Origin of the sequence: Peloplasma aerotolerans, from assembly GCF_030012175.1 — a bacterium.
Classification (GTDB): Bacteria; Bacillota_I; Bacilli_A; order Acholeplasmatales; family Acholeplasmataceae; genus Peloplasma; species Peloplasma aerotolerans.
The window spans coordinates 1-112,743 of the sequence record NZ_JASCXW010000004.1 but is presented as its reverse complement, the minus strand read 5'-3'; the positions used below and the strand labels follow the sequence as shown (position 1 = coordinate 112,743).

Here is a 112,743-nt window from a genome sequence, read left to right as displayed (position 1 = left end):
AGCCAACAATGCCAGATCTTTCGAAGCTTTGTACAAACTTTCTTTGTATAATGAAATACAATATTAATAAAGGTAAAATAAATAACACTTTTGCAGCACCTTGAGCTGCTCCAAGTAATAGTGGATTTGCTTGTGCACCTTGTGGTTGAAGCGTCAACTCATTAAATGCATTTGAAACCCAAATGGTTGTACTAAATCGCTGTCCTAAAAATTGAGCAAGTAATCCCGAATTTTCTGCAAACAATCCAGTATAGAAAGTATCTCCATAATTCCAAACAAATGAGAACACACCAACAGTTAACATAATTGAAGCAGTATTGGGTAATATGATTTGAAAAAATGTTCTAAAATATCCACAACCATCAATTAATGCAGCTTCTTCTAATTCTTTTGGTAAACCTTTGTAATATTGTCTAAATAAGAAGATGAACAATCCTGATCTAAATCCCATGCCAAGTGCAGACATCAAATAAATCACACCACTTTTACCTAAAAGATTTAGGGAACTACCATTGATAAACTCAATAATGCCAAAAATATCAAAGTTTTGAAAATGAAAATATTGAGGTAACATAATGGTTTGTGGAGGTACAATAATAGTTAAGATCACAAACATAAATAATAATTTACTTCCTTTAAAGTCAGCATGAGCAAATCCGTATCCAACAATAGCACTTGCGAATAATTGTACAATCATCATGGATGTAGAAAATATAAATGTCTTTACGAGTGCACTCCAATAATCCAATAAGTGAATTGCAATTTCAAATGACAAAAAACCAAATCTAAGTGGAATCCAAATTGAGTTTGGCCGACCTAGGTAATTATAATCCGTAATCGCAGGTAATATACTTTCAATCAATGGGTATAAGATAATAAAGGAAATACCTAAAATCAACAGTGTTCTAAAAACGACAACCAATATTTTCGTTATGAGTTTTTTAAAACGATAGGGATTCATTTTATAGTTAAGTTTCTTACTGTTCATAATGGTGAGCCCCCTTTCTAACAAAGAATAAGATCAGGGCTAAAAGTGCCATTGTCAAAATTAAGAAAATAACTGAGATTGCTGAACTAAGACCAGGACCAGCAGTTAAATCTGTAAAGGCTGTATCTTGGATGACTTGTGTGATTGGTGAACGGTATAAAACATCAACAAAAGTATAAACGATAGTTGTGATAATAATGGGTACAATCATCGGTAGTGTAATTTTCCAAAAACTTTCATATTTTGATGCACCTTCAATATCTGCAACTTCATAGAGAGTAGGATTAATGGATTGCAGTGCTGCTAAAAAGATTAAGATTTGTACCCCTGAAAACGAGATGATGTGAAACACTTGAACAACTGCTTGTTCTAAAACTTGCATAAATGAAACAGGAATACCACTTCTTTCGAATAAAAACGAAATGTCAAAGAACTTGTATATAGGTTGTGTTGCTATGGTTTGCTCTAAAAAAACTCGCATTGCATCTGTTACAGATAAGTTACTTAAAACGCTTAACCCAAAAATAATTGGAAGAAAGAAGATAGTTCTAACCAATCCACGACCTTTAAATTTTTGATTCAGTAAAATAGCAATCATTAAACTAAATATAATAATAATAGGAAGTTCAATCAAAGTTCCAGAAATAGACTCATACATCAATCTTAAAAATGGATAGACAGTACCATCAAGATTATAAGTAAAACTTGTAAATAAGCGTGTGTAGTTGTCGAATCCAATCGGTGTCATAGACATACCATCCGCAGTAGGAACAATATAATTAAATGAATAAATCACAGTTTCAATGATAGGTTTAAGAAACAAGACTAAAAAACCAATCAACCATGGTGATATGAATAGAAGATTATAAAGTTGTTTTTTCTGATGAAGTGTTAGTTTCTTCTTTTTCACCTTAACCTCCAATGATCACATAATTTGATGCTTCTACAAGTGTTGAATTATAAGTTTTGTTTTGAGGGGTGTAATTGATGAGTAATTGGTAACCGTTTTGATATGTCAAAATAACAAAACCTGGTTCTATCGTCTGATGATTGATGATGATGCCATCATCTAAAACAGAGTAAATCGCTTTAAGTTGGTTTCCATAATCCATAATTTCGTCTTTCCAAACAAGGTAATCACTTGAATAAATATAGTTGTAATATGGTGATGTCTTTGTTACACTGCTATTGGTTTTGCTAATGGTGTATTGCATTGCACTACCAGTTTCAATTGCCTTTAAAAACATCGTCCAACTCGATGATTGATTTGATAAATTCGTACTTTCCAAGTCGTATGTCTTATAACCATTAAATACCAATTGATAAAACGGGATATCATATGTAAATATGTAGTTATTGGAACTTGAACTTGGCAAATTTGTAAGGTGATTAGCGTAAGTTGTAGCGTGTACAAAAGGTTGATTTAAGGTCAAGTCATAATGTAATGCCAAATGTTCAAGATTTTCATTAATAAGATCTTCAACTACTGATGGTGAGTTTGATGCTCTACCATAATCTGTTATAAAAGTCGAACCTAAATCTCTTAATGATAGATGCATTAAATGATAGTTATCTTGTTTAATAAAACGATCTACAGCAGAAGTTAAATAGTTAGGGCTTAATAAATAATATCGACCTAAATCATTACTGTCATCCATTAATAAAGATGCTAAATGATAGGGGTAAAACGATTGAGCATAATCACCGATGAGTCGGACACCATTTTGGTTATTTCTAAAGCCATTTCCTTGTTCATATACTTCTATAATCGGAATATCATATGATAAGTTAATACCTTGGGTGGCTACATATTCATTAAGTGCTTTAAAGGATTTATCATTTCCTAAAACGCGTTCTAGTTTAAGATTTGTAACATATTGACCATTAATTCCACCTTTAGACCATCCTTGATAGACATAATTAATAATGTCTAAATCTTTAAATGAATCCATGATGTCTATGACATCACGATATGATGTTAAACTAATCATCTGATCATATGGGATACCTACGAAAAATGCTCGATCAAGAATTGCTCCTAGCATTTCGATTTTAATTGCAGGACCCACGGCTTGTCTGATTTTATCTTCAAACAAATATTGTTGGTATTTTTCAACCATATCCATATAATGTACATCATCATCTTCATGTTCAATCATTTGATACCTAATTTGGTATGAAGTATCATTCATCGGATTACTATACATATCAATATCAATGCCGCTTAGACTATAAATATCTTTATAGCGATAAATAATTGTAGGATGAATTGCATTGAGGTTATTGGCACTTGAAGATCTTCTAACTTGCATTAAACTCTGCATTGCTCCAGATTCGATAATTGCAAAAATAGCTCTATTTTCATTTGCATATCCAAAGACTGGCATTAATATTTTTTCTTGATCTTGATATGTTGAATAGACAGAACTGATTAATGATCGATTATCATACACAGGTTTTGTATACCTTGTATAATTATAATCTGGTAAACTTAAATCAATAATCGCACCTGATCCATCTGGGACAAACATATAAGCGTCATTTTTATTGAGAGAGCTGAAAAAATAGGGGAGAACATCTATATCTTGAATAAATAATGTTTTTCCTTCTTCAAAGGATACACTTTCTTCTTTTATTTCAGGTAAAACAACTTTGACAACGAGTTCTCCTTGATCAAGGATATATTCTACAGGTACTTTGAAACTAGGCATCTCAATAAATGTATTTCTAATATTGAAATATGAATTCAACTCAAAGAGTGTTTCAATGGTTAGACCATATTCGTTATACCAAACATCATAGATACGATCAATAAATGGTTGGGCAATTGAACTAACAATTTGGTAAAAGTTTGTACCCGATGGAGAACTATAAATTCTCTCTAAAGCAATTCTTCCAGAAGCATCAGTAGCTGTATAGAGTGTGTTATACAATTCAGAAGTGATGCGTTGTGGCATCCAAGATAAACTTGGGGTATGAACAGCCATATGATAAATGATGCGCACACCACCATCAATCATTTCTATTTCATAAGCTTGCTTAGATATGCTATGCGTATAAGCATCTAATCTTTTACCCGTACTCCACCCATCATACATATATGTCAATATTAAAGGCGACTTTTGCAATGTTTGGTTGTTTAAAGATAAAAACTCGTCGACTTTAAGTGTTTCCCATATTGTTCCAGTAACATGATTTTCGATGATGATGTTTGTGGACACCAAATTTATAGATAAACTCATATCATTAGAATCACTAGATGCAGGAATAACTTCAATCACTTCTGGTGATAATTGCGCAGAAATTGCCGCATAATCAATTTCTATTTTTTCTCCTATTGTGTAATTAACATCTGGAACTTCGATTTGTCTTTCTTTTAATCTAAAACTAAAAATAAAATTTAAGGCTATAATGAATGCAAAGAGAGACAATATGCCGATGCATACCATCTTTAAATGAGTTTTTGTATATTTAACTGCGCTATTTAGTTTTGCCATAAACTCTAACTTATTCATTTAATCACCTATTGATTCGATACAAAAGTTCTTCTATAAAAGACCATATAAAACCAGTCATTTGTTGTAACAAACTGAAAAACAGTAATAAGATAAAAATAATGACCATCATCGAAATTATAGTTAAAACAACTGTTAAGATAGTTTTTGATAGTGAAAACTGATGAATCACAATGAATCCAATCAAAACTGTAAAAATGGTCCATATCATACCAAATCCAATAATGACTTGGACAAAAATAATTTCTGTATCAACAACCATATTACTCAAAATGACGCCGACGATTCTTGCGATGATTAAAGGAAATAATGCGTAACCTAACATTTTGAATATTTCAATCATTTTTCCTTTTCCATCTACTAATGTTGTCATTGACCAATTGGCTAAAATGATTAACAATAACGGAAAAATCGAAGTAACAAGAATAACAATCGCATTCATTTCTCTGGGATCAAAGGTATTCATGATGAATCCAGTATACTGATATTCGATAATAGAAAGTATACCCATCATAAATATGAAAATACCTGATACTGCGACATGACCTGTTTCTTTATCTTTTATACTCTCAAATCCCTTGAAGGGTCTGAATATCAATTGGACAGGGATTGTCCAAAATTCGTTTTTTAAACGCTTTAAATGGTTCATTCAGGTTTCCTCCTCAACGAATATCCTGCAGTCCCTATAAGGACAACAGCACCTAAAAATAGCCATGTAAAGTTACTTCTTAACCATTCGTTTCGATATTTTTCATAAGCTCTTGAGTAATAAACTCGATTATTTCCTAATCTAAAAAACTCAACTGCTTCTTGATATTGCTCATTTTGGTAAAAGACTTTTCCAATGCCAACATAGGCTAAGTCATAGTTCGTATTCAACTTTAAGACTTCTTCCCAATAATCTTTTGAGGTTTCAAAATCACCATGATAATAATGATAGACTGCTTGATTGATATTATTTCCATATTCAGTGGGTTCAAATATAAACACTTTGCCTAGAGATTGATCGAGAATTAAAATGTTATCTCCAAACCACTTGATACTTGATGGAACCTCAAAAGTTCCGATTGTTGACCCTCTGTTACCTATAATGTAGAGCAATTCACCATTGTCGTTATAACTGAATATACGATTCATAGTTCGGTCTAGCGCAATATATATACCGTAATCATTGATATCAATTGCACGAAATGTGCTTTTATTATCAGGTTCAGAACTCACATCACCAATGACAGGAATATTTCCATTTTGAATTAAGATATCTTCACCTTTATAATTGAATTTTTGAATAGGATTTACATTTGCTGATTCAGTAGTCGTATAAACAAATCCTGAACTATCGATAGCCAATGCTGTAAATACAACAGGTAAATAAAGTTGAAGTCTAGATCTTGCTTCATCCGAAATAACTTGTCTCCAAAAATAATCGATCAAATTAATCTCAACTTCATTAGTTCCATAGAACTGCTTAAAATTCCCATCAAAATCGAATTCCATCAATCCTTCATAAACATCACGGTTGATTACGAAAATTCTACCAGAACGATCAACATCTATTTTGAGTGGTTTAAATGCGATATTTTGCATCGATGGAATGTCTTCTGGCATATATATGGATTTAACGTAACGGATATTATGAAGATCTTGTCCATTTTCATCGTAATGAGAAAGAATGGCAATTCGTTCAGTATCAGTATCTGCTACATAAATGTATTCATCAGTGACAGCAATTGACGTTGATCGTCTTAAACGATCTGTGGTTTCATTTTCATTGATAAAACTTTGAAAATGGTACAAAAAATTCATATCACTATCAAAAACATATAACCCAATAGCCTCATCTAAAACATATATTTTATCATTATGAACTTCAACATCTGCAAGTCTAACAAAACTTGAGATATTAGCACTATGTGAGTTAATTTCAGTTTTATAGCTATAAGCTGCAGGGGCATGAACAGCTTTACCAAAGTAGTCATAATTATAACTCATTCCCTTGACTGTGATAATACTGAAACAAGAGAAAATCAATGCCATTAGTAGAGATAAAATCAGTAATTTTTTCATAAGATCATCTACTCCTTTATACCAGATGTTGACATGGTCTCTACAACATTACTTTGTGTGATAATAAATACAATAATAGGGACACTAATCATGAGTAAAGAAGCTGCACCTGCAACACCAGCTCTAGCAACGCCACCAGCAACTATTGATGAAATTGCGTCCGTCATGGTTTTCCAACGTTCACTGTAAATAAATGAACCACCAACTGCTGCCCATAGCCCTTGAAATGAAAATATGATAAGCGTTAATATTGCTGGTTTAACTTGAGGTATGACTACCTTAAATAAAATCGTCATTTCACTTGCTCCATCCATCCGAGCACTTTCAATGAGTGCCATTGGAACTTGCTCCATAAATTGCTTTAATAGGTACAACCCTAATGAAGCGGAAAAGGCAGGCAATATAAGAGCAAATGGCGTATTGATTAAGCCAATTGCTGAGATGGTAATATAGTTAGGAACAGCTGTAACTTCCACAGCAAACATTAATGATAACACGACAATTGCAAATAAGAATTTTTTCCCAGGGAATTCATATTTAGCGAGTGGATACGCAGCCATTGAAGATAGCATAACATGACCTGCAGTCCCTGCTACAGTATAAAATAGCGTGTTGAAAAAATACCTTGATAATGGAACCCAAGAATCATTCAAAATTCTAAAAAGGTCACTGAAATTTTGAAAAGTTGGGTTTCTAACGATTAATTGCGGAGGGAATCTAAAGATTTCATCCAAGGGTTTAAATGCATTGCTTGCTACATAAATAAGTGGCCATGCACTAAATAAACCAAACCCAGCAAGTGCAATAAACAATAGCATATCCATTACTCTTGAGCGATTTAGTCTTTTCGTCTTTCTACTTCTTAGGTAGGTTTTAAAATCTTTAACTAAAGTAGAATTCATCTTAAGTTCCCACCTTTCTCAAGATTTTCTGGATAAATTTGTTAGCAAAAATCATAAATAAGAAGAGGACAGTTGCAATTGCAGATGCATATCCTAATTCATATCTAATCATACCGAAATCATCAAGATGGTTGATAATAGTGTGTCCTGAGTAGTCTGTACTTGGGAAACCAAGTAAGTTTTTTGATAGTAGCCCAATCCCAAATGAACCTGTTATTTGCATTACTGCACCAAACATTAATTGTGGAACCATCTGAGGGAGTGTGATAAACCAAAGTTCTTGCCATCTATTGTTGATACCATCAATTGCTCCCGCTTCATAAAGTGTACGATCGCAGTTTTGCAAACCAGCAATAAATGCCAAAAATCCAACACCTAAACTCATCCATAACTGAACAATAATTAAGATAGGCAATGCATACTCTGGATTTTGCAACCATAAAATGGGTTCTCTTATAATATTGAATCTGATTAGATATGCATTAGCAAATCCATAGATATCACCCGAGAAAATTAACAGCCATATTGTAAATGCAGCACCAGATAATGAAGGAGCATAAAATATTAAAGTCATAAATGTTCTTAGTCTTCTAGGTAACTCATTAATTAACCAAGCAAAAACAAATGCCAATAAATAACTGACAGGTCCAGTTATAATTGCAAGAACAAACGTGTTTTTAATTGCAGTCATAAAAACATCATCATCAAGAAATAGTCTTAAATAATTATTAAAACCTATAAATCTTGGTGGTTCGAGCATATTGAAATATGAAAGGGATAATCCCATAGACATTAAGACAGGGAAAACAGTGAAGACAAAAAACAAAATAAAATATGGAGCAAGCATATAATAGAAGACTTTATTCTTCTTAATCAGAAACTTATTCATATTCCATTTTTGTTTAAAGGACATGTTTTTTGTCGCTTCTACTTGGGTCATTGAAAATCCTCATTTCAATTTAATCTAAATTAAACTCTCTTCTTTTTAGTCTGATTTCTCTATTGATTTCTTGAGCATACTCATTCAGCACTTCACGAGGATTATAACCATCATTTACAACATATAAAAATGCATATGTAAACATTCTTGTTGTCATATATCCTCCAGGAACTTGAGGGATCCCCTCAGCTCTGCTTAATTGTTCAAGAATAATGTTTAAATCTTTAGATGGCCACGAAAGTTTTGCTAATGCATCTTTATTTGCAGTAGGATAACGTGCTGCTGCACCCATTATGGTTTCGAGCTCTCTTGCATATTCGACTTGAATATCTGTTGATGTCCACCATTTCATAAACTCCCAAGATGCTTCAGGGTTTTTTGTATTTTTCAGCATCATGGATGCAAAAGGAACATTGCTGGTGACCATTTGGTGTTCTTCATCAAAACCAGGTACAGTTGCAATCGCCCATTTACCACTTATCTCAGGTGCGAATACGACTAATGTGTTATATATTGAGTAATCCATAATACCAGCAGCAATTTCACCACTTCTAAAACGGTTAACGAAATTAGCTTGCGTTGGAACACCATAGCTTGTGAAGAATTGTGTAAACATTCTAAATGCTTCTCCAGCTTGATCTGTCAATAATCCAGTTTCTCTGCCTTCGTTTAAGTAAAATGATCCACCATGTTGGTATAATACCGTTCCGAATAGACCAGCATATATCGTGTTGGTAACTGCAATAGATAATGAAGTTGACCCAGAATCGATAAAGAAATCTAGATTATTTGTATTGAGTTGCGTCAACAATAAGTAGACTTCATCCCAAGTTGTTGGAAGTTCAAGTGACAAATCTTCAAAGATATCAGTTCGATAAAAGAATACAGGAAATGTCTGTTGTTCAGGTAGTGCATATATACCATCCAAATATTGAAAAGGTGTTAAGGCACTTTCATAAAAACGTGAGGATATGTCATCAAAATCACTAAATGTTGTCAAATCATAAGCTGCATTTCTAAAAGCAAAATCGATTGGCGTACCTTCCGCAATCATTAAAGCAATATCAGGTCCTTGCCCTGATACAGTAGCTCTAAGCAATACATCTCTATTGACAAGCTCGAGTTCCACATTGATATCTTGACTAAATGAATCATCAATCATTCTTCTTAGTATTTGTGCATTATCACGTCCTGCGGTAACCCATACCCTTATGGTTTCACCATCTCCTGAACCACTGAAACTATCAGAGTTGTTAAAAAACGAGAAAAAGAATCTTCTAAACTCATGCCACACAGATTCAAATATATTATCCTTACCACGTGGCAACGTTTGGTTTGGATCAAAAAATGCAAAAGAGTCTATGGTTAATGGTTGTTCTGTTTCTTGCATAATCCAGGTTCCTAGTGCTGAAACATTGGACTCCATACTTGTTAACTCTCTAACAATTAACTCAGGGTTTTCGATAAAACGTTCTAACTGCAAACTCATATTAGATAAAATAGAAGTTTGTGCTGCGCTTCCTGAACTAATTGAATGATAACTATTAATGACTTCTGTCAATCTATTATATTCAGTTTCAAGAATATTTTTTAAACCAATGATGTTATTTTCCAACTGGTAATCTCTATAAGGTTGAGGATTGACTGTCGTGTACATGATAATTCTTAAATATAATTGATTTAATGCGTTAATCGATTGATTAACTTGATTGACAGCTTCTCCAATATTTCCAAGACTAATTTGAAAACTGACTTCTCGTATTCCAGCTTCTAAATAGAACAAGTAAGGCTCTTCTTCAGTCCCAATAACGTAATTATTAAATGAAGAGTTATAAGAAAAAGGTAAATAAGATGCTTCTTTAAATGGAACATTTCCGTCAATTTTTAACTGCCTAGAAACAAACGAACCTTGTTTGATGTCCTGTTTCATTCTGAAATTTAAAGCATATAATCCGCTTTCTTGTACATCCACTTTATAAGATACCCAATAACCGGGAAGTCTCCATGAGTAAACACCCATTACATTTAAAACAGTTTGATTACCCTTATATTGAGGGTATGATAATAAACTTGATGTGTCAGCTAGAGGAATCATTGTCGGTGAGTTTTTTTCAAACATGTTTTCAGCTTCAACAAGAATCATTTGATTTTCTACAATTTGATAGTTGTTTTGTTCATACTCCAATTTGATTTCTTCATAAGTTTTGACGGGTTCTAGTCCGATGAATGATAATTTTTTAATTTGCAAAGGTTCTCTAATTGATTCAAATGAAATGGTATTGTATCCTTCCTCAAGAAAAACATAATATGGATCCACTGTATATTTTTCATAATCTTCAATATATGTTTGAACTAATCGCACTTTTTCAATTTGTTTTGGACGAATTTGATTTCCCATGGAATCAGTTAAAATTTCTGTTTCATCTTCCCATATTCTTGATAATCTAATTTGCTCAAATTCAGCATAAGGAAGTTCACCATTGATTCTTATTGAACGTTCAATACTAGAGGTTTTCCCAAATATATTTAATGCTTCTAATTCAACGATTTGATAATACTCAATGTAAATATTGTATAAACCACTTGTTGCTACATCAAAAGACCATGTAATGATTCCTTCTTCCAATGTTACAATCATCTCATCAACGATATGATAGTCCATATCAGTATGTAATGATACAACATCATTTAAAAGGTTAACTTCAACCTCTTCATTTGATACGATTGAATGATCACGATGCTCTTCCATATATGCAGAATAACTTCCTTCTATCAATAAAACATCACTTATGTCAGTGAGGTAAGTTGAAATATCACCCGAATATAAAGGTTTATTTGAATTTATAACTGAAATGATACTAACAATTATAAAGATGATGGAAATAATTCCAATGATGATTTTCTTCTTCAATTTCAATCCTCCAAAAAATAGTGGTTCAAGTAAATAATAAAAAGATAGTCGACGATATGAGTGTGTTTATGATTGCATATCGTCGACTCAAAGTCATTAAGATAAACTACTTGCGATAGCATCTAGCATTCTACGAATGTTTTCATTAATTTGTGGAATAATCGCATCGATGTAGTTTCTAGGTGATCCACCTGATTGGAAATAGTCTTGAACTGCTTGTACATAAAGTATTTCACCGTTTAAATAGGCGAGATCATTTGATCGAATTGAATTATATTCAAGCGTTCCTTGTAAAAATGAAAACACTTCTTCAGCTTGAGCAATATCTATTTCGTTTGACAATCTTAAATATTTTTGAACATTCTCAATTGCTTGGCATTCAACTGCTGTTGCTTCAGGATTGTTCGTTAAACATGTTTGAAGCTCTTCTTCGCGTCTTTCCTTATGGAACTCATTAATTAAAAACATAATAGTTGCAACTTCATCAGCATCATTGCCAATCGTTACCATTTGAAGGTCACCAGGGTTGATTGCTGTATAATAATCATCTTTTGTTTTACCATCAGCCTGTGGGAATGGAACTATTCCATACTCAAAGCTAACGTTTTGTGCAAATCCTTCTAATTGCCACATCATTGCAACCCCAAATACTGAGTCTTGATTTGCCCACGCATTTGCAATTGAATGTTTCAATATATAGCCCATATTGAAGTTCATCGGACGTATATACCCATAATCATACCAATCTTTATACTTGTAAATTACGTCAAATGTTGCTGTGTTTAGTAAATTTAAATTACCTTCACTCGTTACAAATTGTGATCCATTAGCTGCAGGACCATACATTGCGATATGGTATGGAGTAATTGCCATAGGATACGGAGAATTTCCATACTCAAGTCTGAGTTGATTTAAATAGTCACCCATTGTGTCTAAAGTCCATTCTCCATCAATCCATCTTTGTGTAGGTGTCTTCTCAATACCAGCTGCTGTCATTAATGTTTTGTTATAAACCAAAAGTTCAACATACTCAACACCATCTTTATTTTGAATTGCAAAGACGTTATCTTGAACGGTACCCGCTTGTACTTGCCAATCGTTAACTGCATATTCATCTTTTAAAGCATTCGCTACATGTGTTATATTTGATAAATAACCTGCAGAAATTAAGTCTAGCATAAATTCTAATTCTGGTGATCGAACGATAGCTGATCCTCCCCCACCTAAAACATGTGAAGCGATATCAGTAATTCTATTATTGTAATCTGTCCAACCTTTAAATGACAAGGTGAAATTGTACGTTTGTTGAAGATTTGTTAAAAATGTTTGATAAGCTTCTTTGTCTGTACCAACATAACCTTCAGCAAATGGATTATCTTCAGTACTTACATGCGTATAGTAACTGATAATTTTACCACCTAAATCAAGTGTATCTATGTCAATATCATATGTCTTACCAGGGTCAGAATCGACAGGCGTTTCCACAGGTGTTTCAACTGGTGTGTCAACAGGCGTGTCGACTGGCGTTTCAACTGGATCCGTAGCTGTATCATTACATGCTGCTAATGCAACAGTTGATACTAAGAATAGTAAAGCAAAAAGAATTTTTTTCATTTGTTTAACACTCCTTTTTTATTGTTCATCTAATAAATTATTACTCATCAACCAGGGAATCAATTTTTCAATGGTTGTAAATGCCATACCTGTAACTGTATCTGCTGCACCATAGTAAATCGCTATTTTACCTGTTTTAGCATCAGCTAAAGCTGCACATGGAAAGATAACGTTTGCAACATCACCCATTAATTCATAAGAAGTTGCAGGAGCTAACAAATAGTCTTTTGATCTAGCAACAACTTTAGATGGGTCTTCTAAATCTAAAAGTGCTACGCCCATGGAGTAGTGGTAACCATTACATGAACGTAAGACCCCGTGATAAAACAATAACCAACCTTCTGTTGTTTCTATCGGTGCAGGTCCAGCTCCTATTTTTAATGTTTGCCATGCACTTTGCTCAAATGGCGCTACACCTAAGACAAAACGGTGTTTTCCCCAATAAATTAAATCTTTGCTTTGTGATAAAAAGATATCTCCAAATGCTGTGTGGCCTGTATCGCTTGGTCTTGATAACATCACATAATGATTGTTGATTTTTCTTGGAAATAACACACCGTTTCGGTTGAATGGTAAAAATGCATTTTCCATTTGATAGAACGACTCAAAATCATCAGTGTAACCTAATCCAATTGTGGGACCATGATATCCATTGCACCATTGAATAAAAAATCTACCATCAATTTCTACTACTCTTGGATCATATTGATAATCCGATGTTGCCAATGTGTTTTCATCATGAGCAATGAATTGAATTGATTTTTCATCTATAGTCCAGTTGATTCCATCTTTGCTGAATCCTCGATGAATTTTCATTTGTCTTGCTTTGTTGTCACATCTAAAAACACCAGCAAAACCATCCTTAAATGGTACGACAGCACTATTAAATATACTGTTTGATGTCTTAAGAAGATCACGAGGGATAATTGGATTTTTTGAGTAGCGCCAAATGACTTGGTCACTGTGAACAGGTTTTTCCTCCCAAGGAATATTCTTAATGTGTTGACCGATTATCTTCATATTACACCTCTAATTTTATTTAACTTGTCTAGATGTATAGACAAATTCACCTTTATTTTTTTATTGAAAAGCATATCGTTTTTTCTCTTTTTTTAAATTTAGATATCGTCATTATATAAAAATGATAGAAATTATGGATCAAGACATTTTTGAATTTGCTCGATGAAAAGCTCAATCTATGATTGTAAATGTAATAAACAAGCGTCTTACAGTGAATTATCTAAATTATTTCCAGTTGAAATCTCAATTAATTAAACTAATCTTTACCTGTAAATAGTCTATCATAAATTGATTTTATATACAATGCTTTCATTAAAAAAAGTTGCATAGACATTATCTATACATGTTAAAATAAAACGAAAACAATTTTTTTGTCTTCGTATCATTTTATTCTTATTTAATCAGTTTAAATGTCTTGATTTCTTTTGGTTTAAAATTGATATAAATCTTGTGATTCTTAATTTCTATTGGTTGGATTGTCTCCTCATTTAGATTAGTTAACTCAACAGCTTTAAAAATCTGATTGATTGAGACTTCAACTTCTTGTTTATAATTACTTAAATTAAACAATCTAATGATTATATGTTCATCATTTTCCGATTTTTTTATTGCACTCATTTGTATCGATGTATGATTATATGACATGATAGAAAATTGAGAAGCTTTTAATCCCTTTTGATTTGAAATCACATCATATGCTTTTGGAATCAAGCCATGAAAAATATAACCATTTTGTGCTGTTTCATACTGCTGATCTGCATCAAATAATTCTACAGCATATTCGACATCAATAGTTCTTTTCATTTGAGAATCTGGAGTTGGAAAAACGCCCCAATCTCCCAACTCAGAAACACCACGAAGTAATGTGATTGCTAGCTGATTTTCTTTAAATCTAAGAACTTCATATTCGTGTAATCCTCTTGAAGATATTTGAAGACCATTTGATTGATCTTTTAACTGTACAAAGGCTTGAAATCTTTGTGTATTTGAAGGGTTTTCCCAACCTGACCATGGATGGATTGATCTTTCAACGAAATCAAATTGACCCTCAGCATAGACTTTATCTGTTTGAATTTTGTGGTTAAATAACGCACGAACTCTGAAGTTTTCTGCTTTGTTATTGATACTAGTATTAACTTTGACTTGTTTTTTGTGTCGATATAGTGTCAATTTTGTTTTAATTTCTAGAGGTACAAGTTGTTTTTTTGCTTCGTTATTAGGAGTAATTCCTGTTGGAACATTAAGCGAGTGTTTAATTTCATAAACTGTCTTAACCTGATTGTTTGTTAAACAATTTATTTGTGCAATTTGACCTAACGTTGTTATTTCAAATAAATCAGAGCTTTGTTCATAGTTGTATTCGTTACCTGCATCAAGCGTATATTCATAATAGTTTAGGTTTTCTTGTTTATGATAAGTTGCCTTATCTGTTATATTGAATGAACCATCTCCATTAATTTCCACTTCTAAAAGATCATTTTCCATTTTGTGTGGATTCAATTTGAGATGAATATAATTTGGTTCATCTACTGGACGCACATCATAAAGTGTGTATCCGAGAGGATTTAAATTTTGCGCGACAAATTCAATCTCAAAACGATCGACATATTCGACTTGTCTAAATCTATCTTTAGGTAAGGTGTAAGTGAATTGATTTTCAATTTTACGATAAAGGACAGGAATTTCATTCCCATTTAAGTCAAAGAGTTTGACATGGTTAACCTTTAATTCTTTCATAAAATCAACATAAGTTATAACAGAATCTGTGACTTGATAAGGAAATTTATTGAAAACAGCTAGGCCTTTGCCAAGAATAGATTCGGTATTGACTTGTGATAGAATTGATCTTGCTGCTTCATCAGTAATCAATTCAGCAGATTGAATGACTTTATTGAATCGAGTAATCATTTCTTCATGTACAGCATCACAACTACAAGAACAAATTGAATCGTGTGGATGGTTTTCTAGCAACAACTTCCACGCATATTCTAAATAGTGTTGATCATATTTACCTTGGTATAATTGGTTAACCGATGAAATCATCTCTGCTTCTTTTTCTAGTTTGATTTGTGCTTTATGGTTGAGTTTCTTTAAATCAATTCTACTACTAGCCGTATTGATCAGCAAATGATAACCTCTTGTTAATTGTCCAGCTATTTCACCTTCTACGGTATCATATTTAGATCGATTTTGATATACAATATCCAAGTAGTCTTTCATATTGCTATGTATGATTTCGACATCTTTGATTGCTTCATTTGCATTTTTAATTGCGATAGATAAATCTTTTTGAATAGGTGTATGGTCACATCCATTCATACCTAATAAGTCGTCAAGATGACTGAAGCGTTTTGTTCTAGCAATTATATCATTGAAACGATCAGTATTTTTTTGTCCGCTTATCGGTAAGTCCATTGCATTGCAATACCAGTTTGCAAACATCACACATGAAACAGTACTACCATCAGGTGATTTCCAATTCACTTCTGATTTATTTATTCCTTTTTGTGCGATAATTTCATTATTAAAACCAACTTCATTTAAACCTCTGCCAAAGACTGCTGTTTGTATATTGAAGCCTCGTAAAATTTGTGGTGCTTGAGAAATGTTGCCAAATGAGTCAGGAAAATAACCGGTCATCACTGGTTTTCCGCCAAGTGATTTCACCATTTTAAGTCCTATCAACAAGTTTCTAATGTTGGCTTCACCACTTGTTAGGAATTCATCTTGCAAAATAAACCAAGGTCCAATTTGGATCTTGTCTTTTTGAATAAGTTGAACAACTTTGTCTTTCATATGCGGTTTGATTTCAAGATAGTCTAAGACAGGAATCACTTGACCATCCATATGGAAATATTTGTAATCAGGATCCTTGTCCATTAACTCTATTAAGTCATCGAAAAGTTCAACCAAACGATAACGATGATGCTCAAAAGGCATATACCATTCGCGATCCCAATGTGTATGTGGAATAATGTGTAATTTTTTCATATTTTATATAATCAGTATTAATCTGAATACTCCTTTTTTATTTTTTCATCTTGATTTTGAATGTTTTGATTTCATAAGGGTTAATTGTTGTTTTGATAACATGATGATTAATCCAAGCACTAAGTTCATTTTCCAATAAATTTACTTCTTGATAACTTAAAATTGTATAATCACTTTCAATCTCTAGTTTTCCTCGATTTCCTTTATACTCATGGAATCTGAGAATGATTGAGTCATCATGTTCAGCTTTCTTTATCGCATCTACTACAATTGAATCCATATTGAATTTAAACAGTGAACAATCAGATTCATTTGTTTTACCAAAAACGGGTATTAGTGGTTGGTTGACATTCCAAGCATGATGCTGTGTGTTTGCTTCTTTCCATGTTCCATGGTGTGGATAAAGTGAATAGATAAAATCATGTTCACCAATGTCAGCTTTTGGATCAGGATAAGTAGTTGAACGTAGTAATGTTAATCTCATGACATTTTCTTTAATGTCATATCCGTATTTTGAGTCATTGAGTAAAGAAACACCATAGTTGCCTTCTGATAAATCAGCCCATTGATGGCCTACTACTTCAAATTTTGCCCAATCCCAACTTGTGTTCCAGTGATTTGGTCGTTCTACGTTTCCAAACTGTATATCATATGTTGCCTTGGTTGTCCTAATATTAACAGGAAAAGCAACTTTCAACATTTGCTTTTTAGCATGCCAATCCACATGTGTGTTAAAATCAATTCTTCTTTGATTTGCGTAGAAAATGATTTGTTGAGAAATGATTGAATCTTGGTATTCATATATATTTTTAAGTATGAAAACCACAGGACCATTTTCAATGACTTCACTAGAAACTAGTTTATCAACCGTTGTTTTTTTCTCTTGGTAAAAAATATCTATATTCCATGCATCGTATGTCAAAGGTTTATCTTCAAAAATTTGAAGTTCATTCATTTTGTGGCCTTCAACTGAGACGAATCGATCATTTTCGATGTCAAATAATGATTCAATTCTAAAAGACGAATCAAACAGAACTTGGTAATATGGTGTCTTAAGTGATAAATCACTATATTTAAATACAGTAGTCTTTGTGAGTTCGTTTTCTTCTTTCATCGTTAATTGCTTAAATGATAGTGGTTGGATATCACGAACAAATATCAAATAGCCATCATTTATTTTCTGTGACTGAATTTTAAGTTTGTTATCATAAAACGATAACATTGATTTTGTAGGAACAAAAACTATATCAGATCTCATCCATGAAGCATCGTTATATACTGTTAAGTCATGATTACTTTGCTCAATGAGTTGATTTGAAGCATCCTCAAGTGCTTTTTTTCCTATAGAATAAGCTTTTTCATAATCTCTATGAGCATCTTCATATACTTCGGTAATTGATGAACCAGGAATAATGTCGTGAAATTGATTCGTCATCATTTTCTTCCAACCAATATCTAAACTTGTTTTAGGATATATAAAGCTGTTGCTAGCAATCAGATATGCATTGACTGACAATAGCTCGACTTGACGATAAAGACACTCGAGCATGCGATTAAATTTCTTAACTTTTGCTTGTGTCGTATAGGTGCCACGATGATACTCAAAATAAAGTTCACCATCCCATTTACTGAGCAAGTGGTTTTTTTGTTTAACTGTTTGATGTAATTTATCAAAATATTCGTTAATTGTTGTAGTTTTGACGTTGGGTAGCCCAGGAATTCTATCCATACGTCTACGCATTTCAAGCATTTCTCTAGTCACGCCACCACCACCATCTCCAAAACCATAAGAAATCAAGATATCTTGGTTTAAGTCTTTATCTTGGTATTTTCTCCATGCTCCATCAATTGTAAATGGTGCTAAAATAGCATTGTAACCACTATAGAAATTATCTTTAGCTTGATATTTCCAAGGTGTAGTTAAAAAGTGAGTCAAAATCTCTGATCCATCTATTCCTTTCCACATGAATGTGTCATGCGGAATTTGATTAACTTCATTCCAACTAATCTTAGTTGTCATAAATGTCTGAATTTCCGATAACTTTAAAATTTGAGGTAAAGCCCAGGAGTAACCAAAAACGTCTGGTAACCACAAAACTTTTGTATCAACACCAAATTCTTTTTTAAAAAAGTTTTTCCCATAAAGAATTTGTCTTACTAAACTTTCACCACTTGTTAAGTTACAGTCAGCTTCTACCCACATTGATCCTTCAATTTCCCAATTCCCCTTTTTTACTTGCTCTTTGATAAACTGGTATATAGCAGGATCGTCAAGTTTTAAATTTTCATAAATTTGGGGTGTAGTATGCATAAATTTATATTCTGGATACATTTCCATGAGTCTTTGCACAGTTGAAAAAGAACGAATGACTTTTTCTCTTGTGTGTTTGAGTTGCCATAACCAAGCAACATCAATATGTGTATGACCTATACAAAAAACATTGATTGATGATTTTTTATCATATAAAGATAAACCACTATTTAAATGATTGTTGGCATCTGCTAAACTTTGATAAAATAACTGATTATTTTGATATTCAAGATTCCAATCAATCAGCAAGTATGACCGATCAAGTAATTCAGTTAATTGGCTGATGTGCTCATGATTTGGGTCATTCATTTTTAGAACTTCAATGGTTTCCCAGATAGCTAAGGATGTATAATATAAATCATCAACATCTTCATCCAACCAACATAAAAACGAGGTTTTTACTTCGTGATGAACTGGTTTATTCCCATGCCCACCAGTAAGTCCAGACCATAATCGAAAGGCTAATGTGATAGGTTTATGATAAAAATCTTTTGGGATAAAGAGTTCTTGATGATTTGCATCAATTGCTTGATAGGGAAGATGATTAAGAAAAGCAAGGGACTCAAAACCTTCATTATTTCCATCGCCGACGTGTTTTCCAAAGTCAAAATAGGCTAAAACCTTCTTATTTTGAAATGTTTTTGGCAAATGTATTTCATCATATTTTATCCACAAATATGTATCATAACCTGACCATTTATATCCAATACTTTTTTTCTCCCATAGGCTAGACTGTGGTATCGCTGGATGAATTTCTTTTTCATGATCTTCAAGCACCCAAAATGGATTTAGTTCGATTTGGTCGCGATATCTCAGATTTTCGATGGTTTTAATTCTTTGCTTCAATTTTTCTAATGTGTATAACATATTTGAAGTGGTTGACATTTCATTTCCTCCTTACATCATAGGTAGATCATTATTAATTAATAAAATGGTTGTGTCAAGTGGGGTTCTGTTATAGTAGCTTTCCAATGCTTGATCCAATGAATCATAGACTTCTATATGAATCAAACGCTTTGAATTTTTTATGCCTTCTATGATATAAGGCGTTGACTTTGCATTCAAAATAGATACATGATCTATGATTTGTCCAATGAGCTTGCCATAGTTTCGATTTAAATCTATATAATCGACTAAATTTTCATGTGCACCCGATGTGATTAAACACTTTTTATAAGGCATATGTTCAATGAGTTCTAGGTTGTTTATCATTTTTTGATAACTTGATGGTGTACGATCATCATATACGATATAGTTTTCTTGTATAGATATACTCATACGTCCTCGACTTATCTTAATTTTATCGAGATTATATTCTATATTCAGCTGGTGCGCAAAAGCTACTGCTAAACATAGGTTATACATATTATAATCGTCAATGAAAGGTACTAGTGTCTCATCAATCAAATTCGATTGACTAAATAATCGAATCATTGAGTTTTCTATGTTCTTTTCAATAAATTTAGCATGATATGTTGCATGCTCATTTTTTCCATAAGATACGATATTTGGTATTGAAAAATTATTAAAAACCATTTGTTGTTCATAAGGTACAAAAATCAATCGACAAGATAGTAACCGTTCCAATGTCATCCATATAGATGTCTCTAAACTTGTATAAAGAAAATACTGATAAGTAAGATGACTGGTTAGCCGGCAAACATCATATTCTAATGTATGCGGAACTTCAATAATTTGGTAATGTTGAGTCATCAAATTGAAATCATATAAAAAATCATATAAAGTCAAATAATCATTTTTATTGACAGAAACATCAACACTTTGAGACAGTAATTGTTCAAGTAAAAATTTAGTCGATGATTTCCCATATGAACCAAAAATAAAAATATATAGTATATCTTTATCTGCTTTTTCAAGAAACTTCTTTTCTTGATTCATGGTCATTGCTTTTTGAATCCATAAGTAAATAGGATGTTTTATCATCAATAAGATTGGTAATCCTAACAAATGGATAAATCCAACAAAATATAATGCATATATATTATAAAAATGGAGCATGATGATGAGTAGAGTCATATAAAATATAATATCTACAATATGAAACCTGAGAATTAAGTTTGATTTTTGAGTTTTAACATGGGATTCATCAATTGCAAAAAACATAAGGATAAGGATTAACGAAATCATTGTTAATAAAAAACCAATGACATTATTATAATAAATATAGAGTCCATAAGTGAACAATGAAAAAACCATTGTGGCAAGTTTTATTAGTATCCAATAGTACTTTTTTGCTTGTACGTATTTTTTTATCTGGTATTTATTCAATGCATAAATGCTCACTTGGACATGTTGTTGCTTAGTATTAACTAAAAGAAATACAAGTGCAATTGCTACATGGAACAACCAATCGACAAAAGGCATTATTGTTCCTCCATTTCATCATTGATACCATACATTTTTATTTTCATTTTCTTTATTACAACATCCACCATTAAGATATAGGCACCAACGATAATAAACGAAAAAATTTGCGGCATGATGTAGGTGAGTGCGAGTAATATAGCATGGACCATAATCATCAGCGATAAATATTTTGAAAATCCCCAAACAACCGTAAACGAATATTTGATTGATTCTTTCCATGAAGCGTCAAAATCATATTTTATTCTATAGATGGTCATAAATGCAACCCATACATAGATAAATAAAACTATGTTAGTTATCAATCCAAGAGAACGATAAAATGACTGTTCGAAATTAAGATAAAAATATGAAAAATTAAATCCAATTGCAACAAGCACCACTGCGAACCCATAAAAAACAAGATTTGAACTTATAAAATGTTTTTTAAAATATTGAAGCATCGTTCGAAACATTGGTGGGTGATCTTTGTTTTGCCAATCTTTAGCGATTAAATGACAGGCACATAGTGATGGACCTATCCCAAAAATAAATAAACCTATCACAGAAAATACTACAAAAAAAAGATTGAGCAAAAGCATTTTTCCAATGAAGTCAAAAACAAGATATATTTTTGAGTATTTCTGATCAAGTGGTTCCTTTTGGACTGGCAATATTCTCACATCTTTTCTATAAAACATTATACCTTACTAAAGTAAGTAAGTAAATAGAATTCACTGAAATAGATGTAAATACAAGTTAGATACAAGTAATATTTAGATTTATGATATAGTACCTAATTATAATTTTGATGGCTTAATTGAGTAAATATCAATGTTATCTTTACTTCTCATCTAGACTCATATATAATAAAAGATGTATAGATACAGATTAGGGAGGATGTTTATGTATCAGTCTATTGATTCATTTATTCAATATTTTAAAAAAATTTATAAAGAAGATGAAAAAGTGATTAAACTGTTTGAAAATGGTATTAAAAACACACTTGAAACAACTCTAAAAAAACAGCCAGATCAAACGACATTTGTTATCACTGGAGACATTCCAGCAATGTGGTTGAGAGACTCATCTGCTCAAGTTCGGCCACTTCTGCATTTGGCAAACCAAGATCCCGATATTAAGGATTTGATCAAAGGTGTTATACAGTTACACAAAACTCAGATCTTAGACAATCCTTATGCAAATGCATTTAACTTAACACCGAATAGTTTTGGTCATCATGATGATCAAACCTTATTAACACCACTAACTTTTGAAGCTAAATTTGAAATAGATTCATTGTGTTATCCGATACAGCTTGCCTATTTATACTATCAGACAACCAACGATCAATCAATCTTTGATGATCAGTTTTCGAAAGTTGCATTAAAAATATACGAGGTTTTTAAGATCGAACAAAATCATGAAGAGCTGTCTGATTATCGCTTTATTAGAACTAATCAAGAAATTTTACAAGATCCATCAAGAGTTAAGTATGAAACATTACCTAGAAATGGATTAGGCACTCCAGTTCATCCAACAGGCTTAATTTGGAGTGGTTTTCGTCCCAGTGATGATGCATGCCAGTATGGTTATTTAATTCCATCAAATATGTTTGCTGTTGTAATCTTGAAGTATTTAGCAGAGATTTTTGAATGCATCTATATAGATAAAATCAATGCAAATAAGTTTCTAAGCTTATCAAAAGAAATTGCTGTTGCAATAGAAAAACATGGGATCGTCAATCACCCGCTATATGGAAATATCTATGCTTATGAGGTAGACGGGTTAGGAAACTATCTACTCATGGATGATGCCAATGTACCTAGTCTTTTATCTGCGCCTTATCTAGGATATCTAAAAACCGCAAATCCTGTTTATCAAAATACAAGAAAATTTATTTTATCAACCTCAAATCCTTTTTACTATCAAGGTAAAGTTGCTCAAGGTGTTGGAAGTCCACATACACCAAGACATCATATATGGCACATATCATTAGCGATTCAAGGATTAACATCGATTTCAAATATTGAAAAACTGCAAATATTAGCATTCTTTAAGTCAACAGATGCAGATACAAACTTAATGCATGAAGGGTTTCATGTGGATAATCCTTTTGAATACAGTAGGCCTTGGTTTAGTTGGGCGAATTCTATGTTTGCTGAGTTTCTCATGTCGCTTAATGGCATCTATATCAAGGGTTCTCCTTTAGAATCAGATAATTAAAATAAAGTCTAACATAGAAAAAAAGATAATGACCAATTGGTGATTATCTTTTTTCATCTATATGAGGAAAAAGCTGTTAGATTCGTCCAAATACTTCTAATTCTTGAATTCTTGAATGGTTATCTATTTGAGAACCTGCAGTTACAATAATTCTTACATAACGCGCTTGTATTGGTGTAAATGCATGAGATGTAGTTCCAGCTTCGTTATCTGTAACTTTAGCAACCATTGTCCAATTTTCAGCATCAGTACTTAAGTAAACTTCATATCCTCTAGTATTCCAAATTAATGTATTTCTATAGGCGGGATCATTATCTGCATGATATAAAATAACTTCTGAGATGTAATATTGCCCTCTTAAGTCAACGACAATAAATTTATTACCGGTTGTCGTCGCATCTGTTTCACACCACTTCGTTGCTAAATCACCATCAATCATATATCGAGGATGTTCATCAGGTCTTGTTGGATTAAATCCACTATATGAATGAATTCTTGCATTTCCAGTTAAGTTACTAACATTAGCAGCGATATCAGAAACGGTTACTGCATAATCTACTTGGTATGAATTAGCTCCTAAGATGTTGAAGGTGTTGAGCTTAACGTTATAAACACCTTGGTTTTCATATTTAATTTCAACAACAGGTGTAGTTTCATCACCAGATACAAAAGTTGCTCCAGGAAGTTCCCATAAAATAGATTCTGTTATTTGTGATACGTTTGCTGTTAAGGTAAAGACTTCATTTGACTTAACAACAGTTTTACTTGCTGTGATATCAATGCGTCCACCAGCAATCGCTTCAGGCCATGTAAATGTTAAGGAAGCTGAACCAACTTCTTGATTATTTCTATCGTATGCTTTAATGACTAGATTGGATTCAACATCGTAATCATCCATAGAAGATCCATCATTTTTAACCAATCTCTCAATATTTTTTGCGTATAGGTAATTATGATAACTTGAACCAAGATATTGTAAATGACCTAAAGAATTTTCATGATAAACACGATATAAGATATTGTCATCTAAATCTTCAACAACTAAATGAGCCCAAGTTAATCTCATATCTGCACGCTTAGCGTATTGAAAGCCACTTTCTACAATTGTAAAACCATTGATATCTTCTTCATATTCCATTTGTAAACTAGTTCTAGTGACATTTAACTCACCAAAGTTAACTTTATAATCAATTTCTATATTAGAAGATACACTAAATCCAATTGAAGTAATAACGCCATCAGCAAACGCTGACAAGTCTAGTGATTCATATAACCAAACGTCGGATTGTGTAGGATTTAGCGGTACATCAACTGTTGAAACATACCATTCATCATCTTGTTCAAATGTTAGTTTTATAGAAACATCAGCTGATATGTCATTAACCTTGTATCTTACATCAATTGACGTATCTTCAAAGACATCCAAATATGTTTTATAAACTTTATAATCTGATTTGTTTTGATCATTTAATTCCCCATGGATTACTAATGAACTACCACCGAGATAAGCATCTTCATAATCAAATTCAATTGTTAATGGTTCACCTGTTCCTGTGACATCAGTTACCCATCTAAAGTGTGGTTGGATATCTTGCAAAGATAAATTGTTCCAGCCATTAATATAATTAGATATCTGATGGCCATCACGATAGTATTGCTTACCATTACCTGTGTTAAAACTTGTATAGAATCCTTCACCTATAACGGTTGTTCTTTCAACAATGAAGCTAGCAACACCATACCAACCATTTGGATTATTAACTAAATCAACCTGAGCATTTCTTGGATCCCCATCGAATCCAACCCAAAAATCAGATGCTCTTTGTAAATAATTCTCATAGATATATCCACCGGATTGACCATCTCTATTAAACGTCCAGTCTGTACGATAAAATCCTATAGAAGTATGTGGGATTAAGGTTTCTGGATCAAAGAAACGATTCCATTGCCAAGGGGTTTGAGTACCACTTGACATGACATATCCATATTGTTGTGTATCAAATCCTGTATAGAGTTCATAAGGGCTTCGACCCAATGAAATGGCTTTAGCCGCTGATTCAATAATTCTTGTTGATGAACCACCATAACGACCATCCCATCTAAAATCAATAAATAGGGAATCCGCAAGTACTTGATCACCATTTTGAAAATACATTTCATTGTTAGCATTTAATGCACCTTGCCACGAAATTCGACCATTTACATTCAATGAGTCATAATTTTGAATTATCATTTCAGGATAATGTATATCTGCTTGTTCTTGAATGTAGATTAAAAAGTCTCTAAAATTTGCAGCCAACTCTAAATCAGTTGATGTTGGATTCGTTTCTAAATTAATAAACCATCCATCAAACTGAAAGTATTTAGCCATTTCAATCATTTTATCTGCAATAGGAAAACTTCCATCCTCATTCTTTTGCATCATTTTATATGTATTACCTATGGTTCCACCAAAAGCTGTCGGTGCCATAAAGATATTACCCAATATAGGTACACCATTTTTATGTGCTGCATTGACAATATCTCTTGAAGGTATAACAAAACTTGCGATTTGTCCACCCCAAGCAACAGCTACATCTACATATTGCCAATAGTCAACTGTATAATTATGATAACCTTGATATGTTGCAACACCTGCAGAATTTACAGGGGTAAACACATCTAAAATTGCAACTCCAGGTTCTGGTGATTTTGCATTAGGATTGATTCCTTGACCAGTCATTCGAGGTTGCAATGGAATTGTTCCTACACCAGTATATGGGTCATCTAATGAAGGTTCCCATGTGAATACATCATCAATCATTAAATAAAGTAATCCAGGTTCTTCAGCAAAACTAGTTTCCACATCAGTAGCCCATACAACATTAGTTGGTAAAACTGTTAAGTCTCTAGATGCATAAAGATCAATATCTCCACCAATACCAGATTGAGCAATCAAATTTTGTGTGTTCCCATCCATATCAGTCACTGAATATTGAATACGGTAGAAACCTGGGATACTCATATCTGTAACAATTTCGTCATCTTGATTAATAATTTGGAATGTTACATCTTCTGATAAATCCAATCCAATACCATCTGTAGCAGAAATACCATCTAAAAAGCCATAATTTTCAGCTTGACTTAAGGTTAATGCTGCGCCAGCTGATGATGTTGTAATTGTTGGTTTGATGTCTATAGGCAATACAGAAAACACGATATTGCTACTCGTTCTTGCATTACTATAATTGTCATATGCAACAAATTGAATGTTATAATCTCCGGTTGTTAAAAAATCAATCTCACCTTCAATACTCATAATTGAAGTAACATCATTACCTTCAAAGTCTATTGCTTTTATATCGAATTCAGTTGTTATATTGCCTGTAAAACCACGTAATACACTTAATTCATTAGAACTCGGTATATTAACAAAAACTGGTTTACATGAATCAAATGGGCTATCAATAATACATAAATCTTTATTGATTTCAGTTCCATCGTTATGTGCAACAAGTCCATCTAAACTGTTTTTTGCTGCAAGATTTAAATCGTTAACAGCAGATAAAGTATAAACATCCAGAATTTGTGTTTTGTAATTACTGATTATATTCAAAAAGTAGTCCTTGACTTCGTCACTATATCCAGACATGTTTACATAATCATCTAATTCTGCTAAGGCATTATTTTGTGCGGTAGCAGCATTTAAGATTGCAGTTAAAGCTGCAATTGCATTTGTTTGAACTGCCTCAACATCTTCAACAGATTCAGCTGCGTTAATCTGATCTATATATTTTTGTAATTCGGTATTAAAATAACTCTTCATGTTCTGAGAGAAATCTGCATCATCAACGTGATTTTCAATCACTTCAATTGCTTCGAGTTGCGCATTCTCTAAAATTTCAGCTTGGTTTACGCATGCTGTAATCAATAATATAAGTGTTATGGTAACTAGAAACAATAACATCTTCTTCATTTTTTCATCATTCTCCTTTTTTATTTTGAAAAGAAAGATGGGAAGCCATATTGAGTGACTCCCCATCTTGTCATATCAAATAATGATTAATTACTCTGCTTTAAAGATTTGGATTTCTGAAAGTCTTACTGTGTAGCAGCAAGCCCAGAATTTTTGGTCAGAGTCAGTGATACGAATTCTTAATTGAGTTGTTTCAACGTCATCAAAGCTAGCAATATGATAAGATAAAGCATTGTTTGGAACGTTTGTAATTGAATAAACCATAGTCCATTCTTCTTCAACAGCATCCCATACATATAACTCATATCCTCTAATCTTGTCATTACCAGTTACACCACTGTCAACAAGAACGCTATTGATTGTTTCAGCTTGAGCGAATTCAATATCTATAATAACGTAATCATTCCAACCACTTGATCTTGCTTCAACTTCGATAGCAAACAATTCAGTTCTGTCACCATCAACGATTTTATGAATGTTATCTTGATTAGAACGACGTTCTCCTGGAGGACCATATGTCCAAGTATCCCAGTATTCATCTTCATCGTCTAATAACATACCTTCTAACCAGTCAATATCTGCAACAGTAAATCCAACAACTTCTAAGTCATCCCAATGAATCATATTTGTCTTTAATGTGAATTCATAGTTTAATGTTGTTTCAATAAATACTGGATTTTCTTCAGTTCCTGTTTCGTAATCGAATACTTTAATCAATGCAGTAACAGTAATGGTTGTTTCTTCAAATGGTGCAGATATTTGAACACCACCAGCAGCTGTGAATGCAGTTAATTCAGTATTGTTTGAAGTCCAAACAACATCTAAATATTCAATATTTTCGTTAGTTGCATCCCATTTTCTACCAACAGGAAGTACGAAACTTTGGTCTTGAGTAGAAACATATTCTTCAGGAATAACTCTATCGAATAAACCAACGATTAAATCCATAATTTCTTGTGCATCTAGTTCGACGATATCTGTACCATCACCAATATATTGTGCACGGTTTAAGTTTTCACCGAACATGCTTTCATAATCAGCATAGAATACTGGAATAGAAACAAATGCTCCGTCTAGTGAATCAAATAATGTAATTTGATCTTCAGTTAATCCATAAAATTCCATTCTTCTATCATTAAACTCTACAAAGTAGATATCAGTGTCATATAATGGATCACCATCAGTTGCACCTGGTAAGAATCTTTCTTCAACTGACTTGAATAATTGTCCAGTTACTAAATACTCATAACCTTTCGCAGTGTTTCCAGCTTCAGCTAAGGATGTAAATTCATGAGCAAACATTGCAGTTTGTGTAATGTGTGTTTCATTACCTTTACTTAGTACATGAGCAGTTGTTACATTATCAACGAAATATACGTTGTTCATCGTTGGGGAGAAGAATCTACCAGTACCATTTCTTGTATTACGTCCAATAATGTATACTTCATCACCAATTTCTAATTCAGGAGTATTTTCTTGAATTAAAACTCTCTTGAAAGCATTTGGTAAAGCAACTTCTTCATCGTCTTGATTAATAGTTGTTCTTCCATCAACATCTACGATTAAGTAGAATTCATTATCATTTGCATCTGTATATGTGCCATATACAACACCAATCATTGAATGCACTCTATTATTAGTTGTTATAAGTGCGCTTTGAACATTCGCATATGAATCATAACCACTCAGTGGCAAAACAACATCAAAGCTTTTTTCAAACACAAATTGTCCAGAAGTGAATGTTGCTGTTAATACTAGATTCTGTTGGGTAGTTCTATGAGGAAGGATAACAGCACCAAATGCATTTCTAGCAACCATTTCTTCTTCAATTTCTTCTTCAACTAAGACTTCACGGAAGACAAATCTTGAACTTTGTGATGACCAAGTAATATCATAACTTGCTCCTCTTTCTGATTCATTTGGTAATTCAACGAAATATGAATCTAATGGAGTAGCTAATGCTTCAACATCGAATGCTTCAAATTCAATATACATTGTTACTAACTCAGTAAGTTGAGCAATTGCAAGATCTGCATCGTTAATCTTTCCATTCGCTTCAAGTAAATCAGCGACTAGAGCTTGAATTTCAACTTCTAATGCAGCAAGATCAGTATTGATTTGACTGATTGCATCATTTGTATCATCAAGATCTCCGGATAATTCATCGATAGCATCATTTGCTTGATCGACAGAAGCACGTAATTCAGCAATTAAGCTTCTCAATTCATCGATATCTACACCTAATGATTCTTCTAAGGCTTCAATACCGTCTTTCAGGTCCGTTATTTCAGTTAAGATTTCATCACTGTTACCACATGATGCTAATCCCATACTGAAAAGCAGTAATAAGACTACAAAAAACAGCTTTTTCATATCTTTCTCCTTATAAATAGATTTTTTGATTTATCCACTGATTGTATAGGTAATGTATATACAACTTGTGTAACCGCTTTTATTCTACCATCATTTTTTTTTGATGTCAACATTAATTTTGTATACAGTTTAAATAGATTGAAAATAGACATGGCATAAACTTGTGTAGACAAGAAAAAAAGCCAACCAAGTTGACTTATATTATCTAAATGCATGTTGGATAAATCTATATTGATCAGCACGATAATATGAGGATACATATTCGAATGGATGACCATTATCTAGAAATGTATTTAAAGTGATATGCAAAACTGCATAATCAAGTGCTATACCTAAGTAATTTGATACCGTTTGATTTGCATTCACAGCTTCGATTGATTGGATAGAAAAGTTGATGCTTAATTTTAACTCTTTTTCTATATAGTTGTATAGTGAATTTTTGACTATTGATTCAGTTAAATCTTTAAAAATTCTTTTAGGTAAATATAAAGTTTCATATAATACAGGAACACCATCAGCCGAACGTATTCTTTCAATTCGATAAACTTCTTCACCGCTACCTAAAAATAGTTTAGCTGCTACTTCTTCTGTTGCTTTCATAACTTGAAATGAAGCGATTTTATTCGTAACCATGCGATTCATTAACTGCATCTCTTCTGTAAAGCTCAACAATCCTTGAATGCGCTTTTCCATTTTCGTATGATTTACAAATGTTCCTTTACCTTTGTGACGATAAAGATATCCATCGTTAACCAAGTTATTCAAAGCTTGTCTAACAGTCATTCGTGATACTCCATAAGTTTCCTTCAAATCATTTTCACTTGGTATTTTTGTACCATGTTTAAGTTCAGATTTTTTGATTTTCTCTTTTATTTCATTTTCAATTAATTGGTAAGAAGGAATGCGCATATATAAAACCTCTTTCTTGTGTGGATTCAATTGATTAAATTGATTGGTATTTCTCTAGATTAATCATACACTATTTTTATTAAATTAACAAGGTCATTCCGAGTTTTGAGTCAACTAGTCAGTGATGTCTATATTTTAATAAATCTATAAAAAAAGACTTGTCTATATAAGTTGAATGGAGTATAATAGATTTGAGGTGATACCATGAGCATAGGCATAAAGGACGCTAAAATACTTACACCGAGCGGATTTATCCATGGGAATATCGAAATTAAGGATGGTAAAATTGACATGATTGGGGAAGGTGAATGTCAAAGTTGTCTATCCTTTCCAACATCAGTTTACATTCTTCCAGGTTTTATAGATGAACATATACATGGAGCAATGAACGCAGACAGCATGGATAACAGTTTTGAGACTTTAAACATTATTGCTAAGGCTTTAGCAAAGGAAGGAACAACGTCTTTTCTTCCCACAACAATGACACAAAAAATGGATTTATTGAAAGAAGTTTTATCAACTATTTCTTCATATATGGAAACACATGATCAACCTTTTTCGGAAATTTTAGGTGTTCATTTAGAAGGTCCATTCATTAATAAAAAATCTATTGGTGCTCAATGCGAAGATTATGTCATTCCACCTAGTATAAGTCATTTTAAAGAGTTAGAAAAAGCTGCTCATGGAAAAATCAAAAAGGTAACATTAGCACCTGAAATTAAGGGTGGATATGAATTGATTCAGTATTTATCTAAGCAAGGTATTATTGCATCTTTAGGGCATAGTGAAGCGACATATGATGAGGTTTTGGAAGCCGTAGCCTCTGGAGCAAATTCTATTACTCATTGCTACAACGCAATGTCGCCATTACATCATCGAGATATTGGACTCGTTGGTGCAGCGTTATTGCATGATAATTTGTATACAGAATTGATTGCTGATGGTGTCCATGTTAGTGACCCAGCTCTAAAGCTATTGTATAAAAATACGAAAAATACGGAGCGTTTAACATTAATAACAGATTCAATGCGTGCCAAGGGATTGACAGATGGTATTTACGACTTAGGTGGTCAAAAAGTTCATGTTCATAATCAAACTGCAAGGTTAAGAAATGGAGTTCTTGCTGGAGGAGTATTAAGTATGCTAGATGCTGTGAAACATGTTATCAAAGTCTTTGATATTTCTTTGGAGGAAGCTGTGAAATTAGCATCGAAAAATCCTGCTAAAAAACTAGGAATATATGACCGAAAGGGTTCAATTGAAGTTGGTAAAGACGCAGATCTTGTTATTTTAGATACCAATTTTGATCTACAAATGACAATTTGTAGAGGTAAAATAGCATATGAAAAAAATCGGTAATTTTAATATTTTTATAGACAAGTCATTTGATAGTGTATGTGAATTAGCAGCACAAGAAATTCTCGATTTTATAAAGAAAAAGCCCAATGCAGTGATAGGTTTAGCAACAGGTAATACGCCTAAAGGTCTATACAAGTCGTTAGTTAAGAAGGCAAAAGAGCAAAATGTTTCATTTAAACAAGTTACAACGTTTAACTTGGATGAGTATGTTGGCTTGGATGAAAAATCATCAGATTCTTATAATGTTTATATGCAAAAACATTTATTTCAGCACTTAGATTTTGATGAAAACAGGATACATCTACCATCGTTATCAAAAGATATTGAGCAAAATATTGATGACTATCAGAAGTTGCTTTCAGAACATAAAATTGATATACAAATTCTAGGTATCGGATCAAATGGACACATAGGATTTAATGAACCAGGAACAAAGTTCGATTCAAAAGTACATTTAGCAGACTTAACTGAATCTACCATTTATGATAATCAGATCTATTTTAAAGATACAAATAATATCCCAAAACAGGCAATTACAATGGGAATTGACGATATTATGAAAGCTGGAAAAATTTTACTGCTTGCAAGTGGAAGCAATAAAAGAAAAACCATCAAAACATTAATTGATGGTCAAATAACAGAATCATTTCCAGCATCTATTTTGAAGAAACATCCGCTTGTTTATATTTATCTAGATCATCATGCAGCACTAGATATTTCCACCCTCCAGTTTTAATAAAAAAGGCTTTTCTCCCCAGGAGCCTTTTTTATTTATTTAAGGACTGGAAAATAATGGATTGTCTTTCTAGATTTTTCAAATTTTCGAGTAACTGTTTTTTATCAGAAGTTGGTTGATCTAGAAAAATGGAATAATCGAATTTATAAAAACCACCTAAATTTGTAGCGAAGTTGGTTTCCCAATAATTGTTCATCACCCAAATGTATTGCTTATCTACATTTGGTTGTTTTTTATCGTGATAAACGATTAATCCAGGTTCTAAACTACCTAAATGAAGTAAAGGTGTATCTTTTAGATTGACTAGAATTGACCGCTTCTCCGAAGATAAAGCATATCCTATTTGTGTTGTATAAAAAAGAGCACATGAATATGGAAGTTGATCAACTCTAGGTCTAATTATAGATCCAACTTTATCGATATATAGGGTCTCATTTGAATTTTGTGTAGTTAACGGCATTGCTAGATATATACTTTCTGGTTCCCAAACAGTATCTTTTTGCATGATTAAAGAGACATCGAGTCTTGGTTGGTTATGATATGCAGTAAGTTCAACAATTGTAAAAGTTGATCCCTTCATTTGATATTTTAAATGCACTCTAGCAACTAAAGGACCTTTATCGTAAACTTTGACGTTGATTAGTCGCCCATAATCTCTTAATGTAGAGAAGATTTTTCTATTTCTTCCATAATCTCCGCGAATTGAGCGCATCTCCGGAACACGCATTTTATATTGATACTCAACTTCACTTTTCTCATAAATCGGTGTAAATAAACCTGTTTCAGAATCTTTCCTAATGAGGTTTTCCTTAATTTTTTTATCAAAAAATGTATGGATACCTAATGCTTTACTCCATGCTAACTTCATATAAGGTGTTTCGATATAAAATGAAGTTGCGAATACTTGAGTGTCAACATATGGAGAAATAAAGTCATAATCTGTATCATTTGTTATGAGAGGATCAAGTGGAACTAATCGCTTTCTTTTCATGACGGGTTCAATCTTCAAAACCAATCTTTCGTAAGGCTTAAGTACAATAGTTGTACGAATTTCTCTACGTGCATTTTCATCAATTCTAATCTCTTGATGGTCTAAGACAGTATCCGTTTTTGTATTTCTTATTTGATAACCATCTTTGATGATAAACTCATCCCACCAGTTAATATAAAACTTAATCATCTCTATTCTTTCATTTGGATAGGGGTTGATGACTTCATAATGTAATGGTCTACCTGTTGATTTTAATATTTCGCCATGTGATTCTGTAAAATCATCGAGCAATATATCTGCTAGCTCGTTCGCCTTTGCTGCAAACATTTCTTTACGGCTTTGAAGTTTTTTTGTCATTTTGTTCCAGGGTTCAGATACTGAAGTAAAGTAACCCCACGTGTGTTCAGCAAACATGATGAGCTGATATTCTAAGGTATCTATTTTTGATTGATCGAAAGAAACACCATTTTTCTGCAATAATATGATTTTACGATAATTTCTCAAAGCCTCTTTATAATCAACAACACTTTGGGGGGTTGACATGTAACCATCACTCCACCAATCATTCCAATCACCTTTATAAGTAGGGATTTCGATAGGTAATGATTTTACGTAATCAAAAAAATCATGTATACCAATCATTTCAACTTGATAGTCTTTTTCATAAACTTGATTAAATGCTGAAACTACTTCCATTACATGAGCATTAGGTGGTGCATTATCCACAAAAAGACCTAATGACATCAAGGGTAGGAAATCAAAGGTATATCCTTGCGCATGCATCGAATCCATGTAATCATCTAGATAGTTTTTAATGCGTTCTAGTTGCTCTGTTTTAACGATTGCTTGAGTTTCAATATCTTGATTTATAACTTCACCCATGACTTTCGCATGAATATCAGCTGCATTCCCTTCGGCATAGTGATCTCCATGCCAAACAAGCAGTTTTTCTCCACTTTCATTTTCCCAATAAAAGGGCATATGTATCTTATTAAATGGAACGAGACCATGATGATTATGTACGCAAGTATAAAAATGCTTAACACCAGCTTCTAACATAGCGTCCAAATAACCATAACTCCATCCATTGACATCCATTGAGATTGCGCTATCTATACGAATTTGATGTTTTTCACCGAACTGTTGAGCTTTTTTTAAGTATTTTTTTAGAATATCAATATCAACGAGATCACTTAAATTTAAGTAATTAGAGGTTAATTGGATGTGACCTCTATTGATTGCTTCAAGTAAACGCTGTTTCCACTGGTTATCTGTAGACTCCAGGAAGCGCTCAATAATCCAAAAAGACTCATTGTTCCAAACAAATCCTTTAAACTTTTCAAATCCCTGGTCTATTTTTTCAGAGATTCGAATTGCTTGTTTAATATAGTCAATATGGAATTTAGTAATCTTCTCTTGGCGATCAGTATACCCAATATCTGTATGTGTTTGTTGCATTAGAAATATTTTCATATATGCTCCTCTATTAATTTAGCTTGTCTATACACATCTATTTTAAACTAGGATGTTCAAGATTACAATGACATCTTATGATTTTAGTAAATATAAGAGATTATTTTAAAGAAAATCAATTGTTCTTACACCTTTTTTTTGGTATACTATTTTTGTTATCATAAAATTAACATCGAGGAGTAATGATATGAGTAAAAAACTAGAATTGGTAAAAAAACTTAAGCAAAAAGATCCTAAACAATTGAACATGGTCATTGGACTTGATGGATTTGTCGATGAAATTATTCATTTAGTCGACAAATGGGTTGATAAGGATAATTATACTAGAATCGAGACAATTGGTGCTCTTGCGACTAGAATAGCAAAAGCTAGTGGGTTATCCACCAACATAGAATTGATTCCTATGCAAAAAAAAATAGGTGGGAATGGACCTATTATGTGTAATGCTCTAGCAATGCATCAGCCATCCATTACCTATATTGGCGCACTTGGTGCACCACATATCGATGATGTCTTTAAGGAAATGGTTAACAAAGTAAATGTTTACTCACTTGCAATTAATGGTCACACAGATGCCCTAGAGTTTCATGATGGGAAATTAATGTTAGGTAAAATGGCGTATTTAAACGATATTACTTATGAAAAACTATTAGATGTCGTTGGTGAATCTCAATTGTTGAACTTATTAAGCAATGCAAATATGCTTGCGACTGTTAATTGGTCTATGATACCTAATATGACCGATTTATGGAACAAACTTATAATCCATATATTGCCTCAATTACCCATACATAAAAATAAACCACTCTTTTTTGTTGATTTAGCAGATCCAGAGAAAAGAGAAAATGAGGATATTATTGATGCATTAAATGTTTTAAAATTGTTCAATTCTCACTTCAATGTTATTTTAGGTTTAAATAAAAAAGAAGCATTTGATATTGGAAATGTCTTAGGAGTTTATAAAACGAATGAGACATCTGATCATCTAAAGGATCTAAGTCAAGCTTTATACAATTCATTAGGTATCTACGGTGTTGTTATACATCCTGTTAACAAATCGTGTATTACCATCGAGAACACTTATTATGAGGAACTGGGACCCTATGTTTCTAATCCTAAATTGACAACAGGTGCAGGGGATAATTTTAATGCAGGATTAACATTAGGTTTAATGCTTGGGTTAAGTCCAGATGAAGCCTTGTTAATGGGAATGTCGACGAGTGGATATTATGTAAGAAACGCTAAAAGCCCAACATACAAAGAGTTAATTGAATTTATTGAATTATGGGATCAAAATCTAATCTAATCAAATATAACAAAAAAGTACGCGTTTTTTGCGTACTTTTTTGTTGCATTATGCTAATCTAAATGTTTTAACCTCAAATGGAGTAAAATTTTGATTCTTATCAAAAACTATTTCAAGTGGTTCTTCTACCATGTTTGTTTGTGTTATCATTTTGAATGTTTCATTAAAATTTAGTGTAACATATTGATCTTTAGTGGTTCTATTATAAAGTCTGATAATATAACCATTTTCATCATAAGCTTTCTTGATTGCACTAACCTCTATGGATGCGTCTAAGTTTTTAATAAAAGTCATCGTGTTTAGTGCATTGTCGTAAGATGGATAAAAGGCATTAAACTGCATCGCTTGTTGATCGATTTTCTCATGATGGTGATTCCCCTTATGGACAACAATTTGATATCTATAGGATGTACGATCAATATCTGCATCCTTACATGGATAATTGGTTGTTCTCAGTAAGTTCATATCAACGACTTGATCTTTTACATAATAGCCGTATTTAGATTGGTTAATTAAACTAAATCCTAAGCTTTGATCACTGACAGAAACCCATTGATGTGCGCTAACCTCAAATTGTGCTTTTTCAATTCTCGTATGGTTTCTTGCTGATCGCTTAAGTTCTCCGTATTGGATATCAAAGTTTGCTTCATCAAACTTGATGGATAGAGGGAAACTTGTTCTTAACATATAACCCATATCCTTCCAATCTACATCATGATTGAATGTGATTGTACTGAGTTCAAGATCAATTAAGACAATCTCTTTCAATTTTGATTGCTTAAAGGAGTAGTAATGTGTTAGTTCAATAAACTGTGAGCTATTTCTTACTTCTCTTAGCTCTAGTTTCATCACTTGAGGCGTTTGTTTTCTATAGTGATCAGGGATGTTCCACGCATCACCATAATCTTTATAAACTGAAAGTATATTACCTTTACCATCTCTAAGCAACTCTTTTTTTTGTTTTATGTGATAAATGGATGTCAGCTGTCCAGTTTGATCATCAAATTGGATTATTAGATCTTTGGTTTTAACATGATTAACAGTTAATCCATGATTTAGAGTATGGATGTTTTTGGCTTTAGCAAATGAATATGCATCAATTACATAATTGTAATAATTTTGATTGTATTTTTGAACAATTTTCACTGGATATGACAGTGGATTAAATAATAATTTTGTTTCCATAGTTTCTGAAAGATATGATTTATCAATTACTGAGAATAATGAATCTAGCTCTTGATCAAGAACTTGATAACGAACAAGACATTCATCATAGACTCTTTTTATTGATGAACCTGGCAAGATGTCATGAAACTGATAAAGTAAAAATTCCTTCCATATTTCATCAAGCTTATTTTGTATTTCAGATGTATACCCTTGAGTCATCGATAATAAAACTTCAAGACTTCTTAGTTTTTGTTCTAGTTTTCTGTTATATTGTTTAACATTCGACTGTGTTGTATATGTTCCTTGATGATTTTCCAAATAAAGTTCTCCTTGCCATGAAGGCAGTTTATCCTCATAGGCTTTCAATTCATCAAAAAATGATGCACTAGTGCCATAACTTACTTTTGGAAGTGGCGCTAAGTTCTTTTGTCTATCTATTCTCGCTAAATGCTCATATCCTGGACCTCCACCACCATTACCAATACCATAAACTGCAAGCGCAAGTGGAGCAATTTCTTTTTCTTTATATTGCTTATCAATTAACATTGTTGATTTAGGCAAAATTGAACTATTATAAGTACCTTCTGGTGGCATATGACTCAATGTCTTAGAGCCATCTATACCTAGCCAATTAAAACTATGATATGGAAAGCGATTAATTAAACTCCAAGATAACTTTGTAGTCATAAAATAATCAAGGCCTGATTTACTTATAATTTGTGGAAGACTACCACTATATCCAAATACATCAGGTAACCATAGGTTTCTAACACGAAAATTAAACGTCTTTTTATAATATTCAATACCATACAACATTTGTCTTACTAATGCTTCTTCACCTGAAACATTAGTATCAGCTTCGACCCACATTCCACCTTGTAACTCGATTCTGTTCATTTTTACATAAGCTTTAATTTTTTCAAACAATAAAGGGTAATCTTCACTGACCCATGTTAGCATTTGTGGTTGTGATACACCAAAAACAAAATCAGGATGGTGATCCAATAAATCAATAACACTCGCAAACGTTCTGCCTATTTTTCTTCTTGTTTCTCTAATTGGCCATAACCATGCTAAATCCATATGTGCATGACCTATGGCTGTTATTTTCAATAAGTAATTAGTTTTTTGTGATAATAGTTTTTTGGAAGTCTCTATTGATTTTGCAATCCATTCGTCTTCCTCATAAACGATAAGGTAATAAATCGACCTTAAACCTTCATAAATAGCTGCAAAATGCTCAGATTCTTGATCAATAACTTGTAACAGTGATAATAGTGTTTCCAAATCGTCATATAAGGTTTTTAAATCTTCATTTTGTGCAACAATCTCACATGCTTTAAATCTTCCTTCATCACATAAAACACCAAATAAATCATTCGATCCTGCTTCAACCCAAAAATCTAAAGATCCATTTTCTTGAATCAAATGATTGATTTGATAGTAAACTTTACCAGGTTCTCCATGAGTACGATCAAATGTTGAACTTCCGTTTGTAAAACCTTTAAGGGGCGTTCCTGAATTGTCGAATAAGCATGCTTCACCTGATAAGTCTAACTTCAGGTATAATGGTTGACTAAATGATTTTAAATGACCCGTAATTCTAAACCATCCACATGCAAAGTTCTTACCCCATGAATCACCAATCTTAAATGGTTTTAAAGCATGATCACTGATATCCCTAAAGGGTATGGGTTCATCAGTGATAAAACCTTGAATAGTCAAATCAGCAATTTTTGTATCAATCTTATTTTTTACAAGATGATTGATCATATGCTTTAACTGATCAATAACACCTTTTTCATAATCTAAATTAAACTCCATAAATTTTCCTCTCTATGTAAAAATTTTTATTTTTTCTAAATCATTTTTAAGATTCATATGAATGAGTAAAGTCTGTGAATCATCGTCATATTGGTGGATTAATGGTATTTTATCGCACATGACACACTTTGGTTTTGTCATTAGTTTCACTCTAATATATCCATCAATATTTTTCTTGCCACTTAAATCATAGTCATATTCGTTTTCGAATTGTTCATATTTTAATATGCGATATGTAGATCCAATAATATCCCCATCTTGAGCAGTTGTTGTGTCATAAAATACACCAACATCACCAACTTTGATTTTTGGATTTCTTACAACTTCAAATGATAAAGAAAACATATCTGCATAAATTCCTTTTAAATGATATGCATTTTGATTTATGCTCTCATCCATGCAAGAAACAATTGTATATTTTCCACGCGTAAGTTTAATATAATTTTGTTCTTTAAAGCGAAGATTTGATTGGTTTAAAACAGAGACAACAAAATTATACAGTGAACTAGATAATGTCTTTGATGTTGTAATTTTATGGCTATTTATATTGTAATAAGCGAAAATACCTTTGCCTATTGAATATATATTGGACGCATAGCTTTTTACACCAAATATGTCAAATAGATGTTTTTGTGGTGTAGCAGTTAAGTCTTTTTGATTCCACCACTCAGAAACACCGTTAAATATGTCATCATCAGTTCCAATGAAAATTAAGGTCTTCCCTTCATCCACAAAACGCTTGAGTGCATAATGAATGTCTATATGGCTTGGTTTCATAAAATCATATGATAACAATAAGACATCATAAGAATCCAGTGTATTTGGAAATCTTGTTATATTGTCAAGTACTGCGCCAAGTATAGGAATGCCTCTTTTCAATAAAGGTAGAGTAATTCCATAATAGTCTGGAAACTCAGAACTGACTCTTAATAAATCATTTTTGTCTTGAGTAGATCGAGGTAATTTTCTTTGATACATCGCACTATCCGATAAAAACATGCCTATTTTAAAATCAATATCATCGTATATCACTTCTGCTTTAGGCATGTCGCCTAACATCTGAAAGGTGTTGTTTAAAAAAACATCATATGTCTTTGGAATGTATTTAGGTTTGTGTTTGCTTTGTTCATTTATATCAAGCTTTGGAAGCATTCTATTAAATACTCTTGTTGGCCAAGGACAAATTTCATAAGAGTTAATTTTAGGGTGTAGCAAAGATGCGGTCAAAGTTCGCTTGTAATCGTAAGCATAGTCTTCCCAGGACAGTTTTTGGTTATCTTCAATTGGATCGTTTAAAAACCACATATGCTTGTCTGTACCATCCACTAAAGCCTGCATGATTCCATATTCAAGAAATGCCGTTTCAAAAGTACGTTCTTTTGTATTGCCTTCAAATGTATTGAGTACTTTTGAAGTCCCAGCCCATATTTGTCCTATATATCCATCAATTTCTGGTATCGTTGCTAATAGAGATTCTGGAGAGACTAAATGCCATTGTGTATAGTTGAGTAAACTATGAGTTGGTATATAGACTTTAATTAGTTTTTGATAAGTTGTTTGTGCATAATGCTTTATTGCATATGCGATGTGTTGTATTGCACGTTTATATAAGTATGCCTTTAGTTTTGCAATTTTATAGATTGTATCAATCGTGTCATCTTTTTTGTTTAAGTTTTTCTTATAATATAGTAAATATTCATCTTGAAAAGCTTCAGAATAACCTGAATGTTGCCAAAATTCTGGTTCTTCTAGGTGAATATGTTCGACACCTAAGTCGATGACATGTTTAAGTTTGTGAATTAAGTATTTTGTATAAGTATATGTTGGTACCATATAAGGGATGTCTTTACCATGAAGAACTCGTTCTCCATTAAAATCCATTTGTGCTTCATTCCAATGTGTTTTTTGATCATAATCTCCATAAAGATATTCTTGATAATGTCCCCAAGAAATACCGGTCATAAAATGAACAATATAACCTCGATCCATAAATTGAGTTACTCTATCATCAAGATGATTATGAAAACCATAAACCATAACAAAATCGCATTTCAAATTGATGGAATCACTAAACATTTCACTTTCTTGCACACCGGTTTTATTACTGGAAATGCTTCTTATATATGACATTTTCCTTCCCCTTAACTATGGTTTTAAAATATAGAATTGAACGATTTATATATGCATAACAAAATTGTTAATATGTATATGCAACTTATAACATCTATCTTTAGATGCTAGTAAAGTTAACCTTTTAACTATGCTAATAGATAATTTTTGATTTCATATCAATAGTAACATGTCTATACATATATGTCAATTTTATATTTGATATTCAATTAAAGAAAATTGATCTTTTTTTCGCACATATCTTTTCATAAAAAAGACCATTAGGTGATGCGTACATTTTTTCATCAAGTTCAACATCACGGATTGAAATACATTTTTTTGAAATATTGTCTCAACATTTTGACTTTTTGTCAATAAATCTTTATAATGAATAGTAAGACTTAATGGGGGCATACATGAAAAAAATAGAACAGTTTTTAGGCAGTGGATTCTATATAGCATCAATCTTTTTAATAACATTCATAGCATGGTCATTTTATCAAGATACACCACCATATGATTTTAACTTATATAATATGTTAGGTGTCTTTTTTTTGATTTTAGTCAACACTTTAATTCTTATTTTCTATAAGAATACGCTATATATTTTGCCTTCAGTTATTTCGTTATTATTTGTGCTAAACAAATCAAATATGGATTTTGATACAGTAGCAGCTATGGGATTCCCATATCTTGCACTTGGCATCTTTTTTATTGGTCCAATGGTTCATTTAATCAGATTTAAACCCAAGTTTAATCAAGGCATCTTCTTTTTAGGTATTTGTCTGATTGGAGTCTCATACATTGCACCATTAATCTATCTTCCATTCGATATTAGAGCCATTCCTGTATCCATGATGGGACTGTTATATCTACTCGTTTATATCTTTTTTACATCAACTGTTAAAGGCAATCTTAACTATTTATTTAAAGTCATGATGTTTATCAATCTACTTATGGTCTTCCAAGTATTCTTCTACTTATATCAAGGATACATAGCAAACCCTGAATTAGAGTTCTATTATAGAATATTCTCTGGATGGGGAAGAAACTTAGGTTGGGCGAATATTAATGATATGTGTTTTTATATCGCATTAACTTTTCCAAGTTACTTATACTTTATTTTTAAGAAACCAAGAACTTATTTAGTATGGTTTTTAATGATTCTACCAGTGATCGCAGTCATTTTATCTAAGTCCCGTGGTGGTGTAATCGGTTTTGCAGTAGCAGTCATCGGTGTGATTTTATTCTTTTGGCTAAAAGGAAACAAGAAACACTTAACACACGGTTTAGTATTTCTTGCTTTCACAGTTACGATATTTTATATGGGTAGACAAGCGTTTCATATCTGGTATGAATTTTTTATAGAATCTCTACATGATGACTTTGATGCTTTTTCAAGTGGACGCATTACCATTTATAGAACCGGTTGGGAAGTCTTTAAAAATTATCCAATTTTTGGTGGAGGATGGTTATCACTTCAAAATATAAATCCAGGGTCAAGACTCTTTATGTATCACTCTACATTAATTCAAGCAATTGCAGCGATGGGCATGTTTGGTTTAGTTGCCTTAGCAATCCATTATTTCCAAGTCTTTAAATTTATGGCTATTGATTTAACTTTAGAAAAAACATTATTCTTAATTGGATATATCGCAAGCCAAGTTCATGGACTTATTGATAATGTCCAGTATGCAGTACCTTATAGTGTCTTAATTGTTATTTTCCTTGCTGTCTTTGAGACATCAACGAAAACAACAAGCTTTGAACTAATCAACCGCAGGTATCACTTTATCGAATCAACTGAAAAGGGATAAAAAATTATCCCTTTTTTAATTCGTCTCTATATTGATTTAAATAAGTGATTAACTCATCTTCACCTCGAGGTCTCATAAATAAATATCCTTGAGCACTCTGACCACCTAGCTTTTGCATTAAATCAGCGGTCTCAACATCTTCAACACCTTCGATAACGACTTCATAACCTAATTGTTTTGCTAAATCAATGGTCGCTTTAACAATATGTTGAGTGGTTGGATTAATTAATATTTGTTTTGTGAAAAACCGATCGACCTTAATGGTTGTGATAGGGAATTGGGCAATATAATCAAGTGATGAATAACCTTTACCAAAGTCATCAATCGCGATACGATAACCTTCATTGGAAAAGCTATCAAGAATTAATTTACTATCTTCAGGATTTTCCATTAAAATCGTTTCTGTAATTTCTAACTCAATTAAACTAGGTTTAATATTGTATTCCTTTAAAATCTTACTCATACGGTTGTAAAAGTCTTTATTGTATAAGTTTTTCGTCGATATATTAATGGATATCGGTAATTCAATACCTTTATCATTTAACTTCTTTTGAAACTCTAAAGACCATCTAAAGACTGTTTCAGTCATTTCATGAATCATATTTGTATTTTCTACAGATGGAATGAACTGATCTGGTTTTATCTGTTTTTTCGTTGGATGGTTCCAACGAATCAAAGCTTCTAAGCCTATTGGCTTTCTCGTCTTTAAATCAATCTTAGGCTGATACATTAAATATATTTGTCCATTGTTTAACGCATTTTTAAAATCGGATAATATCTCATATTCAAACTCTTTTTGAGTATTGAGATCAGAATATATCATGGATGCCAAATGATTTTTTTTCGCTTCTCTTGCTGCTTGATCCGATTGGATAAAGTAGTCAGAGATTTGATTTTGATGAATATGTTTACGATTGGTGAATCCAAAGGCAAAATCAATAAACAAATGGTGTCCTAAGACATGAGAAGCTTGATGAATATGTTTTACATAATCTTCAACTTCTTGTTCAAAATCAAAAGTGGGCTTTATTAACCAAAAATGATCGATACTCGTTTGAACCATAATAACACCTGGATATTTTCTTGTAAATATTTCTTTGATGTTTAATAAAAATTTATAATATGTCGCATAACCCACAACATCACAAATCGTATCACTATTACCAATTAAAAGGGTTGCTATGGTGTAAACTTTTTTAACTTCTAACCTATTCTTATTTAAATAATTAATATTGAATAATAAAGTATCAGGATTAATATATTCGATTTCACTAATCTTTTCTCGAGCAATTCGATAACTTCTAGAAAACCAACCAGCAATATATCCTACAAATACCATCATCAATAATCTAAACAACCAATCCATCCAATATTGAGGCTCTCCAGTTGAAAAGACCCATGGCGTTAATGGGCCAACTAGTAAACCTGCAAGTATCCCAGCACCCATGCCATAATAGCCACCTAATATACTTCCTAAAACCACAATTGGAATATACATCATATGAGAGTATGCTAAGTGATTTCCGGGAATTACCCGAAGAATTAAGAAATTAGCCAAAATAAAAAGCAAACCAAAAAGAATCGTTAAAACTCTATAGTTTGCTCTTATCCAATTTTGTACTTTATCTTTTTTTGATTTGCTCATAAATGCTCCTATATGAATCTATTATAATACAGTTATCCAATCATTTGGGTCTTTTATATCACCAAATTGAATACCGATTAATAGTTCATATAGTTTTTTAGTTGTTTCACCCATAACTTTTGATGCAGGAAACACATGTTTATGGCCTTTATAGGTAATCGACCCAATCGGTGTAATAATTGCAGCTGTACCACATGCACCAGCTTCTACAAGATGATCTAATTGATCAATATAAATATCTTCTTCAATGACCTTTAAACCTAAAATATGTTGTGCAATATATTTTAATGAGCGATTTGTAATACTGTTTAATATAGAAGGTGATTTTGGCGTGATATAATCACCATCTTTGGTGATACCAAAGAAATTGGCTGCACCAACTTCTTCGATTCTTGTATGTGTTTTAGGGTCTAAGAATAAACAATCTGCAAACCCTTGTTTTCTAGCTTCTACTTGTGGATACATCGATGCTGCATAGTTTCCTCCAACTTTAACTGCTCCAGTTCCATAAGGTGCTGCACGATCATAATCTGAAACACCCATATTGACACATTTTGCATCACCATCAAAATAGGTTGCTACTGGAGATACGATTATGCTAAAAATAAATTCTGGTGCAGGACGAAGACCTAAGTTATCACCAACACCAATCATAAATGGACGAATATATAAGGTGTGTTTACTCTCATAAGGTGGTACAAATTCTGCATTTGCTAAGACGGTTTTTTTAACAGCATCAACAAATTTTTCAATAGAAACTGTTGGCATCATCATGCGCTCGCATGATGTTTGAAAACGTCTTGCATTATCCTCAACTCTAAATAATTGGATTTTTCCGTCTTTTCTACGATATGCCTTTAATCCTTCAAAACATTGTTGACCGTAATGTAGGGAAGTTGAAGTTGCTGAAATGGTCAATGTATCTTCTGGTCTTAAATGTCCTTCGTCCCATTTTCCATCTTTGTAGTAAGAAATATAATTGTAGTCTGCCTTTACATATGCGAATCCTTTTGCTTTTGAAATCATAAAAGTTATACCTTCTTTCTTTATATAGAATTATTTTAAGTAAGCGTTTTCACATCTTCTACAAAAAGAAAAGGATGAAAATTTCATACGCTCTTCTTTAAATATATGTAAACAATTTATCGTTTAACTTCTTCTGTTTCCTCAGGTTGAGCAAGTCGCATTTTTAATTTCAAGAAATATAAGGTTTCTTCAGTATCATAAATTAACATAAAAGTTAATGCAATCAAACCACCATAAAAGATTGCCGGAAAGACTAACCACAATACTGGCATAAACGCATCTCCTGCAAACCATGGATTGACTAAGAATATACCTGGGACAAATACACGTAACATTGTGCCTAATCCAGATAAATCACCTCGAACACCAAAGATGAATGAAGGATTTCTTTTTGAAGGATCAAATAATTCAGATTTAGGTACCCATCCAAATAATGTAATGATTAATTCATTAATAAAAATAATTATTAATATAAAGATCAAAAATAAAGGTGCCTTGTAAGCTCTTCTAACAGATAACTCATGCATATTATAATGCATCATTAAAAATGGAACTAAGAAAATTAAAAAATGTGAGAAATAAAATCTAATGTTTTCGATATTAAATGCATGTCGATAAACCCCTAAATCTTGACCATTAAACCATGTTGACATTGCGTCAACAGGAAAAATAAACGTAATAATACCACTTGCAATACCAACCATGATCATATAATCTTTAACTGTTTTATTTTTAACAAAGTATAAGAATGGGAATGTTATAGCTGATACAGCACAAACATTCTCAAATGATACTTTTGTTATTAAGTAAGTTACATTATCTTGATAGATTGGAAGAAAGATTTTAAATATATGAATTAAGAAATTTAAAACAAGGACACCAAAAAGAAACCAATATCTAAATTTTTGACTTTTATACTTAAGAAATCTCAAGGATATAAAAATGAGTATAAAAGCTGCAAATATGTATATCATGTAATAAAGATTTCCAAATTGAACAGTTGGCATAAACAGAATCTCCTTGTTGCTTAATATTAACAATATTATAACATAATATGTTAATTTTTATGAAGATGATATTTTGGTCTGCAAAACTTGTTTCAAGAAAATATCTACGATTTTCGGATCAAATTGATTTCCTTTTTCTTTTTGTAGAATACTTGTTGCTTCTTCGGTTGTCAAAGTTTTTCGATAAGTTCTATCTCTTGTCATCGCATCAAATGAATCAGCAACCGCTATAATTCTTGATTCAATCGGTATTTCATCACGATATAGCCCATTTGGATACCCTCTGCCATCATAACGCTCGTGATGAAATAAAACGATTTTAGCGATATCATCATATTCACTCACTGCACTTAAGATCTGATATCCTGTTTCTGGATGTTTTTTCATAATAACCCATTCTTCTTCTGTTAGCTCACTTTTCTTATTTAAAATATCATCATCGATACTAATTTTTCCAATGTCATGTAGTAACCCAGAAATTCTGACTTTCTCTTCAAATGAAGAACTGATATTGAGTTTTTTAGCAATATGCCAAGACATCGATGAAACTCTTTTTGAATGATTCATTTCTCTTGGACTCTTTTCAAAAAGCGTTGCCATCATGACATCAATCGTATTTTGCGTCATCGAAGAACCATCATACACTTTTTGAGCAAACATCATTTTTTCTGCTTCAGTAAATGCTTTTGTAAACGATACATCAGGTGAGTTATATATGGAATATCCAAAAGATACTCTGATTTCATAACCAAAAGGATTTAATAAAGTAAATTGTTTTTTCAAGTCTGAAGTCATTGATTCAAGTACACTTAGGTTTGATTTCTTAAAGATAATACCAAACTCATCGCCACCAACACGACATACTATACCTTTACTTCCGACAACTTTTTTTATTCTCGATGCAACATAACTTATGATTTGATCACCTTGATCAAATCCAAATGAATTATTAATAACACGAAGACCATTGACATCGCATAAGATAAAACCTAATGGCAAATCGCTTTTTCTAATATTATCGATTACAAAGTCAAAATGACTTCGATTATAAACTTGAGTTAAACTATCAGTTTTTAAGAGTTTTTCCATTCGTTTTTCTTTTTCGACAGCTAAAGATAAGTCTTCAATAACAATCAGTCCACCAGTAATCGCTTTATCATTGTTATATAGCGGCATAAAATCTGCAGAAACAGGTATTTTTAGCCCTTTAAAAGGATTTATCATGTTTCCACGGACTCGATTTGCAGTTCCATCTTGTGAGAGCTCAAACGTCATTTTTAGACGATTGTCTAAAAAATCTAAGACATGCATCTTTAATAAATCTTGATTTTTAACATCAATCATTTTTAAGAACTTCTTATTATATAAAACAAGCTGTCCAAACTGATCATATTGAATCATGCCTAATGGACTATGTTTAAACACAGTCAAAAAACGATCCTCTAATTCTTCTGCTTTTTCTGAGGACAAAATCCATTGTGTCATATCAGTATCGATACCTCGGTATCCGATAAGAATTCCTTTTTCATCTAGCTTTGGAACACCACTTGAGAGTAACCACTTTGTTTGATTTGTTTTTGATATATTTCTATTCATGACATTCCCAAATGTCTCATGTTTGGCAAATGTCTCAAATGCCATTTTTATAACTGTTTCTTTATCTTCTTCATGGAATAAATCATAAAAATGTTTTTGCCCAACGATTTCATTAGGATGATATCCTAGTATATCAAAAACAATTGGGTCAACATATGTAAATAAACCATTTGTATCAGTTTCCCATATGTAGGATAGATTATGGAATGAGAAATTTTGATATTTTATTTGATCAGGTGTCAATAAATCATATTGTATTGATGATTCCATTTGATCATATAAGTAAACATAAAGATATTCTTCATCATATGCTAGAGACACCTTATAAGATTTTTGATGAAGATAAATATGTGTTTCTTGTTGTTTGTTGCCTATAAGCAATCCTAAAAATTCAAGAAAAGGGCTTGAAGCGTTAGTACTTTGATTAGATTTAAATTGTTGGTCATACTGATTAATGATTTGATTAAACCGATCATTGGATGTTAATTGCTTAACTGAAGGTTTTAAATGATAAACAGAATAACCAAAGGTTGCATGTTTTAATAAATTCTTAAAAACTCCTTGATCCATAGCATCCCCTCCACTTTACTACTTTTTATAAGCAAATCACAAGAAATGCAAAAAAATATGTCACCAAGTAAACCTGGCAACATAAGTTAATCGCTTAAAATTTTCTTTTGATTTAAGTAAAAGATCTCATTTAAATAAGATTCATCATAACTCTTCTTTAATAAATCATAGCAAGCCTTCATATTTGGTGGTCTTTTTTCTGGATGATGTGTATCGGTTGCTACAAAGTCGATGAGTTTTTCTTTAAGAAGCTTATGAACTAACTTCTTATTAACAATCTTTTCCAAACCTAAGATTGCTGATGCATTCATTTGTAACAAAGCACCAGTATTTTTGATTTTATAGTAATCATCAAACTGTAAATACTGATATCTTTCAATATGTGCAACAATAGGAATAAATCCACTTCTTGAGATATCATAAACAATATCTTCAATCGGTGTTTCAACCATTGGTGAAAATTCAACTAGAATATATCTAGAGCCAGCTAAAGACATGGCTTGATAATCAGGTTCTAAATGAGAACGATAATTGATCTCTGCACCTAGATATAAATTGATTTTTAAACCTTGTTTTAATACTTCAGATTTTAAGTTTTCGAAAATGGTGTTGTATGCTTTATGATCTACTTTTTGAACATGCGATTGAACATGAGGTGTTAAAATAATTGACTCGACACCATCATTTATTTCTTGTTTAATCATTTCAATCGATGATTCAAGTGATGGAGATCCATCATCAACACCTGGAAGTATATGTGTATGAATATCAATCATTATTCTTCGCCGTCTTCGTATTTATAGCTATAGTCAAATCCATAGCCATATTCTCCACTCTTAAGGTTCACTTGAGTCAAAACAGTGCCTAAGATATTAATCTCATTTTTCCTTAGTGTTTCAACTGCTTCTTTCACCAATGTTTTTTTAGCAACATTTTGGGCAACAACAAAGATGACACCATCTGCTATTTTTGCAATATATAATGCATCTGATACAGCAATAACTGGAGGTGTATCAAGCAATACATAATCATAGGCTTCACGAAGTTCAGCAATGAGTTCTTTAAGTTTTTTCGCTTCTAAAACATTAACAACTGCAGTTGTCTTTTCTCCAGCAACGATATAATCAACTCCAACTTCATTAGAATGACGTACCATTTCTTTATACTCAATTTTACCTGACAAATAATCTGTTAAGCCATTTCTATTGGTTGAATTAAAAACACGATGAATTTTAGGTTTTCTTAAATCTAGATCTAATAAAATAACTTTCTTTCCTTTTTGTCCTAATAAATAAGATAAATTAGAAATAAATGTTGATTTACCTTCTGATGCTAATGTTGATGTAAATTGAATCACTTTATATTCGTTATCAATATTCGCATAATCAAGATTAATCAAAACTTTTTGAAATGATTCAGCTGTATAAGAAAGTGGTTGTTCTTTCGTGACAAGATAATCATATTTTTGAACATTTTCACCATTAAATATTTTTAGTCTCTTTTTCATACTTTGCCCTCCTTGACTTCAAATTCAGGAATTACACCTAAAACCTGGATGCCAAAAGCAGCTTCTAGTTGATCTTTAGATCGGTACGTATTATTAAACATTTCTTTAATAAAAGCAATACCAACACCTAAAATACCACCTAAGATTAATCCGATAACGACATATAAAGCCTTATTAGGTGAATCATAGACACCATTATCAGCATAACTTGTGCGGATGATGTTATCTTTTAGAATCAAGACATTCTCATCAGCAAATTCAATAGCAGCACTAATCACAGCATTGACTACCTCTTTTGATTGGACGTTGTCTTCTGATATATAACTGACATTGATAAAGTAGCTCGTATTGCTCGAACTCACGGTAAGATTTCGTTTTAATTGATTTGGTGTCATATCAAGTTCTAGCTCTTCAATCACTTTATCTAAAACAACAGGCATCGAAATTAAATCAGCAGCAGTTGCTAAAAGTCTTTGAGCATTAATCAAGTCAAATGAATTACCACCTGGGTTTTCAACTTGGACTTGAACCATAACGTATGCATTTGATTTATATTTAGGATCAGCGACTAAAAATGCATAAGCACCAGCAATCGCACCTACAAGAAAAGTGAGAGTTAAAATTAAAACGAGATTGTTTCTAAGAATTTTGTATAAATCAAGTAAGCTAATTTCGCTTTCATGCTCATGTTGTTGTTCGTTCATATATTCCTCCGTAGATAAACATTTTTTATTGAATTAATTATATCATAGATGGCTTACTAAAAGTAAGCAATATGAGTAAAATTGATAATTATAGTTTAAATAGTGCAATCACTTCATCAATATCTTTTTTTACTTGATTTAATGAATCAATCCAAAAATCTTTTTGAGTCACATCAATATTCATGGTTTTAGCAACTTCTTCGATACTTGTTTTGGTTGTTAGTAATAAAAGATCATCATAGTTTGCGATAAAGTTATTAGGCTCTTTTATGTATTGTGCATATAACCCTTTACCAAAAAGTAAACCGAAAGCATAAGGAAAGTTATAAAAATTGAGTTGTGCACTGTAGTAATGCCCTTTAACAAGCCACATATAAGGATGGAGTTGATTATGATCAAGTCCATTAAGATAGGATTCTTTTTGAGCGTTTAGCATCATTTCTTTCATTTGATGCTTAGAAACTGGGCCTGTTGAGTGTTCTAATAGGTTTGTTTCAAACATGTAACGAGATAGAATATCAACGATGACTTGGGTATCACCTTGAAGTGAATTTTCTAAAATGGATAACCTTTGCTTAGGATCAGTTATTGTTTTTAGTAAATGATTGTTGACAATCGTTTCACAAAAAATTGATGCAGTTTCTGCTAAAGGCATCGGATAGCTCCAATGTAGCGGTTGATTATTTGAAATCACTTCGCCATGATAACCATGGCCAAGTTCATGTGCTAAAGTTAAAACATCAGATAAAGAGCCAGTAAAGTTCGTCATAATACGTGATTGTTTTAGCTGTGGTTGATTTGAACAAAATGCTCCACCACGTTTTCCTTTTTTAGGATAAACGTCAATCCACTCTTGATCAAAAGCACGAGTAGCAAAGTCACCTAAGCGTTTTGAGTAACCATAAAACGCTTCTTTGACTAAATCTTGTGCTTCTTCATAGGTATATGTTTTTTCTAGTTTTCCAACAGGAGCAAAAAGATCATAAAAAGGTAGATTGGTTTCGTGACCTAAGTATTTTGCTTTTTGTTTTAAATAAGCTTCAAAATAAGGACGGTAGTCCATCATTGCAGATAACATTGCATCAAGGGTAGCTTTTGTCATCTTAGATTGTTCTAATGTTTTATCAAGTGCTGAATCATAACCTCTGAGTTCATTCATTAAAACAACTTCTCGCTTAATGTTAGATAAAGCTAGAGCAACTTGATCTTCTATCGTGCCATATGCTTTAATCTCAGCGTTAAACGCATCTTCTCTGACTTTAGGGTCATGATCATAGGCTAAGTTTCTCGCTTCGCTTAGGCTAATTTCGTCTCCTCTAAAGTCTACTGCAAGATTTGCAGTTGTGATGTTATGAAGCATGCCCCAACCTGATGATGCAAGTTCTTTGAGTTTAGCATATAAGATTTCTTCTTTTTCAGTTAACAAGTGTTTAGCTTCTTGTTGTTCAAGATATAAATTGTACTTATATTGATTAATCAATTTAGATTGAGAAGCTAATTCATCTAAATCAACAGATTCAATATAACGTGTAAATAAGACGTCTTCAGCAGTAGCCTTACGATATATCTTTTGAACCTTAGACATATAGAGTGGTGCTTGATCATTTGTCACATCAGTCGCTAAGGTCAACATCGCAAAACTTGATAACGTTCTAGATATTCTGTGAATCTCTTCTTGATACTTTAGGTATCCTTCAATATAATCAATAGATGATACTGATTTTTTGTTGATGAAATCCATGTATTCATCGACAAGTTGTTCTAAAAGACCTAGGTCTTGATTATATTTATCATCAAATCCTAAGTATAAATCATTTAAATTCCAGTTTTTCATATAGTTCCCTCCGCTTTTTATAATTACATTATAACAAATCAAAAATAAAACACCTAATAAATAGGTGTAATATGTTAAATAATGGGCAAATATTTCTCTAATTCCCAAGCTGAGATTTTGGACTTGTAGTCATCCCATTCTCTTGTTTTCGCTTCTATAAGCTTGAAATATAACTCTTCACCAATGGATTCTTTCATTAAACTGGATTCTGAAAACAAGTTAATGGCTTCATATAAACTTTCAGGAAGATTTTTAATACCTGATTTTTTTCTTTCTGTTTCAGTGAGTTTAAAAAGGTTTTTCTTAACAGGTAAGATACTATCAATTTGATTTTTAATTCCATCTAGTCCAGCTGCTAATATTCCACTCATTGCCAAATATGGATTTGCTGATGGATCAACTGATCGAACTTCAATACGTGTAGAATTACCACGTGTTGCGGGAATTCTAATCATCGTTGAGCGATTTGCATCGCTCCATGAGATGTAGCATGGTGCTTCATAACCAGGAACTAATCGTTTATATGAGTTCACTGTAGGGTTAGTTACTAAAGCAAATGATTGTGCATGCTTCATCACACCGCCAATAAAGCATAATGCTGTATTGGATAATTGATTTTCCGTATTTGGATCATAAAATAAATTATTTCCTTCAGCATCTGATATCGAACAATTCGTATGCATCCCAGAGCCATTAATCCCTTGAATCGGTTTTGGCATAAAAGTTGCATGATAGCCATGACGACGTGCTACATTTTTAACTAATATTTTAAAAGTTTGAATATTATCACAAGCTTCCAAAGCATTATCGAAATGGAAGTTAATCTCATGTTGCCCAAAGGCAACCTCATGATGAGAAACTTCCATTTGGAATCCCATCTTTTCCATTTCTAAAACAATATCACGTCTTACATCTTCTGAGCCATCTATAGGTGCTAAATCGAAGTATCCTCCTAAATCAGAAAATTCTAGTGTAGGTCTATTATTATCATCTAGTTTAAACAAAAAGAATTCAGGTTCTACACCAATATTAAACTTATCATATCCTAACTTCTTCATCTCTTCTAGATTTCTTTTTAAGATATATCTAGGATCTCCTTGATAAGGTAAGTGTTCAGTTGTATAGACATCACAGATTAATCTTGCTACTTTTCCTGAAGGTGTAGACTCCCATTCTAGGATTAACCATGTTGATAGATCAGGATATAAATACATATCTGCTTCATCAATACGAACGAACCCTTGAACAGATGATCCATCAAACATAATTTCATTAGCCAAAGCTTTTTCTAAGTTACCAAAAGGTATCTCAACGTTTTTAACTGTACCAAGCATATCTGTAAACTGCAAGCGGATATATCTAACATTATTTTCTTTAGCATCTTTTAAAACATCAAGTCTTGTATAGTTTTTCATAAGAACCTCTTTTTTGGTTTAAATTTTACGCTTCTATGAAAAAAAAGTCAATAATAAATGATTATTATCGACAAAATTTACATTTCTTTACATAAAATATGAGATTTTTAGCATTTAAACCATTCTTTGATAGATTTTTTTACTATTTTGAATTGGGACAGCTCCAGATACTTTTTCATAAAATGGCCAATTCTTAGGTTCTACACCACCAATAATTGCGTATCCATAACCTTCTTCTTTCATGGAAACTAAACATTTTAAAAGTAAAGCTTTACCAATACCTTTTCCTCGATAAACTTCATCAACACCTGTTGGTCCAAAATATGCTTTAGCAGTTGCATCATAACATGCAAAGCCAATGATTTTTGAATCATCTCTTGCGATAAAGCATGTTGGATGATTTTTATACAAGCCTGCTTTTGCTTCCGATAACCAACCTTTTGAAAAGTGTGTACCAATAAAATCTAATACCTTATCACTGCTTGGTGATAAGACTCTAACAATTTCGAAAGGTGTATCAAGTTCTTTAATGATAGGTTGATATAAATCAACAAGCATATCTAAAGAATTACTAGCCATGATATATTCTCCTTTATATTTAATATAATTCCATTATAGCACAACAAAAACACTAAATATAAGACTTCCAGATTATGAAATAAATTTACATTTAAGATTTAAATCCTTTACGTTTTTGAGTACCCCATGTGCCACTTTCTCTAAGTGCACTAAAGGTAGAAAACACTCGATGCATACTAATTAATTGTCGATATCCAAAGTTTTCAAAGATTGCATAAAAAATCATCACAAACGTTTCTTTCTTATTCATCATCACAAGTTCTTTTTCTGACATAAATATTGATGATAAGGAAATCACAACACCAAATAAAATAGATGCTCCAAAGATACCTAATATAATAACAGGATTAAGTAATCCCAAGATTAATGCAATCATCAACATCAAATATCCTTGTGCTTCAAAAAACGGTCCTAAAAACTCAAAGATAAAGAAATAAGGATATCCTATTAATCCTATTTGTTTATACTTAGGATTAAAGGATAACTTTCTATGATAAGAAAGAATATCAATTAAACCTCTTTGCCAACGATTACGCTGTTTTAATAGTGTCTTTAAGTCACTTGGTAGCTCAGTATAACAAAACGCATTATAAACATAAGAGACACGATATGGATCTTTTTTCTCTAATGCTTGTCTAGTCAGTCTAACAACAAGCTCCATATCTTCACCAACTGTATCTTTTTTAAGCTTGCTGCTACTGGTTAAATAACCACCAGTTTCGATTAAAGTTTCTTTTTGAAATAAACCAAAAGCACCAGAAATAATCATTAAGCTTCTGAGTTCACTCCAACCAATACGACCACTTGTAAAAGCTCTTAAATATTCAATGGTTTGAAATCTACAAATCATTTCTTTAGGAATACTTCTTTTTTCTACTTTTCCTTTATCGAAGGTAAATCCATTGGCTGGATAGATGTTGCCCCCTAAGGCAACATAAGGTTTAGTGTCATCAAGCATTGATGATGCAAGCTTTAATAAAGCATCACCTTCTAAAATGCTATCTGCATCAATACCGCAAACATAAGGTTGTTTACTCACATTGATACCAACATTTAAAGCATCAGCTTTTCCACCATTTTGTTTATCAACAACAACTAAGTTAGGAATATCTTTTGTCGTATAGACGCCTCTTATCTTTTTCGTATTTAAATGATTGATATGAGATGGATGCTTTCTTTCTAAGTTAAAATGCTTAATTAAGATACTTAAAGTAGAATCTTTAGATCCATCATTGACGACAACTACTTCATAAATTGGATATTGAAGATTTAAAAGACTCGTTACACTCTCTATAATACTTACCTCTTCATTATATGCAGGAGCGATAATTGATATACCTGGTAATAAACGTTCAGAGAATAATAAAGTATACTTTCTAGTCTTGGATAAAGCAACTTGTTTTTTAGAAGCTAACAAAGCTAAGAGAAATAAGATTATGTATATTGTATTAATCGTCAAGAAATAAAAGATTAGGTAAACATTGACATCTATTAAAAACCCATTAATGATTTCAGTCATACTTAAATTAAAAATCGTATCACCTAATCTAAAGATATAAATCAGTGGAAATAATAATAAAGAAAAGACAATCCACTTAATCATCCAATAAACTTTTGTTTTTTCAATCGGAGGTTTTTCTTTTTTTTCAATAACAGGTGTTAAGCTTTGTAATCCCATTTTAATTAATATATCTTGATGAAGATAAATTCTAAATTCTTTCGTCATTTCATCATTAAGACTCATTTTTGACTTGATAATCTCAAGCAAAAATGATTCTATTTGTTCATTCTTATTTTCATTTAAGAAATCTATGATAGGTTCTATAATATTTTGATTTAAGACAAGTTCTAAAATTTCTTTTAATAATTTCTTTTGAGCATTAAATAAATCTAGAATAATATAATCAATTCGATCAGAAAACACCTTCGTTAACATTTCTTTTTGATGAGGCTTTAACTCAACATAAATTCTTAATAGGTGATCTAAAAAGGAACGATCATTTAAAACCATTTTAGATAATGTTTTGACTCTGACTTCATCTATTTCACTACCATCAAATCCATCAATAATGCGGTTGATGCATTTAATGCTAGCGCGATTAGTTAAAGATGAAACCGCATAAGCCTTTATTTTTGGATCATCATGTTCTAAATATTTCTCAACACTTAAGATTTCTGGAGTATGCTTTAACAAGTTTTTTAAAATATTTTCCTTTAAGAATTCATTTTTAGATACTTCATAAGGACTTGTTTGAAGAATCCATTCAAGTCTTACTTGCATGTATTCGATTAAAAATGCATCAGCATGAAATGATCCTATGCGAATCAAGCCTAAAACAATTTCATATCTGTGATCGTCACTATAAGTTGAAAACGTATCATAGATTCTTTTATAGTTACTTCCTAATAAAGTACATAACCTGTCTTGATATTGATCTGTACTCTTTTCTAATGACTCAATGATTGGATAAAGATACTCATCTTTTAATCCGTAGCGCATGTGCGCTACGATTCTTAATCTAACTGCTTCATTTCGTTCTTTATTAAAACGTTTGAAAAGCATTTCATATGCTTCTTCAGTTCTTAGTTTTGAAATATAGTAAACAGCAATTCTTCTTTTAAAAGTACTTAAAGCATTAATGTTTCTTTTTTGTTTTTTTATAAATCTAGAATCTTTGAAATCTTCAATAATGCTTTCTCTAATAACAGGATCTAGATGGATTTGTTCATCTACATCTATTAAAGCATCAAAAAAGAAACGTTTAGAAACAGGAATGTCAACGTCTTCTTGGTCTATATATTTTTTAAAGAGATAATCCCTAGCTTTCTTAACTTTGAGTTCTTTTTTGTTTAATCTTCTTTTTTGTGTCAGAATAAGTAATATAAACACAATAATGATTAAACCAAAAAAGGCGAAAACACCATAAATAATATCAATCATGATATCATCACTTTCTGGTCACGAATACGCTTAATATGTCCAATTAATTCTTCTGGTATAATAGGCTTTTGTAAAATAAAGTCAACATCTAATAAATTACAACGTGTCACAACATCCAAATTTTTATGGTGACTTACCATAATAAATGGGATGTTTCTAAAGTTTTGAGATTGATTGATTTTTTGTTTAAGTTGAAAACCATCAAGTTTTGTTAAATTAATCTCAGAGATAATGACATCAATATTATGAGTTTCTAATTGATCATAAGCATCATAGATATCTTTAGCAATAATCACTTGATAATGGATTCGATCAAAGATTTTAACCATTAAGTTTTGATAAGTTTCATCTTCATCAACCAAAAGAATAATCCCTTCAGTAAATGTTTTTTCATCTGTATGTTGATCAAGGATTTGATCTTTACCTTTGAGTTTCGCTCTTTCTAGTCGCATTTGTGCAAGTTCAATAAACTGATTAACACGTTCATCAAGGCCATAACGCGTATTTAGTTCAGATGATGAGGTAATACTTATCGTTATCGTTATCGGCTCTATAAAGAGTTCTGACTTTTTAACGAGATTACTTAATTTAACAGCGAGCGCTGTTAAAGACTTCTCATCAATTTCGTGACGATAAACAAAAATACCAGGTCCATTTTGTTTAAATAATAAAGCATCTTCTTGTTTCATGTTATTAATGATATGAACTAAGTTCCTTAAGGTCTCATCACCTTTATGAACACCATATTTTTTATTGATTTCTAATAAGTTATCAATATGTATCAAGACCAAACATCTTGATTTGTTTTCAGCTAAAGGTTGATCTAAGTTATTTAATAAATGACCAATCATAAATCTTTGATTATAAAGATTGGTGATTGAACAACGCAGAAGTTTATCGGTTGTCTCTGTTATTTTTGAGGATAGTTCTTCAACTTCTTGTTCAAGGTTTTTCTTTTCGACATTTAAGATCTCTATTTTTGATTGTTGAAGATATGATGTTGTCTTATAGATTGCAGGTAACTGAATGTTAAATGACTTATGATACTTTTTAACAACAGATTCTAGGAGTGTTAGCCAACTAACACCCTTTTTTTGATAAATCGTATCAAAAAAAGTATTCCATAATTTATAGCCTGCAAGCTTTGTAGACTCTATTTCAATATGAGGATAAAGCTCCAAATAAATCTCAGAGTCTTTAAAAGCATCTAATATTTCGTATCTATGGTATTTCGTTTCTAGTTTCTTTAGCATATGATTACAAATCGTTTCATAGTTATAAGAAACATTCTTTTTATTTTTGCGTTCAACAACTTGATTGGAATTATAAAAATCATAGGATAAGATGCCTTGATAAACATCAGGGATCATAAGCTTATGAATCACAAGACCTAAACGCGGATAAATAGAAATAATATTATGTTTCTTTATTTTCTTAACTGCTTGTCTGACAAACTCAATACTAGGGAGTACACTTTCATGGAATTGATTGATTGAATTAATCAATTCCTTTTGATTTTTTGTATGATGAGAAAAAAGATGTGCAGAAAACAAAAAGCCCTCTTCAATATAAATACTTACATAACATTCAGGAAAAGGCAAAAAAGGCATAGAAATAAACTCTAGTGTTTGTCCATCTCCAAATTTAAGTTTATAATCTAGTGATTCAATCGTAACAATATCATTAGAGATCATGTTTTCTAAATAGGGGACACCTACTTCATTAACAATCACTTTTCCATGAAAACCCTTTTGATTTAAGTCTTCTAGTGATGTTAAGTTTAAGTAATCATTAGATTGTAAAACAATATAAGATAGTTTAGAGATTTCAATATGTTCTTCTAATGCTGCTAAAAGAAGCGGCACATGGTGTTTAGCACCTGGGTCGATTAATATCGATATATCATCTTTTATAATGAGATAAGTATGACGATTCACTTCTTTTTCTAATAAGATAGGGATTACTAAAGGGTTCATATTATCTCCTACATCTCTTTTATCATAGACTAACAAAGATATTTTTGTTGTTAATTTATTATATCACGATATATCTATTGATATAAAAGAACATAAAAAAAGATAGTTGCAAAGGATCGCAACTATCTATAGTGATATTATTCAGGTTTTGGTTTTGGTTTAATTAAGTTCTTTGAATAATCTTCTTTATTGATTTGTTTATTACGTGCAATAGCCATTGCACCTTTAGGAATATCTTGAGTCACTGTTGAACCTGCGGCGATAAAGACATTATCACTTACCTTTATTGGAGCAACCAAATTCACATTACATCCAATAAAGACATCATCACCAATGATGGTCTTATGTTTTTTAACACCATCATAGTTAACAGTAACTGATCCACAACCAAAATTAACATTAGATCCTACTTCTGCATCACCAATATAAATTAAGTGTGCAGCTTTGGTGTGATCTCCTGTAGTAGATGCTTTAACTTCAACAAAGTTACCAATTCTATTATCTTTACCGATGATTGCATTTCTTCTTAAGTGAGCAAATGGACCAACGGTTGTACGTTCACCAACAATAGAATCTAAAACGATACTATGTCTAATTTCTGCATACGATTCAATCGTTGAATTCAAAACTTCTGTATTTGGTCCAATAACTGCACCAGCTTTAATAATGGTATTACCCATTAAGGTTGTATTTGGGTATATCCAAGCACCTGGTTCAATTATAACATTATGTCCAATCGTTACAGTCTCAGGGTTTACAATAGAGACTCCACCTAACATATGGCCTTTATTAATGGTATCACGTAAATACTTTTCAGCAATACCAACACCATATAAGTCATTAACACCCATTGTTATTTGAGGATCTCTAACTAAAAAAGTATTGACTTTATGTGTTTGATGCATTAATGAAACGATATCAGTTAAGTAATATTCACCTTTACGTTCATTTCTTCTAATCTTTTTAATCGTTTCAAATAATGCTTTATTATCAACGACATAAACGCTTGAATTCACTTCTTTAATGAGTTTTTGAGATTCATTACAATCAAGTTCTTCAACGATACCATTAACAACACCATATTCATCTCGAATAATACGACCATATCCCTTTGGATAATCCATTAACATCGTAACAACCGTTAAATCATTTCCCATCTCAAGGTGAGATGAAATGATTTTATCCATGACGGGATATTCCATAAGTGGCATATCTCCAGGAAGGATAAAAGTAATACCTTCTTCATTTTCTAATAAAGATGCTGCTGAAGATACTGCATGACCGGTTCCTAGTTGTTCTTCTTGGACTGCATATTTGACTCGGTCTTTTAAAATATCTTCCATCACTTCTTTTTTATGACCAACAACAACAATCGTTTCATCAATCACTGATTTTTCAATGTTTTCAATGATATATTCAATCATTGGTTTCTTTAAGATTGGAAACGCACATTTTGGCAATTCAGTGCGCATTCTTGTGCCTTTACCTGCTGCGAGTATGAGTGCATATTTTTTCATTACTTTTCACCCTCCTTAAGGATAAATGATACAAGATCCTTTGTGCTATTTTTAACCATTGATTCATCCGGATGACTGACTGTCACGCGAATCAAGTTCTCGGTGCCACTTGGTCTAACTAAGAGAAGAGAATCTTCACCCAATTTTTCTTTTAATTTAATTAAATAGTTTTGAACAGAATCTTTTTTTAAAGTTTCTTTTGGAACTTCAGAAATATTTACATGTTCAATCGGATATAGTTTAACATCTTTTGTGAGTTCATCAAACCATTTTTTAGTATCATTGAGTATTTTCATTAAATACATAGAAACTAATAAACCATCACCTGTATGAATAAATTGGCTTAAGATCACATGCCCTGAAGATTCACCACCAATACAATATCCATGTTCTTCCATAGCAAGTGATACATTTTTATCACCAACATCGGATAAAACAACATCAATACCCTTATCTTTTAAAGCTTTAATAATGCCTAAGTTACTCATTTTTGTTAGTACAACACCATTATTTGCTAAGGTGCCATTTTGTTTCATATGATTGGCAATCATATAAACAATCATGTCACCATCATAAATTCTACCAGTAGCATCAACTGCTTGAATGCGGTCTCCATCACCATCAAAACTAAAACCAACTGGATATTTCTTTTTTAATACTTCTTTAATCATGGTTTCCATATGCGTAGAGCCACAATGATCATTGATTAATGTATTTATTCCTTCATGTTTATAGATTTGTAAAGCATTTGGTACATAAAGGTCTAAAATCTCTTTTGTAATACTTGATGTAGCCCCATTGGCAGTATCAAAGATTGCTTTTAAATCTATTTTTTCTAATTTGAGTTTTTTATAAATTTGTAAGTATTGAATTTTAACATCATCATTACCATTTTTTACGGTATGAATCGGAAGTTTAATGACTTGATTAGCAGCCATCAACTTTTCAATTTTTGCTTCTTCATCAGGAGTTGTCTTAAAACCTTTAACAAAGATTTTAATCCCATTATCTGTATGAACATTATGAGATGCTGTAATCATTGCACCTACAATACCTCTTAGTTTTGAGTAATGTGCAATCATAGGTGTGCTTAAGACATATGCATTCCAAACTTCCATACCTCCCATGATTGCACCGTGTGCAAGCCGAACAGATAACATAGCTGAAGTTGGTCTTGTATCCATACCAATAACAAGTTGGTTCATATTTAATGCTTTTCTTAATGTGTTTCCTACGCTATATGCAAGTGTTGGAGTTACTTTCGATGTAGCATCCCCTCTAATACCATCTGTACCAAAATATTTACCCATTATATTATCCTCCTGTTATTCTACCGTTACGCTTTTTGCTAGATTTCTTGGTTTATCTATGTCATGACTGCGTTCTAACGCAGCATAATAGGAAATAAGTTGTGTAGGAACAACCATAATCATTGGTGTTAAAAGTGGATGAACGGTATCCAGGATGATTTCATCTTCAGGTTCTTCACAATTTGAAGTCACTATATGAAGTGTGTTTGCACCACGTGCAGACACTTCATTTAGGTTTGACCTTGTATTATGATTGATTTTAGGATCAGATATTAAAGCTATAACTGGAGTGCCTTCTTCAATTAAAGCAATGGTTCCATGCTTTAATTCTCCAGCAGCAAAACCTTCTGTTTGGATGTAGGAGATTTCTTTTAGTTTAAGGGATGCTTCTAGTCCTGTATAGTAGTCTAAGCCTCTACCAATGTAGAAACAGTTTGGTTTTGTTAGTTTATTTCTAACGTGTGTAAGTATTGATTCATTTGCTAGGAAATTCTCAATTGCATTAGCAACAATCGATAATTCTTTTTTCATATCAATTGAAGATTCAGTAATTGAGTTAGCTAATAGAGCTAATATCGCAATTTGTGCGATATAAGCTTTCGTAGACGCGACGGCTATTTCTGGTCCTGCATGGATTTCTAAAGCAAATGTCGCTTCTCTAGCAAGTGTAGAGGATGGGACATTTGTAATCGTTAAGATTTGATAGTTAGATGTTTTTAGTTCAACAAGGCATGCACGAAGATCTGCAGTTTCTCCTGATTGAGAAACTAAGATAAAAAATGGTGATTTAGATAGTAATGGTCTTTGATATGCAAATTCTGATGCTATATGGACTTCTGTTGGAATGTTTGTTATTTTTTCAAATAGATTTTTTCCTATGAGTCCTGCATGCATTGAGGTTCCTGCAGCTAAGATGTAGATCCGATCTGATTGCTGAATAGCTGAAATTAAAGATTTAGGAATACGTGATGTTTCAGTATCATAATAATTCGTAAGAATTCGACGAACGACAGCAGGTTGTTCGTTGATTTCTTTTAACATGTAATGGGCATAAACCCCTTTTTCAGTATCTGCATGATCTAATTCTATTTTTTTAAAGTTTGGTTGGATAAGTTCGTGGTTTAGATTGAATACCCTAACATCATCACGTGAAGCTACGACAAATGTTTTATCTTCTAATGGATAATAAGTATCACTATAACCTACTAATGCCATTAAATCAGAAGCTATCGTGATACCCTCATCACTTTTTCCTATCAATAAAGGACTCTTATATTTAGCAGCATATACTTTTTCTGGATCCTGGGAGTCCAGAATAAGTAATGCATAAGAGCCTTTCAGTAGTTTTAAGGTTGTAAGGATTGCATTATCAACATGAAGTGTTTCAGAAAAAGTTTCTATTAATTGAGCAATTACTTCTGTATCAGTATCGCTTGTAAAATTTGAGTATTTTAGGTATTGAGACTTTAAAGCTTGATAATTCTCAATGACGCCATTATGAACAATAATAAAACGGCGTGATTGAGAATAATGAGGATGTGAGTTCTCTTTGTTTACTTTACCATGGGTTGCCCAACGTGTATGCCCTATACCTATATTTGATAAAGCACTATTTTTAGCTGAATCAATGAGATGTTGGACACGTCCTACATCTTTATAGATATCAAAGATTTGATAACGTGTATTGTATAGACTCATCCCTGCAGAATCATAACCTCTATATTCTAGTTTAGTTAGACCATTTAAGATGATATCTTTTGCGTTTTTATTACCAATGAAACCAACGATTCCGCACATAGTTTCCTCCGAGTAGATTAGTATAAAAATAGTATATCATAAAAAGTATTTCATGGATAATTCCAGAAATACATTTTTATGTTATTTATTAATAAATTCACATCAGTATATTTTCAACATGTAATAATTTCAACTTTTCCATAACTTTCTTGTTATAAGTAAATAATGGATAAAAATCATCTAAAAAGAATTTATCATTTTCAGATAAATCATCACTTAAAGGGTCATAGCCATAACATATAGCATTAAGAATAGATTCATGTTTATCATTGGCTAAAAGATAAGTTTGAGCATATGGTTGATCATTATCAATTTGGGCATAAAGCATGAGCAATTTTTTATATGGAGATTCATCATCAAGATTTACGATAGATGACATCAGCTTATCCATCATACCTAAATAGACATAGCAAATTAATACTGACTCTTTAGCCATAAATCTATCACTTAAATCATATTTTAGTATTTTTTCATAAAGAAGATAAGCATCCTTATATTGTCCATTTTGTTTATAGATATATGCTAAAGAATCAAGTGATAAAATATATATTCGATTATCACCAATACTATAAAAATCCTCACTAGGATTATTTAAAGCTTCATCTCTACTTTTTTCAAAAGCGTATATGATTGCTTCAAGTAGTTTCTCATCATTTTTTATGCCAGTAAAGTCTAGTAACAATCTTAGTACAGCTACAGACAAAGGATATAAAAATAATAAGTTATACAAGTGTACAGGAATATTTTTTAATGTTGATCGATATATATCAACAGAAAGATTTTCGAATTGTTCATCCATATACTCATCATAGATAGTGTTTTCTTGTCGTTTCTTCAAAAAATCAAAAGGTTTATTCATTGGAATTTGATCTTTTGGAGTATAATCTTGTGTGCTATACAAAGATAATAAATTATTAATTATTAATTCATTAGATGGAGCCGTAGACTGATTTAGGAGATAGATGATTTCATCATAAATTTCTGGAATCCAGCTTTTCTTAGTCCAAATTCTTAAAGTTCTATATACTTTCTCTTGGATAGAACTTGTTAATTTCTTTTTGTTCTTTTTAAAAAGAATCTCAACTAAAACTCCCATTAACAAATTTGGGTCATATTGACTAATCTGTTCAATATCTTTAGACATGAAATCATCAATAAGTTCACGCATAGAAGGCTGTTTCAGTAAAACAATATAAAACTGAATGCGATCCATTTCTCTTATCAAATTTTTCTTTATTTTTGATTTGTCCTGATCAGACAATTTAAAAACATCTATATTGTGTAAATCTTGATTATCCTCACCAATAAAAAGTTTATTGATGCAACAGTATTTGTATTTTTTGCCACTTCCACACGGACATAAACTGTTTCTACCAATTTTATTCTTATTCGTATGCATCAAAACGAGTTCATTTGCTGTATAACCATTATTTACCCAAGTCCTTGTGTTGTTGGCAATATTTATAATCACTGGTATGATGTGTTCAAAATCTGATGGTTCAATATTATAATCACTTATACGACTTATCACAGATTCAATTGTAGAACCAACCTGTATAAGGCCAATAATATCATCAATCACATTGGATGCAACCACTTCATTTTTCACTTTCGATAAGTAAATATAAAGTCTATTTTCTTCATCAGTATATTCATCTCTAAACTCATTTTTATATGACAAAAGTTCCTCAAGAGTTGGAACATAATAGGGTTTACCATTTGTTTCAGCTAAATGTTTTGACATCTCGTTATTGATATAGATTGCTTCCATAATAAAAAAATCTTTTTTGAAAAATACAAAGTTATTTAACAGATAGTCTTGATCTATTTTTTCAAATGTTAATTTTTGATTTGGATGATGAAGATGAAACAGAGTTTCTACCCTTTGTTTATGAATCATTCCATATAAGTGACTGCATGAAATGATATAGTCCTCTAAATATTTATTAGGGTTCATTAAAAGTATCTCCTCTATCATGTATATATATATTTTATCATGCGAGTAACAAAAAAACTATAGTCAATAAAATTGATAGAAACTATAGTTTTAGGTACTTCAGGCCTTTTAGGATGATTATTCATAGTGAACTACTCCCACCACTTAATGAACATCATTAGAAGTGGGGGCTTCTTGGGTAAAACAGACCCGTGTCTATTAATTTACCAAGCTATTGCGTCTGTTCCATACGCTTTTGTTACATATTTGATGAGACCTTGAACACCGATGTTTATCGCTGCGTTTAGGTCTCTATCCATCAATATTTAAAATATTTACGATGATTAATTTATTTTACCGTTAATATTACAAAATATAATTGTTTTTACACAGTTCTAAACTCAATTTTTATTATTGTGTTTTAGCCCTAGATCCATAAGATAGGACTGTAGCGATTGACCTTCAATGTAGAGCTGTCTGTCATGTGTATGTCATTGTGCATCGCATATCATCTGTATGAAAATGAAAACTCAATATTTTTGCTTTAACTTTTAATAGTCATTTATCGTCTTAATTAAGAGCTTAAACCACCCTAAATAATACTCAAATATGTTTCCACACACAAGGTTGCCTTGAGGGGTATTCAACAACTGTCTGTTTCTATGAAAATCTACACTTAGAACTGTCGATATCTTTGCAACTGTTACATCAAGTAGATCAAAAACCGAAGATTTTTTTCTTGAAAGATTACACTCGTTTTTTGTCTTGATAAAGACCAAATCATAGTATTCTCGATATGTCAAGATGTTTCCACAAACCGGATTGCCTTGAGGGGTATTCAACAACTGTCTGTTACTATGAAAATCTCTACTTACAACTGTCGATATCTTTGCAATGATTTATGGTAGCATTAAAAAATCTATGTTTTCTAGATTTTATTTAATAATCATTCAATAAATTTTATGCAGAAATCCCTACGTTATATATTAAATTATTTTAAAACATTATAGCCACTTGGATTCTTTTTATGCCAATTCCACGCATCAGTTATAATTTTTTCTATATTATTGTATTTTGGTACCCAATTTAGAACCTTTTTCGCTTTGTCAGAAGATGCAATTAAAATTGCAGGATCTCCTGGTCTTCTTTCTTTTACTTCAGCTGGAATTAAATGATTAGTAACTTTTCTAGCTACTTGTATTATTTCTTTAACTGAATAACCTTCTCCGCTACCTAAATTAAAAATATTGCTTTCATCATTATTTCTTAGATATTTAACTGATAGATAGTGTGCAGAGGCTAAATCTAAAACATGAATATAGTCGCGAATACATGTTCCATCTTTGGTTTCATAATCATCACCAAAAATAAAAATTTTATCTCTTTTACCCAGTGGAACTTCTAAAACTAAAGGGATTAGGTGAGTCTCAGGTAAATGATCTTCTCCTATCATACCAGATGGGTGGGCTCCAGATGCATTAAAATATCGCAATGAAACGTACTTTATTCCATGAGCCTTATCAACCCACTTCATCATTTTTTCCATTGCTAACTTTGTTTCGCCATATGTATTAGTTGGACTTGTAATATCAGATTCTAATATAGGTATTCTATTAGGCTCTCCATAGGTTGCAGCTGATGATGAGAAAACTAATTTTAGAACATTATATTTTTTCATGACTTCTAATAAACATAGCATACCATAGAAATTATTATTATAATAATCTAGAGGTTTCTCCATGCTCTCCCCCACTAAAGAATTAGCAGCAAAATGAATAACTGTATCTATGGAGTGGTTTTCAAAAATTTTGACTAGCTCATTTTTATCTCGAATATCAACTTGATAAAATGAATCTACAACAATAGATTCTCTATGTCCTTTTTGTAGATTATCAACTACTATAACTTCTTCTCCTAAGTCTTGTAGATATTTAACAGTATGCGAACCAATATACCCTGCTCCGCCAACAACTAATATACTCAAGTTTAAAACCTCCATTTAATCTATATCTCTTATAAAGCTATAATTTCAGCATTTTTAAACATTAAAACACAAAAATATATCACTTGAAACCAAGCTCTCAATCTAAATAAATTCTTCTAACCATTATTTCTTAAATAACTGTCTATTTTGCTAAGCTCTTCACTTAGAACTCAGTCTTTTGCTTCTTGACCTCACACTATGATATTTCAAATTTGTGATTCATTCGCGAGTTAAAATATCATTTATCATCTTTATTAAAAGCAAAAACTCTGTCTTTACTTGAAGAGGTTAAGTCTCCTAGAGTCTATGCTTTCAGGAATGTTCAAGAGTTGTCTGTTTCTATGAAAATCTGCACTTAGAACTGTCGATATCTTTGCTACTGTTACATCAAGTAAATCAAAAAGCGGAGATTTTTTTCTTGGAAAATGATAGTCGCTTTTTGTCTTGATAGAGACCAAATCATACAGTTGTTGATATGTCAAGATGTTTCCACATTCCGCGTTGCCTTGAGGGGTATTCAACAACTGTCTGTTTCTATGAAAATCTACACTTAGAACTGTCGATATCTTTGCAACTGTTACATCAAGTAGATCAAAAACCGAAGATTTTTTTCTTGAAAGATTACACTCGTTTTTTGTCTTGATAAAGACCAAATCATAGTATTCTCGATATGTCAAGATGTTTCCACAAACCGGATTGTCCTAAGGGATGTTCAAGAACTGTCTGTTACTATGAAAATCTGCACTTAGAACTGTCGATATCTTTGCAACTGTTACATCAAGTTGATCAAAAACCAAAGATTTTTTTCTTGATAGATTACACTCGTTTTTTGTCTTGATAAAGACCAAATCATAGTATTTTCGATATGTCAAGATGTTTCCACATTCCGGATTGTCCTGACCCTTTAGTTTTAACTGACGGTTACTATGAAATTCATCATTTTGAACCTAGTTTATCTCGAGATTTAATAAGAAATTCTGCATAATTAAAGTCCGCTTGATCATCAATATCGATAGAATGTTCCTTATTCATTATTAAAGCAAAACTATTAATTGAAAAGATATTTGAAGATTCCATTAGGTGATCAACACTAACAATATAGATTGCCCCATTAATCCGAAAGTAAGTAGGAAAATCTTGTCTCCGAACTGATGTTAATGTTGGCTTTAAAAAATTCACCATAGAGTGATCGCTAGATAAAGTATTTGATAAGAGAGGTGAATGGTCTGATTCGCAAACAGAAACTACCAAATTAGCTTTTTTTTCATTGAAAACCTTAAAACCTTCGAGAATGTCTTCGGAAGTTCGTAGAGGTGATGTTGGTTGTAACAAAGTTACGGTATCAAAAAATAGACCTAATTTGCGATAGTTGCTAAGGACATCTTTAACAACATCCCACGAAGAAGCCTCATCACCAGATAACTCGCTACTTCTAAGAAAAGGTACTTTTGCACCATATTTTTCTCCAATCTTAGCATATACTTTCGAGTCAGTTGATAACATGATTTCATCAAAAATATTTGATTTTTTTGCTGACTCAATTGAATAAGCTATTAGTGGTTTATGATTTAATAGTCTTATATTTTTATCTTTAAGCCCTTTAGAACCTGATCTTGCAGGGATGATTGCTAAATTCTTCATCTATTCAGCCTCTAAATCATAAAATGTTTTCATAACATCTATTTTTTTATTCAACACAAAATCCTTAAGTATATCAATAATCTTATCTGAAGTGTTTCCATCGCCATAAGGATTTATTGTCTTTTTAGCTTCATCAATAAAGGATTTTGACATCGCTAAGTCTATCGAATATTTTATATCTTCACTAGTTGGGCTACAGTTAATTACACTTGATGCTTGTATTCTTCCTCTTTGACGCTCTCCAATGTTAATAGTAGGCACACCAAAACTTGGAGCCTCAATTAAACCACTAGAGGAATTTCCTATAACTATCAACGCATATTTAACCATACTCAAATATTTTGTAACACCTAATGATGAAAACGATATAATATTATCATAATTTTTAGTATAAATATCAATTAGCTGATTAATAATGCGACCACCAGTATCAGCATTACTCTTTGTGAAAATAAAGTTGAAATCTTTATATTTTCTGCAAACTTCCAAAAGAGTCTTACTTTGCTCCATAGAAGTGTTATTTTCAAGTGTTACTGGATGAAATGTTACCATACAATAATCTCTTGATAAATCAACTTTTAACTCGTTTTGTAGCTCTTCTCTTGATAGTAAATTTTCATTTAGTAAATTTTCGATACCTATTGCACCTACAGTAAAAACCCTACTAGGATGTTCTCCTAGTTGAATAACTCTTCGTCGATATTCATCGGTACTTGTAAAGTGCAGATAACTAAGTTTTGTCAATGCATGGCGAATAGATTCATCCACTGCACCTTCTGTTGTTTCACCTCCATACAAATGAGCAATAGGTATTCTTTGATTCATTGCTGCCATTGCTACTGCAAGTGTTTCATAACGGTCACCAAGAACAATTAATAAATCCGGTTTTAATATCTCAAAATAATCTGCGAAACTAATCATTGCGAGTCCCATTGATTTCGAAATAGCATTTGGAGTATCAGAACTTAACAGAATTTCAATTTTTCTATCTATAATAAATCCGTCATTTATGATTTCATTATATGTTAATCCGAACTCAGTTGAGAGATGTGCTCCAGTTACAACAATTCTAATATCGAATTCTTCAATTTTTGATAATTTTAAGATAATTGGTTTTAACAAACCATATTCTGCTCTTGTGGCAGTTAGTATACTTATAATATTTCTCATAATTCAATCAACTCATCTTCATCAAAATCTCTAGGTGCTATCTTACCAATAACTTCAAACCATTTCATTGGGCTAATACCATCACCAGGTCTCTTGACAGTAAGATTTTGTTCATTGAAAAATTCGCCTTTTTTTATGCTTTTCTTTGCAATAATACTTTTTCGAGCAACACTCATATTTTTTTTCTCAGACTCAGCTGGTAACTTTTTCCCATCACCTAAAGACAACTCAATATTTCTTATTGCTTCTATCATAGATTTAAGTTCATTAGGCTCTAAACTGGCTTTATGATCTGGACCCTCCATATTTCTGTCTAAAGTAAAATGTTTTTCTATAACCTTAGCTCCAAGAGCTACAGCAGCGATAGGAACCTCGATCCCTTTTGTGTGGTCTGAATAACCAACTTCAACTTCAAACACATCTTTTATTGTAAGCATAGCTATTAAGTTTACATCTTCAAATGGTGTTGGATACTCAGTTGTACAATGAAGCACAATAAGATTTTTAGTTCCATTATCTTTTAAAACTTTTACAGCGTTCTCTATATCATTCATTGTACTCATTCCAGTAGAAATTATTACTGGTTTACCTATTTCTGCAATTTTAATTAAATACGGTAGATTAGTTATGTCACCGGATGGAATCTTCCATCTGTTCATACCAATACTTTGTAAAAAATCAATACTATCTAAGTCAAATGCAGTTGACATAAACTCAATCTGTTTAATTTTACAATAATTTTTGAGTTCCAAAAAATCTTTGTATGGAAGTTCAAGTTTTTTTAGCATATCATGTTGGGTTTCATCAAAAAACAAATTTGTTTTTTGATATTCTGCCTTCAACGCATTTTTTGATACGATATTTTCTGAAATGTATGTTTGAAATTTTACACAATCTGCGCCAGCAGCTTTTGCAGCATCCACTAATTTCTTAGCAAGTTCAATACTGCCATTATGATTTACTCCAGCTTCTGCAATTATAAATACACTCATATATTTTTCACCTCTTTACATGGGGTTCCATACGCTAACTTATTATTATTTATATTATTATTGACTATGCTCCCCATTCCTATGATTGAATTAGATCCTATTTTAATTTGTTGCATGATTGTTGCATTTAGTCCCACATGTGTGTTATTTCCTATAATAACTTCACCGCCCAATACTGCACCTGGAGATATATGTGCAAATGATCCGATTTGGCAATCGTGTTCAACAATAGATCCAGAATTTATGATAGCACATTCTTGAATAATAGCATCTGCGTTCACAATACTTAGTTTTCCTATAAAAACACCTTCTTCGATTCGTGAATATTTACTAACTTTCGAAGATGGATCAACTATAGTTGGAATTTGATATCCTATAGTTTTTAACATGTTAAACAGTTTGATACGTATGGACGTGTCACCTACACTTCCTACTGTGATAAATGCATAATTGTATCCCTTTTGAAATAAGTCAGGTAGGTCTTTATCCTCCCCTATAATAGAGAAACCCATGACAGAATTTCCAATATTTTCTTTTTTATCAATAATTTTTATTTCAGTATATATATTTAGTTTTACTAACGTATCTAATACTGATTTGCAGTGGCCACCACCACCAACTAGAAGAATTCGTTTATTCATTTTATTCTAACCTTCTTCTCATTTCTTCCATCTCATCCAATTGGCCCATATCTAACCAACTGTTTTCACTTATAGGATAGATTCCAACTTTCTCTCCTTGTGACTTATATAATTCAATTATGTCGGGAAACCCAATAGACATGTCATCCTTTAGTTCTTCTATCACTTTAGGTTCCACTATATACATTCCGGTATTTGTGAAAAAGGATAATTCAGGCTTTTCTTTCATGCTTTCAATTTCACCATTCTCACCTATTTCTATTACACCATATGGAATTTGAATGTTTTTTAAAGAACAAATCATTGTTATAAGGTTTTTTTCTTTTTTGTGATAATCATATATTTTTCCATAATCTTCTTCAATTAAAATATCACAGTTTGATAAAATGAATGTAGATTTTATTTTTCCTTTCAAAAGACTTAATCCACCACCTGTACCTAATGGTTTATTTTCATCAATGTAACTTACATTATAAGTTCTTTCAATTTCACTAAAATATGCTTTTATCATATTTTTTTTATGATTTACAACCAAATAAAACTGAGTGCTGCCATATAGATGGAATCTATTCATTATATGTTCCACAATAGGGATTTCACCAATTGGAATCAATGGTTTAGGTAATATTTTGGTGTAAGGATAAAGCCTTGTTCCTAGACCACCAGCCATAATTATTATAGGGATATCAAGAGAACCCTTTTTTTCAATTTTAGAATCATCCCAAAACACAATAGAAGTAATAGAATGCTCTTTATTTACTATAGGAAGAGCTTCAATGGAGTTTTTCTTCATATAATTTTTTGCATGTGATTTCTCATTTTCTAAAAGATATTTTGGATTGTAGTTCGCAATATCTTTGACTTTCGCCTTTAAATTACCTTTTCTTAAAATCCATCTTCTAATATCACCGTCTGTTATCGCTCCTACGAGACAATCATTTTTCACGACAAAAAGCACCTTTTTAGCAATTTTATCCAATTGTTTCATTGCTTCAAGCATTGTTGAATTTTCATCAATTAAAAACTCTATTACATCCATGCAAACACCAACCTCCCTTAAAATCGACTACTTTAAGTAACTTAGAACGTATTCTACATCCTCTTTAGTTAAATTTGAACTACAAGGTATATTAACTACATTATTTAAATACTGTTTTGCCTTCTGAATTTTATATGATTGATTATTAAGATATGGTTTTTGATCATTAATCAACCCCCAAATAGGTCTAGTTTGTATGCCTTTTGAACTTAAATGTTTAATTAAGTCATCTCTATTGAAGCTGTAATTAGGTTCCACATATAAAGCATAAAACCAATAGTTTGGTCGAGTATTCTTATTGAAATCTAATATATTCAAGCCTGATATTTTACTGATTTCTATTTTATACAATTCATAATTCTCTTTTTTTATTTTTATAAAAGCTTCAAGTTGTTCTAATTGAGCAATACCAAGGGCAGCTTGAAGGTTTGTCATTCTATAGTTAAATCCAATTTCATCATGAATATAATATAATTCATCTGCTTTGGCTTGAGTTGTTAAATGCTTTGCTCTGGAAATCAGATTCATATCATTAGATACAATCATCCCACCACCACCAGTAGTTATTATTTTGTTTCCATTAAAAGAATAAACACCAACATCTCCAATTGTTCCTGCATGTCTACCTTTATAAGCACCAGATATATAATAAGTTCCTAGAGCTTCAGTAGCATCTTCTATCACTTTTAATTTGTATAAATTAGCAATTCTCATAATTTTTTCCATATCTGACATATTACCAAAAACATGGACAACTACTATTGCCTTAATTTGCCTTTTTGTCTTTTTGTTAATCAATTGATTATCTTGATAAATACATTCATGCTGACAAAAATCATGAAGTTTGACTGGATCAATACTTAAATCATCGTTACAGTCCATAAAAACAGGCTCAGCACCAATATATTTAACTGGATTTACTGCTGCTATAAATGTCAATGTAGGAACAATCACTTCATCGTTTCTAAGCACATTGCATAGTTGTAAAGCAATATGTAATCCTGCAGTTCCATTTTGACATGAAACTGCATCTTTTGAGTTAACATATTTCGCTATGTTCTTTTCAAACTGTCCAACATATGGTCCTCCAGAAGAAACCCATTCAGTTTCAACTGCATTTGAGACATATTTTAATTCATTACCTTTTAAATTGGGAACAGAAAGAGGTATATTTTTAGTCATTATTTTTCACCTTTGCATTAGACGTTGTAAATCTCTGATTTATATTTATCAAGATTATTTCTTATAAATTCAATTGTTTCTGCTAATCCTTCAGAAAGTGAATATTTAGGTTTCCAAGTTGTAAGTTTTCTTATTTTTTCATTAGATCCTAATAATCTATTAACTTCACTTTTTTCTGGTCTTAATCTTTGATTATCGCAAACAATTTTTGCTTTAGGATTTATTTGTTTTATTAATTCGTTTGCTAATTCACCAATGGAAATCTCTTTTTGAGTGGCTATATTAATTTCTTGACCAATTGTTAAATCTGAATTAGCAATTTCGATAAATCCATTTACTGTGTCTTTCACAAAATTAAAATCTCTAGTTGGAGTTAATGATCCTAGTTTTATTTCTTCTTTTCCTGCTAATAATTGTGAAATAATTGTTGGTATTACAGCTCTTGCAGATTGTCTTGGACCATATGTATTAAAAGGTCTGACAATAGTTATTGGCATGTTGAAGCTTCTATAAAATGATTCTGCAAGTCTGTCAGCACCTATTTTAGTAGCAGAATATGGGGATTGTCCTTGATAAGGATGTTTTTCATCAATTGGAACGTATTGAGCTGTTCCATAAACCTCAGATGTTGAAGTTATTATAACCCGCGAAGTCTTAAAATCACGTGCTGCTTGTAATACATTTAATGTTCCTTTAATATTTGTATCTACATACATGTCAGGAGAGTGATAACTATAAGGAATAGCTATCAGTGCTGCCAGATGATAGACAATATCAATATCTCTCATCGCTTCTCTAACTCCATTTGGATCTCTAATATCTCCGTTAAAAATTTCTATTTTATCCAAAACCTGCTTGGACAGGGTATCTAGCCACCCCCAATTATTAAAGGAATTATAGTAAACAAATGCTCGTACTTGATATCCTTGTCTAACTAATTCTTCAGTCAAATGGCTTCCGATAAAACCATCCGCTCCAGTAACTAAAATTTTTTTCATATTTTGTATTTCCGCATAAAATCCAATGCAGTTTCTCCTTTTTTATACATTATTGTAAATCGATTAATCATTTTTCAGTATAGCACACACATAATATTCTCGAATTTATATGATAAGTACGTCCTATATATTCAATTTTTAATAATAAATAAAATGAACAAATAACTGTATTTTTTAAATGTTAGATTTTTGATGAAAGCAAATTCATCACTAAGGCATTAATCTAATTTTATATATAAATGTAATCCTAGCTAATCTAAAATATCAACAATAATAATTTCATATTTCATACTAATGTAGAAACTTACTTTAAAATATATGCTAAATCACTTAATCATTCGATTCCAAAATATCTACTATTCTCTTCGATGCCATTCCGTCTCCATACGGGTTTGAAGCCTTACTCATTCTAGTATATTCTTCTTTGTCATCTAGTAGCAGTTTAAAATTTATGTAAATTTTGCTTTCTGTTGTTCCAACCAATTTTAATGTTCCAGCTTTAATTCCTTCGGGTCTTTCAGTCGTTTCCCTCATAACTAGAACAGGTACACCTAAACTTGGTGCTTCTTCTTGAATTCCACCACTATCTGTAAGAATTAAATATGATCGAGCTAAAAAATTATGAAAATCTATAACATCTAGTGGTTCAATAATTTTTATTCTATTAAGATTAGAAAATTCTTCATTTGCTATCTTTCTTACAGCAGGATTCATATGAATCGGATAAATAGCTTTAACTTCAGGATGTTCTTCAAGAATTCTTCTAATTGCTCTAAACATATTGTGCATAGGCAACCCTAAATTCTCCCTGCGGTGAGCAGTAATCATAATTAACTTTGAACCATTTGCCCAAGTCAATAATTCATGTGTATAGTTCTTAGATATTGTTGTTTTAAGTGCATCAATTGCGGTATTACCAGTTATATAGATAGTTTCTTTTCTTCTTCCCTCAGTTAACAAATTATCATATGATATTTTAGTAGGGGCAAAGTTATACTTAGCAATAATACTTACGGCTTGCCTGTTGAATTCTTCTGGATAAGGAGAATAAATATCGTATGTTCTTAAGCCTGCCTCAACGTGTCCAACTGGAATCTGCAAGTAAAAACACGCTAAACTGGTTACAAATGTGGTGGAAGTATCACCATGAACAAGCACTAAATCTGGGTTACTATCAATCAATATTTTTTTCATCTTTTCCAAAATAGAGATTGTAATATCAAATAAAGACTGTTTTGGTCTCATTATTGATAAATCATAATCAGGAACTATTTTAAACGTATCTAGTACTTGTTTGAGCATTTCCTTATGCTGCCCAGTCACACAAACAATAGTTTTTATTTTCTCTCTAGTTTTTAACTCATTAACTACTGGACACATTTTTATAGCCTCAGGTCTTGTACCAAATACAACCATAATTTTTTTCAAAAGAATCACCTCTCTACAATTTGTAAACACCTTTTTTTTGTACTATATTTTTTGTATCAAATATAATGATTTCTGATAATAAATTAATGTTCTCTATAATTTGTTTATGTGCAACCATAATAACAAGAATCTTAATATCATTAATAAATAGATTGAAATCAAAATATTGATTTTCAACTAAATGAGACTTAATGTATGGATCATAAACTTTAACACCAAATGAAAGATGTTCTTCCATTTGTTTAAGCAATTGGAGAGTAGGACTTTCTCTCGTGTCATCGACATTCTCCTTATAAGTTAGTCCATATAATCCAACATCTGATACATTTCTAATATTATTTTCTTTCATTATAAAGCTGATTCTCTTTAAAACGTGATTTGGCATAGAATCATTTACTTTTCTTGCTGATAAAATCAAATTTGTTAAATCAGGATAATCTCCAACCAGGAACCATGGATCAACTGAAATACAATGACCACCAACACCAGGTCCGGGTTGCAAAATATTAACTCTTGGATGCTTATTTGCAATTTTAATTATTTCATAGACATCCATATTATCTGATCTACAAATTTTAGCCAATTCATTTGCGAAAGCAATATTGATATCTCTGTATGTATTTTCAACTACTTTTGACATTTCAGCTGATCTAATATCGGTAACAACAATTTCTCCTTTACAAAATGAGGAATACACTGTTTTAATTTTATTAGCAATTTCAATTGAATCTGCACCAATAGTTCTAGAGTTATTCTCTAACTCATAGATCATGTTGCCAGGAATAATTCTTTCTGGAGCATGAACAATATGGATATCTTTTCCGATAATATAATTTCGTTTTTCTACTTCTGGGCGCACATATCTATCAATAGAACCAGGTGAAATTGTTGATTCAATGACAATAATTGATCCTGGCTCACAAATGTCTAGAACAGAATGGACTGCTTTTATTATATATGAAGAATCAAGTTTTTTACTTAATTGTAAAAATGGTGTAGGTACAGCAATAATGTATATGTCAGTTTTAATATATTCAGTTGAAAAAACTATTTTATTCTTACACGCATCAATAAATAACTCTTGTAGTCCATTTTCTTCAAAAGTGATGATACCAGAATTCAACTTTTGCACTACTTCACTGCTAATATCTGTTCCTACTACTTTCAATCCGTTCTTTGACAAAATTAAAGCTGTTGGCAAACCAATATAACCTAATCCTATAACATTAATCATTAATGAATCCTCCTCGAGAACTATTTTTTTTATTCTTTAAAAAATGATAAATAGAAATACACCATATTAAAACTAAACAAAAATATCTGACTGGCCATAAATTTATAAATATATAACTGAGAATAGCAATTGATCCAACTCCAAAGATGCCAAATATATAATTTCTAAACTCTATATTATATCCTTTTATGATATTTCTTGCAACAAATTCATGAAGTAGGAATAAGATTATGTAAGACACTAGAGTTGAGATGGCAGCACCTAGTATTCCTATCCGACTTATAAGTATAAAGTTAATCGAAATATTCACCCCTGTGGCTATCAAAGTATTTAATGCAACCCATTTCATATTTTTGCAATATTGCTCAAATCCAAGCGGAAATCTATATAAAAACTGAAAAAATATAGCGAAAACGATGATTAATAGACTTGATATACCTGACTGATATTCTATTGGAGCCATCAACACTAGAATTTCATTTGATACTAAAGAAAGAGATATGAAAATTATAGATATTAACTTAACATAAAGCAAAGAAACTGAATTTATTTTTTTTGTTTCTCCTGCTTTTGTTTGATCCAAATACCACGGAGACCATATCTTATTTGTAATTTCAGACAAAATTAACCCAATTGTAGCAATTGTATATGAAACACTATAAATTGCAACCGCGGTTTGACCTATTATGCGTTCTAAAAAGATTCTATCTGACTGACTTATTAAAATGTTTGACATTAGATGTAAGATTAAAGGGGTTCCTAATAACAAGGAATATTTCCAGTCAGATATTCTAAATTTCCCAGTTATTAACAAAAACCTAAATAGAACAAAAATAATAATTATAGTATAAGCGATTGTATAACCATATATTTTACCCATATACATATCGTTTGATAACGATAAAATTATCATAATGCTTATTAGAGTACTAAAAAAAGCAAAAAGGATTGAAAATATAACATTTTGTTTTGGCTTCCTAGTTTGAATTGTGTATACTGTAAATAAGTTTACACATGCTGTACCATATGATTGAATCAATAGATGAAAAACAAGTGTACTATCAAGATTCAGAATTTTACCAATTTGAAACTTGAATAAGATTACTATTAAACTCAATATAAGAAATCCAAATAATGAGAGCATTGTAATGTTCTTCATATATACTTCAAAATCTTTTTCACTTTTATGAACTCTTGCAGTTGCAATTGAACCGACAACTTGTAACCCAATAAAGGTTGAAAAGAACATAACCCAGGTTCTAAAAATAGTCACTACTCCAAAATCATCTATGGGTAGAATACGAGTATATATAGGTGTTGTCAGAAAAGAAAGACCATTTAGCAAAAGTGCCCCAATAAAATATATACCTAAATGAGTAATATGTTTATTGCTTTTAGTGTTTTTCACATAATCTACATTCATACATTCCTCCAGAGAATTAACTCATATTACTTCAACAAAGATCAGATTATCCATATGCTTTTCAACATCTACTTTATTGAGTTTAACGGAAATTAATAAGGTTTTCTGTATACATCCATATTCCGTTGACACAGTCGATTCTGATAAAGAGATAATACTGTTATTTGCAGACTTGAATCTAATGTTATACAGGTTGTTTAAATTTAAAATAATAACATTTTTATCTACAACATCTACTGTGGTAGAGGGATGAAGATAAAACTGTAGGTATATATCTGCTATTGTAGCATTTTCTGCATAAATAACTCTATCTTTTATAATAAAACTATGATTAATTTCGATTTCTCTTTGATGAGTAAATTCCTTATAGTCGTTATGTTCAAGCATTGCTTTGGTTGAGTCAAATACTCTTATTACAGCTTTGTCTAATCTTGCAAAACATCTCCAGTCATTAGTTATCAAATTGGGTTCAATCCCTTTTATAAACAACGAATTATGAGCCTTTGTCTCCATATTTACTTTTCTGAATTGATTATCAGAAACATACGAGTAAGTACCCTTTTCAATAAACAAAGGTATGTTTTTATAATTAGCTATAATTGAAAATTGATCATTGTGAAAATGACAGTTAACAATCTTCGTACTTGTTCTACTTGTGGCATTACTTGCTCTTATCGCAATACTCCATTTTTCATTTTCTAGTTTTAACAAACCGAAGGATTGCATATTGTTTTTATTCAATAATTTAGGATTATTTGAAAAACTAGAGTATGAATAATCAGTTGAAATTCCAAGTTCAGTAGCTAGACGATATATTAATTCCAAGTTTGTGCTAGAATAATTGAAATATTGTGGCAGGGCAAATAACCGTCCTGAATCATTGTCGCCAATACCTATCAATTGATCGTTCATTGATGAATACTTTGTAAATCTAAATAATTTTTCTGAATACTTCATAAGTAAATTGTACATATTAGAGTCTTTATTAAAGACCATAAATAACATTAGCGACTCATTAATATATTTATGGTAATATGTAGATCCTTCAAAATACGATCCATCCTCTAATATAGACTTGTCTAAAAACTTAACTAATTCCTTATAACTAATCTTTTTTAGATTAGCTAATTTTTCGTTATATTCAGTATTCTCTAGATACCATAAAATCCCTAATAAATTGAAAAAATAATGATTTGATGAGTATTTGATTCCAATTTCAATATTCTTTAATATATAATTCATAGCTTTTACCATGAATTTCAAAACAATTTCGATATTTATATTGTTTTCGCTGCTGCTAATTTGAAAATATGTAATGAAATTTATAAGTGAAATAGACACTTCCATTGCATTAGTTCCGGTTAATACATCCATATTACTTTGTATTTCTTGATTGATATAATCAGTCACTTTAAAATTTGAATTGTTTAATGCCAAAATACATATGTGCTGAAATCTATTTAATTCCCATTTATTTTTTGCATCAACATTCTTTATATTATCATTTTCATTATAAAACAGTATCTGTCTTTTACCATTTAATATTTGTGATGTTTCTTCCGTAATTTGACCTGTGTAGAATTTATTAAAATTTATCTTTTTTTGAGTTATCTTTACATTCTGAAAGTTAAGATTAGAAAAAAATATGGCATATTTAGAAAATTGTCTTTTTGTTTTCCACCATTTTATTAAATGGAAAGGTCCTGAAAGTACCCCATACTTAGTCAGAAATTTGTGTATTCTTGATATTGCTAATTTGCTCAATACTGAATCCTCCTAAAGTTTATCTAATACCTATATCCTTACGTGTAATTTAGTATTTATTGCAATAAATAATGATAACTACAAAGTCTTTTCTTTAGATTTCCTAATGATTTTTCTTGATATTGAATTTACAAAAACCAAGTTAAATGGTAAGAAAAGAAACATAGTTATTGTTTTTTTTGACAGAAGCCATCTCAAAATCTTGAGGACTAATCTTTTTTCTCGCTTATTGAGTCTAATTTTCCATGCTTGTAGAGAATCTATTAGATACTGTTTACTTGTATATATATAAAACATAAACCAACTATTTTTTTTAAAGTAATAGTCAGCCTCGATCATATATTCACTATATAACTTAGCGTTTATGGGATCCTGGATTAAATTAGGTATTCTTTTATTTATGACAACAGGGATAATTTTATAACTGACTTTTTTTTGATTAAATTCAAACGAAAGTATCATACTTATTTTAGTTTTAATCGAATAATCGTATGTTATCATTTGAAAATTACCTTGTGAGTATGCTATAATACCGTTCTTGTAGTTCTCAATAGATTGCAAAATATGAGGATGATGTCCCAGAATAACATCAACTCCCGACTCAATAAGCATATGAGCAAATTTGACTTGATTGGGACTAGGACAGACACTAAGTTCTTCGCCCCAATGTAAATGTAAAATAACAAAATCACTTTTGTGTTTAGCATAATTCACTTTTGCACATAAACTTTCATCCAGTGAAGTAAGACCAGGTTTATGAACTGTGACATTATCTGCATTATGAGCCCCTAAAAAGGCAAATTTTATACCATTAACTTCACGAAATAATATTCCCTCTTCTACTTTTAAATTTTGAGAATAACCAACAAAAGAGAAATCTAATTTAATCATATTCTCAATAGTGTCCTTCAAACCCTCTACACCAAAGTCCAAAATATGATTATTTGCTATATTGCAAACAAGTAACTTATCACTTAGTATACTTTTGAAATCTTTTAAATTTCTTGTAGATGTTTTAAAATTAAATGCTTTATCAATACTAGAAGTTATGGAATCCGAGATAACAGTTTCAAGATTGAAAGTGATAATATCAGAATTCAAAAAATGACTAGATAATTTTGAAATAGGTAGAGACTCAATAAACTCATTCTCCAAAAGTGTATCTCCATATGATAGCATCGTTGTTACCATTTTTAAGTTCACCTCATTCTTTAATATTTTGTATTAGAAATTTATGCTTTCCTCTTATAGTCTTTTTAATTTCATTAGTTAGATGAATATGAACAACTAACTTTCCATTTACAGCAGCTGTAATCTTGCTTTCAATACCTTTTTTATCGTTTTCTGTAAATTCTGTCAGTGGAATAAGATTAATTGTAATTTCTCCAATAGAATGTTGAATAATTTGATATTCAGACACTTTTGCAAGTTCATCTAGGTGTTGAGAGTGAATTATGCTAGTTAGTGAAACTTTTGTTTTATCACTAAGATAAATATATTCTTGCATTCTGCCTTCAATAGATTTTAGAGTTCGATAGGGTCTTCCACACTCACATTGAACATTTGTATTTACTCCTATATCTCCTGTTTTATATCTGATAAAAGGCATAGTATAGTTGTTAAAACTTGTAGATACAATTTCACCCTTGGCACACTCTTCAGTTATCCAGCGACCATTTTCATCTACTAATTCAGTAAATCCATACTCATCCTGAATATGGTAATTATGACTTAATTCGCATTCTCCAGCAAAAACAGCATGTTCTGTATGTCCATAAAAGCTAAAAGTTCTGGAATTAGCGAACACTTTATTAAATAAATCTCTTTGATAATCATAAACGTTTTCAGAAGCCAAAATAATTTTGTTTACAAAATCACATTTCGTTTTCTCTAAATTTAGATAATTTGCTATAAGTGTTAAAGAAGAAGGATATGCAATAATAGTTTTTGGCTTGTAGTCAAATAAAGCCTTAATATAAAACTGAATATTTTTAGAATTAAGATGATAAGATGATCCAAACATCTGCTTTTTCATCTTATTTATCGTTACATACTTATTCTTTTTTTCACTGATACCATTCAATAATTTTCCTCTTAATATAAAAGTTTTTTCCTTTTTATTGTAACCAAATCTTAAATATAAAGTATCTATAAAAGCGTTTTCTCTGGCCAAATCATAGGTACTATCTACATAAAAACCCATTGGTTCTCCAGTTGACCCTCCAGTACTTTTTATTGAAATGTCTTTTTTGTTTTGTTGAACAGACAGCATTTCATTTAGATTATTTTGAATTATTTTTTTCGTCAAGAAAGGAATTTTATTCATTTGATTAATGTCCGAAAAAATGTAGGGATCAAAATCAATGGCATCAAACAACCTAATATAATATGGAACAGTTTCGTAAGCATGAATCAGTATTTTTTTTAACTCATTAAACTGGAACTTTTTCACCTTACTTTCTGACCAATTCTGTGATTCTTCTAATATTTTAATTGTTTCATTGTATATTTTCCGGTATCTTTTGCTGGTAGTTATGTAAGTGGGAAGTCTATCATAAATATAGCGAATAGGATTATAAATAAATCTAGGACACTTTTTAATCATTTCTCTAATCATTAATAATTATACCTCCTTGTTCTGAGATAGTATTTTATTTAAGTTTTGGTGTTTACCCATTAAATCCATATACCTATAATATTTTTCTCTATAAATTTTATAGCTATCGTTATAATTAGTAATTACATCTACTATTTCTTGTATAGTCTTACACTGTATGTTTACTTCAGGGTAACAAATATCATTATTTTGAACATAGAATTCAACTTCCTCATCTAAATTGGCAATGATCGCCATTTTTCCGTTCATTAGAGCTTCGAATAAAACTGATGAAGTCATGCTAATAATTACATCAGATTTTACTATCAGATCTTTAACACCTACACTCTTATCATAAATTGCACCATACTTATATTTATGAATAATATTTGTAAACTCCAGAATCTTATCTTGCCTATAATGTGGTTTAATAGATAACCTTACTGTTGAATTAATTTGTTTTAGATAAGCAATTAAGTTTCGCACTAGTAATAGATACTTCTCTGTATATTGATCTGGCTGAGTAAAAATAATGACTTCTATAATTAGTTTCTCATATGAACGACTTTTCGGTTCTGCAAGAGTAGGTAAATAGAATTTATATTTGTTAGATAGTTCTTTGAAAAACTCATACGTTTTTTTAGAGTATAAGTAATATTCATCTGCAAGATCAATCTTTGGAAAGCACATTTTACTCATTGCAACATATTGCAAGTTAATGTGATTCATAGATATTTTTTTAGCTACCTCATTAACAGCTATAATATTATTTCCATAAGTCATATCTGTCACTATTCTATCACTATTCGTACCTCCCAACTTATTAAATGTATTAATCAACTGTTGAACAGTATATTTATGTTGAAATCTAAGTAGTCTAAGATTTAATGTGAATGTTTTACGTTCTATTTTGAATTCGATGTTGTTATATTTAAAGAATAAGTCGTTTTGAATTCGTATTTTGGATTCACGAAAATTTATTATAGTTTGGTGAAAACTTAATGGATTCATTATTACAGATTTATCTCTAACTACAGCAATCTTTTTTTGTGATATTATTTGATAATTATTTATTGAATGATGTGAAAAAAGAGTTTCCAAATATTGAGCTTGCAAAGAAAGAAATGCAACACCAAAGATTCTGTTTTCTCCATAAACGTCTTTTTTTTTACCACTTTCTTCTCTACTAATTTTGCATTTAAGAATTTTTATGTAAAATGCTCCATATATACAAAAAACGTTTCTTAGATAATTATGTATAAACATGAAAAATCTATCCTTCTTTTTTTTCCATATTATTTCAATATCGTAATTTTTCTCTACTATAGATTTTAATATAAAATTTATACTCCATGAAGTTTTATAAAATTGTTTCTTTCCTTCACCATTACCACCAATAATGGTATTGTATTTATAACTAGAGCCGCCTACTAATACAAGTTTAGTTATCTTGTATTCTTCAATCAAATTAATAGCATTAGTTATAATTGCAGTTATTGGCCTAAAATATCTTGCAAAATAAACGTTTCTGAATTCATCATTATCTTCAATATGCAAATTAAAGAACTTGGTAATTGAATTAGAGAGTTCAACATCATGATCATTTATTGTATAATCGATTCTTTTCACAGTTGCATTTAGTAAATTGCTATTGTTAATGATATTTTGATTATCTGTCAATATTATGTCTTCATCATCGACAATACTGTTACTAATTTTCTCATCTAATAACACTATTAGTTTCATATTTTTTTTCCTTTGATTTTTGTAGCATTATAATCCATAATGTTGAAAACACAATAGAAAAATATAAGTAAGTCTGGTAAAAAAGAATGAAGATTCACATAAAACAACCTAATGAAATAAATAATCATTAAAAGAGTTGAGAACTGAATTTTCAAAGGTAACTTTTTGTAATTCAACAACAGTCTTGGCACACAACTTATAGGAATTACAAGTACTGAAAGCAAAAATATCCCACCTTTTAGAATAAAATTGCTCCAACCTACATGTAATGCATTTGATATTGTCCCTTGTCCCGAATGAGTGCCTAAAAACCCTTTGCCAAGTAATATCTCGAAAAAGGTAGCATTCTTAAAATAATTCATAGATTCAACAAACCTGTCAAACGTAGTAATGTTTTCAGCGGTTTGCTCAAATCTTGAGAAAACCGTATGAATTAATTCGATCAAGAAATCTCCAAGTAACAAATATAAACCAAGCATCAATACTGCAATAAGCAGTAAAAACTGTAAAAGTTTTTTAAAGCTATTTTTCGTATAAAGAATTAACATAAGAATATAAACACTAAAAACAATTGCTGTGTCAACAAAAATTGCTCTTTTAATGAAAATCAAATTCAGTATAATGGCTGATAACAAGTATAAAACAGCAACAATTTTATCTTTTTTATAGACAATCGCTAAAACGATAAATGGTAATACAGCCCAATAAAATCCCGTTAAGAAAAAAGAAAATGTCCATGTATATCCTCTTCTTAAAGCCACTGAAATATCAAAATCAAACCATAAGAATATAAAGGGTAACAATATTATTCCAGTAAGTGCTATTATTTTTAGTGTTTTTCTAATAATCTCTATATTAACCTTTGCAAAGAAAAAACCAGATAACATTGCAAAATATATGCCGATATTTGAATAATCGCGAGTGTAATCAAAAATAATATAAATTAATGTCATAGATAAGTTAATAACGAAAACAAATAAAAAATAAATTCTATACTTGTTTATAATTGGCCTAACACCTAAGGTATACATTATTAATGAAGAAAAAATCGCAAGTGCAAACATCAATCTAAATGTAATTATAGCAATGAGACTGTTTTCTCTAAAAAAATATTCTACTAGGGGTTGAAAAGTCATTATTATTAAAAAAAGTATTGCAAAAATATCATATTTTTTTATTTTTTGGCTGGGAAGTATTTCTACACTCATTTCTAGATTCCTTTCAAGATTATGTTTTTAAACAAATTTGATAATTTCTTGTGCGATATTGACAGGTGCAAATTTATCTTGTACATCATTAGATACTAAAGAATTTAGTTTTTGAAAATTTTTAAGTGTTTCGAAAATTGAATCAATCGAATTTAAACAAAAAACAAATCTATTATATTCCAAGAAAATTTCTGATAGTTTATCTACTTGACCATCAAGAATAAACAAAACTGGTTTGTTTGTTCCAATATATTGATAAATTTTTCCTGGTATTTGACTGCCAGAAAGATTACTTAAATGAACAAGTATATCAGCCTTTTCTTCAAGTTTTTTAACTTCATCTAACGATAATCTTGGTAACACATTTATATTGTTCACTTCAGATAATTGTATGTTACTACTCCCACAAATAACTAGTTTGTGCATAGTTTTTTTCACAGCTTCATATAATGGTAAAATATTCCTTGTGGTACTATTGAAATCCCCAGAATAAAGTATATTCAATAAATTATAATCAACACTGTTTTTCGGATAAACACTAATTTGCTTGAAAGGTGCAGGAACATATCTCATTTTGTTAGAAAACTCCTTAAACAAATTAATTTGGTCATCAAGAGTTAGCTTTGAAAGATAGATAATTTCAAAAGGATATACTAACAACTTTTTCTCTTCTATATATAATTTTTTTCTGATTTTTCTATTTTTAATAGAAATATCTGTCGAAAATGGATCTCCCCATATTTGAATCCATGGTGTAATTTCTAGTAGTTTTTTCTCATATAATTTGTGTACAAATAAATGGGATGATTTGGGATCAGAGGAGGAGATAACTAAATCAAATGAATCATCATTGATTTCTATTTTGTCAATAAAATTAATAATACTTAACAAGTTGTCATATATACTACTATTACTTATATAGTTGTGCAAATAATCTCTCAAGGGTTTTAAAACCTTATATCTTCTAAATAATGAAGCTATTTTTTGTGTTCCATTAAGTTTAATATATTTCACTTCAAGATTGCTTGGTATGTCTATAATATTGTAATTTGGATGATTTACATCTGGTAAAGTGGTAATTAGTTTTACTTCATGACCTAATTCTGTAAGCCCTATAATAGTAGCTAAATTTCTGATGGAAGCTGAACTATTTATTTCAAGTGGTCGAGAAACTACATATAGAATTTTCATAATAACCTCTATTATCTAGGTAGAATTTTTGATAGAACTGGATATATGTATCGTGTGACTATGAATAGCAACCTGTACTTTTTTTTCAACATTAAATTCAAATATATTTTTTTTGAAATATTAAGTTCTCTTTTATTAATAAATAAGAAACTTGTTCTTAGAGTTTCGTCATTTAGCAAATGTATCAACTCATTCTTTATATTTTTATATTTCATGATGTTAGTTTTACCACATAGTTTTAGGATATGCCATAAAATTTCACTAACGTATCTAGCCGAAAGTTGCTCGTTTAAGTTTGAAAAAGTTCTACTTGTTTGATACTTCTTTTTTATGGTCTCAGTGGCTGATTTTGTAGCAATCTCATTACTAAACTTTTTTGAGGTTGAAGTATTTACTTGTCTGTAATAATATAAGTTTAGGTGACTACACACTCTTATTAAATTAGCATAACTACAGTATTCAATATTAAATAAACCATCCTCATTAACTCTTAATTCTTCATGGAATAAGATTCTATACTTATCTATTATATCCTTCTTGTATAGAGCTGCCCAAACACTACCAAACAATATACCAGAAAGTTTTCTATCATCAATTATAATTCCACTAATATCATCAAATGAGTAAACACCGGATTCAATTCTAGGTTTTTTCACAATTGCTCTATTATTATACAAATAATAATAATTAGAAAACACACAATCAGCTTTGAATTGGGTTATTTCTTGCTGCATGACTTTTGAAAATTGGATGTCAAGTATATCGTCAGAATCCACAAAACTAATATATTTACCATGTGAAGCCTTAATCCCAATGTTTCTGCTTGATGATACTCCAGAATTTGATTTTGTGATTACACGAATTCTTGAATCTCTATCAGCATAATCTTGACAAATTTGTAGTGAATTATCTGTAGATCCATCATCAATTAGAATAAGTTCGATATTTTCATATGTTTGATGCAAAATGCTTTCAATGCATGCACTTAAAAATTTTCCAGCATTATATATTGGAATAATGAAAGAGATTAAGTCCATAATATCCTCCTCATCCTGTTCATAGATTGTATTGTTTATATAACTTTAGCATTTCAAATCTAATTATATTTTTATCATAATTATTTATTATTTTTATATTATTTTCACTCATTTTTTGTCTTATAATTTTATCTTTATATATAAGGTTAATATTTTTTGAAGTTGCTTCGATATCCTTTGGATTCATCAATAGTCCATTTATTCCATCTTGAATCAAATCTATATTTCCTCTTATTCTAGAACACACAACAGGTAACCCCACTGCCATGGCTTCCATCAAAGAAACTGGTAACCCTTCTTGCAAAGAAGGAAATATAAAAGCATCACTCATATGTAATAATTCATAAACATCACTTCGGTAACCAGTGAATATAACTCTTTTTTTCAATCCTAAGTCATTAACAAGTTTTTGTAAATATGATTCTAACTCGCCTAAACCACATATAATTAATTTAATACTATCATTAGTTACTAAAGATAATGCCTTTATTATGACCTCATGATTTTTTCTTACAGACAGCTGACCGATTGATATAAAAACAAAATCTTCATCAGTGAGACCTAATTGTTTTCTTTTAGAGCTCTTATTTATTACAGTGTTTTTGATTAAATCAACATCAATACCAATACCTGGTATGTAAATGGTATTTTTTGTGGAGAATCTTTTTGCATTCTGGTAATCCTCAATGTTCATGGTAATAATAGTATCTGTAAATTTTGACAGCATTTTTTCTATGGTATAATATATAATCCAGTTTTTTATAGGAGCTCCTTTGTAAAAATGAAAACCATGAGCAGTATAAATCACTTTGGTACCTTTTTTACGCGCTTTCTTGCATGCTAATCTTGCTATAAAACCCCCTATTGGAGAATGACAGTGTACAATTTCGTAGTTGTTCGTCTGACATAATTTATTGACAATTTTATAAGATTGATATATTTTTTTTAATTTTGTTATAGATCTTGGAATAGGTAAGTTATGTACTTGATAATCACTATCTATTAACTCTCTTTTAAAAGTATCTACTTTTTCTTGAGAAGTAATGCTTCCGTTATCAAAATTACATGCTACATCTACATGAAATCCTAAACTAGTGAGTATGTCCAGATTGTCTCTGTTAAATAAATCAATCATTGAAGCAACTGATGCAAGCATTAACGCTTTTTTCAATATATTACACCTCTCATTTCTTGTATATTATTATGTTCTCACATAATATGATTGACTGAAAGTATTAATAAATTCTATATGCTTTTTTTTATTGAATCACTAGATGTGACTATATTATAATCAAAGTCTGAGTAAAAACTGTTATTTTGATTATACGACTTATTACCATACATCTTTTTGATATATTTACTAATATAAGTCAGGAATATAATCAATGGATTAAATACTCGTGTTTTGACAATCTTCATACTTAAATATTCCCTTGTAAGTATCATTATTTTTGAAGTTGACATATATTCGGAATTTTGTGGATAGCAAACCCCATATAAACTTCGATTAATCGCTTGTTTGATGAATTCCGACAAATTATCAATATATATCATACTTTTTCGATTCTTTAGAGTAGGTATTAGTATAGTTTTTTTTGCAAAATTCTGAAGTTTAGGAAAGTTTCCCTTGCAACCTGGTCCATAGATAATTGGAGCTCTAATGACTAACACAATGAATTTTTCATTCATTAGTTCTTGAATTGACAAATCTGCTTCGAGTTTGCTTTTACCGTATGCACTAGTTGGATTATAATTTGATAAATCAATGTGTTGTCTGTATCCTGAAGGTTTGTCATTACCATAAATTATCATGCTACTCATAAATATGAACTGTCTAACTCCAGATTCTTTAGCTTTTCTTGCAGTTTGAATTGCAAGATCTCGATTAACTTTATAATATAAATCCTCCATTGACTTTTTTTTGGAGACATGTGCTATTCCAGCAACATGAAATACTACATCAAATTTTGTGAAATCAAAATTTACCCAACTTGGATTCTGCATATCTAGAGTTTCTACATGATAATTCTTCGATTCTTTCATTAACCATTTTTCTACACTAGTACCAACATAACTATTAGCACCTGTAATTAATACTCTTTTCAAAGTAACACCTACTTACTCTCTTTGGATTCAGGTTTATTCTTATCTAAAGTGCCTGTACCACCTTCAACAACACCATCTGATTTAAATATACTTACAATAGTTCCAAAGAATATCTTAATATCTAACCATAAACTGATATTTTTCACATAATAACCATCAAGTTTAGCTTTTTCAGGAATTGGTAATTCATCTCTACCATTAATCTGTGCATAACCCGTTAATCCAGGATACAAATTATGAACGTTATATTTATCTCTTTCTTCAACAAGATCATATTGGTTCCATAAAGCTGGTCTAGGTCCAATGATAGACATATCACCCTTTAAGATATTAATTATTTGTGGGATTTCATCCAAACTTGTTTTTCTTAAGAATTTACCAATTTTAGTAATCCATTGCTGTGGGTTTTCTAACATATGAGTTGGTATATCCTTTGGTGTATCAATTCGCATGGTTCTAAACTTTAAAATATAGAAATGCTTCTTCTTGCGACCTATTCTTTTTTGTTTAAAGAGAATAGGTCCTCTCGAGTCTAGTTTAATAAATATCACTAGTACCAATAACAAAGGAGATAAAACAATTAAACCTATAAATGATAACACAGTATCATAAAATCGTTTAAACCAGAAATAGAACATATATGAATAACCTCTTTATTGTCAGTTGTCGAAAAAATGAATAATTTTGCTTTGTGGATAGTCAATCTTTATCAGATTGTTGTGAATGGTTTCATGGTGTTTATAACTAGATATCATAATTCCGTCATGATTATATTTGCTTAATTCATTTAATGTGATGATAGGTATGTTTACAAGCTTTTCACCTATTCTATCTTTATTATCATCAATAACAGCTACTACTTCTAAAGGTATTTGATTATCGTCATTCATAACCTGCAGCATGATCTCAGCAACTTCACCAGCACCATAGAGTATAATCTTTTTAAATCCTTTATCAATGATTTGATTTAAGAAACTGATAATATTGTCCTTGGCTTGTATGTAGATGTTGTTAGATGATTTTAAATACCAGATATTAAGAAGCTTTCTTCTTTCCATTCCTTTTTTAGTGACAAAATACTCTACTGTCTTGGTAGAGTGTTTTTTTCTTTTAATGAGTCCATCTTTTTCGTATTGATCAATGTAACTGTTGACCATCGAAACAGCAACCCCGATCGCCTTAGCAATCTCACGTTGCGTGATATGACGATCTTTTTCGATTAAATCTAAAATCATAAATTCTTTGTATAAAAGTGTTGGCTTGAAAAACGAGTTATCACTCATGGCTTCACCATCCATTGTTCGATAATTGAATGATTCCATTTTATACGATTGAACTATAAATTACAAGGGTAAACGAGAATTTTTGTTAAAAAAACGAACATTTATTTCAAAACCATGTCAATCTAACATAAAATCGCTTCATAGAGCACAAAAAATGGCACTTTATTCATTTAAGTGCCAATCGTTTATGATGCATCATGGTTTTTTAAATAATGTTAGTTTAGTATACTTTAAAAAAATGATTGAAAAAATCAACATCATCATGATTAAAGAAATCTTCTTTTAAAATGAAGGACTCAATCGATTCTGCGGTGTGATCATTTAACTTGTCGATGTAATCTACATAGACAAGTGTAGACTTAATATCAACATGTCTTAAAAGCCGTTTGGTGCTTTCAATGGAGCCACCTCTTAAAAGATTGAGATAGGCCGCTGTATGTCTTAAAGAGTGTGGTGTAATATTAGTATGTTCTAACCCACATTTCTTTATTACTTTTTCAAACATGTAATAAAAGAATGTTCTAGAAAGATAACCTTCTGGAGTTGTTTGGTTTTGTGAGATAAACAAATAGGGATTTTCTTTTTTTCTTCTTTTAATTAAATAATCATCAATTGCCTCAACCACGCCTTTTGACAAATAAACCGTATCTTTGTGACGTGTGCCATTTTTTTCTATCAGAAGCACATGATGATCATCTATCATTTGATAATCTACTTTTTTTAGATGAATGATCTCATGTGAACTTAAACCAGCCGTAATCATAAGTGCAATGATGGCATAATTTCTGTAATCATAAATGATTTTCCGATGCTCTTTTGTATAGATTAATAAATGTTTAGCTTCATCAAGGTTTAATAAAGGCTTTTTAAGATGCGGTTTAATTTTTTCGTTTTTGACAGCTAACATAATGTCATAGGTATATTCAGTTGGAAAACTCAACCTATGTTGGTTTTCTCGTAAATAGCGATATAAGCTTTTAAGTGCGCAGATATAAGTATGAATATAATAGGTCGAATGACCTCTTTTTCTCAAACTTTCTCGAAAGCGTATGACATCACTTGTTTTCGCATATAAGATATCATGTTCTATCAAATACATCAGATAATATTTATAGCAAATTCGATATGTTTTGATGGTCGATTTGGATAAGTCTTGTTCATTTAAATAATGTTCACTTAGTTTTTTGAGTGGATGATCAATCATAAAGCCACCTTTTCATTCATTTATTTTTTTCCTGACTAAAAATAAAATCTTCAAGATCAGATACTGTCTCATCTTTTATGTTATCGATATGATGCGTATAAATTAATGTATTTGACATGCTTTGATGTCTAAGTAGTCGTTTCGTTTCTTTTAGAGTTCCGCCTCTTTTTATGTTAAAAGTCGCGGCGGTATGCCTTAAACAGTGCGCAGTCATATGGATACTTTCAAGTCCAGCATCATTTAATGCCCGTTTAAAGATACTAATAAAGATGGTTCTAGTCAGTGGTTTTTTTGACCGTTTAGCCCTAGAAGCAAATAGATATGGACTTTGATCTTTTCTTATCTTTAAATAATCCTCAATTGCCTCGTTTACGCCCTTTGATATCTTTACAAATTCATCTTTTGAACTTCTTCCTTTGCCTTGTATATATAAGATTCTTTTATCCTGGATGATTTTAAGATCTTTTATTTTTGCCCTTCTAACCTCAATACTTCTTAGTCCTGTCGTGACCATGAGATATATCATCGCATAATCACGAAAATGCCAACTACATCTTCGGTGATCTTTAAGACTTAAGAGCAGTTGTTTAGCTTGTTCAGGTGTTAAGATAGGTTTAGTCGTTCTTTTTTCTATCTTTTCATTTTTTATGGGTGCCATAATATTATGAGCATATGCTTCAGGTAAGTTTAAACGAGCTTGATTTAAACTTAAATATTGGTATAGTCCTTTAAGCACGGTAATCTGATGATAAATCCAACGTGTTGAGCACCCTCTATTTCTGCTATATGCCCTAAAACTAATCACATTTTGAGTTGTCGCATAGAAGATTTGATGTGCTTTAGATAACTTAAGTACTGGTTGAGTATGGTCAAATAGACTTCTTTGGTCCCTTGTGAAATATCTTTTTCTTCAAGATATTGTTCTATTAAACTTTCTAAAGGATGTATTTTTATCATATGAAGCTCCAATCGTAAATGTCTTCTATAATATAGTACTGTTGTAAAATGTTTTTTACTTTAATTTAAGAAAAGCTTTTTAACAAATAAGCATATTTAAGCTTGTCAAACCTGAATATTATGATGAGAAAACATTGTCATTTAGTAGTTATTTTCCTTCTTTTTATAGTAACAGTTCAATTTCCAAGATTTTCAAAAAAGTGGTTCCGCGTAAATTCTCTGTCCCGCTACACGGTACCCTGACTCCAGGGAAATTACGGTATTGGGGGGGGAGTAAAAAAGACTATAGAATCATCTACAGTCTTCTTGTTCTTTAAGTCTAATTAATCCATATTCTATATAATCATCAACAGTAACATGCTTAAGTTCCCCTATCGCCCATTTATCTCTAAACCTTTGATTAAGCGTTCTTGAAAACCATCTTTGATAACAGCTATCTGGATCAAAAGATTCTTTGATAATAAAATCGGTTTGTTTTCCTATAAAATCATTGATGACGTAGATATGATCTTTATCTGGATTACTAGATTTGGTGAAATCTAACCTTTTAGGTAAATATTTATTCAATAAAGCACTATCTACACCTATATCTCTATGTGCTTGTTTTAAGAGTTTAAGAAATTTTGGTTTATTAATTGATAACGTTTTATCTGAATCATATCTGAATACCAGAAATAATCCATAGAGTGTATTCATAAAAACATAAATATTATGTTCTTCAAATTTGATGTGTTCGACTACCCATGAATAGATATTTTCATGAGTTGTTTCTAAAACAGAATATTTTGTTCTTTTTAAATCGTTAAATACTTTATCTGTGCAGTATAAATGCATATTTTAGCTGACTCCTTTAATTTTCATTTATTAAATAACTATACAATCTTATTTTGTAAAACTGTAATAGTTAACCAGTTGAAAATGATTGCTACTGAAAAACTGAAGTTATTTACTAGTTTATGCTCAAAAGCATCATTTTCTGATATTTCTAATTTTAAGTTCTTAATACTAATGTAAACACGAGTATTCATGATATGTCTATTTCATGTTTATTGTTTGCAATTTCTACTTATCAAGACCACAATAACAATCATTAGTCTAAGAGGTTTTTTTTTGACTTTGCTCTTTTGTAAGTTCTTCTAACATTTCAACTATCGATTGTTTTGGTTGATAGGTTAATCTTTCGATATTTTCAAACATGGCTTTCTTAAAGAAACTAAACTTATCAATCACCTTTTTATCTTCTGATGTTTGTTTTTCATAATCTACAATATACTTGGTAATCTTTTGAATCATGGCGTAATCTTGTTTTGTGAGCACTTCGTCAAATAGCTCATCATACTTATAAGAATCAAGATTATGAGCTTCAATATAGCCATATTCAATCAGGGCATTGGTTAAATGATGTCTTTTAGGTGCATGCTCCCTAATATCATTTATTTGACGATCTTTTCTGATTTCTTTTTTAGTTTTCTTTTCAGGGTTGCTTGCTTCTGTCTTTTTTTCTTCTTCTTTAGTTTCATCAACATCTAATAACCAATAAGGGTATATTTCTTGTTGTTTCCGTTTTTTAGTCGCTAGTTTAAAAATCTCCTGGATCTCTATTGATGTGAAAACATCTTCTTTAAATAGCGCCTTATCAAACAGGTCAAGACTTACCAGTTCTTTAATGATATCTTGAAGCTTATGTTTACCACTGATATACTTAGCAGGAATAAACTTTAAAAGAAGATAAGATGCTGCATCTAAATCATATGCGACATAATAGCCTTTAGAATATATGTGACTTAATAACACCATATAGCTCATAAAGCCTAAAGGACCATATTTATAAATCAGTTTTGATACTCTAGCTTCGGTGAAGATATTCACATCGACGCTAAAGTAATCAAGACCTCTAATCCTCTCTCTTAACATCATTGTTTGCTTTTTTCTCTAGTTTGATAATGTAATCATTAACTGCTGCATAAGTAAACCGCCATTTATTACCGGCTTTAAATCCTTTTAAGACACCATCAGATAAATGTTTATAAATCGTTCTTGGTGAAACTTGTAAAAACTCTGCAACATCCCCTACACTATAAGCTTGTAGTTCATTATTATTTTCTTTAATCATTTAATTTTCCTCATTTCTTTGAAATAGTTCACTTGTTATTTTTAATACCGTATCATCATTTATTCTATTCAAATGATGCGCATAAATTAAGGTCGTTTCGATATTTGCATGTCTTAAGAGCTGTTGGGTTTGTTCTAGAGTAGATCCAGTTTGTAAAGATAAAGTCGCACAGGTATGTCTTAAAGAATGCACTGTAATTTTTGGTGAAGCTAGATCTGCTTTTTGTAATAATGCTTTAAGTGCACTTCTAATACCATCCGTACTTAACGCTTGATCATCATGATCATTATGATGAGAGATGAATAAAAACTTATTTTTGTCATTTCTTAAAAACAAATATTCTTTTATCGCATCTTTGACTGGTTTAGATAATTTAACAAATTGATCAGCACCATCTTTACCTTTACCTTGAACGTATAAAACATCTTGTTTTTGAATCTTTCCTAGGTCGCTTTTTTTAGTTCTTGCAACTTCAATGGTTCTAAGTCCTGTTGTTAACATGAGTAAAAGCATACAATAGTTTCTAAGTCCATAGATGGTTTTTGTATAAGCTTTAGATGTTTCAATTAAATGTCTTGCCTGATCGATACTTAACGCTTCTTTACGGTAACTCTTTTCGACCTTAGCACCTTTAATCCCTTCCGCGATATCTTCAACATAAGATTCATGATAATAGCTTTTATTGATATAGTTATGTCTTCTAAGCCATCTGTAAAGGCTTTTGATCACCACCATTTGTTTTTGAATGGTGGTTGCTTTTAAGCCTTCATCTCTCATCGAATCTCGATACTTGATCACATCAGATCGTTTAGCATATTTGATGTTATATCTTTTAAGATAATCAATATAACGATTAATGAGTAATTCATAATCTTTAACACTTTTTCTTTTTAAATCTAGGTCTTCTAAATAAGCATCCCTAGCTTCTTCTAATGGATGATATTTAATCATAATCTTTTAACACGCCCTTTTCTTTTTGATAGAGATACTCTAGGTGATAAAACTCATCTACTGTTACTTGATATGCTCTAGCAATTTTAACCATAAGCATAAAAGATGCTTTATCACCTTGATGCCCGTTTTCAATATTTAATAAATAATTGTAACTTATGCCAATATCATAAGCGATATCTTCTAATGTTTTTTGTAATGCTTTTCTACGCATTTTTAAATAAGATCTTTTCATAGTTTTATAAAACAGGCGCGCACGCGCTTTTATCTAAATTTATCAATTTATCTTTTTTCTTTCTCCTTTTTCTTTTTCTTTGTCTTTAATAGATAAAGACCTACTCATACTACTGTTTTCTTGATTTCATGAAATGCAAAAAAGTTGATTGTTCATCAACTAGTTAATTAAAGATTAGAATGTTTACGCCATCTCAAACCTATCGTCACTCATATAAAAACATAAGCAAACACATTTATTGAACACGGTATGTAAGATGCACTTCATAGACAAGACCTTATAGCTTTTGGTGAAGAACAAGGACGGTAGAAGACATCATATAGTATGTTGGTTAAACGGATAAGTAAAGGGTGAAAACTTCTGCTTTACTAACTAGCCATAAACGTTTGGCCTACTTCTATTCTAACAACCGAAAAATAGTATTTAGATTCTTTTTCAAAAAAATTATCATTTCATAAAATTTGTTAGAAACTGATATGAACTAATAGCATTATTTTTTTAGACATGTGTCAAAAACTGGGAAATTGAGGGTTCAAGTTTCCTACGTAGGGCATGAAAAGGCACGAGTTGCCTATCGATATGCCCGTATATGCCTTATGTTGAAAAATTTTTATATTTTCTAGGAATTTTTAGACAAATCATAAGTTTAAACTAGAAAACAAAAAAATGTTCTTAAATTTTCTAGGTATTATGATACAATAGCCATTGACAATTTAAGATCGTAGAGGACCTTCACCATGATTTATAAAGATAAGAAATATCTACCAATCGGTAGAATAGAAAGAGAAAAACATAAAATGACTGTCCCTCAAGTGGTTGAGGAATTAAAGAAAGCTAATATTCATGTCAATAAACAAACGCTCTATAATTATGAAAACGGATCAAATGATATGCCATTATCGATATTTATTGCTTTAGCTAATATTTACAATTGTGATTTTGATGATTTGATTTATCCGATCATTGTTGATCCAATTAAAGTTGAGCCTGTCCCATATGAAGTTTATGGCTATAATAAAGTTGATAAACTATACTTTAAAAATAAATATAAAAATTTATACTATCCAGATGCCAATCGTTTTGATGATATCGATCAAATGTATCATGTGATCTTTGATATTGATGATATTGATACTGGATTCTTGAAAAATACGCGTTTGATTTATCGTAAAACGGGTGATTTTAAATTTAAGATATCATCTTCTTATAACTACTATTTCATCAGTAAGATTGTAAAAATTGATGGTAAAGATATTACAAGGGGATTTTTCACTAAAGCTAAGTTCATTAAAAATAGTGTGACGCCTAGAATTGTACAATACTTTTATCATGGACAAGTTGAACATGTCGCTGAAAAACAGTTTTTAGAAATGGTTGAAGGTATTGTCGTTAAAGTTATCTATGATCGTCAGATGAAAAAAACTGAAGGTGCATTTTTTTATTAAAATACCAACAACTGTTGGTTGTGATAACCAAATATCTGATATATACTGATAGCGGTGAAGACAAAGAAAGCGGACAAGACCTATCCCTAGTGGATGGACATTGTTCACTTTCTTTTTTTATACTTCTTTTGACCCTTTAGTATCGCCAAAAAGACTTGCTATAAAGAAAGTTACTAGGTAATATACTCACTAATAAAAAGAAATAGGAGGTCTTCACCATGAGACAAATTGTAGAAATTATCGAACCAAAACCTAAATATAAAGACTTTATCACCAATCAAGTCATTAGAAAGAAAAAAGTAGCTGCTTATGCCAGAGTATCTACGGATGAAACAGACCAGCTTCATAGTTATCAAGCACAAATTGAAGAGTTCACACAAAGAATTAACAAAAATGATGAATGGGAATTTGCAGGCATGTACTGTGATGAAGGCATCACGGGAACGATGATGAGCAAAAGACCAGGATTCTTAAGTATGATTCAAGCAGCTGAAGATAGACATATTGATTTGATTTTAACAAAATCCATCTCAAGATTTTCACGTAATACTATTGATATCCTGACAGTCATACAAACCTTACGAAATATTGATGTTGAGATTTATTTTGAAAAAGAAAACTTATCTTCTCTAGACCCAAAGATCGATTTTATTCTAACGGTTATGTCTTCTATGGCTCAAGAGGAATCAAGATCGATTAGCGAAAACACCAAATGGGGCATTCAAAAACGTTTTGAACAAGGCAAGCTCATCATGAATACTAACCGCTTCTTAGGATATGACAAAGATACAGAAGGTACCTTAATCATCAACGAGGAACAAGCTAAAACGGTAAGATACATCTTTCATAAGTATCTAAATGGTATGAGTGTTACAAGTCTTGCTAGACATTTAACTGATGAAAAAATAAAAAATGGATTAGGTCGCGTGAACTGGTATGCAGATACCGTTAAAGAAATATTGATGAATGAGAAGTATGCTGGCGATTTGATGCTTCAAAAAACAGTGACCATTGATTATTTAACGCATCAAGCCGTGATCAATGATGGCCATGCAACGAAATACTATATTAAAAATGCACATGAACCCATCATTAATCGTGAAACATTTGATATCGTCCAAACGATGATTCATGCAAGAGATGTGATTTTAGCTGAAGACTCTAAAGAAAGGTTTAAGCATCTTGCACAAAAGCCAATGAAAGGTTTGGTCTACTGTTCTAGATGTCACCGTATCTATAATTCTAAGATGCACAATTCAGGAACAACATTTAAAAAGAGTATGCTTAAATGTCATACCTCAAGAAATAACCCTCATGACTGTGATAATCCATCCATACATGAACCTTTATTAGAACGTGCAACACTTCATGTCATTGAAAGACTTACACAAACCAAAGATATGCAAAAATCGATTATGGATTATATGAAAGAAACTTTAGAACAAACCAATTCACATGAACCATTAAAAGCACTCAAACAAGAAAATGTTGAAATCGGTAATCAGATTAAAGCACTTTCTAAAAACCAGCTTCACAGTAATATGACGGACTTAGAATATAAAAATGAATTCAAGCGTTTAGAACAAAATTTAAAAGAAACCGAACGAAACATAGAAAACCTAACCAATCAAATCAAAAAGGAACACCTTATGCGTAGACGTTATTATGCATTAGAATCGTTTATACAAACGAACTTTCAAGATTTAACCATCATAAAGAGTTTCTTTGGTTTAGTTCTTATGATGGGTAAAAATCATGTGAGATACGTAATTGACGATACATTCTCAACCATTGATGACTTACATCATCAAATCGATACGATAAAGAAAAGACCTTCTATTTTAGAAGGCACATATTTTGATTACAAAACAAAAGAAAACATATACTACGAGGTGACAATCCATGAAGGAAATTAAAGTCATAGAAAAAAATAGCGTTAAATATGCACAAACAAGATTGAAACGCGTTGCAGCTTATGCGCGCGTTTCAACAAAACTAGAAATGCAACAATCATCGATTGATTTACAAATTAAACATTATGCCAAAGAAATTATTTTTAATCCTAATTATATCTTTGCAGGCATTTATGCGGACCATGGCAAATCAGGAAGATCCATGGATAAAAGAGATGGCCTGCAAAAATTACTGAAAAAAATTAGAGCAGGACATATTGATTTAGTTTTAGTTAAGTCTTTATCGAGGTTTGCTAGAAATACTGTAGATTCACTTAAAATCATTCAAGAAACACGAAGATTAGGTGTTGAGTTCTACTTTGAAAAAGAGGGTATCTATAGTTCAGATACTACTGTTGATATGATTTTATCGATGATGTCAGGTATGGCTGAACAAGAATCACAATCCATGGGACAAAACATTAGTTGGGGATTTCAAAAGCGCGCACAAAAAGGACAAGTTGTACTTCATAAACTTCTTGGTTATGCTATCACTGAAGATAAACAATATAAACCTATGCCTAAGATAACTCACATCATTCAGACTTTGTTTAAGATGAAACTTAATGGATCAGAAATGTCTGAACTCATAGCCTACGCAAAGTCACAAGATTTAAAATCAACTAAAGGATATCCGATTACTACTTATCAACAAATTAATAGTATCTTAAAAGATATTAGATATACCGGTACTATTGAATATGGTAAAACATATATGAAACATGATGGACATGGAAAAAGAACTATCATCAATGATGGCGATAAACCGAAATACGTCATAAGAAATCATCATGAAGCTATGATTGATCATGATACGTTTCAAAATGTTCAATCATTAATGATCAAAGAAAAAAGGACCTATGATAAAAATACAAGTATACCAAATGTACTAAGTGACTTTGTTTTTGATTTAGATAGTTATAAAACATATTATAGACCTCTTGATAAGGGTATTGAGATGATCGATAATATGCTTGATCCTAAGTATTTAAATAATCCCCATTTTCCAAAGAGTATGAGTAAAACGGTTATCCACATTCTCAAACGAAGTTTAAACGCCTTAGGTCGCAAATTTAGCGACTTAGAACCAAAGTTTGACAAACGTGTTCAGCAGTTATTGTCTATAGATAAGATAGATGAACAACTAAATAACATAGGTTATATCATTAAGACCTATAAAGATAAATATTACACATTAAAAAGAAAAGATCATAGAGATGCAGCTGAGCTTGCGATGCTTAAAGATTTGGAAGATGAGATAATTAAATTCAGTATTGATTATATTAATATTGAAGATGAAAAGATCAAGCATGATCATACATTAAGACATGCAAAAAATCTTAAACAAAGGATTCAATCATTTGAATATCCTTTAGATTCATTAACACCTGAGATGCTTCTAAGTTATGTTAAACAGCTTGTTAGAGTTGATGAACAAAACTATGTGTTAGTGATTAATGCAACTGGTGATATGGTATCACCATATAAAATTAAAAAAGCAATGACAGAAAAGCCATTGCTAGAAGGTGATTGTAAAATGCATCAATCTAGGCAGTTTGATTGGAAGATAGTAATACTTTAACTAGCAAAATACTCATATGGATTCATCATATAAATATATTGATATGCTTCATTTTTTGAATTAGCTAATAAATTTCTTATGTCTTGCTTATCTTTTAAAGTGATTCGAACCTTAACAAACCGATCAACTATATGGCTTGGCAATAGTAATTTATTCCCAACGATAATAAAATTATCAAATAGAGTAAATACACCTTTTTGATATTTCATTCTATCATTTGTTTTAATATCAATTAGATATATCTTCCCGGCACTTTGGCTACTAATAAAATCCAACCATAACTGATGTTTTAATAGTGAGGATGCATAAATTTTGTCATTAATTAAAAGAACATTGTAATCTTGTATTATTTTATCTGCTTGATATTCGTCTTTAATTACTTCATCATCATAAACCTCGATTTTATAAAAAGCAGAATCGTTCAAATTATAATCAGATATATTACTCTTGTTAGAAATAGCAAATGATTTAGCCACTATTTCTTTTTCAGTAAAGTCTAGGAACGGACTATAGGCTACGGAATGCTGATAATACGCAAATCTTGAATATATACTTGTTTTCATACCGAATATATTATTATATTTATTAGTTAATCCATATCCATCATATTTCTTAACAAGAAAATTATAATCAATATCGATAATGTTCTTATCTATATTTCTAAAAAAACTTGGGGTTAACTCCCATTCATAGTTTGTTTGTCCACGAAACCACTGGTTCGTATTTAGAGTATTTCTTAATTCGTTATTCATACCGTAACTTTGATATTCTTTGTATGATAATTTTCTAAATTTAATTGCATCGTTAATTATAGAGACTGTATGAATCCATAACAGTCTTTGTTTAATTTGTCGATTACTTGTTTCATTACTCTCAAAAGATCTCATCAGCATTCTTAACTCATCATTATTGGTATCTAGAAGTTTATGCATCGTACTATAAATTTCTTTACTTTCATCGTCATCATCATTTAAAGTTTTTCTACATTCATCAATTAGATTTTTAGAAATTTGATCGATGTAATTAAAGTAGTATTTATTTAAATTAAAAGCAGTTTTATTATCTTTGATTTCTGATTCCTTAAACTTATCTAACACGAAATTAGCAGCAAAAGTCTTTTTCAAATCGGTTTTTAAATGTTTCAGAATATTCATAAATTCACTTTTTGATATCATATGACATCTCCTTGCTTATGATACTTACCATAAAAACGGCCTATCAATTATGTTTCTATTTGTAAAAAACACACTATGGTTGATTAGTATAGAATTTAGTCCATTTATTACAACTAATTCTTTAAATTCATAATAAATTTGAGGGTTTCCCTTATAGTTGAGTTCATATTTGTCAAATGCCAGATTTTTATCCTGATCAATCACTTTCAGTTTTATCTTTAATTTTCCACTGTACCCTTCAGCTAATGGTTGTTCAATATTTTTGAGTTTTAAAACTTCCATATTGCTTTTAACATTTTTTTCAGAAAAATTAATTTCGTCTAATTTAATTCCTTCAATGGAGGATTTGATTACAGATTCACTAATCGAAAAGCCACCTCTGATGTTTTGATTAAAATGCACCTCAAATATCATAGCACAAATATCAAATAAATCTATATATGCATCATACAACATGCTCATGTCATAATTATCAAAAGGTAGTATCATTTTTCCTTTTGAATGGAACAATTTATTCCTTATTTTAGTATAGTGATTTTTTATAAAATGTTTCTTTATTCCCTCTGAATAAACCAACGGATTCTTTGACTTAATGTTTGCATGTTCAAGGACATCTCCAAACCATTCATTTTCTTTATTTTTTGTGTGTGGACTATAAACATTAATAGCGGATTCAACTGATAAAAAAAGATATCTATATGCATCAAGTAGGCTATCAGATAACTGAGACATTCTAAGATATCTCACTGCAGGATAGTATGTTGCTTCAATTTTAGATTCAATTAAATTGCCATCTAAATCTCTAATCTCAAATTCTATGTTTGCATCAAATTTAAGATAATCTCTGGAATATATTTCTAAAGATCTGTGTTCTGGCGTATTAATCATATAAAATGACACTTGTTCTTTGGTGTCATAATCAATTGACATAGCAGGCTTTTTTATTAAACAAACTACGTCAAGAAATCTTTGAATTGCTTTGTAACCGGATTCGTAATATGCTTTTTTACTTTTTTTGGATCCATTTGTTGTGGCACAAATTGCATAATTATCTTTGAACGTTTTTACTGACCAAGTTAAATTTTCGATTTCTATATCACTAGAATAAGTAATATGGGACTTTTTCTTTAAAAAAAATAATATTGCTATTCTAAAATCTGAAATGTTAATGTTCATATTTCCAATTCTAATCATAGTAAATCACCAACTTTAATCATTTTATTAAAAGTCTGTTTAAACATTCTTATTTTTTTTAGGGAAAATAAATACTATAAATCCTATTAAAGATATAGCTGACGACAATGCCACACTAACACTCTCATCTAAAAATAAGTATGATATCTTATATAAGGCATAAAATACCGCTATAGAAATTATGAGCTTTATCAAAACAATACCAGATTTTTTTAACAATAGATTTCTTTTTTCATATTTAATTAATTTATTAGTCAAATCATCTATTTTCTGATCCTTCTCTTCTATTTCTTTTTCAGCAGCGATAACTTTGGCTTTGGATACTGTCTCGAAAATTTCATTGATCATACGTCTTTTTTCTGTTATATCAGCACTATCAATTTGATCAAGCATTTGACTTTCAATAAGTGCGTCTATATAAGGCTGTTGTAAACTTTCATCAGATTCATAAAAGTTCAAATGATCATTGATAATTAATCTAGTAATTTCTGATAAACGTTCTTCGGTTTTTATATCAACTTTTAACATCCTAATAAAGCTCATAAGTTCTGTAGTCGTTATTCTTCCGCCAAATCTTAAAATTATTGAATATAGTCTTGCTGGATGAAAAACCACTCTGAAATTTTCTTTACTATTATTATCAAAATGAATTAACTCGTAGTCAATTGTTAATAAATAGTAATCAACATTAGAAAAATCTTTAATTTCAATATTTTTTCTTAAGGCTAGCATATAGCAATAATTTTTTATATCATTTTCAATAAGTTTTTCTGTTTTCCTATTATGATATCTTAACTTTTTATACGAATTTATTTGAGTGTTAAGTTCTTCATCTGATATCAATGATTTATCAAATTTTGCTTCTAAATTGATATCAAACTTCGAAATTGTCTTTTTTAAGAGTGCGTTTATATATGTTGACAAACTAGTAATTCTTGCTCCGGGTTTATTCTTCTTCCAATCCAAATAATATTGGAAAATACTGTAATTATCCCTATCAAGTCTTTCAAAACTGTTAATAGTATATTTGTTAGAGTGCTGCATGTTTTCAACTATAAAAGCGATTTTTTGCTTTATGGTATCATCAAATTCTTTTTTTGTTAGAGTTGAAATTTTTATAATCATGCCTAGCTTTTTAAATCTCTTTAAAAAACCTTCTGTTCTATTAGCCAAATCTTCTCCATTCAAACCAATTAACCTAAACAAGACATTTGTATCTAAATATAGTGTTTTGTTTTTAAATGCATTTAAGTTAACTAAATCCTTTTTTACGCTTAAAATAGAAAACTCCAGTCCAGCTCCATATAGAGAATATAAAATATTGTTTTTTTGTTCATCTTCCCATTGTATGAAATCATTTACAATATCAGCATACTCTACTTTTCTAACTATACGGCCAACTTCAACTAGATCAATAGAAAAAAGTTTACTGTATTCGATTTCGCTTTCTATTAGCACATTATATAGAAATAAATAAATGGCTTCTGATATTTTATCAAGTTTATACAATTTTTTCTTTTTCTTATCTAGAATTTCAGTGTAAAACCTTTCAATCATTATATCTAATCCAATTGCGTCAATTTTGCCTTTTATTTCTTCTAGATAATTATCTGAAATTAAAATATTCTCAAGATCTTTATTACCATTTGCTGAGTAAATAGTATTGAACTCATTACAGCAGTCTAAAATCTCAGTTTGACTAAATGACATACAAACACCGTCATCGCTTGATAGGTAATCAATTATTTGATTAACAGATAAGTAACTTGAGTTTTTTGTAGCAAAAGTATAATCAATTAGTTTCTTTAAAACAAGATTAAATGATGTGCTATCTTCAATATTATGTAACAGCGCACCAACTCTTATCAAATCTAATTTATTCACATTAACCCTCCCATATAAAAAAATAAACCAAATACTTAATGTTCAGCATTTGGTGTGTGTTTATATATACTATACCAAAAATGATATATAAAATAAATCGTTTTTAGAATTTTTATTAAAAGATTGTACTTATTTCCCATGCTGTGTATACTGAACGGTAGCTACAATCCCATGTATCCAGTATGACTCCGTCAATACATGCTGTAATATGACCAGCCATTTTTAAGATGTATGTTCCTTTGGGATGTAATTCCGTAAAATCACTACCTTTAATTCGCGGCTCACCTTTAACTGGTTTAAATATCAGTCTTGGATAACCTCTTAAGTATTTATATAAGAACTGTGTATCTTTGTAACTCGAGAAACCGAGTTCTTTCTTCTTTCTATTAAGTTCTCTTCTAGCTTCTAAGTAATCTGTTCTAGTTGCAGTTGAGATTGCTCTAACCATGCAATCAGTGGTTTTAATACCTTTAGGATGCGCGTTAAATTCTTTAAACATTGTTCTGCCACCCTTCATTAAACCAATTGACTAATTCTTTGATTGATTCGGCACTAAACAGTGGTGTATCAAAATCATTTCTTTTACCATAGATTGTATACCGCTTCTCTTCTCTAAAACGGTTAATCGTTATTGTGAATAAGGTATCACCAGTTTCTATATCAGCTATTCTAAAATCATCATAAAGTGGTCCAGCAAGTGGGCAGTTATTTTTAAACCAAACATACATGTTATCAAGATTGAGTTTTCCGCCATCTTTAAATTGTTTAACGATGTTTCCCATACGTTTAGTTTTGTTTGCTAGACTTTCATCTTTACAAAACCAATCATACCAACCAGCTTTAATTTGTGTTTGTAAATCTTTTGAGTCGAATTCACCTTTGTTAAATGATTCGATCCACGTTCTTAAACTTTGTTCTTTACTCATAAGTCTATAGTCTCCTTATAATTTTTTTGGTTACTATATATATCGCTCTAAAGGATTATAATAGCAAGTCAATAATTTGACTATAGTGTGGTATTTTATGATCAATTATAACGAGCAAAGAAAAGACTGTTCTAAGTATTGGGACAAGGTCAAACAAGATTCTTATCATCATTTGTAATAGATTTTTGATTAAAATTTACAATTAAACATAAATGACTAATTATAACCACTTTTATATACTTAAGTTCCCACTCATTCTTTTCAAATCATATGAGGCTTAAAATCTTGAATGAGTATAAGATATATCAATGGAATTTCAACTTTTTATCTTTCAACTATGGCTCTATATAGAGCATAAGTATAAATCATGTTTGAAAATATACTTGGAATTGAAACCTAATGGTTAAAAACATTAAAAAAGACGAGTTTTTCACTCGTCTTAATGAATTATACAAAAATTGATGTAACAGATGTCAAGTGCTTCATAAGGATGACATAGTAACAGACAGTTCACTGACTAGGGACAAGGTGCAAAACACACTACGGCCGAAAAGTCAAGTATAAAATTATCATTTATTATCTTAGCTAAGCGCATAAGATGACACAGAAACGACATATAAAATACATCAGTTTCATAGTCTATCGTATAAGCACCAACATCTTGAGCACTCTATCTAAATGATCGATTTACAAAATAATCACAAAATAGTGTCATTAAGCATTTGAATTTACTTTTACCCTAAAAAACACCATGTCATTAACGTTTCAAAAATACTGACGTATCATTTTTATTAAAATGATGCTAAAAGCTCATAGTTTTTTATGCATGAACATGTTACAATAAACCAAGAAAATTTAAAGGAGCATTCCATGAGTCAAACACAATTTATAGCTGGCGTTATAGGTTTATTACCTAAAGATGCTATTCATGATCTTAAGAAGTTTTATGATCAGCAAATGTATCAATTTACTACAGAGAGTAATTACTTTAAAACAATTTCAAGATTAGCAGAAAAAAAGATGATCACAAAGGTTATGAGATCTCATTATTATATTCCCTAAAATAGATTCTGCCAGATTAACCCCTACTGCCTGGAAAGTAAGAGCATATATCTTAAAAGATACATCCAAGTATGTTGAAGTCGGTGATGCATTATACTTTAGAAAGAAAATCTCCTTAAAAACACCAGATGTCACATCATATTTTGTTAACGGTATGGATACTCAAACAAAATCCATTTTAAGTTTTAAGTTTACAAATATTAAAACACCATTAACCGATAATGTTAAAACACATATCGAATTATTAGATATCCTATCAAACTATGACAGTATGCCTTATGTTATTCATCATCGGTTTCTACAATTAATGGAATCATACAGCAACCAGTTTTGTGAAGATACTTTTAACATCATCCATAATGAATTTAAGTATAAGAAAAGAACGATTGCATTTTTATGTGAGGTTCTCGATCATTTTAAGATTACACATGATTTAAGAGGTTTGTTATCAGATGCTTCTACATATCATATACCAGATTGGAAAACGAATGGTTGTGAGTATATTCAATCAGCAAAGAAAGTATATAAAAACATACTTGGCCGATAATTTTTAACTTGGAATATAAAGAAGGATTCTCTATGTATAGTGGGTAAAACCACTTTTCTTATAAACTCAAAAATTAACATCAAATTAACCGGTTTAACTCGTATGAGTTCACACTCACTCATTTTGGTTGAATTTGCTTAATAATGTGTGAGTGAGCATAGGATATACATATAAACATTTCTGATTTTATTTTTAAACAATGGCTTAATATAAGCAACAACTCTATAATTCACTTAAAAATATGAATGAAAATGGACCCTATGAATAAAAGCCATTAAAAAAGACGAGTTTTTTACTCATTTTTATGATTAATGAAAATTTAAATGTAACAGATGTCATTGGTTGCAAAGATATGACATAGTAACAGACAGTTCTTGAACTAGGAACAGTGTGCCGAATCATAGACCACCCCAAAAGTCAAGTAAAAAATGACTTTTTTTCTCTTTATAAAGACGTTTAATGACTATGATTTTCATAACAAAATACATTGGTTTCATAGCGACAACATAACAAAGTACAGTTCTAAAAATCACATCGTCCATGCATGTTTTGGTAAATAACTAGTGTTTGATGTGTCAAGACGATATAGTATTTTACGTTTTACAGTCTTAAGACGGTTTTATTATTTTTCTTAATCTGCTATGATAATATGACAAGGAAGTGATCAACATGAACATAACAAGTGAAGTAAAAGAAATAATCCTGCAGCTGCCAAAGAATCAGCTGTTTAATTCAAGAGAAATTTACGAAAGATATTTTATAGATTTTTGTATGGAATCGACTTATTCTAAAATTATAAACCGCATGCAAAAAGATCAAACAATTTTCATGCTTCAAAAAGGTATCTTTTATCTTCCTAGATATCGAAATGGTAAACGCGTCAATATTAGGCAATATCAAATCAAATCATATATCTTCTCTGAAAACAACCATGGCGTTTTAGTAGGTGATGGATTATATTATCGATTAAAGTTATCTAAGATTATTGCAAAAGAGTATCTATATTATACAAATCGAATAGACGAGCTATCAAAGAAAATTGGTAACGCAAGATTCTTATTCTTGCCATTTGATTTTGATCCCACTACAACTTCTATCATTCAGCTCATGGATGTTCTTTGTGGTTTTCATAAAATAGCAAACATTGATTTAAACCAGTTTCATCAATTTTTAGATTCATCTGTTAAACTGTATGATGACATAGCATTTTATGAGATCCATAAATTTATGAAGTATCCAAAACATGTTATTGCATTTTTAAAAACCATACTCGATGATTTGAGTATTGATAATGTTCTCAATAAATTCCTTTCGACAAGAAGTAACTATAAGATTCCAGATTGGAAATAAGCGGAGTAGAAAATTTTGAGTCCATATAATTACTATCATCATTACACTAAAAAAATCGGAAACTTAAAAAGTGACCGATTTTTATTACGCTTGTTTGTATTTTGATACTTCTTATATTTTTTTGATATTAGTTTTCGTTACATATGTGTTGATTGATTTGAGACCGGTTCATTACATCCGTGTACTTTTTAAGACATCTTATCTTTTCTACAATGATATTCATTACAAATGAGTTAATTGACCTGAGACCAGTTCAATTACAAACGTATGCTTTT

General features: G+C 31.0%; 85 protein-coding genes. 11 read left to right on the top strand and 74 right to left on the bottom strand.

The genetic code is table 11. The features are described 5' to 3' along the window. From QJ521_RS02570 to QJ521_RS02505, 14 genes are all read right to left on the bottom strand, one after another. A partial coding sequence (locus tag QJ521_RS02570) for a carbohydrate ABC transporter permease (protein ID WP_282838853.1) occupies positions 1-988 on the bottom strand: 988 nt, incomplete at its 3' end. After that, positions 978-1,898 carry a carbohydrate ABC transporter permease gene (locus QJ521_RS02565; RefSeq protein ID WP_282838852.1) on the bottom strand — a complete coding sequence of 307 codons (921 nt, stop codon included), beginning with the start codon at positions 1,896-1,898 and terminating at the stop codon, positions 978-980. The genes QJ521_RS02570 and QJ521_RS02565, both read right to left, overlap by 11 nt. 1 nt (position 1,899) lies before the next feature. Next, positions 1,900-4,503 (bottom strand): DUF5696 domain-containing protein, encoded by a 2,604-nt coding sequence (locus QJ521_RS02560; protein ID WP_282838851.1) that lies wholly within the window; start codon positions 4,501-4,503, stop codon positions 1,900-1,902. 4 nt (positions 4,504-4,507) lie between these two features. Further along, on the bottom strand, positions 4,508-5,152 hold the full coding sequence (locus tag QJ521_RS02555; RefSeq protein ID WP_282838850.1) for a Yip1 family protein: 645 nt from the start codon (positions 5,150-5,152) through the stop codon (positions 4,508-4,510). Beyond that, positions 5,149-6,570, bottom strand: a complete 1,422-nt coding sequence (locus QJ521_RS02550; RefSeq protein WP_282838849.1) for a hypothetical protein — start codon at positions 6,568-6,570, stop codon at positions 5,149-5,151. Before QJ521_RS02550 ends, QJ521_RS02555 begins: the two co-directional genes overlap by 4 nt. A gap of 8 nt (positions 6,571-6,578) precedes the next feature. Then, the gene (locus QJ521_RS02545) at positions 6,579-7,472 is read right to left on the bottom strand and encodes a carbohydrate ABC transporter permease (RefSeq protein WP_282838848.1); all 894 of its coding nucleotides are present in this window, start codon (positions 7,470-7,472) and stop codon (positions 6,579-6,581) included. 1 nt (position 7,473) lies between these two features. Next, positions 7,474-8,412: a carbohydrate ABC transporter permease gene (locus QJ521_RS02540; protein WP_282838847.1), complete on the bottom strand. Its 939-nt coding sequence runs from the start codon at positions 8,410-8,412 to the stop codon at positions 7,474-7,476. Positions 8,413-8,431: 19 nt separating this feature from the next. Then, positions 8,432-11,323 carry an extracellular solute-binding protein gene (locus QJ521_RS02535; protein WP_282838846.1) on the bottom strand — a complete coding sequence of 964 codons (2,892 nt, stop codon included), beginning with the start codon at positions 11,321-11,323 and terminating at the stop codon, positions 8,432-8,434. A 96-nt stretch (positions 11,324-11,419) separates the two neighbouring features. Continuing rightward, a complete protein-coding gene (locus QJ521_RS02530) occupies positions 11,420-12,937 on the bottom strand; it encodes a hypothetical protein (protein ID WP_282838845.1) in 1,518 nt (505 codons plus the stop codon). Positions 12,938-12,955: 18 nt separating this feature from the next. Further along, positions 12,956-13,957: a glycoside hydrolase family 130 protein gene (locus QJ521_RS02525; RefSeq protein WP_282838844.1), complete on the bottom strand. Its 1,002-nt coding sequence runs from the start codon at positions 13,955-13,957 to the stop codon at positions 12,956-12,958. A 393-nt stretch (positions 13,958-14,350) separates the two neighbouring features. Beyond that, positions 14,351-16,948 (bottom strand): alpha-mannosidase, encoded by a 2,598-nt coding sequence (locus QJ521_RS02520; RefSeq protein WP_282838843.1) that lies wholly within the window; start codon positions 16,946-16,948, stop codon positions 14,351-14,353. 37 nt (positions 16,949-16,985) lie between these two features. Further along, positions 16,986-20,144, bottom strand: a complete 3,159-nt coding sequence (locus QJ521_RS02515) for an alpha-mannosidase (RefSeq protein WP_282838842.1) — start codon at positions 20,142-20,144, stop codon at positions 16,986-16,988. Between the two features lie 12 nt (positions 20,145-20,156). Further along, entirely contained in the window at positions 20,157-21,644 is a 1,488-nt protein-coding gene (locus QJ521_RS02510; protein ID WP_282838841.1) for a hypothetical protein, read from the bottom strand. Then, positions 21,644-22,297 carry a YesL family protein gene (locus QJ521_RS02505; protein WP_282838840.1) on the bottom strand — a complete coding sequence of 218 codons (654 nt, stop codon included), beginning with the start codon at positions 22,295-22,297 and terminating at the stop codon, positions 21,644-21,646. Before QJ521_RS02505 ends, QJ521_RS02510 begins: the two co-directional genes overlap by 1 nt. A gap of 232 nt (positions 22,298-22,529) precedes the next feature. On the opposite strand from QJ521_RS02505, the gene QJ521_RS02500 reads away from it, so the two are divergent. Further along, positions 22,530-23,849, top strand: coding sequence for a glycoside hydrolase family 125 protein (locus QJ521_RS02500; RefSeq protein ID WP_282838839.1), 1,320 nt, complete (start codon positions 22,530-22,532; stop codon positions 23,847-23,849). Positions 23,850-23,925: 76 nt separating this feature from the next. On the opposite strand, the gene QJ521_RS02495 is transcribed toward QJ521_RS02500, so the two are convergent. From QJ521_RS02495 to QJ521_RS02485, 3 genes are all read right to left on the bottom strand, one after another. After that, positions 23,926-27,804: an endo-beta-N-acetylglucosaminidase gene (locus QJ521_RS02495; protein WP_282838838.1), complete on the bottom strand. Its 3,879-nt coding sequence runs from the start codon at positions 27,802-27,804 to the stop codon at positions 23,926-23,928. Positions 27,805-27,894: 90 nt separating this feature from the next. Then, positions 27,895-30,177, bottom strand: coding sequence for a coiled-coil domain-containing protein (locus tag QJ521_RS02490; protein ID WP_282838837.1), 2,283 nt, complete (start codon positions 30,175-30,177; stop codon positions 27,895-27,897). 201 nt (positions 30,178-30,378) lie between these two features. Next, entirely contained in the window at positions 30,379-31,086 is a 708-nt protein-coding gene (locus QJ521_RS02485) for a GntR family transcriptional regulator (RefSeq protein ID WP_282838836.1), read from the bottom strand. 204 nt (positions 31,087-31,290) lie between these two features. Here QJ521_RS02485 and nagA point away from each other — a divergent pair, with 204 nt between their 5' ends. After that, on the top strand, positions 31,291-32,445 hold the full coding sequence (nagA, locus tag QJ521_RS02480; protein ID WP_282838835.1) for an N-acetylglucosamine-6-phosphate deacetylase: 1,155 nt from the start codon (positions 31,291-31,293) through the stop codon (positions 32,443-32,445). Continuing rightward, a complete protein-coding gene (nagB, locus tag QJ521_RS02475) occupies positions 32,429-33,181 on the top strand; it encodes a glucosamine-6-phosphate deaminase (protein ID WP_282838834.1) in 753 nt (250 codons plus the stop codon). The genes nagA and nagB overlap by 17 nt, the downstream gene beginning before the upstream one ends. A gap of 31 nt (positions 33,182-33,212) precedes the next feature. Here nagB and QJ521_RS02470 read toward each other — a convergent pair whose 3' ends face one another. After that, the gene (locus QJ521_RS02470) at positions 33,213-35,645 is read right to left on the bottom strand and encodes a glycoside hydrolase family 38 N-terminal domain-containing protein (protein ID WP_282838833.1); all 2,433 of its coding nucleotides are present in this window, start codon (positions 35,643-35,645) and stop codon (positions 33,213-33,215) included. A gap of 187 nt (positions 35,646-35,832) precedes the next feature. Here QJ521_RS02470 and QJ521_RS02465 point away from each other — a divergent pair, with 187 nt between their 5' ends. Continuing rightward, entirely contained in the window at positions 35,833-36,951 is a 1,119-nt protein-coding gene (locus QJ521_RS02465) for a PfkB family carbohydrate kinase (protein ID WP_282838832.1), read from the top strand. Positions 36,952-36,999: 48 nt separating this feature from the next. Here the strand turns inward: QJ521_RS02465 and QJ521_RS02460 are convergent, their stop codons facing one another. Then, positions 37,000-39,942 carry an alpha-mannosidase gene (locus tag QJ521_RS02460; protein WP_282838831.1) on the bottom strand — a complete coding sequence of 981 codons (2,943 nt, stop codon included), beginning with the start codon at positions 39,940-39,942 and terminating at the stop codon, positions 37,000-37,002. Between the two features lie 12 nt (positions 39,943-39,954). After that, positions 39,955-42,072 (bottom strand): hypothetical protein, encoded by a 2,118-nt coding sequence (locus tag QJ521_RS02455; protein ID WP_282838830.1) that lies wholly within the window; start codon positions 42,070-42,072, stop codon positions 39,955-39,957. A gap of 395 nt (positions 42,073-42,467) precedes the next feature. Between QJ521_RS02455 and QJ521_RS02450 the strand changes: the two genes are divergently transcribed. Then, a complete protein-coding gene (locus QJ521_RS02450) occupies positions 42,468-43,868 on the top strand; it encodes an O-antigen ligase family protein (RefSeq protein WP_282838829.1) in 1,401 nt (466 codons plus the stop codon). A 4-nt stretch (positions 43,869-43,872) separates the two neighbouring features. On the opposite strand, the gene QJ521_RS02445 is transcribed toward QJ521_RS02450, so the two are convergent. The 49 genes from QJ521_RS02445 to QJ521_RS02205 form a co-directional block, all read right to left on the bottom strand. Beyond that, the gene (locus tag QJ521_RS02445) at positions 43,873-45,513 is read right to left on the bottom strand and encodes an EAL domain-containing protein (RefSeq protein WP_282838828.1); all 1,641 of its coding nucleotides are present in this window, start codon (positions 45,511-45,513) and stop codon (positions 43,873-43,875) included. 21 nt (positions 45,514-45,534) lie between these two features. Then, entirely contained in the window at positions 45,535-46,539 is a 1,005-nt protein-coding gene (locus tag QJ521_RS02440; protein ID WP_282838827.1) for a branched-chain amino acid aminotransferase, read from the bottom strand. A 116-nt stretch (positions 46,540-46,655) separates the two neighbouring features. After that, a complete protein-coding gene (locus QJ521_RS02435; protein ID WP_282838826.1) occupies positions 46,656-47,546 on the bottom strand; it encodes a TMEM164 family acyltransferase in 891 nt (296 codons plus the stop codon). Between the two features lie 57 nt (positions 47,547-47,603). Further along, positions 47,604-49,712 (bottom strand): sensor domain-containing diguanylate cyclase/phosphohydrolase, encoded by a 2,109-nt coding sequence (locus QJ521_RS02430; RefSeq protein ID WP_282838825.1) that lies wholly within the window; start codon positions 49,710-49,712, stop codon positions 47,604-47,606. A gap of 86 nt (positions 49,713-49,798) precedes the next feature. Then, a complete protein-coding gene (locus tag QJ521_RS02425; RefSeq protein ID WP_282838824.1) occupies positions 49,799-50,488 on the bottom strand; it encodes a tyrosine-protein phosphatase in 690 nt (229 codons plus the stop codon). After that, positions 50,488-51,219 carry a CpsD/CapB family tyrosine-protein kinase gene (locus QJ521_RS02420; protein ID WP_282838823.1) on the bottom strand — a complete coding sequence of 244 codons (732 nt, stop codon included), beginning with the start codon at positions 51,217-51,219 and terminating at the stop codon, positions 50,488-50,490. Before QJ521_RS02420 ends, QJ521_RS02425 begins: the two co-directional genes overlap by 1 nt. Then, on the bottom strand, positions 51,216-51,923 hold the full coding sequence (locus QJ521_RS02415) for a YveK family protein (protein ID WP_282838822.1): 708 nt from the start codon (positions 51,921-51,923) through the stop codon (positions 51,216-51,218). Before QJ521_RS02415 ends, QJ521_RS02420 begins: the two co-directional genes overlap by 4 nt. 88 nt (positions 51,924-52,011) lie before the next feature. Beyond that, entirely contained in the window at positions 52,012-53,757 is a 1,746-nt protein-coding gene (locus QJ521_RS02410; protein WP_282838821.1) for a M3 family oligoendopeptidase, read from the bottom strand. A 74-nt stretch (positions 53,758-53,831) separates the two neighbouring features. Next, positions 53,832-55,172 carry a glutamine synthetase family protein gene (locus tag QJ521_RS02405; protein ID WP_282838820.1) on the bottom strand — a complete coding sequence of 447 codons (1,341 nt, stop codon included), beginning with the start codon at positions 55,170-55,172 and terminating at the stop codon, positions 53,832-53,834. Positions 55,173-55,286: 114 nt separating this feature from the next. After that, positions 55,287-55,751, bottom strand: coding sequence for a GNAT family N-acetyltransferase (locus tag QJ521_RS02400; protein ID WP_282838819.1), 465 nt, complete (start codon positions 55,749-55,751; stop codon positions 55,287-55,289). A gap of 91 nt (positions 55,752-55,842) precedes the next feature. Beyond that, on the bottom strand, positions 55,843-58,692 hold the full coding sequence (locus tag QJ521_RS02395) for a glycosyltransferase family 2 protein (RefSeq protein ID WP_282838818.1): 2,850 nt from the start codon (positions 58,690-58,692) through the stop codon (positions 55,843-55,845). Next, entirely contained in the window at positions 58,689-60,668 is a 1,980-nt protein-coding gene (locus QJ521_RS02390; protein ID WP_282838817.1) for an oxygen-binding di-iron domain-containing protein, read from the bottom strand. The genes QJ521_RS02395 and QJ521_RS02390 overlap by 4 nt, the downstream gene beginning before the upstream one ends. Positions 60,669-60,805: 137 nt before the next feature. Continuing rightward, on the bottom strand, positions 60,806-62,185 hold the full coding sequence (glmU, locus tag QJ521_RS02385; RefSeq protein ID WP_282838816.1) for a bifunctional UDP-N-acetylglucosamine diphosphorylase/glucosamine-1-phosphate N-acetyltransferase GlmU: 1,380 nt from the start codon (positions 62,183-62,185) through the stop codon (positions 60,806-60,808). Then, positions 62,185-63,495: a phosphohexomutase domain-containing protein gene (locus tag QJ521_RS02380; RefSeq protein ID WP_282838815.1), complete on the bottom strand. Its 1,311-nt coding sequence runs from the start codon at positions 63,493-63,495 to the stop codon at positions 62,185-62,187. Before QJ521_RS02380 ends, glmU begins: the two co-directional genes overlap by 1 nt. A 15-nt stretch (positions 63,496-63,510) precedes the next feature. Continuing rightward, positions 63,511-65,292, bottom strand: coding sequence for a glutamine--fructose-6-phosphate transaminase (isomerizing) (gene glmS / locus QJ521_RS02375; RefSeq protein WP_282838814.1), 1,782 nt, complete (start codon positions 65,290-65,292; stop codon positions 63,511-63,513). Positions 65,293-65,389: 97 nt separating this feature from the next. After that, positions 65,390-67,249 carry a YecA family protein gene (locus QJ521_RS02370; RefSeq protein WP_282838813.1) on the bottom strand — a complete coding sequence of 620 codons (1,860 nt, stop codon included), beginning with the start codon at positions 67,247-67,249 and terminating at the stop codon, positions 65,390-65,392. Positions 67,250-68,219: 970 nt separating this feature from the next. After that, positions 68,220-69,212 (bottom strand): UDP-glucose 4-epimerase GalE, encoded by a 993-nt coding sequence (galE, locus tag QJ521_RS02365; RefSeq protein ID WP_282838812.1) that lies wholly within the window; start codon positions 69,210-69,212, stop codon positions 68,220-68,222. Between the two features lie 275 nt (positions 69,213-69,487). Then, positions 69,488-69,889, bottom strand: coding sequence for a hypothetical protein (locus QJ521_RS02360; protein ID WP_282838811.1), 402 nt, complete (start codon positions 69,887-69,889; stop codon positions 69,488-69,490). 24 nt (positions 69,890-69,913) lie between these two features. Then, a complete protein-coding gene (locus QJ521_RS02355; protein ID WP_282838810.1) occupies positions 69,914-70,084 on the bottom strand; it encodes a hypothetical protein in 171 nt (56 codons plus the stop codon). A 64-nt stretch (positions 70,085-70,148) separates the two neighbouring features. Continuing rightward, a complete protein-coding gene (locus QJ521_RS02350) occupies positions 70,149-70,853 on the bottom strand; it encodes an acylneuraminate cytidylyltransferase family protein (RefSeq protein ID WP_282838809.1) in 705 nt (234 codons plus the stop codon). Beyond that, on the bottom strand, positions 70,854-72,023 hold the full coding sequence (gene neuC, locus QJ521_RS02345; protein WP_282838808.1) for a UDP-N-acetylglucosamine 2-epimerase: 1,170 nt from the start codon (positions 72,021-72,023) through the stop codon (positions 70,854-70,856). Beyond that, complete coding sequence (gene neuB, locus QJ521_RS02340) at positions 72,020-73,015, bottom strand: N-acetylneuraminate synthase (RefSeq protein WP_282838807.1); 996 nt, start codon at positions 73,013-73,015, stop codon at positions 72,020-72,022. The genes neuC and neuB overlap by 4 nt, the downstream gene beginning before the upstream one ends. Continuing rightward, a complete protein-coding gene (locus QJ521_RS02335) occupies positions 73,012-73,656 on the bottom strand; it encodes an acetyltransferase (RefSeq protein WP_282838806.1) in 645 nt (214 codons plus the stop codon). Before QJ521_RS02335 ends, neuB begins: the two co-directional genes overlap by 4 nt. Before the next feature lies 1 nt (position 73,657). Beyond that, positions 73,658-74,695, bottom strand: a complete 1,038-nt coding sequence (locus QJ521_RS02330; protein ID WP_282838805.1) for a sugar phosphate nucleotidyltransferase — start codon at positions 74,693-74,695, stop codon at positions 73,658-73,660. 27 nt (positions 74,696-74,722) lie between these two features. Beyond that, the gene (locus tag QJ521_RS02325) at positions 74,723-75,877 is read right to left on the bottom strand and encodes a LegC family aminotransferase (protein WP_282838804.1); all 1,155 of its coding nucleotides are present in this window, start codon (positions 75,875-75,877) and stop codon (positions 74,723-74,725) included. Between the two features lie 17 nt (positions 75,878-75,894). Beyond that, positions 75,895-76,875 (bottom strand): NAD-dependent 4,6-dehydratase LegB, encoded by a 981-nt coding sequence (locus QJ521_RS02320; protein WP_282838803.1) that lies wholly within the window; start codon positions 76,873-76,875, stop codon positions 75,895-75,897. A gap of 330 nt (positions 76,876-77,205) precedes the next feature. Beyond that, positions 77,206-78,303, bottom strand: a complete 1,098-nt coding sequence (wecB, locus tag QJ521_RS02315; RefSeq protein ID WP_347568071.1) for a non-hydrolyzing UDP-N-acetylglucosamine 2-epimerase — start codon at positions 78,301-78,303, stop codon at positions 77,206-77,208. Positions 78,304-78,316: 13 nt separating this feature from the next. Then, a complete protein-coding gene (locus QJ521_RS02310; protein ID WP_282838801.1) occupies positions 78,317-79,537 on the bottom strand; it encodes a nucleotide sugar dehydrogenase in 1,221 nt (406 codons plus the stop codon). Further along, positions 79,530-80,960, bottom strand: coding sequence for a lipopolysaccharide biosynthesis protein (locus QJ521_RS02305; protein ID WP_282838800.1), 1,431 nt, complete (start codon positions 80,958-80,960; stop codon positions 79,530-79,532). Before QJ521_RS02305 ends, QJ521_RS02310 begins: the two co-directional genes overlap by 8 nt. A 21-nt stretch (positions 80,961-80,981) precedes the next feature. After that, positions 80,982-82,724 carry a heparinase II/III domain-containing protein gene (locus QJ521_RS02300; protein WP_282838799.1) on the bottom strand — a complete coding sequence of 581 codons (1,743 nt, stop codon included), beginning with the start codon at positions 82,722-82,724 and terminating at the stop codon, positions 80,982-80,984. Positions 82,725-82,802: 78 nt separating this feature from the next. Then, positions 82,803-83,915 carry a CapA family protein gene (locus QJ521_RS02295; RefSeq protein WP_282838798.1) on the bottom strand — a complete coding sequence of 371 codons (1,113 nt, stop codon included), beginning with the start codon at positions 83,913-83,915 and terminating at the stop codon, positions 82,803-82,805. Between the two features lie 13 nt (positions 83,916-83,928). Beyond that, positions 83,929-85,341, bottom strand: coding sequence for a phenylacetate--CoA ligase family protein (locus QJ521_RS02290; protein WP_282838797.1), 1,413 nt, complete (start codon positions 85,339-85,341; stop codon positions 83,929-83,931). 6 nt (positions 85,342-85,347) lie between these two features. Beyond that, positions 85,348-87,066, bottom strand: a complete 1,719-nt coding sequence (locus QJ521_RS02285; RefSeq protein ID WP_282838796.1) for a hypothetical protein — start codon at positions 87,064-87,066, stop codon at positions 85,348-85,350. Then, entirely contained in the window at positions 87,063-88,274 is a 1,212-nt protein-coding gene (locus tag QJ521_RS02280) for a hypothetical protein (RefSeq protein ID WP_282838795.1), read from the bottom strand. Before QJ521_RS02280 ends, QJ521_RS02285 begins: the two co-directional genes overlap by 4 nt. Positions 88,275-88,301: 27 nt before the next feature. Then, entirely contained in the window at positions 88,302-89,465 is a 1,164-nt protein-coding gene (locus QJ521_RS02275) for a glycosyltransferase family protein (RefSeq protein WP_282838794.1), read from the bottom strand. A gap of 11 nt (positions 89,466-89,476) precedes the next feature. After that, complete coding sequence (locus QJ521_RS02270) at positions 89,477-90,502, bottom strand: glycosyltransferase family 2 protein (RefSeq protein WP_282838793.1); 1,026 nt, start codon at positions 90,500-90,502, stop codon at positions 89,477-89,479. A 19-nt stretch (positions 90,503-90,521) separates the two neighbouring features. Further along, positions 90,522-91,673 carry a glycosyltransferase family 4 protein gene (locus QJ521_RS02265; RefSeq protein WP_282838792.1) on the bottom strand — a complete coding sequence of 384 codons (1,152 nt, stop codon included), beginning with the start codon at positions 91,671-91,673 and terminating at the stop codon, positions 90,522-90,524. A 74-nt stretch (positions 91,674-91,747) separates the two neighbouring features. After that, a complete protein-coding gene (locus QJ521_RS02260; protein WP_282838791.1) occupies positions 91,748-92,608 on the bottom strand; it encodes an NAD-dependent epimerase/dehydratase family protein in 861 nt (286 codons plus the stop codon). 8 nt (positions 92,609-92,616) lie between these two features. After that, positions 92,617-93,246, bottom strand: coding sequence for a sugar transferase (locus tag QJ521_RS02255; RefSeq protein WP_282838790.1), 630 nt, complete (start codon positions 93,244-93,246; stop codon positions 92,617-92,619). A 21-nt stretch (positions 93,247-93,267) separates the two neighbouring features. After that, entirely contained in the window at positions 93,268-93,891 is a 624-nt protein-coding gene (locus QJ521_RS02250) for a winged helix-turn-helix transcriptional regulator (RefSeq protein ID WP_282838789.1), read from the bottom strand. A gap of 220 nt (positions 93,892-94,111) precedes the next feature. Further along, positions 94,112-95,095, bottom strand: coding sequence for a tyrosine-type recombinase/integrase (locus tag QJ521_RS02245; protein ID WP_282838788.1), 984 nt, complete (start codon positions 95,093-95,095; stop codon positions 94,112-94,114). 16 nt (positions 95,096-95,111) lie between these two features. Then, positions 95,112-95,831 (bottom strand): tyrosine-type recombinase/integrase, encoded by a 720-nt coding sequence (locus tag QJ521_RS02240; RefSeq protein ID WP_282838787.1) that lies wholly within the window; start codon positions 95,829-95,831, stop codon positions 95,112-95,114. 65 nt (positions 95,832-95,896) lie between these two features. Beyond that, a complete protein-coding gene (locus QJ521_RS02235; RefSeq protein ID WP_282838786.1) occupies positions 95,897-96,052 on the bottom strand; it encodes a hypothetical protein in 156 nt (51 codons plus the stop codon). A 291-nt stretch (positions 96,053-96,343) separates the two neighbouring features. Next, positions 96,344-96,886, bottom strand: coding sequence for a DUF6933 domain-containing protein (locus tag QJ521_RS02230; protein ID WP_282838785.1), 543 nt, complete (start codon positions 96,884-96,886; stop codon positions 96,344-96,346). A gap of 38 nt (positions 96,887-96,924) precedes the next feature. Then, entirely contained in the window at positions 96,925-97,080 is a 156-nt protein-coding gene (locus QJ521_RS02225) for a hypothetical protein (protein WP_282838784.1), read from the bottom strand. Between the two features lie 67 nt (positions 97,081-97,147). Then, positions 97,148-97,969 carry a Lin1244/Lin1753 domain-containing protein gene (locus QJ521_RS02220; RefSeq protein ID WP_282838783.1) on the bottom strand — a complete coding sequence of 274 codons (822 nt, stop codon included), beginning with the start codon at positions 97,967-97,969 and terminating at the stop codon, positions 97,148-97,150. Then, positions 97,947-98,165: a helix-turn-helix domain-containing protein gene (locus QJ521_RS02215; protein ID WP_282838782.1), complete on the bottom strand. Its 219-nt coding sequence runs from the start codon at positions 98,163-98,165 to the stop codon at positions 97,947-97,949. The genes QJ521_RS02220 and QJ521_RS02215 overlap by 23 nt, the downstream gene beginning before the upstream one ends. Further along, positions 98,166-99,116 (bottom strand): tyrosine-type recombinase/integrase, encoded by a 951-nt coding sequence (locus tag QJ521_RS02210; RefSeq protein ID WP_282838781.1) that lies wholly within the window; start codon positions 99,114-99,116, stop codon positions 98,166-98,168. Then, on the bottom strand, positions 99,109-99,351 hold the full coding sequence (locus QJ521_RS02205) for a helix-turn-helix domain-containing protein (RefSeq protein ID WP_282838780.1): 243 nt from the start codon (positions 99,349-99,351) through the stop codon (positions 99,109-99,111). Before QJ521_RS02205 ends, QJ521_RS02210 begins: the two co-directional genes overlap by 8 nt. Positions 99,352-100,088: 737 nt before the next feature. Here QJ521_RS02205 and QJ521_RS02200 point away from each other — a divergent pair. The 3 genes from QJ521_RS02200 (at position 100,089) to QJ521_RS02190 (ending at position 104,330) form a co-directional block, all read left to right on the top strand. Next, complete coding sequence (locus QJ521_RS02200; protein WP_282838779.1) at positions 100,089-100,796, top strand: helix-turn-helix transcriptional regulator; 708 nt, start codon at positions 100,089-100,091, stop codon at positions 100,794-100,796. 218 nt (positions 100,797-101,014) lie between these two features. Then, positions 101,015-102,712: a recombinase family protein gene (locus QJ521_RS02195; RefSeq protein ID WP_282838778.1), complete on the top strand. Its 1,698-nt coding sequence runs from the start codon at positions 101,015-101,017 to the stop codon at positions 102,710-102,712. After that, positions 102,699-104,330 (top strand): recombinase family protein, encoded by a 1,632-nt coding sequence (locus QJ521_RS02190; protein WP_282838777.1) that lies wholly within the window; start codon positions 102,699-102,701, stop codon positions 104,328-104,330. Before QJ521_RS02195 ends, QJ521_RS02190 begins: the two co-directional genes overlap by 14 nt. On the opposite strand, the gene QJ521_RS02185 is transcribed toward QJ521_RS02190, so the two are convergent. The 5 genes from QJ521_RS02185 to QJ521_RS02165 form a co-directional block, all read right to left on the bottom strand. Beyond that, the gene (locus tag QJ521_RS02185) at positions 104,327-105,505 is read right to left on the bottom strand and encodes an FRG domain-containing protein (protein WP_282838776.1); all 1,179 of its coding nucleotides are present in this window, start codon (positions 105,503-105,505) and stop codon (positions 104,327-104,329) included. The two genes, QJ521_RS02190 and QJ521_RS02185, sit on opposite strands and share 4 nt — an antisense overlap. 24 nt (positions 105,506-105,529) lie before the next feature. Then, complete coding sequence (locus tag QJ521_RS02180) at positions 105,530-106,699, bottom strand: hypothetical protein (protein WP_282838775.1); 1,170 nt, start codon at positions 106,697-106,699, stop codon at positions 105,530-105,532. A 39-nt stretch (positions 106,700-106,738) separates the two neighbouring features. Then, the gene (locus QJ521_RS02175) at positions 106,739-108,583 is read right to left on the bottom strand and encodes a hypothetical protein (RefSeq protein ID WP_282838774.1); all 1,845 of its coding nucleotides are present in this window, start codon (positions 108,581-108,583) and stop codon (positions 106,739-106,741) included. A gap of 115 nt (positions 108,584-108,698) precedes the next feature. Continuing rightward, a complete protein-coding gene (locus QJ521_RS02170) occupies positions 108,699-109,082 on the bottom strand; it encodes a hypothetical protein (protein WP_282838773.1) in 384 nt (127 codons plus the stop codon). Beyond that, the gene (locus QJ521_RS02165) at positions 109,075-109,509 is read right to left on the bottom strand and encodes a hypothetical protein (RefSeq protein ID WP_282838772.1); all 435 of its coding nucleotides are present in this window, start codon (positions 109,507-109,509) and stop codon (positions 109,075-109,077) included. The genes QJ521_RS02170 and QJ521_RS02165 overlap by 8 nt, the downstream gene beginning before the upstream one ends. A gap of 870 nt (positions 109,510-110,379) precedes the next feature. Here QJ521_RS02165 and QJ521_RS02160 point away from each other — a divergent pair. From QJ521_RS02160 to QJ521_RS02150, 3 genes are all read left to right on the top strand, one after another. Further along, positions 110,380-110,571, top strand: coding sequence for a hypothetical protein (locus tag QJ521_RS02160; RefSeq protein WP_282838771.1), 192 nt, complete (start codon positions 110,380-110,382; stop codon positions 110,569-110,571). Between the two features lie 154 nt (positions 110,572-110,725). After that, positions 110,726-111,118 carry a hypothetical protein gene (locus QJ521_RS02155; RefSeq protein ID WP_282838770.1) on the top strand — a complete coding sequence of 131 codons (393 nt, stop codon included), beginning with the start codon at positions 110,726-110,728 and terminating at the stop codon, positions 111,116-111,118. Between the two features lie 669 nt (positions 111,119-111,787). Continuing rightward, positions 111,788-112,468: a hypothetical protein gene (locus tag QJ521_RS02150; RefSeq protein ID WP_282838769.1), complete on the top strand. Its 681-nt coding sequence runs from the start codon at positions 111,788-111,790 to the stop codon at positions 112,466-112,468. The last annotated feature ends 275 nt before the right edge of the window (positions 112,469-112,743 follow it).

Coding starts and splice junctions, on each gene's coding strand:
- QJ521_RS02275 (WP_282838794.1), bottom strand. CDS start 89,465: ATGAAAATTCTATATGTAGTTTCTCGACCACTTGAAATAAATAGTTCA.
- QJ521_RS02250 (WP_282838789.1), bottom strand. CDS start 93,891: ATGAGTGATAACTCGTTTTTCAAGCCAACACTTTTATACAAAGAATTT.
- QJ521_RS02215 (WP_282838782.1), bottom strand. CDS start 98,165: ATGATTAAAGAAAATAATAATGAACTACAAGCTTATAGTGTAGGGGAT.
- nagB (WP_282838834.1), top strand. CDS start 32,429: ATGAAAAAAATCGGTAATTTTAATATTTTTATAGACAAGTCATTTGAT.
- QJ521_RS02185 (WP_282838776.1), bottom strand. CDS start 105,505: ATGATATCAAAAAGTGAATTTATGAATATTCTGAAACATTTAAAAACC.
- QJ521_RS02220 (WP_282838783.1), bottom strand. CDS start 97,969: ATGATGTTAAGAGAGAGGATTAGAGGTCTTGATTACTTTAGCGTCGAT.
- QJ521_RS02270 (WP_282838793.1), bottom strand. CDS start 90,502: ATGGACTTAATCTCTTTCATTATTCCAATATATAATGCTGGAAAATTT.
- QJ521_RS02410 (WP_282838821.1), bottom strand. CDS start 53,757: ATGAAAAACTGGAATTTAAATGATTTATACTTAGGATTTGATGATAAA.
- QJ521_RS02555 (WP_282838850.1), bottom strand. CDS start 5,152: ATGAACCATTTAAAGCGTTTAAAAAACGAATTTTGGACAATCCCTGTC.
- QJ521_RS02400 (WP_282838819.1), bottom strand. CDS start 55,751: ATGGCTAGTAATTCTTTAGATATGCTTGTTGATTTATATCAACCTATC.
- glmS (WP_282838814.1), bottom strand. CDS start 65,292: ATGTGCGGAATCGTTGGTTTCATTGGTAATAAAAACGCAAAAGATATC.
- QJ521_RS02425 (WP_282838824.1), bottom strand. CDS start 50,488: ATGATTGATATTCATACACATATACTTCCAGGTGTTGATGATGGATCT.
- QJ521_RS02170 (WP_282838773.1), bottom strand. CDS start 109,082: ATGTTTAAAGAATTTAACGCGCATCCTAAAGGTATTAAAACCACTGAT.
- neuC (WP_282838808.1), bottom strand. CDS start 72,023: ATGAGAAATATTATAAGTATACTAACTGCCACAAGAGCAGAATATGGT.
- QJ521_RS02540 (WP_282838847.1), bottom strand. CDS start 8,412: ATGACCCAAGTAGAAGCGACAAAAAACATGTCCTTTAAACAAAAATGG.
- QJ521_RS02305 (WP_282838800.1), bottom strand. CDS start 80,960: ATGAATGTAGATTATGTGAAAAACACTAAAAGCAATAAACATATTACT.
- QJ521_RS02405 (WP_282838820.1), bottom strand. CDS start 55,172: ATGAAAAACTATACAAGACTTGATGTTTTAAAAGATGCTAAAGAAAAT.
- QJ521_RS02470 (WP_282838833.1), bottom strand. CDS start 35,645: ATGAAAATATTTCTAATGCAACAAACACATACAGATATTGGGTATACT.
- QJ521_RS02280 (WP_282838795.1), bottom strand. CDS start 88,274: ATGAGTGTAGAAATACTTCCCAGCCAAAAAATAAAAAAATATGATATT.
- QJ521_RS02445 (WP_282838828.1), bottom strand. CDS start 45,513: ATGAGCAAATCAAAAAAAGATAAAGTACAAAATTGGATAAGAGCAAAC.
- QJ521_RS02180 (WP_282838775.1), bottom strand. CDS start 106,699: ATGATTAGAATTGGAAATATGAACATTAACATTTCAGATTTTAGAATA.
- QJ521_RS02165 (WP_282838772.1), bottom strand. CDS start 109,509: ATGAGTAAAGAACAAAGTTTAAGAACGTGGATCGAATCATTTAACAAA.
- QJ521_RS02465 (WP_282838832.1), top strand. CDS start 35,833: ATGAGTAAAAAACTAGAATTGGTAAAAAAACTTAAGCAAAAAGATCCT.
- QJ521_RS02485 (WP_282838836.1), bottom strand. CDS start 31,086: ATGCGCATTCCTTCTTACCAATTAATTGAAAATGAAATAAAAGAGAAA.
- QJ521_RS02205 (WP_282838780.1), bottom strand. CDS start 99,351: ATGAAAAGATCTTATTTAAAAATGCGTAGAAAAGCATTACAAAAAACA.
- QJ521_RS02515 (WP_282838842.1), bottom strand. CDS start 20,144: ATGTCAACCACTTCAAATATGTTATACACATTAGAAAAATTGAAGCAA.
- QJ521_RS02200 (WP_282838779.1), top strand. CDS start 100,089: ATGATTTATAAAGATAAGAAATATCTACCAATCGGTAGAATAGAAAGA.
- QJ521_RS02520 (WP_282838843.1), bottom strand. CDS start 16,948: ATGAAAAAATTACACATTATTCCACATACACATTGGGATCGCGAATGG.
- QJ521_RS02325 (WP_282838804.1), bottom strand. CDS start 75,877: ATGACTAAAAATATACCTCTTTCTGTTCCCAATTTAAAAGGTAATGAA.
- QJ521_RS02495 (WP_282838838.1), bottom strand. CDS start 27,804: ATGAAGAAGATGTTATTGTTTCTAGTTACCATAACACTTATATTATTG.
- QJ521_RS02460 (WP_282838831.1), bottom strand. CDS start 39,942: ATGGAGTTTAATTTAGATTATGAAAAAGGTGTTATTGATCAGTTAAAG.
- QJ521_RS02530 (WP_282838845.1), bottom strand. CDS start 12,937: ATGAAAAAAATTCTTTTTGCTTTACTATTCTTAGTATCAACTGTTGCA.
- QJ521_RS02455 (WP_282838830.1), bottom strand. CDS start 42,072: ATGTCATATATAAGAAGCATTTCCAGTAATAAAACCGGTGTGCAAGAA.
- QJ521_RS02245 (WP_282838788.1), bottom strand. CDS start 95,095: ATGATTGATCATCCACTCAAAAAACTAAGTGAACATTATTTAAATGAA.
- QJ521_RS02450 (WP_282838829.1), top strand. CDS start 42,468: ATGAAAAAAATAGAACAGTTTTTAGGCAGTGGATTCTATATAGCATCA.
- QJ521_RS02195 (WP_282838778.1), top strand. CDS start 101,015: ATGAGACAAATTGTAGAAATTATCGAACCAAAACCTAAATATAAAGAC.
- QJ521_RS02290 (WP_282838797.1), bottom strand. CDS start 85,341: ATGATTAGAGAAATGATTAAAAAGTGTCCTAGATTTATTTATAATCCT.
- QJ521_RS02435 (WP_282838826.1), bottom strand. CDS start 47,546: ATGCCAACTGTTCAATTTGGAAATCTTTATTACATGATATACATATTT.
- QJ521_RS02335 (WP_282838806.1), bottom strand. CDS start 73,656: ATGAATAAACGAATTCTTCTAGTTGGTGGTGGTGGCCACTGCAAATCA.
- glmU (WP_282838816.1), bottom strand. CDS start 62,185: ATGAAAAAATATGCACTCATACTCGCAGCAGGTAAAGGCACAAGAATG.
- QJ521_RS02190 (WP_282838777.1), top strand. CDS start 102,699: ATGAAGGAAATTAAAGTCATAGAAAAAAATAGCGTTAAATATGCACAA.
- QJ521_RS02550 (WP_282838849.1), bottom strand. CDS start 6,570: ATGAAAAAATTACTGATTTTATCTCTACTAATGGCATTGATTTTCTCT.
- QJ521_RS02255 (WP_282838790.1), bottom strand. CDS start 93,246: ATGTTCTATTTCTGGTTTAAACGATTTTATGATACTGTGTTATCATTT.
- QJ521_RS02390 (WP_282838817.1), bottom strand. CDS start 60,668: ATGAACCCTTTAGTAATCCCTATCTTATTAGAAAAAGAAGTGAATCGT.
- QJ521_RS02295 (WP_282838798.1), bottom strand. CDS start 83,915: ATGGTAACAACGATGCTATCATATGGAGATACACTTTTGGAGAATGAG.
- QJ521_RS02225 (WP_282838784.1), bottom strand. CDS start 97,080: ATGAATACTCGTGTTTACATTAGTATTAAGAACTTAAAATTAGAAATA.
- QJ521_RS02490 (WP_282838837.1), bottom strand. CDS start 30,177: ATGAAAAAGCTGTTTTTTGTAGTCTTATTACTGCTTTTCAGTATGGGA.
- QJ521_RS02150 (WP_282838769.1), top strand. CDS start 111,788: ATGAACATAACAAGTGAAGTAAAAGAAATAATCCTGCAGCTGCCAAAG.
- QJ521_RS02525 (WP_282838844.1), bottom strand. CDS start 13,957: ATGAAGATAATCGGTCAACACATTAAGAATATTCCTTGGGAGGAAAAA.
- QJ521_RS02545 (WP_282838848.1), bottom strand. CDS start 7,472: ATGAATTCTACTTTAGTTAAAGATTTTAAAACCTACCTAAGAAGTAGA.
- QJ521_RS02560 (WP_282838851.1), bottom strand. CDS start 4,503: ATGAATAAGTTAGAGTTTATGGCAAAACTAAATAGCGCAGTTAAATAT.
- QJ521_RS02285 (WP_282838796.1), bottom strand. CDS start 87,066: ATGAAACTAATAGTGTTATTAGATGAGAAAATTAGTAACAGTATTGTC.
- QJ521_RS02500 (WP_282838839.1), top strand. CDS start 22,530: ATGTATCAGTCTATTGATTCATTTATTCAATATTTTAAAAAAATTTAT.
- nagA (WP_282838835.1), top strand. CDS start 31,291: ATGAGCATAGGCATAAAGGACGCTAAAATACTTACACCGAGCGGATTT.
- QJ521_RS02330 (WP_282838805.1), bottom strand. CDS start 74,695: ATGGATGTAATAGAGTTTTTAATTGATGAAAATTCAACAATGCTTGAA.
- QJ521_RS02160 (WP_282838771.1), top strand. CDS start 110,380: ATGAGTCAAACACAATTTATAGCTGGCGTTATAGGTTTATTACCTAAA.
- QJ521_RS02510 (WP_282838841.1), bottom strand. CDS start 21,644: ATGCCTTTTGTCGATTGGTTGTTCCATGTAGCAATTGCACTTGTATTT.
- QJ521_RS02370 (WP_282838813.1), bottom strand. CDS start 67,249: ATGAACCCTAATAAATATTTAGAGGACTATATCATTTCATGCAGTCAC.
- QJ521_RS02210 (WP_282838781.1), bottom strand. CDS start 99,116: ATGATTAAATATCATCCATTAGAAGAAGCTAGGGATGCTTATTTAGAA.
- QJ521_RS02430 (WP_282838825.1), bottom strand. CDS start 49,712: ATGGATCAAGGAGTTTTTAAGAATTTATTAAAACATGCAACCTTTGGT.
- QJ521_RS02155 (WP_282838770.1), top strand. CDS start 110,726: ATGGATACTCAAACAAAATCCATTTTAAGTTTTAAGTTTACAAATATT.
- QJ521_RS02440 (WP_282838827.1), bottom strand. CDS start 46,539: ATGATTTCAAAAGCAAAAGGATTCGCATATGTAAAGGCAGACTACAAT.
- QJ521_RS02420 (WP_282838823.1), bottom strand. CDS start 51,219: ATGAAAAAGAGACTAAAAATATTTAATGGTGAAAATGTTCAAAAATAT.
- QJ521_RS02310 (WP_282838801.1), bottom strand. CDS start 79,537: ATGATTAATGTTATAGGATTAGGTTATATTGGTTTGCCAACAGCTTTA.
- QJ521_RS02235 (WP_282838786.1), bottom strand. CDS start 96,052: ATGATAAAAATACATCCTTTAGAAAGTTTAATAGAACAATATCTTGAA.
- QJ521_RS02415 (WP_282838822.1), bottom strand. CDS start 51,923: ATGAACGAACAACAACATGAGCATGAAAGCGAAATTAGCTTACTTGAT.
- QJ521_RS02320 (WP_282838803.1), bottom strand. CDS start 76,875: ATGAAAAAAATTTTAGTTACTGGAGCGGATGGTTTTATCGGAAGCCAT.
- QJ521_RS02230 (WP_282838785.1), bottom strand. CDS start 96,886: ATGCATTTATACTGCACAGATAAAGTATTTAACGATTTAAAAAGAACA.
- neuB (WP_282838807.1), bottom strand. CDS start 73,015: ATGAGTGTATTTATAATTGCAGAAGCTGGAGTAAATCATAATGGCAGT.
- QJ521_RS02350 (WP_282838809.1), bottom strand. CDS start 70,853: ATGAAGAATTTAGCAATCATCCCTGCAAGATCAGGTTCTAAAGGGCTT.
- QJ521_RS02380 (WP_282838815.1), bottom strand. CDS start 63,495: ATGGGTAAATATTTTGGTACAGATGGTATTAGAGGGGATGCTACATCG.
- QJ521_RS02395 (WP_282838818.1), bottom strand. CDS start 58,692: ATGATTGATATTATTTATGGTGTTTTCGCCTTTTTTGGTTTAATCATT.